The organism is Pedobacter xixiisoli, assembly GCF_900215335.1.
Taxonomy (GTDB): domain Bacteria; phylum Bacteroidota; class Bacteroidia; order Sphingobacteriales; family Sphingobacteriaceae; genus Pedobacter; species Pedobacter xixiisoli.
On sequence record NZ_OCMT01000003.1, the window covers coordinates 173015 to 288357 of the forward strand.

The following is a 115343-nucleotide window of genomic DNA, read 5'->3' on the forward strand; positions in this document are numbered from 1 at the left end:
GATACCCGTTTCGTGTGAATGTATATCTCATCAAGGAAAACGGCTGTTCATCATTAATCCCAATGATCAGCAATGGAAACTGACCTTTTGATCTCAAAATATTTACCTATGAAAAAACTCATTTTATTATGCGCATTCACAACTTTAGTCGCAGCTACATTTGCCCAACAAATTAGCAGCCTTTCGGTACACAATAGTTGTAATACGGGTGCAAGGGTCTGTCAAAATAGAGGCTTGGAAACTGATCCGGTTGCCACACAATCCGAATGCAGTGGTTTGTTGCAGCCACAGTTCTTTAAACTGGAAATGGCTGCTGCTGGCAATTTTCAGCTCGTTACCTATAACCATACGGGAACCTATACGCTTTATGGACCGATGGCAGGTTTTGACCTTAATGCTTGCCAGCAGATCGCATTGGGACAAGTGGCTCAGGTCGGAGGTAACCTTTCCGGCACTAGCAGCATTGCTCACCAACAGGGTTATTATATCCTAAGGGTTGACTTTACCACATGTGCTTCAATAGGAAACTTTTACAAGGTTCGGATGGAAATTAACGCTCCGCAAGCAACCTGCAGGGACCACAAGACTGGCTGTAAAGATTGCATTGGCTCTTTTTCACCCGGTCCGGGCAAATACCTGGTTTCGGCTTGGGTAAAGGACGATAAAAGTGATCACAACGTCGGTTACGAGCATCCTGCTATACTGGTCTCCTATGTGGGTGCTTCCGATACTTCATATCTCAAACCATCGGGCGCTGTAATTGACGGCTGGCAACGCATCGACGGACTGGTCAACGTGCCAAATGGAGCTTCACAGATCAAGATAGGCCTGCATTGCGAACAGGGCAACTGCCTATTCGATGATGTCCGCTTTATTCCCATTGAGGGCAGCATGCTGTCGTACGTTTATGATCCGGTTACACTGCGACTTGTAGCAGAACTGGATGAACGAAATTACGCGACCCTTTATGAATACGACGAGGAAGGAAAGCTGATCCGCACAAAGAAGGAGACTGAAAAAGGGATCATGACTATTTCCGAAGGTCGAACCAATATTCGCAAATAATGAAAGCAATTTACTTCATACTATTCCTTCCCCTTGGCATTTTCTCACAGACTAGCTGGGAGAAAGCCGAAGCCAGCGAGTTCCTGGAACTGATCCGCAGCTACGAAAAAATGATTCCTGTGGAAGAGAGCTACTCACTGGAAACCGGATACACGATCTACAATGATTACCGGGATAGCGAACCTGCCATTTCTTTCTTAGGTAAACTCACCTGCAAAAACGGAAAGGAACTGCATGTGCGCCAGATGGGACATGTGATGGTCCAGGATGCAGCGCACAATGTTACCATTGATACTGCTGCCCGGCAATTACTGGTCCAGAAACCTGATGCTTCATTCTTCTACCGGAAAACAATTGCCGATTACTCCGCGTTCCTGGAAATCACTGAAACTGTTTCTAAAAGATCGGAAAACGGTAAGCTGATTTACCTGCTTACATTGAAAAGGGGAAATCCCTACCATTCGATGGAGTTGACTTTTAACGATGGCAATCATATTTCCCAAGTCACCATTTTCAGTAATCAGCCCTATTACCAGGAGGATCAACATTCTTCGGCAAGGGCAAAGATCGTATTGGATTTGGGTAAGGTCAAGAAAGGGAAATCGGTCATATCCCCCCAGTTTCTGACCGTTAGCGATTGTATTCTTGTCAAGGACCACCAGATTTCAGCCATCGGCGCTTATAAAGATTTTGAAGTAATCGATTTACGAAACTAGCAACTATAGCTTATGAAAACGCACTATTTAAAACTCATCTTCACAGGTATCATCCTGTTTTTCCTTGCGCAGACTGCGCTGGCGGGAAGGGGCGATAAAACCAAATCGATCCATACGCCCTCCGGTGGTTCTCCGGTAGTCGTTGGTACATCGACTGCAAAAGACTCCATTGACTTGGATCTTTTGTCCGCCAATCAAAGGGACTACAACGTACTCAACCGCATCAGTTTCGGCGTGGACATCCACTATCCCGAATATGTGGCTGGGCCGCAACTAGTCGAAATCTCGTTGAACGTCAAGTGCTGGGATGTACAACTAAATGCCTTGCCCGACCGTAATTTCAGGCTGCGTATTGCCTACTATCACCAAGACACTGTCAAATCGAGGATTCTGGACAAGTTTGAATTTGCGGATGCCTATAAAATGGTTTTCCAGATTGACACGATCCGAGTTAACGGTTCGATCACCACAACTTTGCCCGCTAACCTCTTTGTTCAGGGAGATATTTTTACAGAGCGCTATACCGAACTTGAAAGTGGCCCTGTCTCCAACCACTACATACAGCTCCTGGATACCGACTGTGAGGGTAATGATGATGGACTGCGCTTTGAATGGAAAGACGTCAAGGGAGCAGAAGAATATCAAGTGGAGTTCATCTACATTTCCAACTACGGTTCCGGATCAACGGTGATCGACCCAAGCCAGCTTCGGTATGATTTCAGGCACAACTCCACCAGGATAACCACCGCCAATCTGCACTATGACATCCCGTTAGTGTTTGATCGCGGGTGGGTAGCCTATAGGGTGCGTGCAATCGGCGTAGATATCGACAATCCCGAACACCTGATTTTTGGAGAATGGAACAATTCGGATTTGGGAACAATAGCTGATCTTGCTAGCAGTAAAAAGATCGAAATCCTTGATACGTATGTCCATCACGGCAACCTTAATTGGCAGTACTCTGCAAACTACGCCGAACAGGGTAAGCGAAGTGAGTCCATCGCCTATATGGACGGAACGCTAAGAAGCCGACAACAGGTCACCAAAAGCAATGCCCAGAATAAGGTAATTGTTGGTGAGACCATCTACGACCACCAAGGTCGTCCTGCAATCAATGTATTACCGGTACCGATTGAGGATCGGGATTGTGGACCGCAGAACGGACCAAGTATCAAATACTATCCAGAGTTCAACCTAAACGACAGCAAGATTCCCTACTCCAAAAATGATTTTGATCTAAGTCCGAGCAGCGAGGGAGACTGTTCAGTCTCTGCCGCACCGATGAGTACTTTCAATGGAGCTTCACGTTACTACTCGCCTACGAATTCCAGTCAGAATATGCAGCAGGCTTATGTGCCTGATGCAATGCAATATCCTTTTCAGCACATTGAATACACTCCCGACCAGACCGGAAGGATTTCAAGACAGGGAGGGCTTGGACCTGACTTTCAGCTCGGAACCGGCCATGAAACCCGTTTCTTATATGGAAATCCGAACCAATTAGAACTGAACAGATTGTTTGGTTCGGAAGTCGGTTACAGCGCACATTACCAAAAAAATGCCGTGATTGATGCCAATGGACAGGTCACTGTTTCCTACATCGACATTGAAGGAAGGGTGGTCGCCACCGCACTTGCAGGAACTGCTCCCAAGAACCTGGTAACCCTTAAATCCTCCAATGAGCAAAAATTGCAGCTGGAACATATTCTACCAGATGGAACCAACCAGACCGTTGATGAACTGGACAATTCCATTACATATTCTTCTTCGTTCCTGATTACTTCACCGACCGAATTTACGATGAACTATGAGCTGTTCACCTCTCCGATGAGGGATTCCTGTCTGCAGGATATATGTGTGGATTGTGTCTATGAACTAGAATTGAGCTTAAAGGACGATTGTGGGGTCAACCTACTTTCAGATACCTTGCAGCATAAAACTGTTGGTAATTTCAGTAGAAATCCGAATGGTGGATATGTATTCCATGCACATTGTACGACTGGCTCTACGTTCTCGCCGACAACTACCGTAACCCTGCAGATCGGAAAGTATACAATTGCAAAAAAACTAACTGTTGTTGAAGAAGCGGTGGACGCATACCTGGCGCTGATCGATTCAAGTGAGTGCGTTTTAAGATATGATGATTTCTTGCAAGCGGAGTTGCAAAACGTTGATTCCAGTATTTGTTTGATCGATTGTGATAACTGCCTGCAACAGCTTGGAACATTGAAAGAATTCGTCAGTAATGGTCATGGTACCGCTGCCGAATTCTATGCTCGCGTAGAAGACTGCAAGCAGTTATGTGAGGACCGTGTAAGTGACTGCAGCATGTATCTGACCATGATGCAATTGGACATGTCACCGAGCGGACAATACGCTGAATACCTCAATTCGAACGGAACACTTGATCTTGGAAAGCCTTTGTCAATACTCAACACAGGCAACAGTCTACCTATCGCAGCTGCAAGCTGGCGAAATCCGGTTTTGGTCACTCCAACGGGTAATCAATCCATCTACGTGGATGCAGCCGGACAACGCTCAAAGATCTACTTAAGTGAAGATCCGAACAATCCGGGAACTTATCTACCAGCTCCTTTAAACAGCGGAATGGTACAATATGATGCGGCGACGGATCAATACTTTGTCTATCCGGAGCAATTACAGACTGTAGTTGACTTTATTGATCACTTCGAATCTTCCTGGGCGTTATCTCTGGTGAAATATCACCCGGAATATTGTTTCTACGAATCATGTATCGGGTACGAAGAAAAACATTCAGCGACAGATGCGTTCAGCAGTGCTTCATTTGATGAACTTTTATACAATACCAATACGTTTGCTGAGGCGCAGGCTCTTGGGTTCATTACCGGCGCAGGTTTGCCTTCCAATTGGTTTGTACCTTCCGGAAACAATCCAATGGATTCACTAAAACCATGGGATCCCTTTGTATTTTACGAAGAAGATTTTGAAGCAAATCTTTGCACAGGATTTGGCGATAAATTGAGAGACAAGTACAATCACTTCGAATATCAGTTCGGGGATTGGTACAGTATGGCAGAGATCGCAGCCTACACCGTACGCTGTGGTTCGAATTTTCCGTCCGTACCTGCTGTTAACTGTTACAATTTTGGTCAATTATTCAATGGTGTAGTAGATACGAATATTCTGAATAGCGAGTGGCGCATTTTGAAAGCACTTTATATGAGTGCCAAACAAGGCTTTCAGCAGGACCTGGCCCGATGTAAATCCATCCTGCATTGTGATGCATACAATTACTGTATCGGAAATACCGAATACACGCCATGGCCTATTTTTGGCTATATTCAGACGTCCCCCTCTACACAATATTACCCCTTCCTTGATCCGGGACAACCTTGTTCCGTGTTTAGATCACATTTATACCGCTACAAGACCAAACGTTTCCCTAATCACGAGGATGCCATGGCGGAAGATGCCAACAGTACGGCTTATGAGCTGTACCTGCAGACAGGTCAATGTCCAAATGCATTTGCCCTGCAGCATTTGCTAAATGAGCTGGCGCAAAACAGTCATTTAACTGCTGCTTCATATAATCTCAGTTCAGCAGCTTATTTACCCGCTTTGTTCCAGGCGAACAATGCTTATTACAACCCTGGAACTTCTCCTGCATTGACCTATACCGCAACTGCGGGAGCTAATACCATTACGGCAAACTGGAATGAGACTGCTTCAACGCTTGCAACATTGACACTGAATAAAACCGCATCCCAGAACTGGAATCAGGTAACCGGAATTGTCAATTTGTTTGCAACTGGGCAGCATACCTTCACTGCGGAAGCAACCTACGTCAATATTGCCAACGCTTCGATCGAAACTTTCCCGATCAGCGGAAGCTTGTCCTATTTCGATCTACAGGGTTGCACCTTTGAACAAGAATGTACTTCCAGCCAGCTGGCACTTGACCTCACGACCGTCTTCAACGTACTGAATTTGGATAACGCCCTTGCATCAACTTCTCCGGTCGATTTGGTCAGTTACAATTCCTCCGCGATCGGAAGTGTGGTAAACCTTACTTCGCTTTACATCATCAACGCTGCTCATGCGGGAACCAGCCTTAGCTTTGTTTCCCAGGGCAATACCTACAGGATTTACAACACGTCGGTTCCTGGAAACGGAGGTCTATACATAAAGATCAATAATACGGTAGGAAACCTATCTTCCCCGATTACCGGTTTTGGTCCAATAATCTCTACCGGAACCTATTCATTTGAAATGAAAGCGACACAGGCTAGCGGGTACCCTGTAACCTTCGAAGGCATTTTATTCCAGGTTCACAACGGAGACACCATCGGGATCAGCGCGGGGAATTGTGATCTGCCTACTCCTAATCAATGTGAAGGACATCCGTTTGAAACTTTTGTAGACTTGCAGCCTTTGTTGCGCGATGTTTTGAAATCTTATAACGGTAGCAGCGATATCGATCTGTATGCAAGTGTTTTCACCACGCCGGCTATAGTTGCCGCCCTACCTTTTGACCAGAGCGAAACGACCAGTCAGGACTACGGAGATTCTTTGGTGATCTCTGCCGGAGACTGCGATCTGATCTTGACAATGGATACTTCTGGGTACAAGCAGTTCAATAATATCCAGAACCTGACCGGGTTTAAACTGGTTGGAGACCTGAATTACCAGTCTGCCTATACTCATTTTGTGGCTCTTGCTACATTCTTCACCCCAGCAGGTAACATCCAGGATACCATCTACGGAACCACATGTTTCTCGTTGAAGGATTGTGAAAGCTGTTCCGGACCGGTAGCAGGCATTGCCAACAATACATTGATACAGGTAGCTGTTCCAATCGGTTCCGTCTCTGAACTGGAGAGTTTGATTGCAGCGTTGGAAAATAATCCAGAAGGGAGCAATCCGCAAGAAACCTTGCCATGCCCCCAAAAATATGACGATTACCTGAATTGCCTGTTCAATTTTAATCAGAGTTATACCCAATTCCAGCTTGCACAGATACCACAGGATACTTTTGAGTTACATAACTACTGCCAGTGCGTTGAGGGCTACTGTGGACTACTTAGCGACATTCTTGCTGGAAACCTGGCATTTGCCAACCAAGAGCATTTCAATAATTACACCAGTATTGGTAGGTTCTGCGGTAAGGATACAATCAATGAACCGGAAGACCCGTGCAAGCTTGCCTACGTAGATTATCTGCGCTGTACCAGCCGATTTGTAGAGGAGAATACAACTTCCTGGACCTTATCCTACATTCCAAGATCAGCATTTGATAGTTTGGGATTGTGCAACTGCGTTGCCGCTTATTGCTCTGCATTGGATGCAGCATTGGCAGGACTTGAAACCTTTGCAAACCAAGCCGAGTTTGATAACTATGTATTCGGCAAACTGAACTGCACACCTGTTCCGCCACCGCCATGTACACCTACCTTGCTGACAGGAGTAATTCCGGAAATGCCGATAGTGGAATTGGAGAATGAATGTATCTCCACCCAGGTCAACCTAGCAGCTTTAAACGCACAGAATGCCTATGCCCAATACCTGGATAGCATCAATTCCCTGCGCCGACAAAAATACTTGGATCACTGTCTTTCAACTCAGGAAAGGTTAATGACCAGCTACAATGATCGGGAACATCACTATATGCTCTACTATTATGATCTTGCCGGCAACCTGATCAAGACCGTACCACCGGAAGGTGTTGAATTGCTACCGATCAATTCCTCATCTGACAATCTAAACCTGCAGATCAATGGTGATCGTAACGACGGTATAAAAACTGTATTTACATCCCATCGCCTGCAGACGCGTTACGAGTACAATAGCCTTGGGCAGATGGTCTCCACGTTTACACCGGATACTGATCCGATGACCGCTTTTGAGCAGACCTTACCAAATGGGCTTAACGCAAAACTGGTGACGAAAAAGATCCAGATGATCAATGCCGGTCTGGGCTATTTGGCTGGGTCGGTCGATAACCGGGGATATATGTACCGAACCACTGATGGTGGTCAAACATGGAAAAGAGTTACAAACCTGGTGGCAGCCGATCTGAAAAAGATCGTAATGCTGGATGATAACATTGGGATTGCCATCGGTCAGGCGGGGACAGTCCTGAAAACAACGGATGCGGGACAGAATTGGGATATGGTGAGTACGTGGAATACAGCAGGTATGCTGGAAGACCTGAACGATGTAGCGGTATTAAATCCTACATCCTCCCCGACGATCATGGTGGTCGGGAAAAATGGACTGGCGGCTAACTGTACGAATTTCACTGCGTCAAGCCCTACGTTTACCATGTCAAATACGGGACTTTCAGGAGATATAGTCAGCATAGAGGCATCTAATGGCTCTTTTTATTGTACGGCTCACCACCCGGTTGATGAACTTTCGAAATTTTACAGGTTTGTTTCCGGTGCATGGACGGAGCTGCCGAATGTCCGAACGAATAACTTCTCGGATGTTCACTTCTATGGTGCAGATGCGGCCTACGCTGCCGACCTGGAAGGAAGGATCTACAGTAATAATGCGGTTGCTGCCCCTTCATCGAAATGGATACACCGATCATCCAACCTCGCTGACTCCATCCTGGGTATCCGATTCTTCAACCAGCAGCAGGGAATTGCGCTGGTTCAGAAAAACGGCTTGAACAAACTGTTCCGTACAATCGACAGAGCGGTGAACTGGACACCGCTGCATGACAGCAGTTATCATGCTGTTGCCATTTCGAAAAATAATGCGGTAGCTGCCGCAGTTGGGAACAATAAACGAATTGCGGTCATCTTCCCGTATGCTTCCGGAACTGATCAGTTAGTAGAAGTCCAAGCACCTTCGCTGGCGGGCAACTGTACTGCTGTGTGGGTGGAGGAAACAAACGGTAACGTGCGGCTGATCGTCTCGGACAATAGCCGAATTTTCTATACGCAGAATGCACTTCTACAACATCCGGTGTGGATTGAACACAACTATTCTTCAATCGGAACGCCGATTGTCAAATTGGATGCGGATCTGATGCCATCGGGTGAAATTTTCGGTGTAGCCATTACCGCTTCCGGTCAGGCCTGGAGATTGAAACGGGATCTTACGTCAGAAGTCCAGCTCGTAACCACAGCGATGTCAGGCTCTGGCTACGCAGGCTTGAGCAAAGGGGACCATTACTTTTATCTAACTTTTGCAAATAGTGGAGGAATGCGTTATGTCTCGAAAAATGCAACTACTACAGTTTCCGTACTTGCAGGAATTTCCTACAATGCTCCTTTTATCAGTGCTAAATCGCAACGTCTAGTTGCAGCATCCAACACCGGAGATATCGGATTCGTTCAATTGAATTCGGCGGGAACAACAAATGTTTCCAGTTCGGTTCACACTCAAAAGGTATATCCGGACCAGATCAACCGGTTAAAGAAAGATGTAGTTTCCGATAAGATATTTGCCTTTGGAAACGACGGTCTTGTTTACCATTGGGATGCATCCGTAAACTCGTTCCGCCGTATCACAAACTACGAGAACAATGCGATCTATGATGCGCATGTCAACAATGCGCAAGTAGTGATCGTTGGTGCGAACGGCTTGGCTAAAAAAGGAACACACACGTCCTATGCCACTTTACAGATGAACGCTATACTGACCAGCAGCGGTCAGACCGTCGCGCAGGCTATTCCACAAACTGACCTATATGGCGTAAACATTACCGCAGGAAATAGATTCTATGCAGTTGGTCAAAATGGTGCGCTGATCTATTCGCCGAACTTCACAGTTACGGCACCAACTTATCTGAGCCAGGGCAATACTGATCTTTTTGGTGTGGCATTGAAGAACAACGCTGAAAATGTCCTGATCATTGGGGAGCACGCACTGTTACAGGAACAGTTTGGCGCCATGCCAATAGTGAACAGTAACCTCTTTGTTCCCCCGGTACTTGACTTCCACTTTGCTGATGCAGTTTTGGCAACAGTGATCTCGGAAAACTATGTTGCCAGGTCAACCGACAATGGAACCGCAACATGGAAGATCGTTAAACCTTTGGGCAACCAAAATCCTACAGCTACTTATGCGAAGGTTTGGACAACTTCTACCGGCAAATCTTTGCTGTTCGGAAATGCGAATTCCTTATTGCACCAAATGGGATCGGGATCAACAACAACAGCCTTCCCATCAAGTGACGTCACTGCCGTTAGTCTTGGAACCAACAACCAAACTATTTACCTGGTTGATGCCGGCGTAGTAAAAAGGATCAACTTATCGTCACTGGCTCCAACAACGCTTCATTCACTATCTGGCAGCAATACAGCCCATGCCCTGAAAGTGTTTTCCAACGGGGATCACATCGTAGTTGGTTCGGCAGGTCTGTACCAGCACTACAACGCAGCCGGAACCCTGCTTGCCTATGCGCATGGACTACCTGCCGAAGACCTGAATGATCTTGCTTTTACCGATCACCTCAATGGGGTCATCGTTGGAAACGGAGGTACGTATTACAAGGCTGTAAATCCTACTGTTTCGCCAACTGGCTTCCTACAGGCAACCCAATGGCAGCAAGTCGATCTAACAGCAACTGACCCGGTAGGTGCTTCTCCCGGAACAATCCATGCCGTGGCCTATGTGTCACCGGTGAAGATCCTGATCGGGGGCAAAAATGCATCTTCCTCTGCAAGTAACGCTTATGTTCGTCACATCTACGATGCAGGTGGCCGCTATTCCACTCGTTTCTTTTATGATCGCCTGGGGAGATTGGTGGTCAGCCAGAATTCAAGACAGGAAAAACAAAAGCGATACAGCTACGTGCTTTATGATGCCCTTGGACGCGTATATGAATCCGGTGAAAAAACAGAGAATGCAGGCGGCACTGAACTGCGCTTTAAAGGAATATTCGGAACAGAGATCAGCGGCTATTTCAACCCTTCGGCCATTGACGATACCCATTTGGAATCATGGATCACGGCCAGCGGAGACCGCTCGGAAGTTGTCCGCTCTTATTACGACCAAACAACCATTACCGGGCTTCCAGGATCGCTTGCAAGCGATCTGACCAAACAGCGCCTGCGCATTGCCCATGTCACTTTTGAAGAATTGTACGACGGAAACGACCAGACCTTCGACCATGCCACGCATTACAGCTATGACATCCACGGGAATGTAAAGACTCTGGTGCAGGACAATCAAAAGATGGCCGTCAGCTTTCCTTCGATTGCGACTGGCCGTTTTAAGACTGTTGATTATTCCTATGACCTGTTGAGCGGAAACGTACACCGGGTCAGCATTCAGTCAGGCCAGCCCGATCAGTGGCACCATGCCTATACGTATGATGCGGATAACCGCCTGCGCAAAGTCTACACCAACACCAGCCAGCCACTAACCAAGATCGGAAGGCTGACCCAGAACAAGGAAAATGAACTGGCGGTCAACTCCGACTGGCAGAATGATGCGCAGTATTATTTCTATGATCATGGGCCGTTAGCGCGTATGGAAGTCGGGCAAAATAACTTGCAGGGAGTCGATTATCACTACAACCTCCAGGGTTGGATTATAGGAGCAAATTCATCCGTTCTCGATGCTGCGCATGATCCGGGCAAGGACAGTGGTCCGGGACTGAATGCCCTGTTCGCTAAAGATATCTTTGGTTTCGGACTGAATTACTACACCGGAGATTACACCACGATTTCTGGGGCTACTCCACGGGCTTCGGTAGCAAACGGAAGTCATCCTGATGACAACAGTAGAGATCTCTATAACGGGAATATCCGTTACATGCAAACTGCTATCACCAATCCGCTGGATCGAAGTGCGATGCCGATGGTCAATGCCTATCGCTATGACCAATTGCAGCGCTTGTCTGAAAGCCGTAGTTATGAAGCCGGGTTAAGCTCAAACGAGTGGAACCCTAAAACCTACAATGATGAATACCATAATACATTCACGTATGATGGCAGCGGTAATATCCTCACCCAAAATCGCCACAGACGCGATGGAACCCAGATCGAAAACTTAAAATACAACTACCAGCGTAATAGCAATGATCAAGTGATCCGAAACCGCTTGTACCACGTCAACGACGATATTTCAAGCGGACTAGACAGCACGGACATTGACGACATGGGAGCATTCGATGCTGCAGCAAACACCATCAACTCGAACAACAACTACGTATATGATGCACAGGGTCGATTGGTGAAAGACCGGCAGGAAGAAATCGACACGATTATCTGGACGGCCACCAATAAGATCAAAGAGATCCGAAGAACGGCTTCCTCACAAAAAATGAACCTGGAATTCGACTACGATGCGTTAGGTCAGCGTATCGCAAAGCATGTATACGAAAACCAAACTTTGTCTTTAGTAAGATCCTCGTACTATGTCATAAGTGCTGATAAGAATACAGTCCTCGTTTACGAACATGAAATCAAACCACAAGCTCCAAGAAATGCTGTTTTCTTCCGGCTTGCAGAGCGAAATATTTATGGTGAGAAACGAATGGGTACAGTTAACGACACGGTCAACATGGTGTTGCCTAATCTATTACCAAGTTATGGTCTTCTCGGCAACCGAAGCTATGAGTTCTCCAACCATTTAGGGAATGTATTGATGGTGAGCAGTGATATCTTGTATCCTATTAGCTCAGGTGGAAGCTCGATTGACGGCTACGAAGTGGGGATTAACCAGGCGACCGATTATTCTCCATTTGGAGTGCAATTGGATGGCAGAACGATCTCTAATCCATTCGCAGATCAACACCGTTATGGTTTCCAGGGACAGGAAAAAGATAATGAGATCAAAAGTGAAGGAAACTCGTTGAATTACGAATACCGCATGCATGATCCGCGCATAGGTAGATTTTTTGCTACAGATCCGCTAGAAGAAGATTATCCATGGAATACTCCATATGCTTTCTCTGAAAATCGTCTTCTGGACGGAGTTGAACTAGAAGGCCTAGAATGGAGCAGAGTCAATGAAAAAGGAGATGAAGTTTGGTTTATTTCTGATCTAATTTCTGAAAGTCTTGATTACATACCAGGTGTGGGCACACTTAAAGGAGTATTAGAAGCGTGGGATGGCGAACGCGCATTTACGGGTGACCCTCTAAATACGTGGGAACGCGGAATTGGAATGATCCCTTATGTCTCTAAAGTGCCTATTGTCAAAAAAACATTGAAAGCCGCAACAAAAGTTGAAAAAGCGGTTGAACTTGAACAAAAAGTTGAGAAGAAGGTAACAACAGCAGTAAAAAAGTCAGTTTCCAGTTCTAACGGAAAAAAAGCTGCTACTGCACCAGTAGGAAGTAAAAAAATTACTTCCACGACTAATAGCGGTGCAACAGCAAATAAAACGCTAACGCCGCCTGGAAAGGGAAAAGGATCAGTCGCACCAAAAGATCGAGATCCAAAACGGGTGTATACAAAAAAACAAAGACAAGATTTACTGGATGAACAAGATGGAAAGTGCTTATCTTGTGGAGATAAAAAAACTGTTGACGAAGTGGATGGACATCACATAAAACGTCATGCCGATGGTGGGCAAACAACAAAAGCAAATGGAGCTGCCCTCTGTAAAGATTGTCATAAGAAAATACATAAGTAGAAATGGAAAAAGAAGCATTGTTAAAAATTATTCGAAATAATATTCAGGGACATGGTTATCACTTGAATATTGTAAGTAGTCCCACCGAACCAAGATATGCTTATTCAATAGGCTTTCATGAAAAATTCGGATTTGAGCTAATCTTTGCGGGCGGTCTTTATTATTTAGAGCAGGATCTGTTCACGATATTTGATAACATTAAATCACAAATTGAAGGTTCCATAACTGAACTTGGGTCTGCAAATTTTGAAACTGACTTAGGTACATTTAGCCTTCAAAATGTTGATACTTCTTGGTCAAAAATAATGGGACTTGGAGCCTTTGATTACTATCAAAATAAAGATATCGTCTTTTTTCAAGTTCTGCCTGATGAGGAACATCACACATTGGAAATACCAGATATGTCAATTGTGCGATCTCACGACACTGCTCCGATTTGGAAGTGGCTTGATAAAGAATGGGATTTACCAGTTCCAATTGGCGCAACTGTTGCTACTAATATTGAGGTATTATTTGGGGATGCAGTTACAGAATTAATGCGTTGGGAGGAAGACGAATGGGAAATGTTCTCTATTCCAGGTCCAGATGTTGAGGAAGAGGCGACACGCATAGTGTCCATAGCCACCCTAATCAGTATAGACCCCACTTTAAATTCGACGATAACTATTGAGGTTGGAAAAGGTCTGTGGAGGGAAGATAGGGATTCTGAGTGGCAAAATTGGGGCTAGTTATTATACTAGATTATCGTGATTCTAACAGCATGAAAAAATCAATTTGTACCCTCTCACTTTATTTGATGTGCATTAGTTGCACATCAAATAATAGCTCCTTAGATTTAAAAGAAACAACTATTGCAAAGGATACTTTACAACATGAAGAGATTTTGAAAGATATGGACTACCCTCGTTCAAAAAATGTTAAAGCTGTTCAACTAAACTATTATAATGCTGATCAGCAGAAAGTCGCTGGTCTACAAAAGAACGATACTTTTATTCTTGGGATCACTTACAACGGCAAAAAGTTCCAACAATTAGCTAAATCAAATAAGATTTATCTGGAACCAGAGACAAAAAATTTTAAGATATTAAAAAGCCTTCCGGATAATAGGTATAAAATTTTTGTCGAGCCTTCCGCCGACACTTTAATATTTGACATACAGATATCATCAGATAAGTTCGTGTTCAATTCTTATTATTTAGACAACAACAGACAGATCCAGTATAAAATTGTCGATAAGATCGGTTTGTGTAAAAAAATAGAAGTCGTGGATTGATCATAAATAATTAAGCCCACTACTTAGCGAGTAAGCCCCGTTCGATGAACGGGGCTTACTTTTTTTAATTGACTTTACTTGTCTTTACCGATCAATTTAAGTTTAGAACTCAGGTCGGTTAGTCCGGCCTTTTCGAGGCATTCTTGTGCAATAGTCTTCAACTCGACCAGGGCATCTTCTGGAATACTCGCGAGAATTCCACCATCCTTTTCATCATCTTTTCCACTGAGTCCACGCTCGATCACACTGCTCAACAGCAGTACACTTTTTCGCGAAATCCTTAAGTCAATTTTCACCGCTTCCATCATGCCAGGTATGAGCAAAATCATGTCATACATCTGGCCCACTAAACTTGTTGCCATCTTCACATTACAATTAAATAAAACTTATGATTAATTGATACAAAGGTAGTTCGGATCGTCTGGATTTTCCTGTCTATAATAACAACAGCATAGGCAAATGCCGCACCACCTCTGTAATTTTGTTCAAGGCTCGATGATATATGAGGTCAGATCAACGGCACAACAGAAATCTTGAATTATTATTGAACTCATCGTTTTGAGAAAATAAATCTCCAATAGTAAAAAGAGATCTCCCGTTTATTTTTTAGAAGTCTGGACCAATGAATAGGACTTCTTTACAGTTTCCCTGCTTCTGCCGGAAACGGCAAGATGTCTAATTGTAATACAATTATATCTTGCCCCCTTTTACTCGGAACTCGTAGGGGGATTTTCTGGGAGACACTTTGGACTGTTTTTGACTGCTTTGGACCAAGGGCCTATTTAGGTAAGATTATAGGATTTGTGGATGTGAAAAGGAAAAGTAATGGAAGAAAAAAAGACCGCAAAAAGAACTCGGATTGTCACGTTAAGGCTGACCCCGGACGAGTTCGTAAAGATCGAAAAAAAAGTTGGCGAGACCACCTTCAGAAAGCTCAGTGAGTATGTAAGGGCAGTCCTCTTTGGGGGCAAAATTGTAGGGGTATACCGCAACAGATCTATCGATGACCTGATCGCAGAACTGGCGATGCTGCGACAGGAGATCAACCGTATTGGCGTGAACTTCAACCAGTCGGTAAAAAAGCTCCATGTACTACAGAACGAACCCGAATTTAAGAGATGGTTACTGGTCCACGAGCTGGAGAAAAAGACCATGGTCAACAAACTGGATGAGATCAAAAAATACATCCGTAAGATCGCTGAATTATGGTTGCGGTGATCAAGACTGGATACTCGATACACCGGATAATGAACTACAATGAGATTAAGGTCCGTGAAGGGGTTGCCAGGTGCATCGGAGCAGGAAATTATCCGATCGATCCGGAGTATATGGGCTTTGACAAAAAGCTCAATTTCCTCCGTGATCAGTTGGAACTGAACTTACGTTCCAAGCGTACCAGCGTTCATATTTCGCTCAACTTTGATCCTTCTGAAAGCAATCTTTCGGAAGAAAAACTGGTGCAGATCGCCGATGGATACATGGACAAGATCGGCTTCGGAAACCAACCGTATCTGATCTACCAGCATTTCGATGCAGGTCATCCCCATCTGCATATCGTATCGATCAACATCCAGCGCGATGCGACACGTATTAATATGACCAATATCGCCAAACTCAAATCTGAACCCGCGAGAAAGGAGCTGGAAAAGGATTTCGGACTTGTCCGCGCCGAAGACCATTGCATGGAACTGGCCTACCGGCCAGAACCCATTGATCTTACTGCAGTTGAATATGGAAGGCTGGAAACCAAGAAAGCGATCCAGAATGTGCTTGAACATGTGCTCGAACAGTATAACTACACTAGCCTACCCGAACTTAACGCCCTGCTCGGAAGGTATAATATTTCGGCGTATATCGGTGAAGAGGGATCACGCGTGCATGCACACCAGGGTTTACTTTTTCGAATAATCGACACCAATGGAAAGCCTATCGGCATTCCCATCAAGGCAAGTGCCTTTTATAACCGTCCGACTTTGAAAAAGCTGCGGGAGAATTTTGATCGGGGAACTGTAAAACGCATGCCGTATCGCACCCGCTTAAAGGCAACGATTGATAGGGTTTTGGCCGACGGACAGCTCCCACTTGGGGCTTTCGTCGAACAGATATCCCAAAAGGGTATCGATGTCGTTTTTAGGATGAACGATGAGGAATTCATTTTTGGCGTCACCTATGTAGATCACGTTTCGAAATGTGTCTTTAATGGCAGCGCATTGGGAAAAAACTATAGTGCCAAGGCTATCCAGGAAAGGTGTGTTCCAAGCGCGGGCAGATCGACTGGCAAGGCACAACAAACAGTTGTCCGGGAGAGTATGGGAAACCAGGCAACAGTCAAACAAAACACCTACAGTTTCATCCCAGGCTTAGACCCTTATTGGAAGGGCAGATCATTTATGCACGAACTGGTCCACAATCTCACACAGTTCGAGAATACCACCGAATACATCCCCTATGAATTTAGCATGAACAAAAAGAAAAAAAGAAAGAAAAGAAAATAGTTCGTTCACTAAAATTTAGATGTTATGGTACAGAGTTCTGAGAACCAACAGGCGCTGGGCAAGATCATTGATATGACAAGGCTCATCGCTGTGGTCATTTTGCTGCTCCATTTTTACTATTTCTGCTATGCAGCGTTTAGACAATGGGGATTGACACTGGAGTTCACCGATCGATTGATGGGAAATGTCCGGAACACCGGACTGTTTGGTTCGTTCCTACGATCCAAATTGATTGCCCTGGTATTCCTTGTGATCTCACTGATGGGCGTCCGTGGAAAGAAGGATGAAAAGTTAAGCTACAAAACGGCATTCTCCTACCTTATCTGCGGCCTTGTAATTTACTTTTCAAGTGCCCTCGTCCTTTATTCGCCAATGGAAAATTCTTCCATTACGATTGTCTACATATCAGTGACCACTGGTGGCTTCCTGCTGATTTTGTCCGGTGGAACATTATTGACCAGGATCATAAAGGACAAGTTCGGGGATGACATTTTCAACAAGGAAAATGAGACCTTTCCACAGGAGGAAAGACTGCTGGAGAACGAGTACTCGGTCAACCTTCCAGCATATTATTATCTGAAAAAAAAGAAGCGTAAAAGTTGGATTAATCTGACAAACGTTTTTAGGTCCATACTCGTTTGCGGAACGCCTGGATCTGGAAAATCTTATTTCGTTATCCGGCATATCATTACCCAGCATATTAGGAAGGGCTTCACGATGTTTGTGTATGATTTCAAGTTTGATGATCTTACTAAGATCGCATATAACACTTGGCTGAAAAGCAAGTCCGCTTACAAAAAGGTCCCAAAATTTTTCTATATCAATTTCGACGACCTCAATCGGAGCCACCGCTGTAATGCCCTTGATCCTTCGGCGATGACCGATATTACCGATGCTTCTGAAAGCGCTCGAACTATTCTTTTAGGTCTTAACAAAGAGTGGATAAAACGAACTGGGGATTTTTTTGTCGAGTCACCAATCAACTTCCTGACTGCCATCATCTGGTACCTGCGCAAGTATAACAACGGACAGTTCTGTACACTGCCTCATGTGATCGAACTTATGCAGGTGGATTACGATAGCCTTTTTACCTTGCTAAGGACGGAGCAGGAGATCGAAGTGTTGGTTAATCCCTTTGTCAATGCCTACCTCAACGATGTGATGGAACAGCTGGAGGGACAGATCGCATCGGCAAAGGTGGCGATGGCGCGATTGGCTTCTCCCCAACTATATTATGTGCTTTCAGGGTCCGACTTTACGCTGGACCTGAATAATCCCGACGATCCGAAGATTATCTGTATGGGAAATAATCCACAGAAGATCCAGACCTATGGTGCGGTACTTTCCCTATACGTCAACCGCTTGGTGAAACTTGTGAACCAGAAGGGAAAACTTAAATCCTCACTGATCTTCGACGAGTTCCCGACGATCTATCTCAGCGGCATTGATGCCCTGATCGCAACAGCGCGAAGCAATCTGGTTTCCACTTGCCTGGGGATACAGGATTTCAGCCAATTGGTGAAAGACTATGGTCGTGAGTTGGCAGATGTGATCGTCAACATCGTCGGCAATATTATTAGCGGTCAGGTTGTGGGAAATACCGCAAAATCCCTTTCGGAACGTTTTGGAAAGATCATGCAGGACCGTACAAGTTACTCCATTAACCGTCAGGATGTTTCTATCAGCAAGAGCAAACAGTTGGATAGTGCTATCCCACCATCGAAGATAGCCAGTCTCAGCAGCGGTGAATTTGTCGGAATGGTCGCCGATAATCCAACGGATAAGATAGATCTCAAACTTTTCCATTGTGAGATTGTCAATGATCACAAGGCACTTAAGGCCGAAGAGGATTCCTACCGGGAACTACCGGAGGTAAGAAAGGTAGATGGAACCATGGTACTGAACAATTTTATGCAGATAAAACAGGATATCCAGAACATTATCCATTCTGAAATGGAACGTTTGCTCAATGACCCGGCTAAACGACATCTGGTGATACAGAAATAGCGGTTTAGGTATGGAGATTTTTCCCTGGTCCTTCTGATTTTTTGGAAGGACTTTTTTTTGTGCTCGCCCCTCACTGAACTGGTAATGACCTTATACTACTGCTAGACTCCAGGATCGTGGAAGACAACTGGAAATTCCCCCAAAAAAACAGACAAAAGCGCAGCAAAGGTCGTGCACAGGCCTGCATGGGGGGCGCATAATGGCTTCGCCACCCCACAAGGGGGACTTATAGCCCCCCATTTGCCCTGCACACGGAACCATTCGCTTTCTTTTTTTCTGTTTTTTCTTTTGGGAAAATTTCGCGGAAAAGGCAGGGGAAGGAAGGGCAACAGTGCATTAACAATCAAAATTTGAAGTCATGGGACACAATTTGAGCAAAAACAGCAAAACAGGTAATTACAGCTTTTTCAGCGTGAAGGAAAAGGCATGGCATGGTTTGGGGCAGGTCGTACAGCACTACCCCACCAGTGCCGAAGCGATCAGGTTAGCGGGGCTGGATTACGAGGTAGGGAAACTTCCGAACACGCACATTCTTCCGAGCGGCAACAGCATTCTATCGGACTCCAGTTTTTACACGTATCGTGCGGATACGGAGGAAATACTTGGGAGTAGTGTCGGCAGGGATTACCAGATCGTACAGAACTCCGAAGCGTTCGCATTCTTCGATGCCATCGTTGGGGGTGGTGAAGGGATCATGTACGAAACAGCAGGGGCGTTGGGCAACGGGGGACGTATCTTCATTACCGCTAAACTTCCTGACTATATCCGTGTCGGGAACGGGGATGATGTGACCGAAAAGTATATCTTCCTGACCACCTCGCATGACGGTTCGGGAAGCATTACGGCGGCATTTACACCCATCCGTATCGTATGCCAGAATACCCTCAACGCATCGTTGCGCAATATGTCGAATGTGGTACGCATCCGACATACCTCTGGAGCAAAGGACCGATTGAAGGAAGTGCACAAAGTGATGGGCATTGCCAACACTCTAAGCACACAGTTGGAAGGAATTTTCAACCAATGGGCAACCGTAAAGATTACAGATGAACAGGTGAAAAAGTTGATCCAGTTGGCAATGTGTCCCAACAAGGAAACCTTGAAGTTGATCCATAGCGGTAATGATGAGGATATGTCAGCGATATTCCGCAATACCGTGGAGGACGCATTTGCCTATGCAATGATGTCCGACACCCAACAGATGGAGACGACCAAGGGCACGGTGTTCGGTGCCTACAATGCCGTTACTGGTTACTTCCAGAATGTACGCAAGTTCAAGGATGATGAGGAAAAGGTGAAGAACATCATTTTGGGCGGTACGGCACAGACCAAGGCACAGAAGGCATTCGATCTATGCACGGACTTCGCCAAGGGCGGAGCGGATATTTTCAATTGGAGTTAATAAATCCTGGGCGGCTGTTCAGCAGTCGCCCTCATTACCATACAGTATGGAAGCAATAACTTATGTGGCAACGATCAAGCATGACGATGGAAAATTTAGGCTGACCGTGGTGTCCCTATCAGGTCGTAAGGGTGCCGTACGGCAGATAACAGCCTGTGAGGGATGTCCAGAAAGTGCCATCGTAAAACTAAGAGTAAGAAGCATTAGGAAAATCCTTTGACTATGGGAAAGCCATTCACCTCCGAACGATTGCAAAACATCCGCAGGATGCGCAGGGCAAGACGCTTGCACAAACAGCAACCGCTGTTTGCCTATGAAATGATGCGGACGGATTATCCTGGCTATCCCTATGAACTATTCCTTGATGATCTGCGGTACAGAAAGCCACGCAAAAAACGAACGCGAAAATCTGGATTGTGCAGATATGGCAGGTTCAACAGGATGCAAAGCCTGATCAGCCAGTACGGATGGACTGGAGATATTGAGCTTGCAAGACAGGCAAATAAGTTGCGGGAGAGAATGACAAAACCCTATCGGGTGCTTGCCAAGGTAGAGGATCATTACATCGAGCAGAATTTTTCTGCGTTGATCCCAATCGATAGTATCGAGGAACTGGTCAGGAAGTTGGCTGACTGCCAGAGCATGGATCAGGCGAATAAGATTCTGCTCGAATTCCAAGCAAGTAATAACATGTACTAAAACAAAAAATATCATGAAAACAATATATGAATTGAACAATGAACAAAGGGCACGTTTGCTCCTAGACCTTTTTCCAGAAATGAAACCGCTGATTATGGAAAAAATGGAACAAGTGGCAGCGTATTTCCTTAACAATGAAGAAGAAATGCTAGAAGGATGGAACAATCCCGTGATTATGTATCATGAATGGCGGTCGATCGTACGTGAGGTAGCCAAGGTGGTAGCCAAGAGTAAAAGGGGGATGTTACGGAACAATCGGCAGTTCTGCCTACTTGCTTTTCTTGGGTTTAGGGGGCTATATACCATACACTGCATCTTGGCGGTCGCCGCCCAAACAGAGAACCATAAAAAGTTCAGGGCTATTGCCCTTGCACTTTTTGAAGTTGAGGAGTGCTATGAAATAGTTGAAGTCAACAATACTGATAAAAATTTAAAGCCATGAACATAGGTATCATCAAATACAGAAAATACGAGGAACGTGTCCTGATGGATAGTAGTTTTTCTATTGACGGATTGTTCCGCATCATCCTGGAAGACGGCGATTTTGAATGGTTTCATGTCGTAGACAGAGAGGGAAAAGTGCTGATTTCAACCACATCTTTTGACCTTGATTCAGGAGCGATCCTCATCAGGATACCCAAGATCAGAAGGGACGAGGAAATTCTCGGAACGGATTATAATGCCTACCGTGATCCCCCTTACATCCATAAGACAAAGGTCACTTGGATTGTGGAGGGTTATGTATGCGGGCGGAAAAAAGACGCACACGGATATGCAGAATGGCACAAACGAAGATCAAGACAACTCATTGAAAAAACAATCAAATGAAAGGAAAAGAACTGATCGTTGTTGACCTCAACGGAGATGAAATCGAGATTGAAGATCTGGCAGGTGCCATTGAGCAAGCAGACTTTTGCAGGGCAGTAGCGCAGGAAGGACCACAGAATTTCGGAGCTGTGAGACTGAAATACTGGGAAGACCTTCACGGGAAATTACAAAAACTAAAATCAGTAGAAGATGGAAAATATTGAAAGAGAATTTACCGAATACCTGTATAACAGGTATGTCGATGCCGTTAGAAATGACAAGTATACAGCCGAACAGATTTACGATGATCTACTTAGAAGATGTGTCTACAATCTGCCGTCAAGAAAGTACAGCCGAATACGGAGATATGCTAGGGAATTAGTCAAAAAAATCACTCTGGCAAAAAAGAATGGAATCAGCGGTAAACTACTATTTGTCGGGGAAGAAGGCAAAAGGGAGTTTGAAGAGGTAATCGAGCAGTATCGGCAGAGCCTGATCGAGCAGGGACTGCCAGAAGAGACAATTGACAGATGGGTAATTGACAAAAAAAAATATTATGGCAACGACTAACTTTTTTACGGAACTGGCTGATATGGAATTTACGGGCGATCTGCACCTGACCATATCGCACGGCAATGATGGTAATATGATCGTGTCGGCATTACTTAGGAACAATGAATGCAGGGATGATGCGAAAAAGATGATCCCGCCGATGATCTTTAGGGGAACAGCAGAAAAATTGGACGAAGCGTTTCTGCACGACCTCAGAAACCCAGTGGAACAGGTATCGGAACTGCTATGCAAAATGGATGACTTCATGCAACAGGTGGAAAATGCGAAAAAACAGTCCGCTATGGGAAAGGATAAGGTTTCCGTCGAAAAAAAGGAGCAGGATAAAAAAGACAAGAAGTATACCGATGCCATGAAAAAGGCGGAAGAACTGGACAGCGAGGGCAAATGGAAGGATGCTTGGCTAGTTCTGAACAATCTGGAAAACGTAGACAAAGAACATATCGAAACCCTCCGCATACGAAAGTCTAAACTGCGTGAAAAATTCGCTCCCGATCTTTTTGCCCAAGGTGCTTTACCCGAAAAGGAAATGGATGAACAGACAGATGAAGCCGGTGCAGACTTTGATGAAATGGAGGAAGAACAATTTTAAAATCAGCGATTATGTTACTAGCGACAGCACTCGAAAGGGTATTTATCATCAACGACAAGGGGAACGAAATCCGCTTGACCGATCCAGATCCGACTTGGAGCGAACAGTCGGTGATCAACTATTACGCCAATGAATATCCGATCTTGGCGACGGCGAAGATTTCTGCGCCACAGTTTAATGCGGATAAGGTGGAATTCCGATTGGAGAGCGTAATGGGAACTAAGGGATAAACAAAAGTCAAATACGATGGAACATGGAAGGACAGATGCAAAGGGGTACGATTGCTATGCCCCAGAAAGAAGACCAGATCAAACTGCACCAACAGCTTTGCAAGTTCGCAGTCTGGATGGAAAGGACAAAAGACGCAGGAGAAATCCGAAAGGACAGACAAAAGTCCGTGCCAATTTCAATGCTACCGATGGTTTCCTGAGAAGTAGGTTTGCACCAAAGCTGATCGAGACGGAATATATCACAGGTTGCAGGATGTTGTTGAATGCCAAAGGGGACTTTTCAAGTTCCCTAGCACAATTGCAGAGGGATTATGGCATCAAAGCCAGTAGCCCACGATCCCTTGAATTCCCCTACGAAATTGCCTATCAGCTTGCCGATGTCAGGGGGCAATTGGGCGAAAGTCCCTTGCCCGATTTCAGGGATATTCGCTTGGTAGAACACCAGGAAAGCATCTTTTTTGCGCACAAGGATACGTACTGTGTTGGAATGGTACTGTACTATATTCCCATTCAGCCACTATATGAAATGATGCACAGTGATTGTCGGAAGAAATCATGCGAACTGATGCTGTCCGTTTACGCCTATCTGTACAGGATCGTTGGCATACCTTCTTATACGGACAACGGTAGCTATCTGTATAGTACATACGAATGGATTGGCGAACGTGATTTCTCGGAGGACATCGAAGGCAGTGATCCCGATTACATGTATGAAGCGCAAGTGGATCAGGTCATGGAAATGGGCAGTATCTTACAGTTGGAACTGCAAGACCCGAATCACCTTGCCCAGTTCGAAACTAGGTTAAGGAAATTCTCCCCTGCCGATGATCTTGATCGGCAGTATCTGGAGATTGCCGAAAAATTCTGGAGACTCTACCGTGATCATCCCACCGCTTCCATTTTTAGGAATATTACCGATGATACGGATACAGACGACGATGGGCAAGACAGTATTGTCCGTCTGGAACAGTACCTATCTTTCTGCGCATCTACTGAGGGTGATCTGTTCGACCAGTTGTTCAACGATGTCAATATGGAGCTACAGGAACTTGCACGCATGCAGGAGCCGACCGTGTTTGTACCTATTGATGGAAGGAAGATAGAGGGCAACGAACTGGATTTTGAAAGAACATTGTTCGATCTGATAGAAGAACTGGTATGTATTATTGAACCAAAAAATTGATGGATATGAAAGATTTAACGGATGATCTTACGGCATTCTACCAGCCGAAGATGGCACTTCTGTTCTATAAGGGAAAGGGAAGGCATGCAGAAATGTTCGTGGAAAGTTACGACATCGATGCCAAAGGCAGTCCGATCAACGCCCATCCCTTAAGCGTAAGGGAAGCACAGAAGTTGGTAAAAGCCTTGCAGGTCGGATCGCAAGCGGATCGGATGCTAAAAACTAGCGGAATATTGGGAACGCATATACTTTATACTGATCCCTCCAAGAACAAAGTGATCTGGTTTACCAGATCGACCAGACGGAAGATGTATTTCAGTGATCTGCTCGGCATTCCAAACGGAATGGCATCCGTGCCACCGATGTTGTGGTGTGCCGACAGGGAAAGTCTCAGCGTTTATGCCTTGGGAAACGACCGCAGACCGAACGAAAGGACAAAACTTTATCATGCACCGTTCTTCAACATTTACCAGAGCGGTAACGTATGTATGGGAACGGTGGATGTCGAAATCGGAACGAGTCTGACCATTGAACAGTTCACACTGGCTTGGGAGGAATACTTTTTCAACTCCTATTTCAACCATCTTTTGGAGGGACACAATCCAGTTGAGGGCAACTGTGTGATGTTATGGGAAGACCTTGTCGATGGACAGGGAACATTCCCGATGGATCAGCTCAAGAGGACAGGAACGACAATAAAAGATTTGATACAATGAGTACACAAAAAACAAAAGTCCATTTTATGGATATGGAATTGATCAATGCAACCAACCCGATATTGATTAACCTCATCGGTGCGGGCGGTACGGGATCAAAGGTACTGACGGGATTGGCGGAAATGGATCACTGTATGAAGGCTCTTGGGCATCCCGGATTGCAGGTACGACTTTGGGACGATGATGTCGTTGCTGAGTCAAATCTTGGACGGCAGAGATTTGCAGTTAGCCAGGTGGGGCTTCCCAAATCGGTGGTACTGATCAATAATATCAACCGATGGACGGGATCGGCATGGAAAGCCGAGACCAGAAAATTTGACAACGGTCTAGGAAATATAAGTGGGGGCATCTTTATTTCCTGCGTGGATAATGTGGAAGCACGGTTCCAGATCGCCGATGTACTAAAGGGGATGGTCAGGAATAATAAAACCCGCAACCAGCCACGGTATTGGATGGATTTTGGAAACAGTAGATTTACAGGGCAGGTAATCCTTTCCACCGTTGGCGAAATAGAACAGCCCCAATCCGATCTATATCTGACAACGGAAAACCTCCCATTTGTGACCGAGGAGTTTGGCGAACTGTTACGGAAGTCCGAAGAAACGGATAATACACCCAGTTGCTCCCTATCCGAAGCCTTACAGCAACAGGACCTGTATATCAATTCGACACTGGCACAGATGGGATGCTCACTGCTATGGAACTTGTTCAGGAATGGCTTTACCGAGAACCGTGGTTTTTTTCTCAATCTAAAAGAGTTCAGCGCAAAGGCGTTAAAGGTCTAAGGGGAGCGAGCTCCCGGCGGCAAAAAAGGTAGTTCCCCTGACGGGCGAACCGCCTTTTTTGCGTTTAAGCGGTTGCAACCATCGCAACATGTACCTGTCTCCGACACTTCCAGTTGCAAAGGTTGCGGTTGGTTCGCGGCTGTCGCAAAAGACCGCTTCGGAGATACAAAAGTCCTGAGATCTAAGAATACAAGGGGTAACAATTTTAGGCTCCGGTTGATTTATCCCAGATAATCAATAGATGGTTCCACTTAATTTTTAGATCATGAAAACAATTAGAATTTTGGTTAGCACGCTCTTAGTAGTAACAGTTCAGGCTATGGATGCCAGATCACAGATTTCTTTCGGGGCATATTATGGCGCAAGCAACCCACTCGGAGATTACAAGAATGAAACGATAAGTAATGCCAGGAATGGTTATGCCTACGGCTTTTCGGCTTCATACACCTTTATGGAAAGTAATCTGGGCATTGGTCTGGATGTTCGATACACCAGACATGTACATCAAGCTCCAGACAGTTTGTTCTCTCGACAAGCAACTGCTTTGACAATAACTGAGGTCAACATTGCAAATTCTTACAGTTCACCTTTACGTTTTGGGTATCTTGGCATACTAATGGGGCCAACTTATCGTGTTGGGGAAGGTAGGTTGGGAATTGAACTTTATGCAAAGGGCGGAATAACATTTGAGGAATTTCCGAGCTACGTCGCTAGTGAAACGACAAAAGTTTCATACCCAACTCTTCCGGGCGCTGCACCGCAAACTGCCAAACGTGATTTACTTGGTACCACTTCCGATAGAGCAAAATCTTGGGCTGCGATTTTTGGAGCAAGGGTTGACCTAGAAATAATGCCGAATGTAGGGCTGTTTCTATATGGTGATTACCAGACACCTTTTGGCGATGGAGGTTCCTTTACCGTCGAAAATCTCCAGAACAACGAACCTCCAAAGAAGGTGCGGATAAAGATGGCTAGTTTCGGTGGAGGTATTCGTATTTCACTTGGATCGGGAAGAGAATATGGCACGATCAGGGATAATTATTGATCGATTGGAAGGCGTGGGAATTACTGCGCCTTCTTTTCAAAATGCATTCAGTACACTCAGTACCTCTGCCCGATCTGTCACATCCGAAATAGGAGTTGCCACCAGAAATTCCGACGGGTACTGGATCAGCGATTTGCTACGTTCCGAATAAGGAAGGTCCAGATCAGTCCATAGACCGATCGTCTCCGATGTCAGAAATGCGGGCATCCTGCCGTTCTTTTCGCCCTCTACATTATGGATTTCCTTCATCAGTTCATTGCCTTCCATGGTAATCATGCTACAGCTGTGCAGTAACATACCATCAACGGGATTTCGCCAAACATCCCAAAACCCGGCCATCACCGTTAAAGGTTCGATGGTGCGGATCACATGGGGAATCTTTTTTGTTTTTGGATTCTTTGGATCTACTTGTTGCCACTCGTAAAAACCTTTGGTAAAGATAGCGCAGGGTTGGGTATCCTTGAGCTTGTACCACATCGTTTCGGGATCGGTGACCTTTTCCAATCTCGCATTTGCGGTTTTTAATCCAATGTTTTCCGTCTTTGCCCATTTAGGGATAAGCGGCCAGGAGAATTGCTCAAAGCCGTTGCCGAAACGGAAGATCGGCAAGTGCACTTTGGCACCAGCTGGAGGGACATTGATCACTATATCTATCTCCGGCCCCGAAAGGCCATAGCTTTTTCTTATTTCCTCGGACGAGGGTGTAATCACTCTACCACACATAATCAACCTTTATTATGAAAGGTAATAAAATTTCAGATGCAATCCAGGTTAACGGAACTTGCACATGATGTTTTCAAGTTGCTGGATTTCTTCTTGGGAAACGTCCCGCAGATCGGCAGAAATCAAAAGGTCTACACTGATGTGGTAGTAAGCAGCAATCTGCATCAAAATTTCCAATGGTGGTTCAGCTCCGCCTTCTTCGTATTTGGCATAACGAGGCCTGTTCAGATTGAATTTCTCACCAAATTCTTTCTGTGACAGGCTTTTAGCCTTTCTTAAATAGCGAAGATTATCAGCAAGAAATTTCAAAATGCTAAAATTATTAGCAACAAAAATACAGCTTGTGATTAATTTTCAAACTAATTTTGTTGAAAAAGTAATCAACAATAAAATTGAAGATGATGGGAAGAGCAGTGGCGCACTTAGATTTGGATACCTTTTTCGTGTCCTGCGAACGGTTGAACAACCCTAAATTCAATGAAGTACCCCTGATCGTGGGTGGCGGGCATCGGGGTGTTGTCGCATCCTGTTCTTACGAAGCTAGAAAGTTTGGTGTTCGCTCCGCTATGCCGATGAAGTTGGCACTACAGAAATGTTCACATGCGATTGTTGTAAAGGGGGACATGGAATTTTATTCCAAAAAATCGCATGAGGTTACACAGATCCTCGCAGAAATGGTTCCAATTTTGGAGAAGGCAAGTATCGACGAATTTTATATGGACTTGACAGGGATGGACCGTTTTTTCGGTACCTACAAATGGACCAACGAATTGGCAGCAAAAGTGATCAGGGAAACGGGACTGCCTTTGAGTTTTGCGCTTTCGGTCAACAAAACCGTCTCAAAGATTGCTACGGGAGTAGGTAAACCATACGGAAACCTGGAAGTGGCTGAAAATAATGTGCGTCAGTTTTTGAACCCACTTTTAGTTGGGAAAATTCCGGGGATCGGACATACAACTTCAAACCTATTGTCCAGGATCGGGGTACGAACTATTAAGACATTGGCGGAAATGCCTATCGAGTTGTTGCAGCAATTTATAGGCAAAAATGGTATTGATCTTTCCAATAAAGCAAATGGTATTGATCTGTCTCCCGTACAACCATACAGGGATAGGAAGTCACTTTCGAAAGAACATACTTTTCACCAGGACACGATCGATATTCCACGTTTAAAGGCGCTAATGGTGGGAATGGTAGAGCAGCTTTGCTATGATCTCAGAAGGGAAAAATGGCTTACATCGGTCGTGACAATCAAAGTTCGCTATGCGAATTTCGATACGCACACCAGACAGAAGCATGTGGCCTATACCTCGTCCGACCATTCGCTCACTACCACGGTGCATTCTCTTTTTGATCAGCTTTATGATCGCAGGATGAGGTTACGATTGATCGGAGTACAATTTGGCGGATTGGTCCACGGTGTCTATCAACCAGATCTTTTCAAAGATGAACATAAAGAACTGGCGATTTATCAGGCTATGGACAAGATTAGGGATAGATTTGGTAAAGATGCAGTTGCGCGATGTGCCGGAGCAAGTTTCATGAACAAAAAACTCTAGTATGTATCTCAACTGTCATTCATATCATAGCTTGAGATACGGAACCATACCCACAGCTGAGCTTGTCAGCATGGCAAAAGAAAATGGTGTATCAGCACTTGCATTGACGGATATCAACGCTATTGCGGGCGTATACGATTTTACCAAGCTTTGTAGGAACGCTGGGATAAAACCGATCATCGGCGTTGAGTTCCGTGAAGATGGAAAATTAAAATTTATTGGACTTGCCAAATCCCAGGAAGGCGTTGGAGAAATGAACAGATTTCTAACGGAGCATAATTTCAATGGGCAACCAATACCCGACAGGGCACCAGAATTCAGGGAGGTAGTCGTCATCTACCCGTTACAGGTCATTGAACATTTACTTGACAATGAATTTATAGGCATCCGGGCCACACAGCTTAATTTGCTTTATCGAAAGGAACTGCGTGAGTTGATGCCGAAAATGGTCATTTTGCATCCGGTTACTTTCCGCACGAAGCGCGAGTATAACCTACACCGTATTCTGCGGGCAATCGACAGAAATGTTATTCTTTCAAAGCAAAGCGAAGAGGACATTTGCAGTAAGGATGATTGCATGATCGGACAGGATGAATTGTTAAAGCATTTTCAGCATTATCCGGAAATAATCGCAAATACTTCTCATGTGCTGGAACAGTGCAATTTTGATTTCCAGTTCCATGTGCCACGTAACAAGCGTACTTTCACTGGAACCAAAGAAGGTGATATAAATATGCTGACCGAACTTGCTTACGATGGATTAAGTATACGTTACCCCCATCATCCACAGGAAGCACTAAATCGGATCAAAACCGAACTAAAGGTAATTGAAGAATTGGAGTTTGCAGGTTACTTTCTCATTACCTGGGACATCATACGTTATAGTAATTCCCAGGGCTTCATGCACGTGGGACGCGGAAGCGGTGCCAACAGTATTATCAGTTATTGCCTGGGGATTACTGACGTTTGTCCGATTGATCTAAACCTGTACTTTGAGCGGTTCCTAAACTCGCACAGAAAAAGTCCACCGGATTTTGATATCGATTGGTCTTGGAAGGAACGTGACACTATCCTAACATATATTTTCGAGAGGTACGGTAGCGAACATGTCGCATTTTGTGGCACCAATGTAGAATTCAAGTACCGATCGATCATCCGGGAAGTAGGTAAAGTCTTTGGACTTCCGAAAGGGGAACTTGATGAACTGTCGAAGGGAAAAGTTCCACAAGCTAACTCCGGGGAGATTGTGAGTTTGGTGTACAAATATGGAATGCTTCTGGAAAAGTTTCCGAACCAGCGCAGCATGCACTCGTGCGGAATTTTGATCTCCGAGGAGCCGATAACGAATTATTCCATTTTGGAAATGCCACCGAAAGGCTTTCCTATTGTCCAATTTGATATGCACGTAGCTGAAGACATAGGGTTTGACAAGTTTGACATTTTAAGTCAGCGCGGGCTTGGAACCATTGAGGAAGCGGTACAGATTATCGAGCGGAACCATGGGGTAAAAGTGGACATCCGGAATACCGATCTCACAACCGATAATCCCGAGTGCAACGAGCAGCTTGCCATAGGTAAGACGATTGGTTGCTTTTACATTGAAAGTCCTGCGATGCGGGGAATTTTACGAAGGCTGAAATGCAAAGATTACCGCACGCTTGTAGCGGCTTCCTCAATTATCCGCCCGGGGGTTGCCGAATCGGGAATGATGCGCGAGTATATATTCCGGCACAATTTTCCAGACCAGTTCGAATACCTTCACGAGGTACTCAGGGAACATTTATCCGAGACGTATGGGATTATGGTCTATCAGGAAGACGTGATCAAGATTGCAATCCATTACGGTGGGTTATCGGCAGCAGATGGTGACATTCTGCGCCGGGCTATGAGTGGCAAGGGACGTTCGCCGGAAGCGATGCAGAGAGTGAAGGATAATTTTTTTGCTTCATGCTTGGCCATGGGACATCCTAAAAAACTGAGTGAAGAAATATACCGCCAGATACAAAGTTTCGCTGGTTATTCATTTTGTAAAGCACATTCTGCATCCTATGCCGTTGAGAGTTATCAGAGCCTTTATTTGAAAATGAACTATCCCATTGATTTCATGGTGGCGGCTGTTAACAATGGTGGTGGCTTCTACCGACCAGAAGTCTATGTCCACGAAGCTAGAATGGCAGGCGGTATAATCCATAATCCATGCGTCAATAAAAGTGATGTACTGGCTACTATCTACGGAAAGAACATTTATCTCGGATTTGCCCATTTGAAAAGTCTTCCAGCAGGAATTGCTCAAAATATTGTCGTTGAAAGACAGCGTAACGGTAATTATAAATCTTTGGAAGACTTCATCGACCGTGTTCCGATCGGTATCGAAACAATACAGACCTTGATTTTTATCGGTGCTTTCCGCTTCACTGGCAAAAGTAAGAACGAACTACTGATCAAAGCCAGGTTGATCCTGGTCAATTATAAGCCTCAGAATTGGGCACCAAAGCTTTTCCAGGAACCGGTAAAGGATTTCGTGCTGCCCAAACTCGAACGCTCCGTTTATGAAGATGCATTCGATGAAATTGAACTGCTTTCCTTTCCGGTAACACATACTCCGTTTGATCTATTGAGAACAAAGCAACGGGGGGATGTAATGGCAGCAGATCTATTGCAGCACTATAAAGAGGAAGTGAGGATGATCGCTTATCTGATCTCACGTAAACACGTCCCGACAAAACGGGGCGATATGTTCTTTGGTACTTGGATCGATGCTAACGGCGACTATTTTGACACCGCACATTTTGCAGATAGCTTGGCAAAGTACCCGTTCCAGGGAGGTGGATGTTATCTCATGAAAGGGATCGTAGAAGTGGATCATCATTTTCCCACAGTAACCATATCCCGTATGGAGAAATTGCCCTTCATTGATGATCCACGTTACGCAGTTTCAGATGAGAGGCGACATGAAACACAAAGGAACCTTAACGAAGATGTGAGTATGACCAATCGTGAACCTTATCCACAGGAACATGAAATTGGATTACCTCGTTACATAAATGTAGCTTAATCCAAACCATATTGCTGACGTAAGGAAAATGGTTCTACGAATTGTGAAATAAGCTGAAAACAAAGGATCGAATCCCGCACCTTTTCTCTCTGTTCACGCTTAATTTACAAGTATTTAGACCATAAAAAATTAGCTTTTTTGCCTGATTTTCCGTATCTTTGTATGAGTAAAATACCGGGATTGGGTCATGATTATTTTTAGTGTTTTACATTTTAAATATGTTTGATTTTGATATATCCCACAACATTTATCAATCAAAATTTTGTGCAGATGGAAAGGAAGAAAGTAGGCATTTGGATACGTGTATCGACGGAATTTCAGGTTAAAGATGAAAGTCCTGAACACCACGAACAACGTGCGCAGTATTATATTAAATCAAAAGATTGGGAGGCTGTAGAAGTCTATCGCTTGGATGCCATATCAGGCAAGACCGTAATGGATCATCCCGAAACGCAAAGGATGCTAAGAGATGTTCGAACTGGAAGAATCTCAGGTCTGGTCTTCTCTAAGTTGGCTCGCCTAGCGCGCAATACCAAAGAGCTTTTAGAACTTGCGGATATTTTTAAAACTCAAAAGGCGGATCTGATCTCTTTAGCAGAACAGATTGATACAAGTACACCCGCAGGCACACTGTTTTTCACGATAATTTCAGCAATGGCTCAGTGGGAACGTGAAGAAATTTCTGCCAGAGTTTCAGCATCTGTTCCAATTCGTGCGGAAATGGGTAAATGTACTGGGGGAGCTGGTGCCTTTGGATATAAGTGGGATAACAAACAATTCGTCCTTGATGAAAATGAAGCGCCAGTAAGGAAACTTATGTACGAAATCTTTTTAGAGTGCCGGAGAAAAAGAACAACTGCAAACAGATTGAACGAACTTGGACATCGTACACGCAAAGGAGCAAAATTCACCGACACGACAGTTGATAGGCTTCTACGTGATACAACTGCAAAAGGGATAAGATTAGCCAATTATACAAAAAGCACTGGTGAAAATAAAAGTTGGGAATTAAAACCGGAGGATCAATGGGTAGAAGTTCCTTGCCCTGCAATCGTCGATGAAGAAGTATGGGAAAGCTGTAATGCAATACTAGAGAAACAGAGAAATAGCAGAAATAAAAACGGAAGGTTTTCATACAGTCTTTTGGGTGGCATAGTAAAATGTTCATGTGGAAAACCTATGTATGTTCATGGTTCCAGATCAAGAAAATACAAGTGTTCTTCATGTAAAAATGACATCAACCAGGAAGCCCTTTATGGTTTTTTCCAGGAAAACCTAAATCAATATATTGAAGGCATTAAACCTGAAATTTTCATCGCGGAACTTAGTACTGAAATCCATAACAAGGCGGACTTACTAAACACAACAATGAAAAATCGTGATGCACTGCTCAAACGAATGGATGAACTAGTAGATTTAAAATTGAACGACGGGATGAGCAGTGAACATTATAAAGCACGGTATTATCCTTTGGACGAACAAGTAAAACAGCTCAACAGAAGTATCCCCGAGCTACAGGCTGAAATAGACTATATGAGGATACAAATGAACTCTAGTGACTACGTGCTAAATGGGGTAAAATCGCTTTATACAGATTGGAGTGAGCTTGAATTTTCCCAAAAAAGAGGCATTACAGAAACAATTACGCAACACATAATTGTTGGTAAAGACACTATTGATATAGCACTTGCATACCTTCCCACTACTTTGAAAACAAGTCAACACAACCTCATGGATTTGTTGACGCAAGAAACCCAAAAAAAGATGAGTTTTAACATTGTCGTAAGGCTTAACCGTGAGCCAGTTGTTCTTAAGTCGTTGATCATCAATGCAATCCCAAGGCTTGAAAATGGGAGTAACAGTATATGTAATGATTATGCTTCAGAAAAGTTGTGTGGAGTGTGAAACACAAGGAGGATCAAGCATTGATAACGTTACAAATGCTAGCCTAATCGAGAAACTAGATGCAAGTCTGTGGGCTGCAAAGAAATCCTAGTTGAGAAAAAGATAAAAAGTTTATTAGGGGTTTTTAAGGTAACGGCCTTTGATGATGTCTTCTATTATACCCCGTTTTATTCTAGCTTCTTCTTCTGTAATTTCACTGTATACAACTATAACCTTGTAAATTTTTTCAGGTTTCGCCGGTCTTGCTTTTCTTTTTTTTGTTGCGATTTCGAGATTTTGCTTTGGAGCTTTGTTATCCTCAAGATTGCTATTGTCGAGAGTTTCCATAATTTGCAAGATTTGATAACTAATTTAATGAATTATTTAGTTGGATGCAAGAGTAGCTAACTTCCACTATGAAATAACAAAGAAATCAATCTAACTTCTAATTATTCTTCATCTTCGATCTCGCTATTTCCGATGTAATAAGAGTCAATGATTTTAGCTTCGCTCTTAAAATCATTGGCTCGAAGCATGGATAAAAGCTCATGTCGTTCATAGGCAATCTCAGTCTTAAGGGGTTTATGCACCCCTTTATTCAGCTTTGCAATGTAGGCTCTTCCATCGTCCCAAAATGAAGCGCTTGTGATGTACAATCCTCTCAATTTTTTGCCTTGACTGATTTTATCTTTATAGAACTGTTCTACGAAGGGAAGTTTGTGTTCATAGAACCACTTGAGGCTGCCTTTCTTATCCTTATCACCTAAAGACACGAATACATTTGAATTATAGCCTCTTAACTCAACAACCACGATTTCATCAGGCTGGCTAGCGTCAAAAATATAGTCATATTGGTAAGTTTCCTTTTTCGATTCGCTTTCAATACTCCATAGCTTGCCGCGCTCTATCGATGCATTTGGAAACATCTGTTTGAGAACTGGGTACATCAGTGTTTCAAAGAGTACTCCCTTGAGATCACGTAATGCCTCTTCCTGTCCTGATTGGCGAATAATCCGCAAAATCTTTCGCACGGACTTTTCTACGTCTTCATTCTCAAGTAAGAGCTCATTGATTTCATCAAGCTTGGAAAGAATATCATATATGCGGGTGCCAAATATCGAGGCTATATCGAATGACAGGAAACCAAGAGCTCTGGTCTTATTTAACACCTCCTGTGAACAGGTCTTGTAAATAATAATAGGCATAATTTTTCGACCAGTTAATTTGACCGAATTTATGTTGATTTGTACACGGTTGTAAAAGCCATCAAGCTCAAGTTGACTATATTCATCAGACAACACGACATCTAATACGACCAAGGTTTGTGTCTCCGAAGTCAAAGCCTTTACTGCACGAACGGCATTGATACCGGTAGTTTTACTATAGCTGTATGCATCCCATAAAAGGTTGTTGTGTTTGGCACCATAGGATGGTGTCTTTTTATTTCGGTAAATGGGCGAAATAGTTGAAATAAGGTTTGAATGTGACAACCACCTCAGTACATCAGGTATGAGGCTACTATCGACCACCATCTTATTGTAATAAGAAGTCATTAAAGGTTTTGCCAATTTTCTTCTATCTTCTTCCTCTAATTCATCTTTAACTAGGATATAATTAATGCCATTTTCATCCCTTTCCTCATATACCAAATTTAGTTTTACGAGCACTTTCACTATATCAGAAAGTGTCGAAACTTTGGTCGAGCTCTCCTCATCTGGAGAGGCGGTAATTTTCATTGCATCGTAAAATGAGACAATTCCACCGTGCTTAATCATATGTGTTAAAAGACGATAGATCGGTGGACGCTCGCTATAGCATATTCGGCGTACCTGGTTAATGTCTATATCCTTATCGGGAAGTAGATAGATAAATTGTCCATGTCCGAAAGTATAAGGCTTTGAAGACTTAATGGCGTAGGTACTCGCTGCGCGGCTAATGATTTGACGTGCATTGTCTTCACTGATATTAAATTTATCTACAAGCGCCTTTTTTAGTTCTCCACCTGATTGATAAAGTTTTTCTTGAAGAAGCTCATACATGAAATCAGTATAGATTTCCTGGACGCTTACAGATCTTGTTTTTGTCACACTGCCCTTATTAATTATATTTCTTCCCTTAATTCCGACAATATCGTTTTTTTGATTTAAAATTCAAAACAACATAACAATCTTTAAATCAGATAAATAAAAAATATTCAATTCATAGGTTTAGCAATGTATTCAAAAAATCAAGTCACAAGAAACCTTAATTTAACTCAAAGCCCTATTACTAATTGCAGGAGGAAAAATAAAATTGACTACACAAGAGCAATGATTGCATCATAAGTATTACAGAGGCCAACAGCTGTTCTACCGTTAAAGTTACGAGTTATGAATACCTTAAAATTACGATTGAAATAATTCCAAAAGAACCAATGTTCACTGGTATCGGTAAGAGTTGATCTGTCCTGAATTTCTCTTAACAGTTCAATAAAAGCTTCTTCGTAAAGTGTCGTAGTAAATCGTCCATCTAGATATTTTATTAAAATGCCTTTTAATCTCTTCATAAAATAACGGATTTCACGTTTACGAAATACTAGTGATAGCTTATCCCTGTTAAGCCTAATCTTGCTAATGGTTGTTTCAGCCTTTTGTTGATTCAATAATACGGCATGTGGATTGGGTGCCATCTGCCCATGATTGCTTATTTTAAAATAATGGAAAGGATCAAATCCCGGAAATTCAGGATTCAGGAGTAAGGGCACCTCTAGTTGGGATAGCGTGTGAGAATCGAGCCTGTTGTGGCTCAAGTCTATTACCCCTGCTGATATAACAGGGAGAGTTTGATAGCTATTGTTCACTACTGGAAAATGGTTCCCTTTAGACCTTGTCTTGTTACAGTCGTGACAGGCTGGCAATAAATTGCTCCATTCATAACATAACCAGTAGTAACCGTCATGTCCCGGCTGACCGGTAACACCTTTTTTTGGACGGTAGTGTTCAACTTCCGGCTCATCATCATAACAATCACAATAAGCGCATTTATTCCTATACAGACGTTTTAAGGCATTAACAACTGTTACATTTCCATAAGTTGCTTGTAATATCCGCTTTCTATGAAGGGGGTTTGTTCTATCGATTACCTCATCGAGATTGTTGGGGCTTAGTGAGGCGGGCGGATTGTTAAAATTCTTGTTAACGCTACGCATTGTTGAAATATTTTTTGTTGAACAATTCTTCTTTTTGCTCTATCTCTTCCAGCTTCTTGTCAAGTAGATTAAAAAAATCCGTATCACCCATGTCGTCGTCAACATTGATGTCCTCTGGGTTAGTGTTTTGTATAGAGCCAAGGGAATCCATACCGAAGATGGCGGAGGTTAAAATCGTATTGGGCAAAAGATTTTTCACATCGATATAATTTAGCGACTTCACTTTTACTCCAGTCTCGGGGTCTCTTGCTAGGTGATAAATCGCGGAGTTCTCGGGAACGCCTAATAGAGGTATCGGACTATGCGTGCTGACTATAAATTGAACTGCTGGAAATTTATTCGCTAGTAACGCTGGCAGTTTCTTTTGCCATTTGGGATGGAGGTGCAAATCTATTTCGTCGATAATAACGAAACCCTCCAGCTCTGAGGGATCAATTTTTTCGGGTTGCTGTTCAAATAAGCGAACCATCATGTCTCCAAGCATTGCTACTAGTGATCTGATGCCAGAGGAAAGCTGTTCAAATCTTAACGGAAGTTCCTTCCTAACCCCATAAAGATCTTCTTCGAAATAGAATACATCTTTATATGGAGAGCCCTCGAAGGGAATATTTCTGATATCATAAATACCTGGAATGAGTTCAACTAAAAGCTGCTTGATATTATCATAACGTAGCTCAATATCGCTCATCATAAGTTTAGATTTGTGGTTGTTAACCCTACTTTGTTCATTTTGAATCCATCTGTTGAAATCAATGAGCAAGCCATCGGGATAAAAAATACTCCAAAGAGCGTGCGTTCTGTCCCGGCCGAGCTCATTTTCCTTTTTTCTTATATCTGATTTATGAACCATGAGTCTTGAAGGACCATAAGCGGCGAATGGAACCCTTGCCAATTTTCTGTCCTTCGGCTCAAATTGATTTATCTTAATGCTCTTGCGTGTACCTGCAAGTCTAGCAATGGCATCAATTAGCCATGGACTATTACTTGGTGACAAATAATCATTCTCAAAATGGCGGTTGCCTAGAAGTATCGACATGGATTTGAGCAAAGAAGACTTCCCACAGCCATTATCACCAACCAAAAATATAAATTGTGTATTAGCGGGAATATTGCCAAAGGAGGCATCATTAATTGGTGTGTAGTGTTGAATACGAAAAGAGTCTAAGCTATAGTTTAATATACGTACACCTTGCTTTTCTCTATATTTTAGAATATTGTTATGCCATTTTTCAAATTGACCTTTGCTGATGAAATCAATTCTATTCGTGTTGTCCTCAAATGAAAAACTCTTTATCTGTTCTTTAAGTATACTATCTATCAGTAGCTTATCATTTTCGATAAACCATTGCAAAGATTCCAAGTAGCCATCATGGGAATAGGCCTTTGTCCACTGGTCAGTTCCATCTGAGGTAGCCCCAAGTTGAGAGACTAGATAGCGCTGAAAGAATAAAGACTTTGCACTGCTATCCTTACTTGTAAAGGTGAGATAGGTTCTTCCATCACCGTAAATGCTGAAAATAATATTTGGTGTCTTATTTTTCCAATCTGTACCTAGCCAGAATGAGAGTACAATGTATTTTTGTGTGCCATGAAACCAGAGCCGTTCATCAAGACGCTTGTTAAGATTAGACCTGCGAAGGGTATATAGAAATGGATGTGCAGCATTCTCGGCCTGGTTACCACGGATACTTTCCAAGAATTGATATATTTCCTCACTGATTTCTGAGACAGTCATAAACATTAAATTTTTAATAAAGCAAAGCTTCAGCACCAAAAGTATCTGGAAAATTCAATGATATCCAGATGGTAATATTTGGAATGAGAGCTCGTGATGTAAAAATAATAATTTTTTATTCTTTAGTAATATCAACCAATTTAGAGAAATAGATACGGGATACCGTATTCAGGTATCAATTTCTTATTTAAATTTTGCTTAATTTTATTTAATTAACCTCTTATATAACTTATGCATGTTCTTAACAAATCTTAAATTATGGAACTTTAGGATCTTTGGTGCCGATGGAACCTTTGACCACTCTAAGCCTAATCTTTCCCTTGATTTCAAGGATGGTATCAATGTACTGATTGGCGAAAATGACTCCGGGAAAACGGCTATTATCGATGCTATTAAAATGGTACTAAAAACACATAGTGCCGAGTGGATAAAAATCGAAGACGAAGATTTTTTTAAGGATGCCCATCGCCTAAGGATAGAATGCCGCTTTAAAGGGATGAGTGATGAGGAAGCCAAACACTTCGCAGAGTGGCTAGATTGGGTTATCGAAGACTCAGGCGGGAAGCCATATCTTACAGTCTATTACGATATTTCTCGAAGGGATGGCAAAATAATACCCTCTGATATTAAGGCAGGCATCGATGACACCGGGCATATACTCACAGCCGAGGCAAAGGAAATGCTAAGAACCACATACCTCAGGCCCCTTCGAGATGCTAAAAGTGAGCTATCCCCGAAACGAAATTCCCGCCTTTCACAGATACTTTATTCCCATGCAGCCTTCAGCGATAAAAAAACACACCGATTAATCGGGCTTGCGCAGACGCTAAATAAAGAGGTGACCGAATATTTCAAGGGTAAGGATGCTGCTGGCAGCGACCTTCCTGCTAGCGACCTTCTGGGGAAAGAAGTTAAAAAGGTAATGGACACCTATCTTAACCAGTTCTCTAAAAAGAGTACTGCTTTTAGGATGACTTCTTCAGATCTAAAAAGCATTCTAGAGTCCTTATGCCTGCTTTTTGAAGATGGCTATAACCTGGGACTGGGCAGTCATAACCTGTTATGTATAGCATCAGAGCTACTGCACCTGAAAAAAGGGAACTGGGATGGACTGCGCCTGGGACTTGTAGAGGAAATAGAGGCTCATCTCCATCCACAGGTTCAGCTTCAGGTGGTAGAAACCTTGAAATCCCATTCTAATGATATGCAGCTCATCTTTACCACACATAGTCCAAATATAGGATCAAAGATACCGCTAGAGAACCTGATCATGTGCCATAAAGGGACGGCGTATCCTTTGGGGCATGATTTTACAAAACTGGATAAGGATGATTATAAATTCCTTGAGATATTTCTTGATACCACTAAAGCAAACCTATTCTTCTCAAAGGGCATAATCCTTGTAGAAGGTTGGGCAGAGGAAATCCTGGTGCCCGTTATTGCCTCGGCAATAGGAATAGACCTTACAGAATGCGGAGTTTCCATCATCAATGTGGGCAGTACGGCCTATCTGCGGTTTGCAAAGATATTCCAGAGAAAAGCCGTGCCATTGATCGAGATACCAGTATCCATCATTACTGATGTAGATATCAGGACTTATGAGAAAAATCTGATTATTGATGGCGCAGGAAAGCCTGTTCTAGATGATAAGGGCAAATCTACCTATGATTATCAAAAAAGGGATGCTGCTACGGTAACAGCTGAAACAACTGCAAAGAAAACGGCAATAGATAAATCAGAGGAAAACGTAAAATATTTTATCGCAGACGATTGGACCTTAGAGTACAGCCTGTTTAAGTCCGCATGTATGAGTGCGCTTTTCAAACAAACAGCAGAGGAGGTACATAGCAAAACAGATTGGGCAACAGATTTTGAGAAGAAACTCGCAGAAAAGCTTATTGTAAAGAGTCTCGATAAAACCGAGATAGCCTATCTTTTGGCGAAAACTTTACTTAATCTACTGGAAATAGATCCTGGGAGAACGTCATCGCCCTTAAAAGATATAAATGAAGCAGATGGCAAAAATGATGCAATAGATTATATAATTAAAGCTATCAAACATGCCTCAGGAAATTGAGATCACAGATGATCAGGTGAAGTTGGCAGAAAAGTATCTGCTTCCACAGGGAAAAAGCTTTGATGATGAACGGGTAGCATTTATGAAGGATTTATCTACCCATGACCTACATGCTGTACCCGGTAGCGGAAAGACCACAGCATTGCTGGCAAAGCTTATCGCTCTTGAACAGCACCTTCCATTCGCAGATAGGTCTGGAGTATTGGTTATTTCACATACCAATGCCGCAGTCGATGAGATAAGGCGCAATATTGGACATGTCTGCCCGAGGCTATTCGCCTATCCAAACTTTATTGGTACAATACAGGGATTTGTTGATGCATTTTTGGCAGTGCCCTATTATAAATCAGTATATCACAGAAGACCTGTTCGTATAGATGATGAGATTTACGATGAAAACCACTTTCCTGATTATAAGCTTTCAGCATATCTCAATAATAGAGGTGATGGCAAAAAATTATTATATAAATATAGATTGGGAAAGGATGGCAAGTTGACCTTGCAGCTGGAAAACAAACCATTTGTTTTCCCTGAAACATCAGGGACTTATCAAAAAATATTGTCAATTAAACAAGAACTCCGAGAAAGTGGCTTTTTATGCTTTGATGATGCATATATCCTTGCCCAGGAATACCTCGAGAAATTCCCAGGGATTATCAATATCTTAAGAAAACGCTTCAGTTATGTTTTCGTCGATGAGATGCAGGATATGGATAGGCATCAGTATGATCTGCTTGAAACCTTATTCGGGGACGCCGCAGAAGTCGCTTATCAGCGTATTGGCGATAAGAACCAGGCCATCTTCAATGCTGAGTCGGAGATGCTCGATATCTGGAAAGAACGGAATGTAAAGGAGCTGAATGGAAGCCATAGGCTACATTCAGCCACAGCCTGCATTGTAGAATCCCTTGCATTGAGCCCCATAGCTGTGGTTGGAAATAAGACCAATACTGATGGCTCAGCAATTGACATAAGACCGGTAATGTTGGTATATGAAAATGATACAGTTAGCGAGGTAATATCCTGTTTTGCAGATGAGATCAAAAGGCTTGTAGACGAGGGAAAAATAAATCTGGCTAGTGATAACGTGCATAAGGCAGTTGCCTGGACGGCAGCGAAACCAGGAGATAGTGCGAACATGATAAAACTTAATCATTACCATGGTAGTTTTTCCAAGGATCATGCAAAGCTTAAGATCAATTACCCATGTTTGGAAGCCTACCTACATTATCATCAGCAGGATGCTAGCAAGCTAGCCTCGATTCGAAAGAGCGCGCTCAATGGGATATTAAGAATTTTAAGGTTGGAAGAAGTTGTAAATCCAGGGACAGGCCGCTCATTTACAAAAAGAAGTCTGGTCGATTGGATTAAAGAGCAACATTCGGGATTTTACCGAGATTTCAAGCTCCAGCTTTATCAGATAACAGCACTGAACATAGAACAGAAAAAAAGCGAAGCATTAAAGTCCTTGATTAAGCTAGCAACCGAGGTGCTATCCAAGCTCGGCAAGACAATCAAGAAATCAAAAACCTTTATTGATGAAAAACATGTGCCAGTTGTTACTACATCAGAAGAAGACCCAGAGCAAAAAAGCAATTGCTTTGTCAAAAACGGAATCCAAATCGATGTGGCAACGGTACACGCTGTAAAGGGACAGACACATACCAGCACCCTTTATATGGAGAGTTTTTATCAAATCAACGTAGGTGGCAAAGGACAGTACGAGTCTTCCAGAGTTGCAGATCAGTTGCAGGGAACCCCGCTGGCTGCAGGTGCACATGAATTTATCAGGCAGTCATTAAAAATGACTTATGTTGGGTTTTCAAGAGCTACGCATCTGCTGGGTTTCGCCATACATAAGTCGCATTTCGACGCGCTGTATAACGGAAAACCAAATATGGATCGTTGGAAGGTAATCATTGTGCCCAAACCTAAGAAACCAGCTTTGGCAGCTGCCAAATAGTTTATTTTGAACCTTAGAGAAATGATTTTTTATAATACAAACGGGCTGCCAAGCGATAAGCCAAAAGAGAATAAATTCTGGATAACCCAAGGCCCATCTGATTTTGTACTGAAGGAGAATGATTTGACTTTGGATATTGAAAGTCAAGCGATTTATTTAAGAAATCTTCTGGCAGAAAAAGTATTTGGCAGCCAGCAACGCTATTACGATCAGTTACCATTCGCTCCATTATGGATTTCTAAGGCAGGCATAGATTCTGACATCAAAATCTCAAAGGAGGAGTTTGAAAAACTCATCGCCAATGCTGATGCGCTCACCTGTAAATTTCTATATTATTATGATGTCTCATCGCTAATAGGCTCATTACAGAATAGCGTACAAGAGGTCAGACATTTAATGGGCGAGTTTTATAGGGAGCTGAATGAAAATTCTTTTATGTTAATGCCAGAACCTTTTGAGCAGGATACAGTCATGTTTGCATCAGGTCTTATGGTGACCCGGTTGTTTACCTCCGTTAATCATATATTCATAGCTTTGTATAGCCAGCTTGATTTTATCACAAAAATCTGTTACGAGATGGAACAGATGGATGATAATTATATTGCATATAAAAAGATTAAGTCAGCTAAAATTCTTTTCGGGGATGCGAGACGGACAAGCTTAAATGGAAAGCCTGATACATTGTTCGCCGATTCGGTGAATATTAAAATGATTCAGACACTGCGCAATGAAATTGTTCATAATGCTTCATTTGAAGATGTGCAAAAGGTTTTTCAGGTGTTTAAGTCCAGTATAATGGTAGAAAAATTTATCCTACTGCCGGATTTTGAAAACGGCATCATCAAAACACATAAGAACAGGAAAAGGTTTTTTGACCAGGAGATCAAGCTCAATGAAATACTGCCAGAGCTTATTTTTGATTTCTGGAAGCGCTTGCACCAAACCTTAAAAATTCTTGTGGAAGATTCTGGAGGCTAAAGCCCCTTGTCAATCTTCAGGCTAAATTACTATTTTCGAAATACCAATATAAACCTTAAAATCATAATGCTCCAGAAGGATATAAATACCATTACATTCAAAGACATCAATGAGCTTTTCTATCGAGGTAATCTCGTAGAGAGCGAAACTCTAGAACTTAAGCGCCAGTTATCGCAAGACAAAAATGGAAAGATTGAGAATAAAGAATTTGCCAAGGATGTTTCAGCCATGGCCAATGCCCAGGGCGGTCTTATCATCCTTGGTATCGATGAAAAAGCGCAGGAAATCTGCGGTATCGAAGTTAAAATGGGCAATCAGAAGATAGAGGATTGGATCGGCAATGTTCTCAATGACCTGGTAGATAAAACCATTAGCTACCAGTTGCACCAGATACCGGTAAATGAAGATGAATCGTTAAAGGTAGTCCTGCTACAGGTAGCAAAAGGAGTAGAGAAACCCTACTATGTGGTCGCAGATAAAAAAAGCCTGACCTATATCCGCAAAGGAAGCTCGGTATTTGCCGCCAAACCAGAGGACATTAGAGAAATGTATAAAGAGACCATGCTTGCAGAAGTGGAACATAAGCCTAAAGTAGTGGTCAAACAACAAGCAAAAGGCAAACATATCCAACAGATTGCCCAGAATTATGGCAGCATCATCACCACCGCCAAAGTTCAGCAGATTACAGAGGTAGTCTATGATAAGGATATGCATATCACAGATGAGCAGGCAAAGCAGATAAAGGATAAAGTCGAGGAGATAGTTAGCATACACGATAGTGCAGGTAAGTTCAAAACAAGTACAGAGAAAGGACGCTTTTTTGCCACAACCTGGAGCGGGATAAAGAATAGATTCAATGTTACGAAATACACCTTGCTACCAAAAGATAAGTTCGAGGAATGTATGCAGTGGCTACAGTCACAGATCGCTTCCCGGCATCGGCCCATCCTGCGAAAGCATAACAACCAGGCATGGAAAAACGTGATGTATTCAAGCATCTATGCAAAGTCCAGGAGCGATTGGAATATGGAAAAGGAAAATCTCTTTGATTTCGCCTTCAATAAGTTAAAGCTCAAAACCCCTATATCTTCGCTGAAAGACTTAAGTGATGCAAATCTTAAAAAGCTTTATAAAATGCTGTTTTCCACCTGATATATTCCCGTAGACTTATCTTAGATAGAATTGAAAACATTTTCATCCATAAAACAATTGTTGGGCATGCTCAGCCGGGAGCAGAAGCTCATTAGCGAGATATTCGAAAAGCGTAAACAGCTATCCTATAAATACGACCACGCCCTGGAGCTGGTAGAATATAATGAGGATAAGCTCTCAAGCCTTATTGAATTTGCCGTGCTACGTCAAAATGGACGTTTTTTGGAACTCGATGACCAGTTCCTTCAATTCTTTGAGCAGATACTGGAGGTAAATGAAGATATCAATGTATCGTATATCAATGAAAATTTACTGGCCATCCACCAGAATATCGTCTATTACCTCCAGGAAAACAGTGAAACCAGGCGATATAACTACCTCAGGCAGGTTAAGAATGCATTGCGTAAAATAGGTGTCATTGCAATCCGTAATGTAGTCGATTTAAAGAGGAATATAGACAATACGTTTAAAAACGAACCCAATTATAAGGTCAAGAAGGCCAAATTGGAACACCTGGATATAAAGCGAAATTATATCTCAAGCCTTATAAATCTTACAGATAAACTCATCTCGGGCGAAGAAGAACAGACGTTTTTTAAAGTGGCAACAGATGAAGAACTGCAGCGGATCATTCATATCTTAAAGAATCAGCTTAATACCTGCCGTCATAACCTTATCGATAATCAGAAGCAGATTATAGAATATCTGAACAGGCTCCGGGCACAGAATATGATGGTGGAGAAAATCCGCCAGCTCAAATACCTTAAAGACCAGTTTGAGCTGCGAACGAAGACCAATATCGAGCAGGTACTAAGATCTGAAAACCCCTTACTGTTCGAGCCCAATCCAGCCTATTCGCTAAAGCTTTCCTTAGACCAGTTGCAGGGCGATGATAATAGCCTTGAGCTGATCAGAAAAGTTCACGCTCGTCAAAGGTCTGGTAAGGGAATAAAACAATCTGTTGCAGATACGGACCTTAGCGAATACATGGATTCAGAGTCAGAGCAGGTTCCTCAGGTTAATCTCGAGGAGGTTAAGAATAGTTTTCTGGCCGGAAGTAATAACCTGTTTGATTTTTTGCAAACCTATAATTTTGGGATGGAGCTTAGCTTTGAGGAACGGTTAACGGTATACTGCCAGCTGGTCTCCCAGTACGATGCCCATTTCCGCCTTACGGACAGCTACCAGGTCAAACAGGAAACAGAATATTTAATGATATATCCCGCATAATATGAGCATAATACCAAAACAATCCGCCGAAGTATTCGAAATTCTGAGCAAGGGTCAGTTCATCTGCTCGAATAGTACCAAAGATTACATCCGAAAGCTTTACCTGGCGATAAGCGAAGACTTTGATGCCTATTATGAGTATTTCGCGGGAATAAACATGATTTTAGAAGAGGGCGATGAATTTTACCATTTTGTACGCTCGGAAGCAAGGGCAGAAGTGGAGCGTAAGCTTGAGATTGTCATGAAATGGATTGATGTCATAGATTTTCTGAAAACATTTGATATCAGCTTTGGTTCAGGCATGCGCTTTAGAGCAGCAGATATTCTAGCAAGGTTAAGTGTCGATGCGGATCTAAAAAGTAAGTTGGAAGGCCTTAAAAAATACACCTCAGGTAAGGATAAGCATTCTGATATTATGGAAAAAGTACTAGATATGCTGGAAAAGGACAACTTCATCGAGATTGAAAATGATATATCCCAGGAGTATAAGACGCTGGCCTCGTTCGCTTACCTGGAAAAATTAGTGCTAATTATTAATATCCCTGAAGAAATACAGAATGAGATACCTCAATAAGATTGTGTTTATCAATAGTGCCAATATCGCATACGCCGAGATTGGTATTGCCGGAAACGTGCACTTTATAGGAACGCAGGGCGTGGGTAAGAGTACCTGTCTCCGGGCTATCTTGTTTTTTTACAATGCAGATAAGCTAAGGCTTGGTATAGAAAAGGGAAAACGTTCCTTTGATGATTACTATCTGCCACATGGGAATTCGTTTATCGTTTATGAGGTGGTTACAGAGACGGGCGCATATTGCGTGTTGGCGTATAAATCCCAGGGCAGAGCAGCGTTCAGGTTTATCGACGGGGCTTATGATAGAAACAATTTCATCGGCCAGGACAATAAGGCAATGGTCTGGGACAAGGTCCGCAATACCTTCTCAGGCGTTGCTGCCTATAGCCGAAAAGTTGAACGATATGAAGAATACAGGGATATTCTGTATGGGAATAATAGGGGTCTACAGCCACAGTTTAAAAAATATGCGCTAATCGAGAGTAAATCCTACCAGAATCTCCCTCGAACGATACAGAACGTGTTTCTAAATTCTAAGCTGGAGGCCGAGTTCATTAAGCAGACAATTATTATGTCGCTCAATGAAGAGGACGTTAGCATTGATCTCGATCAGTATGCCTTGCATCTAAAAAATTTTGAACAGCAGCTCGCCGATATAGGAAAATGGACAGAAAAGAATAAATCCGGTGAGATTGTTGTACGCTTGCTGGCAGCAAACATATCATCGCTACATAAGACGGTGGGCTTTTTATCAAACGAAAAGCAGCAGCTCCTGCAAACACTCATAAGCTCGCACGCAGCCCTGGAACAGGCGCATCCGGGATTGGTCAAAAGGCTTGATCAGCAGAGAGAAAAAAAGGTATTGGCCGTTAAAAAAGTAGAGGAAGCCGATGATAAGTTCGGGGAAAAGAAAGGTAAAATAGTAAAAGAGATAAATTTGATGGATGCCAGGCTTTCAGATGCCAGACGCAAAAGTGAAGATTATCAGAGGATAAATATAACCGGCATAATCGAACGTGTGGCCAAAAGGTCTTCATGGGAAAATAAAAAAGCCAATATCCAGGCCGAACGCGACACGCTTTCATTTCTATACCAAGAGATTACAAATAAATACGCAGCATTGCTCCTTCAGCTGCGCAATCAGTTGGACCAGTTTATCAATGAAAAAAACAGTGAGGGAAACGACCGGAAATCAGCATCCTACCGGACGAAAGATGATGTTAGGAGACTATACGAGAAAATTGCCTCAGACATAGAACTTGAGCATGCCGATATCAAGGTAAATGCACAGATGTTGGTAAATGAAAAGAAGGATGCCATATACGGATTAGAACTAAAGAAAAAAGAAGCAGAGTTAAAGAGATGGTTCGAGCTTGAAATCTCCACTGAGAATCGGTTAATCGCAGATGCTGACCAGAAATTACTTGCCATAAAAACAGAGAAGACCAGCAGTAAATCACTGATCGAATCGCTACAGAAAAGCTGGAGCCTGGATGAGAAAAGTCTGGATGTTGATTTTTTATCACAAAGAAATAGATTTGATGAACAGATTGCCAAGGCTAACACAAAGATTGAAGAATATAAAACACTCATCGCATCCAGCCGTAATTCGCTCTACGAATGGCTGCATGAAAATAAGCCCGGATGGGAAGATAACATCGGTAAGGTCATAAACCAGCAGTCAGTATTGTTCAAGTCTGGGCTGTCACCAAAACATGTTTCAGTGGATGCAAATCTATTTTACGGGATTGAGCTTGATCTTTCTTCCTTAGAGTCGGATGTTAAATCCATTGCTGACTACGAGCAGGAAATAAAACAGCTAGGTGAGCAGATTATTGCGCACCAGACATCGATAGCTTCCCTGGCAGAACAGCAGGTCGCAGAGAATGAAAAGCTAAAAAGAAAATATCAGCCACAGATAAAAACACAAAAGGATTTGAACGCCCGAAGAGAATACGATGAGATAAAGCTCAATGAACGGAGGGAAAAATCGATACTTGATCGTGATGACTGGAGGAGAAAATCCGAAACAGAACAAAAGGCAGAGTTAGCGAATATCAAGGCGGAAATACTACAGGCTGGCGAAGAAAAATTGTTGGTCGATGAACATGTCCAGACAATAGAAAAAAATATAAAAAAGCAGCTTGATGATAAGCGGCGGGAAAGAGACCAAAAGCTCTCGGCCGAAGACAGAGAGCTTAGCCAGGTCTTAGAGGCTATAAAAGTTGCAGTTGATGCAGAAAAGATTAGAGTTGAAATCCGTAAAAAGCAGATTTCTGGCCAAGAAAAAGAGGATCTGGAAAAAGAGGGAGCAGATGTCAAGCGCATTACTGAAATTGAGGTAGAGCTGGTTGAAATAAATAAGGAACTTGACTATATCGATAGCAACAGGGATAGGGTAGCAGAATATAACAAGGATAAACGTGAGCTATTTGATCATGTGGATGATTTCAAGTCAACGAAAAAACTAGCCGAGGGCAAACTTTCCCTTGAGCAGGAGCGCCATGAGAATGCAAAGCTTAAGCTTCAGGAAGGTGTTAATGCGTTGAATTTGCTTATTTCGGCTATGGAGGTGGAATTACGTGAAATGACTGAAGACCTCGAGGACTTTGAAAACTTTAGTAAAACTGATGTATACCTCATGCTCAGCGCAGATACACCCATTCTAGGAAAGCAAACGGAGATAAGCTTGCGCTTGACCAGGCTTATTGCATCTATATACGAAAAAGTAAACGAGTCCAGCTTGCGGATGAATGAGCTGCGGGGAAACGTAAATAAATTTCTGAGCAATTTTTCTGCTGGAAATATTTTTGGCTTTGAGACCAGCCTTGCCGATGAGCTGGATTACCTTCGTTTTGCAGAAAACCTGAGCGAGTTTTTGGAAGAAAATAAAATTGACGAGTACGAGAAACGTACAAATGAGCTCTTTTCAGCCCTGATACTTCAGGTTGGAAAAGAGACCACGGAGCTGGTTTCTAAGGAACATATAATTAGTAAGGTGATTTCAGATATCAACCGCGATTTTATGGAACGTAATTTTGCAGGAGTAATCAGGGAAATAGAGCTTAGGATGTCGCAAAGCATGAGTAAACTGGTTGTCTTGCTCCAGGAAATCAGGATTTTCAATGATGAATATGCGGCCAGTTTGGGAGGTGCAAATCTTTTCAGTAATAGCGATTCTGCCCAGAACAATAAAAAGGCGGTAAGTTACCTTAAAAGCTTTGCAGCAGAGATTACCGCCTCGAAGCAGAGCAAGGTGACCCTTTCGGATACTTTTGAGCTACAGTTTAAGATTGTAGAAAATGATAATGATAGCGGCTGGGTAGAAAAATTGACCAATGTCGGCTCAGAGGGTACAGACGTGTTGGTGAAGGCGATGATCAATATTATGCTGCTAAACGTGTTTAAGGAAAATGCTTCTAGAAAATTCAAGGATTTCAGGCTTCATTGCATGATGGATGAGATAGGGAAACTGCATCCAAATAATGTAAGAGGCATCCTTAAATTTGCAAACGACCGTAATATCGTATTGATAAATAGCTCTCCAACTTCATACAATGCGGTTGATTATAAGCACACTTATCTGCTCAATAAAGATAGCAGGCATGCTACGGTTATAAAGAGGTTAATTACCAATAATGTAGACAATGGAAATTAGTGGCGCATTAGCAGATAAATTATTGAGATTAGCTAAGGGAGAACGCCTGCCGGCCAGTACGCTTCGTTCTGGAATAATTTCTGAACTTATAGCGGAAGGCATTATCCTGGAGCAGAGAAAAGGACGTGCTAAGAGCCTGCTCTATGTTGCAGACGCTGCGGCGCTAACCGCGTTCTTGCGCAACCATTACGCAATAGAGGATCTCAGTGCTTATGCCGCAGTTTTTAGAAAAGAAGAATTATCCAGAGCAGAGCTTACCCGGAGTGCATCGGATTCAAAGCTGAGGGCGGTTAGAACGTTCAAGGGTTTTTTGGTGAATAGCTATATGCCAATTGCAGCTTTGCTGGATGGAAAGAAAATCACAATCCACCCCCAGGCAGGAACGTTCCAGTTTATCCACAGCTATGAAAATTTCATTCCAGATGCTGGTGTAGTGATCGTTAATGTTGAGAATGCCGAAAACTTTAGCTGCATATCTCTACAAAAATCGCTGTTTGAAGGAATGTCTCCACTCTTTGTAAGCCGATATCCGCAAAATCAAAGTAAGGATTTGCTGAAATGGCTTCAGGGTATCCCCAACGATTATCTGCATTATGGGGATTTTGATTTTGCTGGCGTGAATATTTACCTAAATGAATATAAGCGGACGCTCGGTAGCCGGGCTAAGTTTTTTATACCAGATAATCTTGAATCACTTATTTTAAGTTATGGCAGCAGAAAACTCTATGACAGGCAAAAACCCAGTTTTGACATCAGCGAGATAGAGGAGGCTGGCATTATAGAGCTCATTAGGCTTATGCATATCTATAAAAAAGCCTTGGAGCAAGAAGCACTAATTGCACTGTTTTGATTAATTTAATTGAATCGAAAGGAAAGAGTGATTTTGAATACAATCAGTGGAATCGTTCACTGAGCATGTTACAAACAAAGCCATTAAAGCGCAGTGCAAATTTTGAGGAGCTATCGTTATATGATGTATGGCGGAAACCAATATCTATTATTACTACCGCTCTTGCGGCAAAGGCCTATCAAAAAGATCCAATATTGTTACTGCACTACTATACATCCTTGACGGGATGTCTTCATTAATTGAACTTCGGGATTACATAACGTAATGATTAAATGAGTTGGAAATCCTGTGAACGATGTTGAAAGTTTGCAGATAAATGGCCAGAAGTTCCAGTTAAGGAAGATAACTTTTACGCCTAGTTTACCAAAGCAAAAGAATATTTTTCTGTGATGAAAAATGGTGACTTGTCAGAAATTGCGCGGGTACTTAAAGCAGTTGTTGGCACTAAGGTGGTTAATGAAGCCATGCAATCAACAGGTGTTAATCGTCTATTTTCTGAAAATAATATACCCAAGAATTTCGACAGCGCTATGTTACAGTTTCCCACCGCCAATAACTTTTATGGCTTTTAAACTGACTTATATAACAGAAATGCAAGGTTATTATAGCAAAATAAAGACCACCACACAATTTTGACGAATAATACCATATCTAAAGGCTACTACATTTATGTTGTGGCTAATACAAATGTACTGAGGCCTTTCGATGTTTATTGACAAGTTTGTTAATACAGGTTAATTAGCAAGTCGGTTAAACGGGCGTAGAGGCGGAATATACGTGTCTCGGAGACTAGGTGTCGGAGGCCTTAATCAAAAGGAATATTCATCATTTCGCGGCAATCATTGAATAGAATGCTCTATTATTAAATTTTGATCAAGATGTTCAATGAGTTAAATAGTTTTTAGTCGTATAACTGTCTGTTTTGCAACTTTTTGTCTCGTGAAGGAGCATGAGTTCACGAATTACTCACTAGAAACATGGAAATTTTGGATTGTCTGAAAAACAAAAACCTTGTTTTCTTTTTTAAAAAAAAGGATTTTGTATATTTTGGTACCCTAAGTACCGATCCGGAGTAGGGCTGAAGCACTATCGCAATTTTTCCTCTAGTTCAGCCATATCACTGCCAACTTTAGCATCTAGCACCTTCGCATAATGTTGTGTAGTTTTCAGATCCCTATGTCCCAGCATCTTCGATACAGTCTCAATGGGTACATTATTGCTCAGTGTTACAGTTGTCGCAAAAGTGTGTCTAGCAATGTGAAATGTAAGTTTTTTCTTGATGCCACAGTGATCTGCAATCTCCTTTAAATAACTATTCATTTTCTGGTTGCTCAATACAGGAAGAACCATGCCTTTCAACCTGCAGCTTGGGTGATCCTCATACTTATCCATCAATTTTTTTGGTATAGCTAATAGCGGTACCTTGGATGCAATTTCATTCTTTTCCCGATTGGTAAAAATCCAAAGCTTGCCATCGTTGCCTATTTTGACTTCCGAGCGTGTCAGCTTCTTCACATCTGCATAGGATAGGCCCGTGTAACAACTGAACAGAAAGATATCCTTTACCCGATCCAGTCTTTCAATCCCGAATTCTTTATCCGCAATTCCAGACAATTCATCCTTTGACAGAAACTCTTTGTCCTTGGCCTTCGCTTTATTCTTGTAGAAAACGAAAGGATTGTATTCTATCCAGCGATGAGCAAGAGACAAATTGACAATCTTTCTGAAATGCTTCATGTACTTTGCTACAGATACATCACTGATTTCTTTTTCCGTCCTCAAATAGAATTCATAACCAGTAATGAACGCGTGATCAATCTTTCTAATGTCGACGTCACTGGTCTTGTAATCCTTTTCCAGATAAGCGGTCAAATGTATAACTGAAGATTTGTAGCCCTTTAGTGTGTTAGCCTTAAAACCTTTTCCAATAGATGCTTCCATTTTTTTGTTGTGGTCAGCAAATATCTGCATCAGAGATTTTGGCTTTTCCTCCTTTCCCAAATACATATTCATGATGGTATCAGCAGTAATTTGCATGTCCATCTTTTTAAGATTGGTGTGTACCTGTTCTACTTTCCTATTGATGGCATCTAAATAACTGTTCAGCGTTCTTGCAGATTCAGAAGTTCCCTTGACCCGGTTGGCGCTTGAAATCCAATCTTTCGGGTCACACATCCTTCCAACTGATGCCTCTTTTGTAATACTGTTATTAACTGTAATACGCATATAGACAAACTTTGGTCCGTTGATGTAGTTCTTTGGTTTCTTTAGGAAAAAATGAAGAGAATAATTTTGACTCATAATCTAGTCTTTAAGGTGAAACAAAACTAGCAATGCGGTCAAACGTAATCAAGATGTTCTATTATTGGACTTCTTGTTAACCAGCGAATTAGGTCGTTTTTAGTGAGTCTGTTTTTGTTGAAGTAGACTCACTGAATAACTCACTCATATTATGAGAATTCGTGGATATTTTGTACTGCACATAAAGTAAAAAAGGCTGTAAATCTTAAATTTACAGCCTTTTAAACGTTTTGATATTAAAATGTGTAGCCCGTAGGGGAATCGAACCCCTGTTTCCAGAATGAAAATCTGGCGTCCTCACCCCTAGACGAACGGGCCATTAAATCAAGAAGTGTCATTTCAACTTCTTATTTGGTAGCGGGGACACGACTCGAACGTGCGACCTTCGGGTTATGAGCCCGACGAGCTACCAACTGCTCCACCCCGCACTCTATACAATTCGTTTTTTCTTTCGTTAAATCCTTAACACTTGTTCCGAATTGGAATGCAAAGATAGGAACGTTTTTTGGTAATGCAAATATTTTTGAAAAAAAAGTTGAAATAAGTTTCGGAAACCTCCAAAAACAGGTGCAGGGTCATTTTTTATGATGAAATTTAGATATATCGGCTGCGTTTTATGATAACTTATTGTCGATGGAATGTGTTTTCAATAGAAAATGATAACTCAAAATTCGCCTCGAAATAAAAAGCAATCCGTATAACTGCCATAAGTAGCATTTTGCGTATTATTGCAGATTATTTAATACCCTTATCAAAATATCATGGCACACAAGGCAGGTTTCGTAAGCATCATCGGTAAACCAAACGTAGGTAAATCTACTTTGATGAACGCATTAGTGGGAGAGAAGCTATCTATCATTACTCCAAAAGCGCAAACTACCCGTCACCGTATATTGGGTATTGTAAACGAAGAAGACTTTCAGGTTGTTTTTTCTGATACTCCTGGTATTATTAAACCGCTTTATGGTTTGCAAGATTCGATGATGTCTGCGGTAAGTGGTGCACTAAGCGATGCTGATTTAATTTTATTCGTAACAGATATACATGAGAAGCATGATGAAAATGATGTTTTGAAAAAAATCACGAATACAACGATCCCTTTGGTGGTATTGCTCAATAAAATTGATAATGCTACACAAGAACAGGTTGATGAAAAGTTTGCTTACTGGCAAGAAAAATTGAACCCAAAGCATATCTATGCAATTTCGGCATTGCACAAGTATAATCTAGATGGTATTTTACCGATGATTTTGGAGAATATCCCAGAACATCCAGCGTATTATGATAAAGAAGAATTAACCGACCGCAGTCAACGTTTCTTCGTTTCAGAGATTATCCGTGAAAAGATTTTCTTTAACTATAAAAAGGAAATTCCGTACAGCACCGAGGTGATTGTTACTTCATTTAAAGAAGAGGAAACCAAAAGTGGGCCGATGATTCGCATTACCTCTGAAATTATAGTAGAAAGAGATTCTCAAAAAAATATTCTAATCGGAACAGGTGGTGCCATGCTTAAAAAAGTTGGCATGGAAGCTAGAAAAGACATCGAGAAGTTTTTAGACAGTAAAGTGTTTTTAGAAACTTTTGTGAAGGTTATTCCAGACTGGAGAAGTAAAAAGAATTACCTGAAAAATTTCGGCTACGACAACTAAATTAGCTGATTAGCAAATTTGATGGGAGGGTTACTGGTTTCTGTGGTTCTGCAGATGCTATTCGCTTTGTTCCTTATTCCTTGCGTTTTAATCAAAAAATAAGCGTACTTTTGCAAGTTCAAACCCTAAATAAGGGTTTTGATATATAGACGGTTTTACTTTTTTCGGCTTATGGTCATCAAATCTAAAATCGTAAATCCAAAATCGTAAATAAAGAAATGAGTAATATCATCGCCATTGTAGGCCGACCAAACGTAGGCAAATCAACCCTTTTTAACAGATTAACAGAAAGTCGTAAGGCTATTGTTGATGATTTTAGTGGTGTGACCCGCGACAGACATTATGGTAAGGCCGAATGGACCAACAGAGAATTTACTGTAATTGATACAGGTGGTTATGTAGCAAATTCTGAGGATTTATTTGAAGTGGCTATCCGCGAACAGGTGGTCATTGCTATCGAAGAAGCTACAGTAATCATTTTTATGGTTGATGTAACTACAGGTATTACCGATTTGGATGATGACATTGCTGATTTATTACGCAAGGGTAAAAAGCCTGTTTTTGTGGTAGTAAACAAAGTAGATAACACGGCTTTAGAAAATGAATCTTCTGTTTTTTATAGCTTTGGCTTAGGCGAAATCCATACCATCTCTTCAATGACTGGTTCTGGAACTGGAGATTTGTTAGACGAAGTAATCAAGCATTTCGAAGATATTCCGGAAGAGGAAAATGCTCTGCCGAAAATTACCATTGTGGGTAGACCAAACGTGGGTAAATCATCTTTAATTAATGCCCTAATTGGTAAAGACAGGAATATAGTAACGCCAATTGCAGGTACTACTAGAGATTCTATCCATATCCATTACAACCAGTTCGGTCACGAATTTATGTTTATTGATACTGCAGGTTTGCGTAAAAAAACCAAGGTAAAAGAAAACATCGAGTTTTACTCGGTAATGCGTACCATTAAGGCTTTAGAAGATTCTGATGTAGTGATGTTGATGCTAGATGCTCAGGAAGGTATCGAATCGCAGGATATCAATATTTTTCACTTAGCAGAGAAGAACAAAAAAGGGATTGTGATTTTGGTGAATAAATGGGATTTAATTGAGAAAAACAATAAAACCATTAAAGAATTTGAGGAGCAGATTAAGCACAAATTGCAACCATTTACGGATGTGCCAATTATTTTTATCTCGGTTTTAAATAAGCAAAGGATTTTCCAATCTATCGAGAAAGCGCTTGAAGTACAGAAAAACCGTAGCAAGAAAATTCCTACTTCTAAACTGAACGATGTGTTATTGCCAATTATCGAGGCCTACCCGCCGCCAGCATTAAAAGGAAAATACATTAAGATTAAGTATATCACTCAAATCAATGGTGTAGCGCCAATGTTTGCGTTTTTCTGTAACCTACCTCAGTACATTAAAGATCCTTACAAACGTTTCTTAGAGAATAAACTTCGTGAAAACTTCGATTTTTCTGGAGTGCCAATTCAAATATTCTTCAGACAGAAATAAGCATAACACCTTCTCTCCATCTTAGGGAGAGATCCCGATTTATCAGGAGAGAGGGTTTTAAAAATACAATTTCATTAATTCCTATACATCCCGTCTTTGCGAGGAGGTACGACGAAGCAATCTCATTTGATCGGGATTTGAAATCAACATAAATACATTTGGGCAACATCAGTCCTGCTGTACGCTGTAATCTTTTTGTTGACCACTTCTGTCATCCAGAGCCTGTCGAAGGATATTTCATAGGAAACAGATGCTTCGATAAACTCAGCATGATAGGTTATTTAAGGGAAGCCAACAAAAAGTATTTCCGCTGCCATCAGGTTTATTTTACAAAAGTCTTTGCTACTATAAACTAATCAGTTAAAGAAGCCGAAGGTTTCGAATTATTATAGCAAGCATATGTTTTCTATGTTCGACCCCTACAGGGTCGCATAATAGCCTGTAATCCGCTATGGACATTTGACCACGATGTGGTCTTTTTAGTGGATGCCGACTTTGAACGTGATGAGGAGCTTTTGTGTGCATGTACAAATCGAAACTTCGTAAGTTTTCAAAACTTACGAAGTTTAACAAAGAAGGACAAAAAAGTATTTCCGCTGCCATCAGGTTTATTTTACAAAAGTCTTTGCTACTATAAACTAATCAGTTAAAGAAGGCTAAGGTTTCGAATCATTAAGCAAGCATATGTTTTCTGTGTTCGACCCCTACAGGGTCGCATAATAACCTATAATTTGCTATAGACATTTGACCACGATGTGGTCTTTACGGTGGGTACCGACTTTGAACGCAATGAGGGGCTTTAGTTACACAAGCCTACATTAAATAGTCCTTATTGTAGCGGCATCTTCAAACGAGCGCTAGCGAGATTGAAATATAGCGAAAAGAAGGACTTGCATCAATAAAACTACTGTAACTGCGCTTCAAAAAATATTTGAATTGATATCACCGCTTTGCGGTTTTTGAAACCTATAATAATTGCAGTCTTTCGGACTTGATGTTGATTTAAAAACCCATAATAATAGCAATCTTCAGAGTTTTGTTGATAAACAATTCTTAATTTTACGCTATGCAAAGTTCTATTCAGGTGGTTAACAGTACGCCAAATGATATCGATACCATTTTCGATTTTTATGATTTGGCCATCGAACATCAAAAAAAAGTTTCACCGAAACAATGGCAAGGTTTTGATAGAAAATTGGTAAAAGAGGAAATTGCTGAAAATAGACAGTACAAAATCTTGGTTGACGGCAAAGTTGCGGCAATATTTGCAGTAACTTATAGCGACCCTCATATTTGGTTAGGCAAAGATGACGAAGCTGCGGTTTACATTCATCGTATCGTCACCCACCCCGAATATCGCGGTTACGGTTTTGTGAAAGTAATTATCGATTGGGCGAGGGCATATAGTAAAACAACGCCATTAGATTACATTCGCATGGATACTTGGGCAGATAACGAGCGTTTGTTGAAGTATTACACTGGTTGTGGCTTTAATCATGTTGGAGAGATTAAAATAGCTCCAAACAGTGGCTTACCTAAACACTATGAAGGCATTACTTTGAACTTGTTTGAAATTGAACTGTAGATTGGCTAACTGTTTGGATTGCTTAATCGGTTAACTGAAAACTGCTAACTGAAAACTGATTAAGCTCTCGTGTCGTTGCCGTGAAAAATACTCTGATAGCTATCATAACGTGAAGGCTCAATTTCTCCTTCTTCCACCGCTTTAATAATGGCGCAGCCGGGCTCATTAATGTGTCTGCAATTGTTGAACCTGCATTGATTTAATCTATCTCTCATTTCTACAAAAAAGTGGCTCAGTTCTTCTTTTTCGATGTCTACGATGCCCAGTTCTCTAATTCCTGGCGTATCTACCAAATAACCCCCAAAAGGTAAATGGTGCATTTCGGCAAAAGTAGTAGTGTGCTGACCTTTGTCGCTCCATTCACTTACTTCACCAGTTTTCAATTCGAAGTCGGGGAGGATAGCATTAATTAAGCTAGATTTTCCTACACCAGAGTGACCAGAAAATAATGTGGTCTTGTCTTTAAGCAGTGCTTCAATTTGCGAGATATTTGTGCCTTCTAGCGCCGAAACTTCATAGCAAGGATAGCCAATGTTTTCGTAAATCGATTTGTAATCAGCCAATATAGCTAAGCCATCTTCATTATATAAATCGAGCTTGTTAAATACCAAACAGGTTGGAATATCATAGGCTTCGGCAACTACCAAAAAACGGTCGATAAATCCTAATGAGGTACGCGGCGAGGCAAGGGTTACAATCAAAAAAGCTTGGTCTAAATTTGCGGCAATAATTTGCGATTGCTTGCTTAGGTTAATCGACTTACGGATGATATAGTTCTTACGTTCATGCAGCTTATCAATTACACCGGTATCTGCGTTTGGCTCTAGCTCAAAACCTACTTGGTCGCCAACAGCAATCGGATTAGTGGTTTGTATGCCTTTAATCCTGAACTTCCCTTTGATACGGCATGAGTAGGTATTGCCATCTTCGGCAAAAACTTGGTACCAACTCCCTGTAGATTTTATAACTAATCCCTGCATATTTTGGGTAAAGGTAACTTTGAAAGTTGAAAGTTGAAAGCCTTCGCTTCATTATATTTTACACCTTAGGCACCTTAGCACACTTAAGGCTAAAGCATTTTAAAAACTTAGATTTTCTTAGGTGTCTAAGGTGGTTCATTTTAAAAATAAAAATGCCCCAACAATTTGTCGAGGCATCTTCTTTAGATTTTAATATTTCTTAATCCGCGAAATCGAAAGTTTCCATAAACTTAGTGGTAAAGTTACCAGCTCTAAAGTTAGGGTCTTTCATCAATTTCAAGTGGAATGGAATGGTAGTTTTAATACCTTCGATTACAAATTCGCTTAAAGCACGTTCCATAGTACAAATTGCTTCTTCCCTAGTTTGTGCAACACAGATTAGCTTAGCAATCATCGAATCGTAGTTAGGTGGAATTTGATAACCTGCGTAAACATGTGTGTCTACACGTACACCATGGCCACCTGGTGAGTGGAAATTCGTGATTCTTCCTGGTGAAGGACGGAAGTTGTTGAACGGATCTTCTGCGTTGATACGACATTCGATAGCATGCATATCTGGCGTATAATTCTTGCCAGAAATTGGAATACCTGCCGCTACTTTAATCTGCTCTTTAATCAAATCGAAGTTAATTACTTCTTCCGTAACTGGATGCTCTACCTGGATACGAGTGTTCATTTCCATGAAGTAGAAGTTACGGTGTTTGTCTACCAAAAACTCAACTGTTCCAGCACCTTCGTAGTTAACAGCCAAGGCTCCTTTAATGGCAGCTTCTCCCATTTTTTCACGTAACTCTTCAGTCATGAAAGGAGAAGGGGCTTCTTCAACTAATTTTTGGTGACGACGTTGAATAGAGCAATCTCTTTCTGATAAGTGACAAGCCTTGCCAAATTGATCACCAATGATTTGGATTTCAATGTGACGAGGATCTTCGATGTATTTCTCTAAGTAAAGACCATCGTTACCGAAAGCTGCGCCAGACTCTTGACGAGCACTGTCCCATGCATTCTCAAATTCTTCGTCTTTCCAAACTACACGCATACCACGACCACCGCCGCCTGCTGTAGCTTTTAAAATTACCGGATAACCTACTTCGTTAGCTAGTTTAATACCTTCTTTTACGTTTTCCAATAAGCCTTCAGAACCTGGAATGGTAGGTACGCCAGCAATTTTCATGGTCTCTTTAGCCGAAGCTTTATCGCCCATGCCATTGATTTGCTCTGGAGTAGCACCAATAAATTTAATCCCGTAATCACGGCAAACTGAAGAAAACTTCGCATTTTCAGACAAGAAACCGTAACCAGGGTGTATTGCGTCTGCATTAGTCAATTCTGCTGCAGATATAATGTTAGGGATACTTAAATAAGAATCTTTGCTTGGCGGTGGGCCAATACAAACAGCCTCATCGGCAAAACGAACGTGTAAGCTTTCTCTATCAGCTGTAGAGTAAACTGCCACGGTTTTAATGCCCATTTCCTTACAGGTACGGATAATACGCAAAGCGATTTCGCCCCTGTTGGCAATTAATATTTTTTTAAACATAATTTCTCCTTAATTAGCTGATTAGCTAATTGATTAATTTGCTAATTAAATAGGTTCAACTAAGAATAACGGTTGGTCGTATTCTACTGGAGACGCATTGTCTACTAAGATTTTAACGATACGGCCAGAAACTTCGCTTTCGATTTCGTTGAATAATTTCATTGCTTCGATGATACATACTACTTTGCCAGTACCTATCTCGTCACCAACGTTTACAAACGAAGGTTTGTCTGGACTTGCAGAGCGGTAGAAAGTACCGATCATTGGAGATTTTATCGTAATGTATTTAGATGTGTCTTCTGTAGCTGCTGCTGCTGCAGGTGCTGCTTGAGCAGGCGCCGCAACTGGTGCTACCGGTGCTGCTACAACTGGAGCTGCCACAGGTACTGCTGCGTTTACATAAACTGGATTTTGGTTAGTTTTGATGGTAATTTTAAAGTTTTCTTGCTCTAAAGAAACTTCATTCACTCCCGACCGAGAAACAAATTTTATAAGTTCCTGAATTTGTTTAATATCCATTCTCTTTTTGCTATGTTAAATTATTGTTGTGTCTATTTGAATTAGTAAAGGTAAGATTTTTATTAGTTTTTTAGGTGTTTGGTTTTTTTGTTGTTTAGTGTAATATAGTCTACTAAACAGCTAACCATCTAACTAACCAAAAAACTAACTATTATAAGCCCACTTAAGGTAAACCGAACCCCAAGTAAAACCTCCGCCAAAAGCGGCTAAAATAATATTATCACCTTTTTTAAGTTGGCTTTCCCATTCCCATAGGCATAAAGGAATCGTACCGTTAGTGGTATTGCCATAACGCTCAATATTTACCATTACTTTCTCTGAGTCTACACCCATTCTAGAAGCGGTAGCATCGATAATGCGTTTATTAGCTTGATGAGGCACTAACCATGCTACGTCATCAGCAGAAAGACTATTTCTTTCCATAATTTCTGCAGCAACATCTGCCATATTGGTCACGGCAAATTTAAATACGGTTTGTCCTTCTTGATGTGCATAGTGTTCTTTGGCGTCAATGCTTTCATGGCTTGCAGGTCTTACTGATCCGCCAGCTTTCATACCTAAGAATTTACCTCCCGAGCCGTCGGTTCTTAAGATAGAATCTTGCAAACCAAAACCTTCTTCGTTAGGCTCTAATAATGCGCAGCCACAACCATCACCAAAAATGATGCAAGTAGTGCGGTCTTCGTAATTAATAATCGATGACATTTTATCGCCACCAACTACCAACACTTTTTTATGTTTACCCGATTCGATAAATTGGGCACCTGTGGTTAAACCAAAAAGGAAACCAGAGCAGGCCGCCTGTAAATCGTATCCCCATGCATTGGTAGCACCTACTTTATCAGCAAGCACGTTTGCCGTAGCTGGAAAAGTAAAGTCTGGAGTTGTAGTACAGAAAATGATCAGGTCGATTTCTTTAGCATCAATACCTCTTTTTTTCAAAAGACCGTTAACGGCTGGTACAGCCAAATCAGAAGTGCCTAAGCCTTCACCTTTTAATATTCTTCGCTCTTTAATACCGGTTCTACTGGTAATCCATTCATCTGAAGTTTCAACAAGTGTTTCTAACTCTTCGTTAGTTAAAACATAATCAGGAACGTAACCATTAACTGCGGTAATAGCAGCGTGAATTTTACTCATTTTGTATCTATTTAATTATCGGAATGCGGCTTGTATTTTACCTACCAATCCAGTATTAATCATATCCCGAGATTGGAAGATCATGTTCTTCACAGCGTCAGGGCTCGATATACCGTGTCCAATTAAAACAGGTGCATTTACACCCAATACAGGGCTTCCACCATAATTCTCATAATTGAAACGATCAAAAAACTCATCTTTAAGCCCCTTTTTGATAGTAAGTACGTAAAACGATTCTGCTAATTTTAGCATAATGTTCCCTGTAAAACCATCGCAAACAATGACGTCAGCTTTGTCGTTAAACAAATCTCTACCTTCTACATTGCCAACAAAATTGAAGGATGCTTTTTCTTTCATCAAGCGATGACTGGCTAAGGTAAGCATGTTACCTTTTTCATCTTCCTCGCCAATGTTCATCAAAGCCACCTTCGGATTTTCAATTTGCATTACGTACTCCGCATACAAACTACCTAAAACGCCAAACTCCAATAAGTTATCTGGTTTGCAATCTGCATTGGCGCCAACATCTAATAGTAAGCCTGCGCCACCTTTTAACTTAGGTACAATAGTACATAAGCAAGGTCTAGAAATGCCTGCAATTGGCTTTACACTGAAAACAGCGCCTACCAACATAGCGCCAGAGTTACCTGCGCTTGCAAACGAATCTATCTTGCCTTCCTTTAATAATTGGAAGCCAACAGAGATGCTAGAATTAGGTTTTTGAAGAATAGCTTTTGTAGCATGTTCGCCCATACCAATAACTTCCTCGGTATGTACGTATTCGAAGTGATCCGGATTGAATCCTTGTTCAGAAAGTATCGGTTTAATCTGCTGTGTATCGCCAATAAGCACTAAATGCTCGTTAGGAGACAGGGACTGATGGGCAGCTATTGCTCCCAAAACAATTGCTTTGGGAGCATAGTCTCCACCCATAATATCGAGACCTATTTTCATAGTAAAATCTTTTGTGTTAAAGCCAGAGGCTATATTTCTATTAAGCTAAGTTAACCTTAAACTAACGGAAAACACAAAAATTTTTCAGAAAATTAACCTATAGAAGTGTTTTCTATTACCAATTTACCGTTGTAGTAAAGGTTACCATCAACGTTATAAGCTGTGTGTGGAATGTGTACCGCACCAGTAGTTTGGCAAGTAGTTAATGAAGGCGCTTCAGCTTTGTAGTGCGTTCTTCTTTTATTTCTTCTTTGTTTAGAAATCTTGCGTTTAGGATGTGCCATTACTTGATTTTTTTAATTGCTATTTTAATTTTTTCAGCGCTTCCCATCGTGGGTCGTCACTTTGTTCTTCTTGCTCTTCGTGTCCTACTGCTAGCTTGTCTAAGGTGTTTAGCATTTGCTCATCGCAGGTTTTTCCAGCTTGCTCACATTTGTTGATGAAAGGTACAGCTACGGTAATGAATTCATAAATTAATTCAGAAACGTCTATAGCTGTCTCTTTTCTAGGTAAAACGATGATTTCTAAATCTTCAATCTCGTCTTCTTCTATCGCCTCAGCAAATTTTACAATCTGTCTTTCCTTTAATTCAATTGGCTGTTTAAAATCAGATAAGCAAGTGTCGCAGTTTAATTGTATGGCGCCCTCAATATGGAAACCTAAAATCAACATTGTTTCTTGTCTATCTAGTTCAACTTGAGCTTTAAGCGTTCCGTCTTTAACTAAAGAATGCTCAAATGCATCAAAAAAGCTTTTATCTATTTCGAATTCGAAAGAGTGCTTTCCCAATTTTAAACCTGTAAAGGGGATAGAAAATTGTTTTAATGCTTTCAATTGTAACTAAATTTTAGCCTGCAAAGGTATGAATTATTTTTTTAAATGAAAATGTTTTTAGAAAAATGAGGAGTAGAAAAATTCACTTGTAGAGTCAGACGTAAATTATTTGAAAAACAATGTCGGTAAATCTTGGCTAAGCCAGCCCTTCTTTACGCTTTACGTCGCTCGTTACACTTCGCTGTGTGTTCGCTCCAATAAGGTTTATTATACAAAGAAACTGCAGGATGACGAGGCTTTTGGGGCTATGCTAATAAATATTCAAAACCATATCATTGCCACTTCTAGACCATTCGCTCCAAGAGCCTACATATAAGCTAGGGATAGGTAAATCTGCATAGGCAAAGGCTAATAAGGTATGGCAGGCCGTTACTCCCGATCCGCAATGCACAATGATATTTTCTGATGCTGTATGTTTAAAAGTATCGTTGTATTTTTTATTTAAAAAAGACGGATTCTGAAATGCACCAAACTCATCTAAATTTTCGGTAAGGGGAATGTTTACAGCGGTAGGAATATGTCCAGCAATTAAATCCAATGGCTCCACTAATCCATCGTATCTGTTTTTAGCTCTAACATCAACAATGATTTTATGCTTGGTTTTGCTAGCTTTTTCAACTTCTTCAATGGTTGCTAAAGGTAATTTCCATTCCGTTATGGAAGTATCTATTTTAGTGGGTATAGGCGTTTCCAAATGAGCATTACTTGGAAAGCCAATATTCAATGCTGCCTTAAAGCCGCCATTTAGCACTTGAATGTTTTTGTAACCAATTGACGTAAGCATCCACCAAAACCTAGCTGCCGCATTTGCACCATTTTTATCATCGTAAATAACTACATGACTTTCGGGGCTAATACCTAGCTTACTAATGGTTTCCGCAAATTTGTTCGGAAGAGGTAAGGGATGTCGGCCTCCATTGGCGGGATCTTCAACGGCAGTAGACAAATCATTTTCTAGGTCTACAAAGTAAGCTCCAGCTAAATGGTTAGCCAGATAACGCTCTTTTCCGCCACCATCGGCATCTATAAGTATGAACTCTTTATTTTGAACCTTTAGTTTGAGTAAATCTTCAGGTTGTATAATTGGAGAAATCTTACTCATTTTTTGAAGGTTTAGTTGGCGTCGTCTTTAATATCTCCAGCAGTCTCAATAATTTTACCACCAGTTCTTAACTGATTACGCAACAAGTTTTCTTGTTCTCTGCGGTTTTTCACAATGTGGATGGCAGCGAAAAGCGCTTCCATAAATGAAGTTGGATCAGCTTGGCCTTTACCTGCAATACCGTAACCAGTTCCGTGGTCAGGAGAAGTACGTACAAACTTTAATCCTGCGGTGTAATTTACGCCAGTTTCAAAAGCAATAGTTTTAAAAGGAATTAAGCCTTGGTCGTGGTACATCGCTAAAACCGCATCAAATTGTTTATAGGTTCCATTGCCAAAAAAACCATCAGCAGGATATGGACCGAAGCAAATAATGCCTTTGTCGAATGCCTCTTGGATAGCAGGTGAAATCACTTCTGCTTCTTCGCTTCCCAACAAACCATTATCGCTAGCATGTGGATTTAAGCCTAGTACAGCAATTTTTGGTTTTTCGACCCAGAAATCCTTTTTCAAACTTTCGTTAATCAGCTGTAGTTTTTTAACGATTTTTTCTTTGGTAATGCTCTTGGCTACTTCAGTTACAGGAATATGTCCAGTTACTACGCCGACACGTAAAGTATCGCTTACCAAGAACATCAGTACATCGTTGCTGCCACTTCTTTCTTGTAAGTATTCTGTATGTCCAGGGAATTTAAAATCTTCCGACTGGATGTTGTTTTTATTAATTGGAGCGGTCACTAATGCATCAATAGCACCGCTAACTAAATCGTCGGTGGCTTTTTGTAACGATAGAAAAGCATATTTTCCACCAGTTTCGTTGGCCTTACCTAATTCGATTTTAACATCTTCTTCCCAACAGTTAATCATATTGGGTTTGTGCGCCACTGCTGCTTCCGCATTTGGAATTACATTGAACATGAAATCGCTAAGGTGTAAAGCTTTGCGATGAAAAGAAGCGACTTTAGTGTGGCCGTAAACAATTGGCGTACAGTAATCTAAAATCTTGCTTTCGGCAAGTGTCTTTAAAATCACCTCTAAACCAATACCGTTAACGTCGCCTATACTAATTCCTATCTTAATTTTGTTGCTCATGCTGATGTTTAAATTTAGCGCAAAATAAGGATTATTAAGGTTAACCACAAAGACACGAAGAACACAAAGTGTTTATTGAAGCACAAACTGACCTTTTAACTACGCAATCGTATCTCGATAATTATCGGGACTAAAATCGTAAATCATAAAACCGTACCTTTGGCGTATGAGTTTAGTTAAAGCAAAAAAACACTTAGGGCAACATTTTCTAACGGATAAAAACATTGCACAGCGAATTGTGGATGGTTTAATCCATACCGACAAATACAATCAAGTATTGGAAGTTGGACCAGGAATGGGAATCTTATCTGATATTTTGTTGCAACGAGAAGATTTGGAAACTTTTCTCATTGATATTGATACCGAATCTTTCGACTTCTTGAGGGAGAAATATCCGCAACTGGGAGATAGATTAATTAACGGCGATTTCTTGAAGCTGAGTTTTGAATCCATCTTTCCAGGCAAATTTGCTGTAATTGGCAATTTCCCCTACAATATTTCTTCGCAGATTTTATTCAGGATTTTAGAGAACCGCCAAAATATTGTAGAAATGGTAGGCATGTTTCAAAAGGAAGTTGCTGAGCGTTGTGCCTCTAAGCCTGGAACAAAAGAGTACGGGATTTTGAGTGTGTTTATTCAGGCCTACTATCATATTGAGTATTTGTTTACCGTAAAGCCTGGAACTTTTAATCCGCCACCAAAGGTGAATTCTGGCGTAATTCGTTTAACTAGAAACGAAGTTGAGGAACTGGATTGTGACGAAAAATTATTTTGGAGAGTAGTAAAAGCGGGCTTTAATCAGCGTAGAAAAACTTTGCGCAATGCTGTTTCTGCAGTAGTGCCGAGAGATAAATTAGGCGAACATCCATTTTATGAAAGAAGGGCGGAAACTTTAACTGTGCAAGATTTTGTTGAACTGACTAATTTTTTAGCAACTAGGTAATGCAACTATAAGAGGAAACGAAGTGTCTTTATGGGTATGAAAAAAGTATTTTACACATTTCTTTTATTATTCTTAGTAACGCTTCATGTTTCAAAGTCAATAGCACAGGAAAATCAAAATCAAGCAGATTTAGAAGCGCTTTACACTGCCATTCAAAAAACACCTTCGTACAAAAAGCGGCTTAAAGGAGACAAAGCTTACCAGCAATTGTATGAAGATGTGAAGCTGAAAATTGCGAAGGCTGGCGAGATAGAAGCTTTCAGGCAGTTAAGCAAATTGGTCTCTGCTATTAACGATAATCATTTAGGGTTTTACCGTACGCCCGATACAGCTTTGAAAATGTCTTATTTTTTGATGGGACAAGATAAGCCAGGCGATATAATGAAGAGGGTTCGTCCTAAGTTTGAAAGTGATTTAGAAGGTGTTTATTTTGCCTATAATCGACCGTATGGTTTGTACGAAAAAGGAGATAAGGTGTACCAGGTCATGAATTTAGTCGACGGTTTTATAATGGCAGAAATTTTTCATACACCTTATGGTGGTTACGACGTGCTATTGTATGGTAGTCTTCAACTAATTAAAAATACGAGGTTGGTTAATGGAACACTGTTAGGAACACCCTTTACAAAGTCTCGGGAGAAGAAGTTTTCGATATTAGATAAAGGCAATGAGAACTTTGAATATAAAATCCTTAATGATAAAATTGGTTATTTGAGATTGAGCAGTTTTAGTTCTAGTACTGAGAATATCAAAAAATCGGAAGTGTTTTACCAAAAGATTTCGGATACGTTAGAAACGACGAACTTAATAGTTGATGTGAGAAATAATGGCGGTGGCGGATTTAAAACCTCTCAAAAATTTATCAACTTGCTTAAAAAGTATAAAGGAAACATTTTTTTACTGCAAAACTCTGCAACGGTGAGTAACGCCGAACAATTTATTTTGGAATTAAAACCTTTGAAAAAGGTAACTACCTTAGGTGAACAAACCAGAGGTACCATTACTTTTGGGAGTAATTATGGTGCAAAAATAGTACTGCCAAGTGGTCGTTTTACTTTTTATCCTACAGATATGAAAGGCACTAATAGAGATTTAGCCTATGAAAGTAAGGGGATTAATCCTGATATAACATTAGATGTTTTTAAAAGCGATTGGATAGAACAAACTTTAGAATACATCAACAAGAAGCCTTAAAAGCATGAACAAAAAGATATTAATTGTAGATGATCTACATCCATTTTTTAAAGAAAGAGCAGCAGCTTTAGGTTACGATATAGATGATAGACCTGAAATTACCAGAGCTGAAACTTTAGCTGCTGTGGCAGATTACGATGGCATTGCTGTACGAACCAAATTTAGGATAGACAAAGAAATTTTTGATGTAGCTCCGAAATTGAAATTTGTGGCAAGAGCTGGTGCAGGATTGGATAACATTGATATCGACATTGCGAAAGAGAAAGGCATTGCACTTTTGGCTGCTAACGAAGGTAATATGGATGCTGTTGGCGAACATGCCGTTGGTTTGCTATTATCGCTGATGAACAACTTCCGCAAAGCGGATTTAGAAATTAGAAATGGTGCTTGGGATAGGGAAGGCAACCGAGGGTACGAACTGAAAGGGAAGACCGTAGGTATTATTGGCTATGGTTTTATGGGGCAAAGTTTTGCTCGCAAACTTTCGGGCTTTGGTGTAAATGTAATTGCCTACGATAAATATAAAGCTGGTTTTAGTGATGAATTTGCTAGAGAAGTGAGTATGGAAGAAATTGTTAAGCATAGCGATGTACTAAGCTTACATATCCCTTTGACTAGGGAAACCAAACAGATGGTTGACGATGAATATTTCTTTCATTTTAAGAAACCTATCTTTTTTATCAATACAGCTAGGGGAGAAATTGTAAATACCAAAGCCGTACTGAATAATATTGCAAATCAAAAGATTTTAGGTGCAGGATTAGATGTTTTGGAGAAGGAGAAATTTCCAACATTGGTTGAGCAAGAATGGTATGACGCCTTGAAAACCAACGAGAAAGTAATTTTAACACCCCACGTTGCTGGCTGGACTTTCGACTCTTACCGTAAAATTTCTGAGGTTTTGGCGGATAAGTTGGCTAAAATCAGCGGATAATTTTCTAAATTGCTGCTATAAACAAAACAATTTAAAGCAGAGGGATGAATGCGAGACTAGTCTCAAATCTCAGATCTCGATACTCATATCTATTATGGCTAAGCAACATATTTACGAAACCAACTTGGTTTGGATGGGAAACAAGGGTTCGGGAACCATGGACTACCGTTCTTACGATAGAGATTTTACTGTGGAAATAGATGGTAAAGAGCCGCTTTCTGGTTCTTCGGATTCTATTTTTCTAGGAGATAAAACCAAATACAACCCTGAAGATTTGATGTTGACATCAGTTTCTTCTTGCCATATGTTATGGTTTTTGCACCTGTGCTCTAAAAATGGAATTGTGGTGATAGAATATAAAGATAGAGCAAAAGGGACGATGACCGAGAGTCCAGATGGCAGTGGTAAATTTACAGAGATTCTTTTACGCCCAGAGGTGGTAATTTCTAAGCCAGAAGATATTTCTTGGGCAAATTCCTTACACGCAGAAGCAAATAGAATGTGCTTTATTGCAAGCTCATTAAATTTTCCGGTAAAGCATAAAGCGGCTTGTACTGCTATTGGGGTGTAAGATTGCTTGTTTCCCGCTGATGTGCACAGATAAGAAAAACGCAGATTTTCGCAGATCTCACAAATTTAATCTGCGGTTAAATTTGTGAGATCTGCGGGAGAAAATTGAGTTGCCTAAACCGGATTGAAACGGCGTGTTTTTTGTTGCTGATGCTTCGACAAGCTCAGCATGACACGATAACAAAAAAAAACAAAGTGTAAAGCAGGACTATCGGAACAGATAAAATGCAGGTTTTGCTTTTCAAAAAATAAGTACAATGATTTTGGTCACAGCCTTGCCAATTTGAACTAAATTTTGGTGCATTTATTTGCTTTTTTGGTTTAAGGCTTATATCTTCGTTTTTAACAGCGCAAGACTATGTGGGTTAATCCCTATGTAGTCTTGTTTGTTTTTTATAGGACTAAAGAAAAGAAATAGCGCTATGGCAGATATTACCTATTACACTAAAGAAGGGTTAGATAAACTTAAAGAAGAGTTACATCAGTTAAAAACTGAGGGAAGAGCTTCGATTGCAAAAGCGATTGCAGAGGCTCGTGATAAAGGCGATTTATCGGAAAATGCAGAGTACGATGCGGCTAAAGAAGCACAAGGTTTGCATGAGGCCAAAATTGCGAAATTAACGGTTGTTTTAGCGAACTCTAGGTTGTTAGACGAATCGAAATTGGATTTGACTAAAGTGTTGGCGCTTTCTATCGTTAAAATCAAGAATGTAAAGAATGGTGCTGCCATGACTTACCAATTGGTTGCTGAAAGTGAAGCTGATTTGAAATCGGGAAAAATATCGGTAAAATCTCCTATTGCTCAAGGGTTATTGGGTAAATCGGTAGGTGATAAAATTGAAATTGAAGTGCCAGCAGGCAAAATTGAATTCGAAATTCTGGAAATCTCTAGATAATAACTACGTTACGAGTTACGGGTTACGAGTTGTAAGTTTTACAGCCTAGCCCGTAACAGGTAACTCATAACCAGTAACCACATGAGTAGCATTTTCTCTAAAATAGTAGCAGGCGATATCCCAGCGCATAAAGTGGCTGAAACGGAAGATTTTTTAGCATTTCTGGATATCAGTCCTTTGGTTTACGGGCATGTTTTAGTGATACCGAAAAAGGAAGTAGATTATATTTTTGATATCGAAGATGACTTGTACCAAGGCTTGATGTTGTTTGCGAAGAAAGTTGCTGCTGGCATTAAGAAAGCCTATCCTTGCGATAGGGTTGGCGTGGCGGTGATTGGTTTAGAAGTACCACATGCGCATGTCCATCTGATTCCTATCCATACCATGAACGACATGAACTTTGCTAATCCGAAGTTGAAACTGAGCCAAGAGGAATTGGCGGAGGTTGCTGCGAAGATTAAGGCGGAACTTTAAGTCTAAAGTAAAAATTAGAAAGTGAAAAGTTTGAACTCGCAAATTTTCTCTTTCAAACTTCCCGACTTTCTGTCTATTTCAACTTTTCATTGTTTTGGTGTCTTTCCGCATCGCGGATGGATTTTTTCTCCAAGTTTTTTACCAATGCTTCATCTAGATTGATGCCTGTTTGATTGGCCAAGCACATCAGTACAAAAAGTACATCGGCCATTTCATCGGCTAGGTTTACTTCTTCATCACTTTTCTTGAAAGATTGTTCACCATATTTACGGGCCATAATGCGGGCAACTTCGCCTACCTCTTCCATTAAAATAGCGGTGTTGGTTAACTCGTTAAAATAACGGATGCCGGTAGTATTGATCCAACGGTCTATGGTTTCTTGTGCTTCGGTAATGGTCATGAGGTAAAGATAAGGATTGAAATAATATCCAATGGAACAATAATCAATTTCCAAACAACGAAAAAACTAATAAACCAAACAACTAACTAAATCATCATCAATAGCTCCATTGCTTCCAGTTCAAAGCCCACTGAAAAGTAAGTGCCAAAGAAAATCTTTGTTGCTTTTAAGGTTTGTGGTAAATAGCCGAAGAATTTTTTGAATGCATTTGTAAAATGGGTGGCATGTTTGTAGCCCACCACCTCAGAAATTTCTGTAATTCTGTATTTACCTGTAAGCAGCATTTCTTTCGCTTTTTCCATTTTGCAAGAAATCATGTGACCGAAAACTGTACAGCCAAATAGTAGTTTGAAATGCTTTTTTAAATATTGCTCGTTGGTACCGGCAGCTCTAGCTAAGGAAGAAATGCTGGGAGAGTTGCTCAAATCACTTTCTATCAGCTCTCTTACCAATATCATTTTTTCTACTTCTATTGCTTTTAACGTAGATGGAATGATTTTTTCTTCTTCGTATTGCGCTAATTGAAGACTAAGTAGCTCGATAATCTTTGCTTTAGTGTACAGGTTTTTGAGGTTTCTGCCAAAATCGCAATTTTCTATCTCAGTTACAATGCTCTTTAATTTAGGGCTTAGGTGCAGGTTGTTCTGAAACAGTTTTCCAATTCCAATTAAGTTGTACAGAGGAACGCCGTAATCTCTAGACATGTACTGAAGGAAAAACTTTTCTCCGAGGTAGATGTGTATCAAGTCGCAATCTTCGGTGTTGATAATGGTAGTGGTTTCTTCTTTGGGTAGATATAAAATGTTGTATTCTGCTTGTTTAAATATAGCTGGTTTCCTTTGTGCTGAGTTATTGAAGTTGCTACTTCCTTTGATACAGAACTGAATCAGCAGTAGGTTTTGGTCGGCAGAAATGGTGATGGGATTGGTGCCTATTTCTTCGGCCAAAAACTTCTTGAATAGAAATTTATGGAGTTGTAAGTTTTTTAAAACAGGCTGTGTTTCAGTACTGTCTGCTGTTGCAGGAATACTTAAACTAAGCGCTGTCGCTTTTTCTTTTTGCGTCGGTAAATTTTCGTATGATGTCATTCCTTAAAAAACGCTGGCTACTATATTTGCCGCAATTTACATTTATTTAGACTTCTTCTAAATAAAAATATGAAAATTATTAAGGAAGATGAAGCATTTTTTACTCTCGCTATTATTTACGGTAGCACTCAACTCTATTGTTAACGCTCAAACAGGGAATATTTCTGGCAAAATTACGATGGATAACGGTGAGTCAGTTGCAGGTGCAGTAGTGAATATCAAATCCTTAAATAAACAAACCATTACCGACGAAAAAGGAAACTATGCTATAAAAGGTATTGCTTACGGCAGTTATACTTTGGAAGTAGGTTCTATGGAGATTTTGACTAAAAAACAGCAAATCACTATAAATAAAGCGGAAAATACGATTAACGTTTCAGCTAAAGCTAGAGAAAAAAGCGATTTGCAAGAAGTTACTGTTCAGGGAAAAACAGAAAAGAAGAAGATGGAGACTAGCGGTTTTGCTGTGGCTATTATCGAAACTAAAGAAGCTTCCCTAAGAAACTTAACTACAAATGAGCTTTTGGATAGATCTGTAGGTGTTCGTGTGAGACAAAACGGAGGTGAAGGTTCTCCTATCGAATATAACTTGAACGGCATGTCCGGAAGTACCATAGGCCTGTTTTTGGACGGTATCGAGATTTCTACATATGGCTCGTCTTTCAACTTAAATAATATACCGCCATCAATGATTGAGCGCATTGAAGTTTACAAAGGGGTATTGCCGTCTCATTTAAGTGGGAATTATATTGGCGGGGCCATCAATGTCATTATGAAAAAAGATGCTTCGGCAAATAATATTACTGCGTCGGCATCTTACGGATCATTTAATACGTACAGAGGAGATATTAGTGGTTTATATAGAAATCCTAAAAATGGTTTAACTGTTCGTGCATCAGGTTTCTTTAGCCATTCTGATAATGATTATGAGATGTGGGGTAAGTTTTCTAAATACACGTTACCAGGACTTAAAGTGAGAAGGTATTACAGGACGAAACGACCAAATGATAAATTTGAAACTGTGGGTGGAAGATTTGAATTTGGTTTTTCTGATGTGAAATGGGCCGATCAGTTTTTTATAGGTTATAATGTTTCAGATACTTACAAAGAGATTCCCCATGGTTTAACAATGACTAAACCATACTTTGGTAGATTTAATGAATACCAAGCGCATGTTGTTAGTTTAAACTATAGCAAGAATAATTTATTTGTTGATGGTTTGTCGTTAAATGTAAATGCGGTACATAGTAGGCGTAGTACTTATTTGCAAGATACTGTTAGCTTAAAATACAATTGGGATGGGACTTTGCTAGTGAAGAATGCAGAAGGGCCACCTGAAACATTTGGCTACGAACCAGGAATGGGACAACAAGGGGAGGCCGTGATCAGCAATATCGATAGAACAATTTCTAATATTCGCTCAAACTTATCTTATATGATAGTATCTGGCCATCGTATTTCATTGAATCACAAATTCGAAAACTCTGACAGAAATGATCAAGATTTATTAAGGCCAGCAAGAAGTAAATGGATTACATTAAATGATCTAACAACTAATATCTGGGCAATGAACTACGAAGCAGAGATGCTAAAAGGAAGGTTAAAGTCTAATGTTTTTGGGAAATATGCTATTTATCAAACTAACCAAACTATTCCTTTGGGCGAAACAAATGGTGTGATATCCTATAACTACAACTCAACTAATCGTAATAATCAGGGCTTCGGGGGTACGTTATCTTATGAGGCTGTAAATAATGGTTTCGTAATTGTTTCTGCGGAGAAATCTTTTATTATGCCTACCGATCGCCATATCTATGGTGAGCCGGAAAATAATTTACTGCCTAATGCGGATATCTTGCCAGAATTGGCCATCAATTATAACGTAGGTGCTCGTTATGGATTCCAACCTGCCACTAAACATAAAATTAACTTATATGGTAATATGTTTTGGAGAAATGGTTACGATAAAATTATTCAGCAAACTCGCACCGATGCTGTAATTGAGGGTCGCGAAAATCAAGTAGAAGATATACAGGTTACGCAATTTGTTAATTTGTCAAAAACACAATCTGTAGGTTTCGAAGCAGAGATTAACTATATCTACGATAATAGGTTAAACGCAATGGTGAATTTTTCAAAATTTAATTCCCTATTTAAAGTAGTGTCAGATGAAAATGGAAACCCACACAGTTTGTATAATGCGCAAGTACCTAATGAGCCTTTTTTCACTGTAAATGCAAACATACAGTATAGGTTTAAAAATATTTTTCAAAAGAATTCTAACCTGAATGTTTATTACAATTCGGGCTATGTTGCTCCATTTAGTACCATATGGATAGAATCTGAGTGGTTTACCACGCCAACTCAATTTACACATGATTTAGGTGCTAGTTATCGTTTTCCGAGTGGGAAATTAGTTGCCAGTCTAGATGCTAAAAATATACTCAATGGGGAGATATATGACAATTTCGGGGTACAAAAACCAGGGAGAGCTTTTTATATCAAACTTAACTATACCATAAATAATTTTAAATAAGTAAGAAAATGAGAACTAGTTTTATTAAGACAGCATTGTTTGGGTCTGTATTAGCATTTAGTGCTTTAACCGGTTGTAAAAAAAGCGGAGATTCTGGAGAGATACCGGTTTCTGGTCCAGATGTTTGGGAAAGAAAATTTATTACATTAACGGGGGCCTTCCCTGATGCTGAAACTGCCACGGCTGGAAATGGTGGTACTATGGCATATGCAATAACCCTTGCAGAAGCTGCGAATCCAAATTTTGAAGTTAATGTTTTTAGCCAAGGTTATGGCTTAAGATCTCAGCGTACAGCACGTGTACAAGGCTCTATAAATGGTAATTTCTTATATAATATCCAATATACGGGTGCCGATGGCGGTATTTTTAATAAATATAAGGTTGAAGGACAAAAAAACTTCATAGATACTCGTGAAGAAGTGAATACTGAACCTATTTTAGGCACTTCTCCGCGTTGGGTGGTTGCTGCAGAAGGTATTGGTGTAGGAGTGTCAGCATCTACAAAAGTAAAAACCGTAGATAATAAAGAAGGTGCTGGAGCAATTTTTGAAAACATCACTAGTACGGCAAAAATTGCTGTAATTAATCTAAACGATCCAAGAGTTTCTCGCCAAGCAGAGTTCACTATTCCTTTTACAGAAGCACAAACAAAAGACGGATATCAAATTGGGCGTATTGATATGCCGATCTTAAATGCAGCTAAAACTAAATTGTTTATTGGTTGTAATTTATCGAGAACAGATGTAACCAAGCCTTCTACTGTTAATAATTCTGGTGCTCAAACTTGGTCATCGGCTGCAAGTACGTTGGGTACTGTTACGTTGGTGGTGGATTATCCTTCGTTGGCAAATCCTAAATTAATTTATTCTACACAAAGTAATTTTGGAAATAATGGATATCGTACAATGATTCAGCATTTAGGCACGGATGGACATATTTATCAAGGTACTGGAGTAAATACTACAGGCCAGCCGCACATACTACGTTTAGACAAAAATACCAATGAATATGATAATACATATTTATTTGATTTAAAAACTGCATTAGGAGCTTCTAACAATGTAGCAATTAGAGCTTGGAGATATATTAAAGATGGTATTGGTCTTGTTATGTATACAGAAACAGGTGTAAATGGAGGTTATCTTGCTCTAATAAATTTAACAACTAGAACTGCAACTAAATTAACTAATGTAGAAAATCAAACAGAAGCTGGTTTTTCTGGACTTACTGCTGCACAAAATGGAGGTACAGCATTAACTGGTACGTTTAGTCAATTCCAAAACATTGGTATAGCTGGCGATAATTTTTATGTACCAATGACTCCTAATGGTCTTGATGGTAATTTATATATCGTAAACTACAAAACAGGTGTTGTTACTAAAGGTGCTAAATTGAAAAACCAATCAGGAAGTTTCTATTTAGGTGCTTACTAATAAACTAACACGCTCAATAAAAAAACGTCCCGATTTAATGTCGGGACGTTTTTTTATTTATATAATCGTCAATCTAAAATCGTCAATTCCCTCATTCCTTATCCTTCGTATCCATCACTATCGTAACTGGACCATCGTTCAATAAGCTAATTTTCATATCAGCACCAAAAATACCGCAAGCAACTTGTTTGCCAATCAATGTACTTAACTGCTTTTTCATTTCCTCATAAAGAGGGATGGCTTTATCTGGTCGGGCAGCTCGAGTAAAACCAGGTCTGTTACCTTTCTTGGTAGAAGCATACAGCGTAAACTGACTAATCAGCAGAATATTTCCATCAATATCCGCTAGTGATTTATTCATCAAGCCATCCTCATCTCCAAAAACACGCATATTGGTGATTTTTTGCGCTAACCATGTTAAGTCTTCCTGTGTATCGGCATCCTCAATACCTAGTAAAACCAAAAAACCGTTGGCAATTTCTCCAGTAATTTCTCCATCTACTTTACAACTTGCTTCAGTTACTCTTTGTATCACTGCTCTCATCATTTACCGGGTTTAATGTTAATTTTGCCTTATGAACTGCAAGTATATATTGTTTTTCTTAATTCTGTTAATAGGCTGCCAACAAAAGCGTGAGGTAAACACCAGTTTTTACTTTTGGAAAACCGTGTATCAATCCAACGCTGTTGAACAAAGTTACTTGCGAGCTGCCAAAAGTAGTAAGCTATTTGTAAGAATTTTGGACGTAGATAGAAACCTTAACGGAGAAATTGCGCCTGTTGCTCCAATAAAATTTAAAGACCAAATACCTGCAGATTTAGAACTGGTTCCAGTGGTATTTATCGTTAACGATATACTTAAAGAAGTTAACGATGTGCAAATTGAAAAACTAGCTAAAAACATCGTAACTTTTGTAGATGGAAAGGTCAAACAAGCTGGAAAAGCCAGCTATGCGGAACTACAAATAGATTGTGATTGGACTGCAACTACCCGACTCAATTATTTCGCACTGCTAGAAGAAATCAAGAAGCACGTAGAAAATAAAGTAATTTCAGCTACACTGCGTTTACATCAGCTAAAAAATCAAGAGAAAAGTGGTATTCCGCCAGTAGATAAGGTTTTATTGATGTGCTACAACATGGGCAACCTTCGAAAATATGGTACACAAAACTCTATCCTAGAGGTTAAGGAATTAGAGAAGTACGTCGACAAAAACCTAGGATATTATCCAATGCCGACAGATATAGGTTTGCCCTTGTTCTCTTGGGCGGTGGTTTTTAGAAATCAAAGTTATGCTGGCATTTCAAAACGATTGAAATTTGAAGATTTGCAGAAAGAATCAAATTTTTTAAAATCCACTAACGGATTATATGTAGTAAAGACAGATTTGCCAGAATTTGGACTTTACAAAAATGATGAAATTAGATTTGAAGCAAGTAAATTTGAAGACATTAAGAAAAGTGCAGTTTATTTAAATCAACATTTATCAAACAAGCCCATCAACCTGTTATTTTATCATTTAGATGAACCCACATTGAAAAATTTTAAGACACATGAACTGGAAGAGATCAATCATATTTTGCGTTAGTTTTTTAACTGTATTTTTTGGCGAAATTGTAGTGAACGTTGCTTGCGGTGGCGAGATAGACCCCTACGATTATTACATTTCTTACTTCCATAATGATGTGCAGGGGAAAGACTACGACCAATTCAATTTCAGTGAGTGGGAATATCTTTATCACGACGAAGAAAAAGTAGATGAATATGATTTGAACAGTGCGGAATGGGCCAAGTACCTCAACGTAAAAAAGGAAGATGTGCGTAGCGTTATGTATGATAGTGACAGTACTAGCAATGTGCTTTTGGCAAATCTAACGAAGAAAAATTTGAAGCAACTGCCTCAAGATTTACAAGGGAATGCCTTCGTAAAAGCACTAGCTAAAAACAAACACGCCTTAAAATATTTTGCGTTTGCAAAGAGTTGTGAGCCATTAGCTACCGCTAATTACGACCCTTGGAATCCTGTAATGAGAGACAGCACGCAAATGATTGCTAAAGCAGAGCAAGCCATAAAACAGTTGGTGGAAGTAAGAAAAGATAATTTCCTAAAACTTCGCTACGCCTATCAGGCAGCCAGAATGTATCATTACGCTGAGAGTTATGCAGCTTGCAAAGCGGTGTACAAGCAGTATATAGAGCCTATTGCCTCTACAGATTTAGCCAAAGGTTGGGCAATGTCGGTGTATGCAGGTTCGGTTCGTTATGGAGGCGATCCTACAGAAGCGGCGTACCTATTCTCGAAAGTTTTTAACAGTAATCCCGAAAGACGAGTACAGGCCTACAAAAACTTTCACTATACCTCGGCAGCGGTAGAAGATGTGTTGGCATTCACCCAAAGTGACGAAGAAAAAGCACAAGTGATTGCTATTAAAAGTTTCGGTAATCCAGATTTTGATTTAGCTTCACTCAATAAGGTTTACAGCTACATTCCTAGTAGTTTAATGAACGGAACTTTATTGGTGAGAGAAGTTAATAAGCTAGAGAAATATTTTAACAAGCCTGGCGGATTTTCTAGAAACTATGATGATACAGATAATCGTAGCACTACTAAAAATACTAATTTATCTCAGCTAGAGCTCACTAAATCTTTTGCTCTAAAACTAGCGGCCGAAAAGAAATATCCAGAACCAGAATTGGGAATTATCAGTGCCGCTTACCTCAATTGGCTAAAAAAAGATGACGTTGCAGCAGCGGCTTTGTTGCAAAAACTAAATCCTTCAACATTAAAAGCCCGCTATCAAAATCAGTATCAAATCATTACGCTGTTGTTAAATGCAAGAAAGATTAAGCAAGGAACTTTTAAAGCTAACGACTTAGTACCAACGCTGAAATGGCTTGATGAAAGATGCAAAGAAAAAGTAGCACCTAAAGAAGATGATTATTTTGCCTCGAACAGAGAGAATAAGTTTTTGTCGACTACCCGCAATTTTTATCACGAATTATTGGTGCCAACTTACATGAAAATGGGCGATACTACCAGAGCAGCTTTACTCATGCTAAAAGGTGATTTGGATGTTGATACAACTGGTACTAAAGGGTTTTCTGCCGGAATGAGCTGGACATCGCTTGAGTTTTGGCAAAACTATTTAAGTTCATCAACATTAAGTAAGTTAGAAAAGAGATTTAATGAAAAGGCCGCAGGCGATTTCGACGTTTTGTTAAACAGAACGCTATCTAGAATAAGTAAGAATGATTTTTATGAGCTATATGGTACAGCTTACCTTCGTGAACATCAATACCAGAAGGCGCTAAAATGCTTTGAGAATCTGCCCGCTAATTATGAGTTTTTAACACCAAGCGATTGGTATGAAGATGAAAAATTATACGCCAATCCTTTCGAAACTACCATTAACGATTATCCGAAAAGATACACCAGTGCAACCAAAAAATATGATAAGAAATCTTTTGCGAAAGAAATGGTTCGATTGCAAAAGTTGGTAAGCACAGATAAGAAAAATGCTGCACAACATTATTTTAGAATGGCTAATGGCGTTTATCAAACTGGGTATTATGGCAATGCTTGGGCTTTAATCAGTTATAATTGGAGCTCGTACGCTGTTTACGAAAAGTCTAAATATGCTTACGACCAAGATTTTAAAATGGCAGCAACGGCTAAAAAATGGTATCTAAAAGCACGAAGTTTAAGCACCGATGTGGAGTTTAAAGCAAAATGTACATTCATGCTAGCCAAATGCGAACAAAAAAGCAAATCTAATCAGGTATTGGGCTTAAGTAACTGGTACGATATCAGCTATACCGAAAGAGATAACAGATTAGCTTACGTGAATAGTAAGAATGCTTATTTCGCAGAATTAAAGCAACATTACGGACAAACCGCTTACTACAAAAAAGCTGCTTACGAGTGTAGTTACCTGAGCGATTTTGTGGTGCCGACTAAGTAGCTTTAAGAGAGTGCTTTCTTAAGTCATGCTGCCCAATTTAATTGGACAGCGAAAGGGATTTATGTTTAAAGCTTTAAGATTATTAGCTGCGCTGAGCACTTTGTTTCCCGGCTACGCGGAAATGGCGATAAAATGCTGTTAAAACGCTATGTCTGCAACATCATAACTCGGGCAAGCACCTTTTTGCGAAGTGATAAAACCTGCCAGTTTAGCGGCAAAAGTTAGACAGTCTTCAATGGTTTCACCAGCTAATTTCTTGCTTAAAAATGCAGCGAGAAAACTATCACCGCTACCAACGGTGTCAACTACTTCTACTTTCTCAGCTTTGTAGTCAATACTTTGTGTTGCGTTGTAGTAAGTGCCACCCTCAGCGCCTTTGGTAATTAGTATTTCCGAAAGGGCAAATTGCTCCATCAATGCTTTAACTACATTTTTTTCATCCGTCTGTTGCGTAAACCACTCGCCCAAAATCACAATCTCATTCTCGTTAAGCTTGGCGAAATCAGCTTTGCTCAGTAACTCGCTAATGGTTGCTTTATTGTAATGGGGTGCTCTTAAATTAACATCAAAAACAGAAAATTGAGCATGTTGTAACAAGCCCAGTAAAGTCTTTTTGCTTGCTTCGTTTCTAGCGGCTAAACTGCCGAAAACAAAAACATCAGCTGTGGCAATTTGCTTCTCAAAATTATCCTGCCAAGCAATAAAATCCCAAGCAGTGGGGTAGGTGATAGTATACACCATTTCGTTATTGGTTTTTACTTCGGCTAATACTTCACTAGTGCTGTGTTTTGAGTCAATCTGTATGTTTTCAGACGGAATGCCGATAGAAGAAACGAAGTTTGCCAGCTCTTTCCCTGCCTCATCGTCACCCACTCTGCTCATCAGCGAAGCATCAAGCCCCAATTTCCTTAAATGATAGGCAACGTTCATTGGTGCACCGCCAGCCAATCGCCCAGATGGTAAATTATCCCATAAAATTTCCCCGAAGCAAATAGCCTTTTTAGGATGAAGAAGATCGCTCATTAGTTACTGGTTTCTGATAAAATATCCTGCATTTGTTTGAGCTCCTCCACTTTTTCTGAAGCTCCCAGATTTTCGTAAGCCGAAATTAAATTTCTAATGATGCGACGAACAATCTCGGCATTGCTGCAAGGCGCATAAAAACCAGGCTGTGGTTCTAAATTCAGCTGACGTAAAAACTGGTCCACATCGTGCTTGCCAAAAATAGCTCCCTTGTTAAAGGCATTAATGTAAAAAAGTACTGCATGTTCACGATCTGGATTGCTTTCGTCAATATAACCCAAGATAAAGTGCTGCGGTAAATTCACCCCGTAAACCGGAATATCCAATTTTTGCGCAATAGTCGAATAGATAATCGCTAACGAAATTTGGTTGCCTTTTTTACTTTCCAGTACTTGGTTTAAATAAGAATTCTGCGGGTCGTGATGGTTTTTGGTATTGCCCACAAAGCCATATTGTCCGTAAAAAACGTGGTTAATCAGCTTAATTTTTTCGATAGAGCTCATTTCATACTGCAAACCAACCCAAATTTCCCTTTTAATTTCCTCAATTTGGTTAATAATCACTTGCTCATCTAAATCAGGAAACTGGTAACGATTGATGATTAACGCCCCTTGCAACAGGTCGAAAGCCCCACTTTGGTACCACAAATTAAGGTCTTGTTTAACATTCGTAAACTGAATAGTATGCACAATATTTTCAATACGCTCATGCATCATCGTATCTAACGATTTCTCCCAAGCGCTCTCCAAATGCAAAATAGCATCGTTGCCATACTCCAATAATTTCTCCTGCACATGCAAAAAAACCTCATTATCGGGGTCGTCCAACAATTTTACCAGCGCATCTATTTCCCTAACATTACTATCCTCTTTCATTTGCTATACCTTTCTATAACAATTATAGTGTTTTATGTTTTTCGAAAAGCAAAACTAGTTTTCCATCGGTTACTGTAGTTCCTTTTTCGTTTTAATCTTTTTGTTAAACTGGTGTCATCCTGAGCCTGTCGAAGGGTATTTCATCGCAGACAGATGCTTCGATTACTTCTTCCTACTTCTCTGGAAACTCAGCATGACAGGTTGTTTTAGGAATAAAAAACAAAAAGTGTTTCCACTTCTTCCGATAACTATCGGAACAGGTATTTTACAAAAACCTCTTCAAAAAAACTCCCATTCCAAACCATCATACTATAAAATCGTTATTACTGCTCGCTCTTCTTTTTACTTTTCACTTTTTACTTTATACTTTTGCCTACATGGTTCTACAATTTTTCGCCGATTACCTTAAACATCAGTTCACAGCTAAAACCAGACATGGTACACACTCGCCATTTGTTTATCAGCTCGCAGATGAGGTAATTTACGATTTTTCTGTAAAAAATGATTACAAAGAAATCGAAGCACAGCGAAAAAAACTTTTGAATGACCAACATTTAATCACGGTAACCGATTTAGGTGCTGGGTCTCATCTCAACAAAAATCGCACAAAGAAAGTTTCCCAAATTGCTAAGAATGCACTTAAGTCGCCACGTTTAGCGCAGTTAATTTATCGCTTGGCGGCCAATCATCAATCGGCCAACATCATAGAATTGGGCACCTGTTTGGGCATTACGTCGGCGTATCTTTCAAAAGCACAACCAGAAGCAAACGTATTAACGATAGAAGGTTGCCCGCAAACTGCAGAAGTTGCTTATCAAAACTTCCAAGAGCTTGATTTAAAAAATGTAGAACTGCAGGTTGGTAATTTCAATGATTTGCTTCCAAAAGCCATCGAAGAGCGAGAAACTTTAGATTTTGTTTACATCGACGGAAACCATACCAGAGAGGCAACCCTAAATTACTTCTACTGGTGTTTACCAAAAGTTACCGAAAACACCTTGCTCATTTTCGACGATATTTATTGGAGCGAAGGCATGAAACAAGCTTGGGAAGAAATCAAAAATCATCCTCAAGTAACCATTACTGTAGATTTGTTTTGGATAGGTTTGGTTTACTTCCGTAAAGGAAAAGCCAAAGAAAATTTTAAATTGAAGTTTTAATTTACAATTCTCCAGGTCTGTAAGTTCTTTCCACGTGGTTTAAAATATCTTCCCTATAAAAAAGCACATCTTTAAACTCGCCTTTGGCGTACATTTCTGCTTGGTCGTTAAAATGTTTCGAAGTTGGGTCGCCACTGTTACCGCCAGCTAAAATAGACTTCGCTTTTATTTTTGGGCCAAACTCTACAGCACAAACAAAACTGTTACCGCTGTAGCCATAACGTTTATTGGTGCCGAACTGGTTGCTGCGATAAGAAGGCAGCTGCCCCCATATTGCCGAGCCGAAAGCTACAGGGAAACTAGGCGCAGCATCGTCATATTTCTCGTTGATTGCACCTGTTGTGCGCTGAAAACGATTGACTTCTCCCCAAGGCATTTGCCACTTGCCAAAACGTTTGTTCAAATCATCCATGGTAGTTTTTAGTGGTTGGAGCAGAGCTTCTGCTTTTGCGGTTTTGGCAAAGTCAATGGTTTTGGCCACTTGATCCTTTTCGCCTTGGTTAACATACACATTTTGTATACTTCTGCTTAAACGAGGTGCCCATTCCATAGCTAAAGTAGCGGCTACAGAAGAAGTGGATGAATGATAATCCCATTTTTTCAGCTCTGCAATAGGTTCTTTTAAGCTCGCTTTTAAAGGACTTTCAGTAGGGATTTGCTCATAAGCTTTGATGAGCGCAGGTACTAATATTTCGAATGCAGGTAAATAAGTGTCGTAACCCATAGCAATAACACCATCTAAATCGTACTTACTAGGCTTGTTCAATAACCTTAATGCTGCTACACCTCTAAAGTTTTCACCATCTGGTGCCATATAAGTTGGGTAGCTCGTTTTTTTCGGACTGTTGCCTCCAGCTGCCGTAAAAGGAGTGGAGTTGCAATTTTGCAGCCAACCATTGCTCGGGTTGTAAATGTGTATGCTCTCACTTACCGGATGCAAACCTTGCCAAGCAGTTGCCGATGTAGTTGCATCTACAGGTTCGCTCCAATTATATGCCGTATCTCTTTTGGGAATAAAATTACCATGCCAATAAGCAATGTTTCCCTTTGCGTCAGCATAAACCGTATTGTTTGATGCATTGGCAGTTAAATCCATTGCTTTTTGATAATCCTCGAAGCTTTTAGATTTGGTGCGTACCCAACTTTGCAATAAACTTTGAGGATTTTGGTTCTGGTGTTTCAGGCTAATCCATTTACCATCTCTCATGGCCATTATTGGACCGTTATGCGTAAAGTAGGTTTCAAATTTTTTGGTTTTAAGAGCACCATTTTCTAGATATTTAATCTCGATTTCTTTAATTCCTATTGGATAAAGTTTTTTGTCGAAAGTATAATAGGTGGTTTTATTAAACTTGGTGATTTTTTCGATATACATATCGGCAACATCCACATTGTTTGAGGTATGCATCCAACCACAAAATTCATTAAAACCTTGATAGATAAAAAACTGTCCCCAAGTTACGGCTCCATAAGCGTTCAACCCTTCTTCGCTTTGCATGTGTATCTCGGGTCTAAAGTAAAAGGTAGTATGCGGATTGATGTACAGCATGGCATTGCCAGTTTTACTCATTTTAGGCGCAAAGGCAAATCCGTTAGAACCACTAAACTGGTCGCGAATTTGAGGGATGTAACCCGTTGGTGGGTGTTCGTTGGTGTAGAATTTTTTAAGCTCTGCTATGGTCAAATTACCTGTGCTGATAGCGCCGATACTGCCATCTGTCCATAGAAATGGATACCAAGGTTTAAATTTGGTGAGTAGGGCAGGCTTAACCTTTGGGTTTTTATAGAGATAAAAGTTGATGCCGTCTGCATAAGCCTCTAACAGCTTTTTCATCCATGGCTCTGCTTTTTTATAATCGTTGATGGCTTGCGTACTGTCTATCAATAATCGGATTTGTAAATCGTTATACAGCGTTTTTTCTCCTTCAATTTCCGAAAGTCTGCCAAGTTTTTCGATATAGTTGAGTTCTATACGTTTAAAATCATCCTCACATTGAGCGTATAACATCCCAAAAACGGCATCTGCATCAGTTTTGCCGTAAATATGGGCAATGCCCCATTTATCTCTAATGATTTCTATTTGTTGCGCTTGCTTGATCCAATCGCCTATTTCTTTCGAACTGGGTTCCTGTGCCAGTACGAAAATTGGAAGAGAGAGAAAAAATAAAAGGAAACAGTTTTTCATCAGTTGAGGATTAACTTAAACTAAAAATTAATTGAAATTAACAAAATCTGCTCAAAGATGTTTGCAGGTATCTTAGATGCTACAGTGACTAAAATGCCTCAGCAAAGCTGATATAAAAACCACTTTGGCGTTTTTCGTTGGTACGTTTCTCACCAATACCATAATCTAAGCGTACACTCAAACCTTTTGCTGGGTCAAAGAAATAACGACCACCGATACCATAATTTGGTTTGAAATTTTTAAGCAGTTGAGTCTCCTCATTGGCAAAAACTTTTCCTGCACCACCAAAAACAATCATTCCCAATCTTTCCATAAAACGATACCTGATTTCCGCTTGAGCTGCCAATAGGTTTTCATCTCTGTAACGACCGCCATAATAGCCTCGCATCATTTCATCATTGCCCATTTGAGGCAACAAGTAAAATGAGGTATTGCTACTTTGTACCGTATGGTATAATCCTTGAACACCTAACACAATTTTTGGTGCTAAAGACCAGAAATTACGAACATTGACCTTGATTTGGCTCCCAGTAAAATTGTTGCCACCAAATATTGCAGGCGCATACTGATAACTGATACGACCGAAAAAACCTTTTGTAGGGTAATTGTTAGAGTTTCTAGTGTCGTAACTTTGTGATAAGCCCACAAATAAAACCGAACCACCATCTTTGTCACGCAAACTGTTGTTGAAAACACCGCCAACTTCTTGGTCGGTGAATTTGTAATTCTCAAAACCGATAGATACCCCTGTGTAAGTATTTTTGGCGAAAGCTTTTTCAGCATCAAATTGAACTTTCACCATTCTTTGTACCAACTTATCTTCGTCAATATGTGAAGTGTTGTTGCCAATGCCATAAAAGTTAAATGGCATATTTCTAAAGCGTATTTCACCTATAAAATGATAGTCGTTGCGCTTGGTCCAAGCATCACCACGTAAGGTAACATTGTATGTTTTTTTGGTAGAGTAAGAAGCTGCGCCGAAAAAATTGGAACTGCGATTATTGGTATCTGCTTTGTCTACATAAAATGAGTAAATACTTCCCAAACCAAATTCGAAGCCAGTTTCTTGTGCGTATCCGAATACGGGGATAGGCATAAAGCTAGCTTTACGGGTAGTATCTTTTTCATTGGAGAAAATTCTCTCGATAAGTTTCTTTTGAGCAAAGCTGGTGTTAGCTAAGCAAAAGATAACAACCGTAAGTGCTAATTTTTTCATTACCTACAAAGTAAATGAATTTCTGTGGATTAGGGTAATCTTGATTTTTCTTATTAAATCATTGCAAGAAGCTTTTTGGAAATGCTAGGAGGGAACTTTAGACGTAGAGATGACTTTGCCTACTAAACCGGATGGTAGCGGAAAGCCCGCAAACGAGTGTAGCGAGTGCGGACTTGTAGCGTACAGCCGGACTTTCTGTAAATAATATCACTGTCACTGCTTTTCAAAAAAAATATCAACTGAAGGTTTGTCTCTGCTAAATCTGCGGTTCAAATCTGCGTACATCATCGGGAAAAGAATTAACACTTCATTCTTAGATGTTTTAAAAAAAAAATAATTAATCCTTCGAAACAAAAAGCTTAAATAAAAAATTAATATTCTGCTTGCATAATAAAAATCAATTCTATAGATTTGTTATGCAAGCATAGTAATTTGATGAAGCAGAAAGAAACCGTAGATTATTTCCTTAAGGTGGTTTGGCAAAATGTGTCGAACACTTACAACCAAGTCGCAGCTGGATTTGGCATTACACAGGCCATTGGCTATATGCTCATTAATATTGAGGCAGAAGGCACGGCTGTTTCTGCCTTGGCCGGATTGCTCGGTGTAAAAGCTACCAGTTTATCAAGAATGCTAAACAATATGGAAGAATCGGGGTTGATTTATAGAGAGACTTCCGAAGGAGATAAGCGTTCGGTAAAGGTTTATTTAACGCCCTTTGGAATAGAAAAAAGAAAGCTTGCCCGTGATGTGGTGATTTCTTTTAACGAGTACTTAAATGAGAAAATAAGTGCCAAAGAAAGAGAGCAATTGATTTCCACTTTAGAAAAAATTAACCAGTTAACATTGGCTTATCCGCCAGCAAAAAAATAATAATGAACAAAAGCATAACGAAAGTAGCAGTTTTAGGATCAGGTATTATGGGTTCCCGTATTGCCTGCCACTTTGCTAATATTGGAGTAGAAGTCTTATTGTTAGATATTGCAGCTAAGGCTACAGAAGAAGAACAACAAAGTCCTCAGCAAAAAAATAAAATCGTAAATGAGGCTTTGCAAGCTGCGGTGAAGAGTAATCCGTCACCTATTTATTCGCAAAAAGTAGTACAGAAAATTAGCACTGGAAATTTCGATGACGATATGTCGAAAATTGCTGCGTACGACTGGGTGATAGAAGTGGTAGTGGAGAACTTGGATATCAAAAAGAAAGTTTTTGAGCAGATAGAGCAATATCGTAAACCTGGTTCGTTGATTACTTCAAACACTTCGGGCATTCCAATTCATTTAATGGCCGAAGGCAGAAGCGAAGATTTCAAAGCAAATTTCTGCGGTACGCACTTTTTTAATCCGCCACGTTATTTGAGGTTGTTGGAGATTATTCCAACGCCGCATACTAAGCCCGAGGTTGTAGATTTCTTGATGCACTATGGAGATAAATTCTTAGGAAAAACTACCGTGTTGTGTAAAGATACGCCAGCTTTTATTGCCAATAGGGTTGGGGTTTATTCTATAATGGCTTTGTTGCATTCGGTAGAAAAATTAGATTTAACCGTTGAGGAAGTAGATAAATTTACCGGTCCAGCCTTGGGCAGACCAAAATCGGCTACTTTCCGTACATCGGATGTGGTTGGTTTAGATACCATGATGAAAGTGGCTAAAGGTTTGTACGATAATGTGCCGAATGATAAAGCACACGATTTGTTCAAATTGCCAGCCTACGTTGAAAAAATGGCAGAGAACAATTGGTTGGGCGATAAAACCAAACAAGGTTTCTACAAAAAAATAAAAAATGCAGAGGGTAAGAGTGAGATTTTAGCGCTCGACCTAAAAACTTTAGAATACAAACCTCAGCAAAAAATCAAATCAGCTACGCTGGAAATGACTAAAAACATTGACAAGGTAGCCGACAGAATGAAAGTTTTTGCTGCGGGAAAAGATAAGGCGGGCGAATTGTTTCGCACTTCTTTCTTCGGATTGTTCGAATATGTTTCGGACCGTATTCCCGAAATTGCGGATGAGCTTTACAAAATTGATGACGCTATGCGTGCTGGTTTTGGCTGGGAGCTTGGTCCGTTTGAAGTTTGGGATGCAGTTGGCGTAGCCGATGCCATTGAGGGAATGAAAAAATATGGCAACGAACCTGCAGGCTGGGTAACCGAGATGTTGGCTGCAGGGCACACGTCTTTCTACAAATTGGAAGATGGCGTGAAGAAATACTACGATATTCCTTCGAAGACTTACAAGGAAATTCCAGGCACAGCCGATTTTATTATTCTTGAGAACTTAAAAGCAAACAATAAGGTACTTTACAAAAATGCTGGCGCTTCTATCATTGATTTAGGCGATGGTATCTTGAATGTAGAGTTCCACTCGAAAATGAACACTATTGGTGGCGATACTTTAACGGCAATCAACAAAGCGATTGATATGGCGGAGAAAGATTACCGTGGCGTGGTGATTGGAAATGATGGCGCTAATTTTTCTGCTGGTGCCAACGTGGGTATGATTTTCATGATGGCGGTAGAGCAGGAATGGGATGAATTGAATATGGCGGTGAAGCTATTCCAAAACACTTCAATGCGTATTCGCTACTCCTCAGTTCCTGTAGTGGTGGCTCCTCATAACCTAACTTTAGGCGGTGGTTGCGAGTTTAGTTTACATGCCGACCACGTTCAGTTAAGTGCCGAAACTTATATGGGCTTGGTAGAGTTTGGCGTGGGTGTAATTCCAGGAGGTGGCGGTTCTAAAGAGTTTGCCTTAAGAGCATCTGATGAATTTGCAGATGACCAGATTGTACAAAATGCGTTAAAAAATCGCTTCTTAACCATTGGTATGGCGAAAGTGTCAACCTCTGCAGTAGAAGCGTATGAGTTGGGTTATTTGCAAAAAGATAAATACTCAATTAGCATGAATAGAAGCCGCTTAATTGCCGACGCCAAAGCTAAAGCAATCGAATTAGCCGACGCAGGTTACACCAAACCAGTTCAGCGTAAAAATATTAAGGTGTTAGGTAAGCAAGGTTTAGGCATTGTTTACGCAGGTGCAAATACCATGTACTCGGGTAACTACATCTCTGAACACGATAAGAAAATCTCTGAAAAATTAGGTTGGGTAATGTGCGGTGGCGATTTATCTTCTCCAACGGAAGTAACAGAACAATACCTATTGGATTTGGAAAGGGAAGCCTTTTTATCGCTTTGCGGAGAGCGGAAAACTTTGGAAAGGATACAAAGCATTGTGACGAAGGGGAAACCGTTGAGAAACTAGGGGAGCAGGGAATAAGGAGTAAAGAATAAAGACAGGATGCATAATTTTAGACAGTTGCAAACTTGGAAAGAAGGAATGGAGGTGACCAAACAGGTTTATCTACTTTTAGCGAAGTTTCCACCTTCGGAGAAATTTGGTCTAATCTCTCAAATTTCTAGATGTGCCGTTTCTGTTCCTTCTAATATTGCAGAAGGTTCGTCGAGGTCATCGAATAAGGAGTTTGCACATTTTTTATCCATCGCTTTAGGTTCTTTGTTTGAGTTGGAAACGCAACTTTTATTATCAGCAGAATTAGCAATTGTGAATTCTATTGATGTAGAACCGATTATAGCAGACCTTATTCAGTTACAAAAGAAGATAACAGTTTTTAGAAAAACATTGAATTAGAAGTATTGGTTAAGGCGCTTGGTCTTTATTCCTTGTTCCTTGATCTTTAATCCAAAAAAAATGGAAGCATACATAATAGCAGGACTTAGAACAGCCGTAGGTAAAGCACCTCGTGGTGTATTTCGTTTTACAAGAGCTGATGATTTGGCAGCCGATGTAATTAGACAATTGGTAGCATCGGTGCCGAATTTAGATAAAGAGCAAATTGATGACGTGATTGTGGGGAATGCCACTCCAGAAGCAGAACAAGGCTTGAACATCGGTCGTATGATTAGCTTAATGGGCTTGGACACCGACAAAGTTCCAGGAGTTACGGTAAACAGATATTGTGCATCAGGTTTAGAAACCATTGCCACTGCGGTAGCTAAAATTAAGGCCGGCATGGCCGATTGTATCATCGCCGGTGGTGTAGAAGTAATGTCGGGAATGCCATTTGGTGGTTGGAAATTAGTGCCAAACCCAGATGTAGCTAAGACTAACCCAGATTGGTATTGGGGAATGGGGTTAACGGCAGAAGCGGTAGCAAAAGAATACAATGTAAGTAGAGAAAACCAAGATGAGTTTGCTTTTCAATCGCACATGAAGGCTATTGAAGCAATCAAGAATGGTCATTTGAAAGCTGGTGTCGCTGCGATTACGGTAAACGAAACTTATTTAGATGACCAACTGAAAAAGAAAACTAAATCTTACGTGGTGGATACCGATGAAGGTCCGAGAGCGGATACTACGATTGAACGTTTAGCAAAGCTGAAACCAGTTTTTGCGGCTAATGGATGTATAACAGCAGGTAATTCTTCACAAACTTCTGATGGAGCTGCATTTGTGTTAGTGGTTTCTGAACAAAAAATGAAAGAATTGGGTGCAGAGCCAATTGCTCGTTTAGTGAGTTACGGAGTAGCTGGTGTGCCTCCAAGAATTATGGGTATTGGTCCAATTGAGGCAATTCCAAAAGCACTAAAACAAGCTGGTTTGCAACAAGACGAAATTGGCTTGATTGAACTGAACGAAGCTTTTGCCTCGCAGTCTTTGGCCATCATTAGAACCTTAGGTTTAGATCAAAGTAAAATCAATGTAAATGGAGGTGCAATTGCTTTAGGTCACCCGCTGGGTTGTACTGGAGCTAAACTTTCGGTGCAGTTATTTAACGAAGCCAAACGAAGAAATGAAAAGTACGGCATGGTAACGATGTGTGTAGGAACAGGACAGGGAGCAGCGGGGATATTTGAGATAATGTAGTATCGAGATATGAGTATTGAGTATCAAGAACGACAAAATGCTAATTTATAAATCGCCAATAATTTTAGAGATAACTCAAAATTTGAATTATATATAAGTCTCGATACTTGATGCTCTCTACTTAATACTAAAAAAAATCATGCACAATTTTAAAGATTTAAAGGTTTGGCAAAAATCTATTGATTTAGCGGTTGAGGTTTACCAAGCTATGGCATCCTTGCCAGCAGACGAAAAATTTGGGTTGATATCACAAATGAAACGATGTTCAGTTTCAATTCCATCAAATATAGCAGAAGGCGCAGGTAGAGGGAGTAATGCACAATTCAAACATTTTTTGACGATAGGTCAGGGTTCTGCATTTGAATTAGAAACACAACTAATTGTTTCGAACAGATTGGGTTTGTTGAATGACAAATCCGCTAATGAATTAATTGACAAAACCGAAGAAGTACAAAAAATGATATATTCTTTAGAACGAAAACTAATTTAAATTAAACACTGCGACGCTTGGGTTTACAAACTATGTCTTGATACTCGATACTCGCTACTAGATACTAAATAAAATGAAAGCAACAATCAAAGGCGGAGAATTCTTAATTAAGGAAACTTCTTATCACGATGTATTTATTCCAGAAGAGTTTGATGAAGAGCAGCAAATGATTGCGCAGACTTGTCGCGATTTTTTAACTGCCGAAGTTTATCCAAACTTAGAGAAATTAGACAGTCATGCAGACCCAGAGTTAATGCCGACTCTGTTAACCAAAGCTGGCGAACTGGGTATCTTAGGTGTTTCGGTGCCTGAAGAATACGGAGGTTTTGGGAAAAACTTCAATACTTCGATGTTGGTGGCTGATGTAGTTGGCGCCGGACATTCATTCGCAGTAGCTTTATCGGCACATACGGGAATTGGAACCTTGCCAATTTTGTATTACGGTAATGAAGAGCAGAAAGCAAAATACATTCCTAAATTGGGAACAGGTGAGTGGAAAGCAGCTTATTGCTTAACCGAACCCAATTCAGGTTCTGATGCAAACTCTGGAAAAACAAAAGCTAAACTGAGCGATGATGGTAAACATTACATCATTAACGGGCAAAAAATGTGGATCACCAACGGTGGATTTGCAGATATCTTTATCGTTTTTGCGAAGATTGACGATGATGAAAACTTGACAGCATTTATCGTAGAACGTGATTTCGGTGGCATTACCATGAACCCAGAAGAACATAAAATGGGTATTAAAGGTTCGTCTACCCGTCAGGTATTTTTTAATGATTGCCCAGTACCAGTAGAAAACATGCTGAGCGACCGTCAGAACGGGTTCAAAATTGCGGTAAACATATTAAACATTGGTCGTATCAAACTTTCGGCGGCGGCAATTGGTGCTTCAAAAGCAACCATTAGTACGGCGGTAAATTATGCCAACGAGCGTCAACAGTTTGGAAGGTCTATTTCTAAATACGGAGCTATTCGCTATAAAATCGCCGAGATGGCAGCTAAAGTTTATGCCGTAGATGCAGCAAACTATCGTGCTGGACAAAACATTGATGATACTTACGATGCTTTAGTAGCTGATGGAATGGAGCCGGGTAAGGCAAAACTGAAATCGGTAGAGCAATTTGCAGTAGAATGTGCCATTTTGAAAGTTTGGGGCTCGGAAGCGTTAGATTATGTGGTGGATGAAGGTGTACAAATTTACGGTGGTATGGGCTACAGTGCAGATGCGCCAATGGACAGAGCCTATCGCGATGCCCGTATCAACAGAATTTTTGAAGGTACGAACGAGATTAACCGTTTGCTAACTGTAGATATGATGCTGAAACGTGCCATGAAAGGCGAGTTAGATTTAATGGGCCCAGCAACTGCGGTAGCAAACGAATTAATGTCAATTCCAGATTTTGGTGAAGAAGATGATACTTTATTTGCGGCAGAGAAAAAGACCTTGCAAAATTTAAAGAAAGCAACGTTAATGGTGGCTGGCGCTGCGGTGCAAAAATTGATGATGAGCCTCAGCAAAGAGCAAGAAATCTTGATGAACATCGCCGATATGGCAAGTTATGTTTATGTGGCTGAATCAGCAATGCTACGTACAGAAAAGTTGGTGAGCTTAAAAGGCGAAGCAGCAGCTAAAGGCCAATTAGATTTAATGCGCATTTATTTTGTAGAAGCAGTTGATGGCGTGGCTAAAGCAGGTAAAGAAGCGCTTTGGGCATTTGGTGAAGGCGATGAATTACGTATGATGCTGGTTGGCTTGCGTAGATTTACGAAGATGGAGCCTTTCAATGTAAAACAAGCCCGTCAAAATGTAGCGCAGCAAGTGATCGAAGCGAATAAGTATATTTTTTAGGGATTAGTTGCTAGATATTAGGAGCTAGGTTTAAAGCTTGGATAATTTTATTCCAAGCTTTAAACCTTTTTTATTTCGGGGCATCCCACCCTAATCCCTAATCCCTAATCCCTAATCCCTAATCCCTAATCCCTAATCCCTAATCCCTAATCCCTAATCCCTAATCCCTAATCCCTAAATCCCTAAAAAACTGTTAAATTTGGTTAAATATTGTAGCATCGGGTTTAAAAGTTTATTTTTGCTGAATGAAGTTAAAAACTAGGCTATTACTGATGCTAGTTATGATTGCCACAGTAATCGGTTCTTGTAGTAAGGATAATTATAATGCCGAGGAGCAAGCTGCGAAAGATGAAGCTCTAATTGTAGAATTTATTGCTAAAAATAACATTCCGGCTGTGAGACACAGTTCTGGCTTGTATTATCAGATTATTACACCTGGTGAAGGTGCTAGTGTGACTGCCGCTTCTACTGTTGGGGTAGTTTATACAGGTAAATTGCTGGATGGAACTCAGTTCGACCAAGCCACTTCTACCGTAAGATTTCCTTTAACGGGAGTAATTCCTGCTTGGACTATCGGAGTGCCTTTAATTAAAGTTGGCGGACGTATCAGATTAATTAGTCCATCTACTTTAGCTTATGGAAATCAATCTCCAGGCGCAGGGATCCCTAAAAATGCCGTTTTAGACTTTACTATCGATTTACATAATGCACAATAAAAATTTAATGCGTAAAATAACTACATACATCGTGGCACTTTTTAGTGTTTTGGTGATTTTTTCTTCTTGTAAAAAGGAGTATGAAAGTATCGAAAGTATAGATGAAGCCAAAATAAAGGACTATATTGCTAAAAATAACCTACAAAATGTTGAGCCTGATGGAACCGGCGCTTATTATAAAGTTGTTGAGCAAGGAGCAGGAACGGTAGAAAACTTTAAAAATACTGATCTTGTATTTTATAACATTACAGTTAAGTCACTTTTAAGCGGAACGCAGTATCTTGAGTCACCGACTTATACTAATTTAAGCAACTATGTTGGTTATTTAAATTCTTTTTACAATAGTTCACTGTCTTCAACTTCTTATAATATACCTACTATCAGGACCGCTGTATTAGCATTAAAACCAGGAGGCACTGTGAGGGTAATATTGCCTTCTCACTTAGCTTTTGGTAAAAATGGAGCTGGCACCATTCCTTCGAATGAAATAATTGATTTATATATTAAAACGAGTACTTATAAAACTCAAGCCGAATTGGATGATAATAGAATTATAACTTTTTTGGCAGCTAATAATATTACTAATGCTGTAAAACATTCGTCTGGTGTTTATTATCAGGAGCTAACTCCAGGTACTGGAACGGAAGTTATTGATGAACATTCTACACTTGTAGTTAAATATGCTGGAAAATTATTAGATGGAACACAATTTGATGCTGGAGATTCATTTTCTACCAAGCTTACTGATGTAATAGAAGGTTGGGGTAAAGTTCTTCCATTATTTAAGCAAGGAGCTAAAGTTAGAATATTCATTCCTTCGGGATTAGGTTATGGTGTTTCTGGTAGTGGTCCTATTCCTCCAAATGCTGTACTTGATTTTACTATAGATATTACGACAGTTACTAATAATTAATAAAAAAAAAAAGTCCCGATTAACTCGGGACTTTTTCATTTAATGCTTTCTTGTAAGTTTCTAATGCTCTTTTTCGGGCAAAGTCATGTTCAACAATTGGGACTGGTAATAAAGCTTTTCTGTATTCTGGAGCCCACTTGAAAACGTATTCCATCTTCGGATCGAATTTTTTGAGTTGCAGCTCTGGGTTAAACACCCTGAAATACGGAGCAGCATCGTTACCACTTCCGCAAGCCCATTGCCAACCACCAACATTGCTAGCCTGCTCATAATCCAATAGTTTTGCTGCAAAGTAGGCTTCGCCCCAACGCCAATCAATTAACAAATGTTTGCATAAAAAACTGGCCACTACCATGCGTACACGGTTGTGCATAAAACCGGTATCGTTGAGTTCTCGCATTCCCGCATCTACTAATGGATAGCCCGTTTCGCCTTTGCACCAGAGTTCAAATTCCTTTTCGTTATTTTTCCATTGAATACGGTCGTAATCTGGTTTAAATGATTTGTCTACAGTATGCGGAAAGTGCCACAAAATCATCATGTAAAACTCTCGCCATGCCAATTCAGAAACCCATTTGTCTGCTTTTTGAGCTATTGCTTCGCTAGCTACCTTTCTAATACTTACTGTGCCAAATCGTAAGTGAAGACCTATATGTGTAGTCGCATTTTTTGCAGGAAAATCTCTGTCTTTTTCGTAACCATCTAACTTTTCTGCAAAGTTTGCGGACGGGAATTTAACGTCGCTATTGGCGAAACCGATATCCGACAAAGACGGAAATCTAAACGCTTTTGTTTGATGTAAATTTTTGAGGTATTTTTCAGTTGGGTAAGACTTTAGATAAAATTCATTTAACTTCAGTTGCCACTGTTTATAATAAGGTGTGAAAACCGTATAAGGTGTGCCATCAGCTTTTTTTACCTCATCTTTTTCGAAGATCACTTGATCTTTATAGGTTTGAAATGCAATGCCATTCGTTTTCAATAATGCGGAAATGTGTTCGTCGCGTTTTTTGGCATAAGGCTCATAATCATGGTTGGCATATACCGATTGGATGTTAAAATCGCTTATTATGTCTTCCCACGCTTTTTCAGGCGTGTTATATTTAACTAAAAGTGATGAGCCTTTTTTAATCAGCTGTTCATTGATTTTTGACAATTGCTGATGGATGAAATCTACCCGAGCATCAGCTTTGTTTTCTAATTGATTTAAGATGTTTTGATCGAAAATGAAAACTAACAGTACTGGTTTGTCTCCTTTTAGAGCACGGTATAATGCTGCATTGTCGGCTAATCTTAAATCTCTTCTTAACCAACAAATATTGATGGCAGGTTTCTCATTTTTTGTGTTCATAAATAGCTTTTAATGCTTCTTCAAGGTTCAAATATCTGAATTGAAAACCTGTGTTTAGCATTTTTTGTGCAGAAGTATTGGTGCTAATTAAAGGTAAGATGCTCATTTCTCCCAAAATTGCTTTTAATACAAATTTTGGAACGTTAAATGGCCAAATTGGTCGGCGTAGTACTTTTCCCAAAGTTTTAGTGAAAGTTTGGTTGGTAACAGGTGATGGAGCGGTAGCATTATAAGCATCGAACATGTTCTTGTCTGCTACTGCATGTACGAAAATATTCACTAAATCGTCAATGTGTATCCAAGGCATCCATTGTTTGCCAGTGCCTAAGCCAGCACCAACGAAATAATTAACGGGCTTTTCCATTGAAGCTAATGCACCACCTTTTTCGCTCAATACAATTCCAATACGAACTTTAACGACTCTAATGCCTAAGGTAATGAATTGGTCGGCTGCTTTTTCCCAAGCTATGCAGCAGTCGGCCATAAATCCAGTTCCATTCAAGCTTTCTTCGTCCAAAACCTCATCTTCTCTGTCGCCGTATATCCCCACCGCAGAAGCCGAGATATAACTTTCCACAGTAGCATTGGTTTCTTTTATTGCCCTAAAAATTAGCTCAGCAGATTTTACCCTACTATCAATAATTTGTTGTTTGCGTTCAGCGGTCCAAGGCTTATCGGCTATGCCTTCTCCTGTTAAATTAATGATGGTATCAATGCCTTCTAGCGCTTGGTTGTCTATCGTTTGTTGGTAGACATCCCAAAGAAATACTTTAACGCCCTCTTTTTGAAAAGCTTTTCTTGCTAAGATGGAAATTTGATGTCCATCAGCCAGTAATTTTGAAATGAGCTGTTCGCCAACTAGACCTGTGGCACCTGCAATTAGAATATTTTTTGCCATAAACCTAAAACCCTAAAGTTAAGGTTTAGTTTGATTTTTGACGCATTAAGCCATTTTTTGTCTACTTCTTTGTATATTTTTTAAAGAAATCAATAATGGGTTGGTTGGCATTTTTTGGGTATTCGTGACCACCACTATGAATGAACAACTCGAAATCATTTCCGTTTTTGCCTGTGTAGGCAGTGATGTTACTGTCTAATTTACTGCCTTCTTGCGTGCATCCATTGATGCGTAAAATCTTGTTGTAGGTGATTTTTTGCCAATTAGGTTTAACCAAAGGATCGGCTTCGCCCATTAGGTGAAAACCTGGCTTTGGCGTATTTAGCAGTGGTATTAATTTTCCTCCAGCGGTAGCAGTTGGCGCAAATGCTGCAAACTCATTTGCTCTAGTAGTCCAAAGTAAATAGGTGAAACCTCCACCGTTAGAATGCCCTGTGGCATAGATGCGGCTATTGTTTATGTTGTAATCGGTACGAAGTGTTTTCAACATCGCATCAAAAAACTGTAAATCTCGGTTGTCGTTGGTTTGGTTGCTCATTACCCAGCCACTTTTTTTACCTTCTGGGTCGGTTAGTATACCTACAGTATTTAATCCTTGCGGACAAATGAAAATTGCTTCTGGCCAAAGCTTTTCGAAACCTCTTGTGCGGAACATGTTAAGCATGGTGCCGCCATGACCATGAAACGCAAAAATGATTGGTGTAGGTTTGGTTTTTGCCGATGCTGGGATATAGACCAATGCTTTTCGGATTTGACCTTTAATAGTCCATTCTAAGGTTTTAGGTAACTCTTGCGCTAGGGCAGTTCCTATGGAAATGAACATTAACAATGTCCAGATTTTTGCTTTTAAGGTGTGGTTCGGTTGCATGTTTTCATAGAGTTCAGTTCTGTTGTAAGGTTTAATTGATAAAGTAAAAACTTTGATTGGATATGGAAAAGGGCTATTTCTTCTAAACAATACCAAATAAAAAGCGTTAATTTTATAAGCATTTCAAAACAATATGGAGAAAGTTTTAATTACCCGTCGTATTAGCGATGATGCTTTGGCATTGATAAGAAATTCCGGCTACGAAACCACCGTTTATGCCGAGCTTAAAAATATCTCTCAAGATGAGTTGATTAAAATGTGCGAAGGTCATGTAGGTTTGTTGAGCGTGGGGCCAAATCAAATTGATGAACATTTTTTAGGTGCTTGTCCGCAGTTGAAAGGTATTGCTTTAATGAGTGTTGGTTATGATAAGGTCGATTTAGAAGCAGCGAATAAACATCGTATGCCTATCAGTAATACTCCAGATGTGCTGAGTGAAGCAACGGCTGATACTGCCTTTTTGTTAATGCTGTCTGTTGCTCGAAACGCTTTTTATATGCATAAAAGTATTGAACGTGGCGAGTGGAATTTTTTCGACCCTATGCAAAATTTGGGACAAGAGCTATATGGTAAAACTTTAGGCGTGTTAGGCTTAGGGAGAATTGGTTTGGAGATGGCGAAGAAAGCTAAAGCAGCCTATGGAATGGATATCATTTATCACAATAGGAATAGAAACGAACAGGCGGAAAAAGAACTTGGCGCAAAATATTTATCGTTCGATGAGCTTTTACAACAAAGCGATGTGCTAACTGTACATGTGAATTTAACTGAGGAAACCAAAGGTCTTTTTGATAAAAGTGCTTTCAGTAAAATGAAACCGAATGCGATTTTTATCAATACTGCTCGAGGCGCAATACATAATGAAGAAGACCTGCTATTGGCTTTGCAGAATGGAACGATTTGGGGTGCAGGTTTAGATGTGACTAATCCCGAGCCGATGGATAGCAACAATCCACTGTTAAATATGGAAAATGTTTGTGTATTGCCACACATAGGCTCTGCTACAAAAGAGACTCGAGAAAAGATGGCCATGATGGCTGCCGAAAATATTGTGGCTGCTTTAAAGGGCGAACGAATGCCGCAAGTGATCAATCCAGAGGTTTATAAATAGCTTTAAACTCTCTCTAGGCATTTATTTGGAAGAAGAGTGGATGGGAACTTTATAAGTTACCCTCTCTGGCTTCGCCATCTCTCCTTAAAAGAGAGAGAATTACAAAGTTGTTTAGACATTTCGCTACTTTCTTTCCCTAAAAGGGATAGATGCCCAAAGGGCAGAGAGAGTAACTGTTAGCATTTGTTAAAAATTAGAAAAGCTATCTATAAAAATTCTATTTTTATTTCATGATAGTTTCTATTAGGAATGAGCATCTAGCCATCGACTTTTCTACAAAAGGGGCGGAGCTAAAAAGCATTGTGGGCATAGATAGCTCCGTTAATTATATGTGGCGTGGCGATGCGCAGTTCTGGGGAAAGTTTAGTCCCGTGTTATTTCCAATTGTTGGTGCACTTAAAGAAAATACCTACGAATATCAGGGAGATAAATATAATTTGTCACGTCACGGATTTGCCCGCGACATGGAGTTTGCGTACGAATTGATTGGTACTACAGAAATTGCCTTCAAACTTAGGCATACCGAAGAAACACTGAAAAATTATCCTTTCGAGTTTGAGTTGACATTGCGTTACCGTCTTAGCGGAGCAAGCTTGCAATGTACTTATCAGGTGGTTAATCCTAGCGATAAAACAATGCTTTTTTCTATCGGCGGGCATCCCGCATTTGCGGCGCCATTAAATAGTGAAGGCACTTACACTGATTATTATTTGCAATTTAATAACGATGATGAGGTAACTTTTCATCACATCGAAGATAATTTGATTGCTGATGAAACTACAACCATCCAATTAAAAGATAAAGTACTGCCGCTAACACATGAGCTTTTTTATGGAGATGCTTTAGTGTTTAAGAACTTGAAAAGTAATCATATCCGTTTATTGAATACCAAGAATTATAACGGATTGAATTTTCATTTCGAAGGTTTCCCTTACTTTGGGATTTGGGCTGCCATAGATGCAGATTTTGTTTGCTTAGAACCTTGGTGCGGTGTTGCCGACGGCGTAAATCACAATCAGCAATTAGAAGATAAGGAAGGGATAGAAAAACTAGCGGCTGGCGAAACTTGGGAAAGAAGCTGGGAGGTTTGTTGTTTTTAGTGTTCTCGTCATGCTGAATTTATTTCAGCATCAGTTTTACAGGCTCTGACCAAGAAGTAGCTGCGAAGCAAAACAAGTTTAGGATGACGACAGATTTATTTACTTTCAATTTTACCCATTGACTACAAGAAGAAACTTTCTTAAACAAGCTAGCCTTTTGTCGGGAGCTGCTGCATTGCCTAGCGTTTTGCCAGAGGCGATTCAAAGAGCATTAGCGATTAACCCAAATCTTGGAACTACGTTTTACGATGCAGAACATGTAGTCTTTTTGATGCAGGAAAATCGTTCGTTTGACCATATGTTTGGGACTTTGAAAGGAGTTCGTGGTTTTAACGACCCGCATCCACATATTTTGCCTAATAAAGATAAGGTTTGGTTGCAGCGAGATGCCAAAGGAAATGCTTATACGCCTTTCCACATCGACCTTAATAAAACTAAAGTGACTTGGCAGGGAGGTTTGGCGCATTCTTGGCCCGACCAAATTGCTGCTCGCAACGAGGGAAAATATGATAAATGGGTTCCGGTAAAATCAGTAATGTCTTTGGCGTATTACAAGCGAGCAGATTTACCATTTTATTACGCATTGGCGGATGCTTTTACCGTTTGTGACCACCATTTCTGTTCGTCGTTAACAGGTACTACGCCTAACCGATTATTCTATTGGACAGGTAATGTTCGTCCAAATCCAAACGATAAATCTTTACGGCCTGTGGTAAGTAATTATCAAGCAGAATCGCATACCAATAAATTTGTGGATTGGCCAACTTTTCCAGAATTGTTAGAAGATAACGGTGTGGATTGGCGGGTTTACCAGAATGAAATCTGGACAGCTAAATTACCTTCAGAAACTGACGATTGGTTAGGGAATTATGGTGATAATGCATTGGAGTACGTCAAAAGGCATCAAGTGAAATTATCGGCTTATTTTAGAAAGAATGGCGACAAAACGGTTACGCCAAACTTATCTGCCGAAGAAGTTTTAAAGAAATACAATGCTTTAAGTAATCGTGAAAAGAATTTAATTGATAAAGCTTTTACGACTAATATCAATGCCGCAGATTATTTGGAATTGAAGTCCATTCCCGTTTCTATAGTTGATGACGGAACTGTTGATGTTGTTAAAGTGCCAAAGGGCGATATTTTTTATCAGTTTAGGAAAGATGTAAACGAAGGAAAGCTGCCTACAGTTTCTTGGCTGGTGGCGCCTCAACGGTTTTCAGACCATACCAGTTCGCCTTTGTATGGCACTTGGTATGTTTCGGAAGCTTTAAATATTTTAACTAAAAATCCGGAGGTTTGGAAGAAGACGATTTTCATTGTTAATTACGATGAGAACGACGGTTATTACGACCACATGCCTCCGTTTGTAGCTCCAAAACCAAATACAGCTGCTCGTGGCAAGGTTTCGGAAGGTATTGATACTGCCTCGGATTATGAATCGGATGAAGGTAGTCCGATAGGTTTGGGCTATCGTGTACCGATGATTGTAGCTTCGCCTTGGAGTAGAGGTGGTTATGTAAATTCACAAATATTTGACCACGCCAGTACCTTGATGTTCTTGGAGAAATTTCTGCATCGCAAAACTGGCAAACAACTCAAAAGTGGGCAAATCAGTACTTGGCGTAGGACAGTTTGTGGTGATATGACTTCGATATTCAGACCTTATCACGGAGAGAAATTGCATCAACCAAATCCGCTGGTACGAGATAAGGTTATTAACCATATCCAGCAGGTAAAAGGAAAGCCTAAACAGGAGAAACCACATGCGCTTAAAGAGCAAGATATCGTGAAGATCAACAGGTATCATGCGTTCGAGGGGAGTTCGTCAGCCTTGATGGCAAAACAGGAAAAAGGAACGAAACCTGCTTGCGCATTGCCGTATCATTTAATGGTTGATGCACGCTTAAACGAAGCAAAAACTAGTGTGGTGCTTGATTTTGTGACGGATACCAAAAGCGTTGGTGCTCCTTTTAATGTTTCGGCGGCAAATACTTACAGCGGCGAGCAAGGTAGGAATTGGTACATTGCTGTAAAAGCTAACGATCGTTTACAGGATAACTGGGAGATTAAAGCTTTTACAGAAGGGAAATATGACTTGACGGTACATGGTCCAAACGGATTTTACCGTAGGTTTTCGGGTAGCAAAGCCGACCCAGATTTGTTGGTTAATTGCTTATTCGAACAACAGGGAGTCTTAAAAAAGAATTCTGGTAATTTGCAGCTCCTATTGGAGAATAAGGGGGATCAACCGCTGGTAGTTAATATTGAAGATGATGTTTACAAAGTGAACCATAAAACTATTAAGTTGACTGCCGGAACGAAGAAAATTATTACGCTAAATCTGAAAAAATATCACCATTGGTATAATTTTCTGTTGACGGTAAATGGATTTGAAACTTACAGAAAACACTACGCAGGTCACGTAGAAACAGATAAAGAAAGTATAACTGATCCGTATATGGGAGGAGTTTTATAGCATTTATTTCATTTTTACAATTAAATAAGTAGTTGGCTATGCTAAATTTTTTGTTTTATTCCCGTGTGGGGTAATGGCTGATGTTTTTGACAGGTATAAATTCTTTTTAAATGTATAAATACCTCTTTTTGAGTATTTTCTTCTTCTTTATGCAAACTTTCCGTATTTTTAATTACTCCACTCTTAGTTGCATTTAAGTTTAAATAGATTAATTGCCGGTTACGCTCGTTTATTTTGTTGACGCTTCTCTTATCTCTATTCTAACCAAGGTGCTACTCTTTATTGATGCATTTACATTTAGTGATTTTTTTCGCTCAAAATCCCTATTGTAATTTTTTTAACGCTATTCTCTCCATCCACGTTTACTAAATGTAAGTGCCGTACACTTTTAAATAAAAATGTTATGGCCGTTTCTTTAATGTTTAAGCGAGGATTTTTTGTCCTTTTTTTCTTTCTAATTTCTTTGAGCTCTTATGGGCAGAATATTACTAATTACGTTTTTGCCGCTAATGGAGGAACGTATGCTGATATTAGCGGAACTCAAGTTTTTGCCGGAGGTGCTGATGATGTTGTGTCTTCTAGTATTTCAATTGGTTTTGATTTTTGGTATATGGGACAACGATATACTAATGTTAGGATAAGTACAAATGGTTGGATATCTTTAAGTAACACTGCTGATAGTGCGCCAGATAATAATCTGAGTTCTGGAGGTGTTAGGCCTATATTGGCTCCGCTATGGGATGATTTGGCTGTTTTTCCTGGTGCTTTAGGTACAGGGTTGGGGGCTGGAAATATCTCTCATAATATTTCGGTTGTAATGGGTGTTAAGGTTTTTACGGTGCAATGGAATTTAATGAGGTGGGATCGAAGTTCAGCACTTATAGATTTTCTAGGAGTTGTTACGCCAACATCAGTAATTTCTTTTCAAGCTAAATTGTATGAAAATGGAAATGTTCAGTTTATGTATAGACAGCAGGGGGGGAATGTTAGTGCAGCTGCTTCGGCATCAGTAGGTATTACCGGAACCTCAGGTGTTTTCTTGTCGTTGAATGGTACAGGTACTAATCCTGCGGCTGACCACCTAGTTGAGGTTAGTAATATTTCTACTAAGCCTGCTAGTGGACAAACTTATACTTTTAATCCAACGGAATTAAGTGCCCCTACTTCTCTAACTTTTACTCGTGTGGGTTCGACTGGAATGCGATTAAATTGGTCGGATAGCTTTGCCGATGAAGCTGGTTTTGTGATTTATAGGTCTGTAGATGGTGGAAATACATACACTCATTTAGCAACTACTTCGCCCAATGCTACTTTTTATGATGACGCTGGTTTAACAAATGCAACTACTTATTATTATAGACTCTATACATTGCGTGAGAATTTGAGTGTTGGCTATGTTTCAGGAAATCAGTTGACTGGCTGCCAAAGTTTTGTTGTAGGCGCTAGCCCCAATCTAAGTGGTGCGGGTAATAATGGCCCAGTTTGCGCTGCGGCTTCTCTAATATTAAGCGCAAATTTCATTGATGGAGCTTCTTATTCATGGTCGGGTCCAAATGGTTTTACTTCTACGCAGCAAAATCCGGTAATAAGTTATTCGGATAATGCTAAGGGAGTATATACAGTTACTATCAGTAGGAATGGCTGCAGTGCGGTTCTTACCACAACGGTTACAAGTACTGGTGTAGGCCGATGGACGGGAAATGTAAGCGCAGACTGGTCTAACCCAAATAATTGGTGTAATGGCGTGCTCCCAACTAATGCTGTTAATGTCTCGATACCAACGTTGGAGGTTTATAATAATCCAACTTTAACTAGTAGCGGTTCGGCGAACAATCTAGATATCGCCTCTGGTCGTACGTTAACCGTAAGTGGTGCCGGTAATTTACAGGTAGCTGGGGCAATCAGCAGTGCAGGTACTATTGCAACAAGTTCTGGAAAAGTTACTTTTAACGGCGCTTCTGCTCAAACCATACCATCAAATGTTTTTTCTACCAATGCGATAATGGATTTGGAACTCAATAATGTTGCTGGTGTAACGCTGAACGGAGCTTTACGATTGACAGGTGTATTAACGGTGACTGCTGGCGCTTTTAACACAGGTAATTTCTTGACCTTAGCTTCTAGCCAAGCAAGTACTGCTCAGGTGGCATCAATTCCATCTGCGGCAAAAATAGAAGGAAGAGTAACGGTAGAACGCTACGTTCAGGGAGGAACAGTTAATCCGTATCGTACTTATCGAATGTTGTCTTCTCCAGTTTATGATAACACCACCACTTTTGTAAATACAGATGTAGAAGGAAATAGAAGTGCAAAGTTTGCGCAATTGATAGATGATATTATCGTCTCTGGTTCTGGTGGTGCGGCTAATGGTTTCGATCCTACGCACAATAATAATTCGAGTTCTTGGTATTATGATTCGGGCTATATGCGGGTTACAAATATAAATACAACAGTAAATGCGGGTAGGGGGATGTACATGCTTTATAGGGGTAATAGAAACAATATCGCTTTAAAAACCTATCCGCCTTATCCAGATGCGGAAACTGTTGTAATGGATTTTGAAGGAGTACTGAACCAGCAAGATGTAAGTGCTACGTTAACCTATAGTGCGGCGAATAATTTTAATCTTTTGGGTAATCCCTATGCGGCAACTATAGATTGGAGCTCTAGTAACTGGGGTGCCGACAAAGGAACGGCAAGCAATGCCATTTGGATATGGAATCCTGTGGCTAGGGGTTATGCTACCTATATTAACGACGTGAGTACTATGGGCGGTACCAGGTATATTTCCTCTGGACAGGCATTTTTTGTTCAGACTTCTGCCGCTGGTACCTTAAAATTTAAAGAAAATGTCAAGGCAGTAACTCAACAGCCTACCATATTGTCAATGTCGGTGCCTAACAGATCCCAAGAGTCGGTACCGACACAATTAGCTACTCCAAAAAACTTAGTGCGAATTAACATGAAACCAGTTAATTCATATGGAGAAGATGAAACTGTAATTGTTTTCGACCAAAATAGCAGTGTTAGTTACACAGAAGAAGATGCCTCACATTTTGATGGAGAAGTGGTCAATATTTCCACCTTGGCAGATGCGCAAAAACTGGCTATCAATTTTTTGCCGCTTAGCACTAATGCGATGGAAATTGGCTTAAATGTCTCAGCTGCTGCATCCGGTAATTACGTTATGCAATTCAATTTGGATGAATATCATCAAGGTTATTTGTTGAAGTTGAAAGATAATTATTTGCAGAAAACCACTCCAATTACGCTTGGGGGTGCTCATCATTTTAGTATTGATATTACTAATGCGCAAACTTTAGGTGCTGGTAGGTTCAGTTTGTTGGTAGAGCCGCCAACTGTATTGCCAGTTGGTTTGCTGAGTTTCACTTGGAAAAAACAGAATGAAGGGGTGATGTTGAATTGGCTTATCGCTAACAATTCTAGTGCAAAAGTATTTAAGTTGTACCGTGCTGGAGATGACGGTAAGTATGTTTTGCTGGGAGATATTTTGGCGAAAGAAGTGGGTGCTTATTCCTTTTTGGATGCGGTTCCTTTGATGGGGCGAAACTACTATAAATTGGTGCAGATAGATGGAAACGGTAACGAAACACCTACGGAGCCTGTGGTAGTCAATTTTGTGCTTGGCGAAAATAATGTAGCTACTGCATTCCCAAATCCGATGAAGGATAAGCTTACTGTGCAGGTAAATAATTTGAAGGACGACAAATACCAACTCGTATTGTATAATGTAACAGGGCAGAAATTGATAAGTCAGCAAGTATCCAAATCGGACTTGAATAGAGGTTACGAGTTAGATGTTTTAGTTTTAACGCCGGGGTTTTATTTCATTAAAGTGTCAGAATTTTCGTCTAACAGTTTTGTTGCACTCCTAAAAGTTGTAAAACATTGAAATTGAGCTTCAATAAGGCTTTTGTGATTGTTGTCACTACTATTGTGAAATAGTATTTAGGGTGTTTTTGGGTATATTATTTCTCTATTTGGGAAATTTTATCTCTGCAATTTTGGTGCGTTAATCTATTAATGTTTACAATAAAATGTTGTAATGCAGATTAGCATCTGTTTTCTTCTAGTGGCGTGTGTTTTGAACCCTCAAACGCATGCAAAAATCTACTCTATTATTTGCCGCATTCTCACTTTTATTGATTTTATCACTTTGTTCCTTAGCCGCTAATGCACAAGTTACTGCTGCAAATTACTACTATAACAATTTTGATAACGGATTATTTGGTAATGGTTTTACAGAAACTACATCTAATTCTGCGCTACAAATATCTGCTACTGCCCCTTTGTCGGGTACACATTCTTTAACTAGCACAGCTAACGGCTTGTCTTCAACTTATAAGATGCCCCTCGTAACAGAGAACACCAACCTAGATGACGAGACATTTGGCTGGGAGTGGACCTTACTTTATCGAAATAACGGAGCTGCTACTGATAATTCCGACGCAGTAGATAATGGCGAAAATGCATGGAAATATTGGCTATCAAGCAACAATGCTAATCCCGCTACTGCTAATGGTTATTTTTTAACTCAAAATGGAAATCAAATTTCCTTGAGATACAGAATTTACAACGGAGGTTATCCTTATCACGATGATTTAGTGAGTTATTCGTTGCCTAATAATGGTGTAACTTATGCTATTCGTGTGCAGCGAATTAAAAGACAGGGACAATACGTGTGGCATTTGTTTGTGGACGAATACAATTCCAATGCTAAAAATCAGGCAAGTACAAGTAGAGGGTTGTCATATCATTCTTCCATGAATACGTATGCAAATTCGGGTTTTCAAATCAGTTCTACGTCTGCCAATCGCTTTAACTTCGATGAGGTAAAGATGTATAGCATGAAGCTTAGTATTTCGGGAGCTAATGATACCGCCTATGGCATCAATAATCCTTTGTATCCAGGTTTAGAAAACGCAGCGATATATGGTCTTAAGATAGAAACAAGAGGTTACTTTGATATCTATCAGTTAAGAATTTCTTTAACGGGTAACATTACAGGCATAGTTGAGGGAACGATGAAGTTAAACAAGTCTAAAGATGCTTATTTCGGTAATGCAGATGATAGCCATGTTGCTAATTTAGATTACTATAACGATAAGATCCATAATTATAATATCTCCGACTCGTTTTACTCAATAGGCGAAGCAGATGGTTCCTTGTCTTTGGCCTTTTACTACTATATTTCGGTTAATGTAAAAGCCAGTCCAGCCAATGGAGCTACGTTTTCTATTTCTGGTGCGCCAGAACTAAATGGTTCTAATTCGCAAGCTAACTATGCTAATAGTGGAAGTGTGACTAATATAGGTACTGCACCAACAAATACAGGAAGTGTTCGCGATTGGCTGGGTAGCGTTTCCAGTGACTGGAATAATGCTGCTAATTGGTCTCCCAATACTGTTCCAGGTGCTACTGATTTAGCTCAAATTGGTGTTATGTCATTTGATAATCAACCAAGGGTTTCTGTAAATAATATGGTTGGTAATATTGTTTTCGGTACAGCCAAAGCTGCTATACTTACAGTGGGTGTTGGAACTAAGTTAACCGTTAACAACAATATAAATAGTAAAAGCAACGCAACCATAAATGGTGATGGTTCTGTGGATGTAAAAGGTACTTACTCGTCTATGTCAGCTTCTTCTTCAACGGTTACAGGAAGTATTGCATTACTTACAGTAAATAACCTAACGGTGAATAGTCGGGATGCAGCTGTAGGTTATGTTTCTTCTGGTGGAAATACCGTCATCAAAAATACGCTTAACATTTTAGGTGCTGATCATCTTGCTTCTTTCTTGTTAACGAATGATGCGGTCGTGACGTTTAAAGGATCTAATCCAATTTCTTTAAGTGGTAATTATTCTGTTTCGTTTGCCGATGGGACAGTGGGTTATGCTAGTGAAGTTCAGCAGTTGGTTCCAGTTTTTGGCTATAAAAATATCAGCTTTGCTGGTGCCGGCGTAAAAAAAATAGCATCCGGCACTTTGTATGTATCTGGGAATTGGAGCTCTTCTGGCGGAAAAGTTGATTTATTATCTAACAATGCTTCGCTGAATTTTAATGGTTCAAATCAAGTAATTGAAGATTTTGATAGCGATGCTGGAAACGGAATATCTTTCGGGAATTTGTTTTTTAATGGAGGTGTGAAAACCTTGTCCGCTGCTGGGAAATTCAATTTGGCAGTGAGCAAATATTTAACTTTGGGTGCTCATACTACTTTGCAAACTTCTGGCAGCTTAACTCTCAAATCAAATGAGTTTGGTTCTGCTTCAGTGGCTTCTATTCCTGCAAGTGCTTCTATAGTAGGGAATGTTACTGTAGAAAGATATGTGCAAGGCGGAAGTAAAAGCATGTGGCGCACCTACAGGATGTTTTCCTCACCGATATATGATAATGAAAATGCAGGTCACAGAACTTATAGCTTTACGCAATTGATAGATGACATGTTGATCACCGGCAGGTCTGAAGGGTTTGATCAATTGGGGAATAGCGCAACCTCAGCTTGGACCTATAACAATGGTTTTATTGCTATCCCGAGCATCAATACTGCTGTTGATGTAGGTAGGGGTGCTTACGTATTGTATCGCGGTGATAGAAGCAATCCTAGCGGAAAAGTTTCAACTCCCTATGTCGATGCCGAATCAATTGTGATGACCTACAAAGGTGAATTAAATCAGCAATCTATTACCGTGCCTTTAGAGCATGGTAGTACTGGTTTCAGTATGTTGGGAAATCCATATGCGGCAACGATAGATTGGAACGCCCTTACTAAAACCAGTAATGTAGGTTATGTAATTAGAACATGGAATCCAAGTAACAGGCAGTATGCTACCTTTAATGGTATGGACCAACTAAATGGAGGTTCTCAGTTTATCGGCCCTGGTCAGGGTTTCTTTGTTCAAACAACTGATGGCAATTCTCCCTCTGTAACTTTTACAGAAGATGCGAAGGTGAGCGATGTTGCACAGGCTTTACCGAAGTATAATGTGGTAATGGCAGTTAGAGAGTCAAATTTTGTTGGGGAAGTAGCTGCCAGAGTATCCAATTCGATAGAAACGCCAGCAAAAATTAGAATAAAACTAACTAGAGATGGCTATGAAAATGAAGATGAGACATTGGTGGTGTTTAAGCGTGATGAGTTAGCGAGTTTTGCGGGCTACGATGTGGAAAGGTCTGGAGGTGAGGCCGTATTTTTATCAAGTTTATCTGCTGAGAAAACCAAAATGGCAATCAACTACATGCCTCATATTTCATCTATACAGGCGGTAGATTTAGATGTGAACGTGTCTAATAATGGTGGCTATAAAATGCACTTTAATCTAACAGGTGTTCCTACGGGTTACGAAGTTAAGTTGAAAGATAAATATTTAAATACGGTTACCGATTTAAACAACCAAGAAACAGTTTATTCCTTAGCTATCGATAGGGCTGTTGGTTCTTCATTAGGCGATAGGTTTGAGCTTTTAGTAGGCCCAGCAACCACCTTGCCAGTAGTGTTAACAGATTTTACAGGTGATAAAGCAAATAACGGAGTGTTGTTGAAATGGAAAACTAGTTCAGAGCTTGATAATAGTCTTTTTGCCATTCAAAGGGCTGGCGATGATCAAAGTTTTACCACTATAGCAACCGTAAATGCTAATACCGATGGCTTTTACAGTTTTTTGGATAAAACGCCTTTAAATGGCAATAATTATTACAGGTTAATTCAGGTAGATAATAATGGAACCCCAAGCATTTTGCCCAAAATACTGAACTTTAAATTTGATTTAAATGGAGAAAATGGGATAGTGGTTTATCCAACCATTGTTCAATCTACTTTTACTATAAAATTTAATGGTAGCCTTAGTTCAAAAGAGTACATGATTAAAATTGCTGATGTTGCTGGCAAAGAGGTTTATCGTAAAAAGGTAAGTAAAGATGAGATGTATGCCGGCTCTGTTGGAGAATTTTCAGCAATGCCTTCTGGTGTTTATTTTGCCACGTTGTTTGATATCAACAATGGAAATAGGCTTGGTGTAACGAAATTGATGAAAAGATAATTTGTGAACTATACAGGTGCTAAGCAGACTTAAATTATGTTTTGCTTTTATTTTTTTAAAAAAAATAAAACTAAAAACGCAATTAATGGTTTCTAGGTATTGCTTTAATGCTTAAAATTTTCGATTTTAGCTGAATTATTTGATTTACAGAGCAATACATCTTCTCTGTAAGATCATTATTTTAACGGCTATCTATGAGAATTTTTACAAAAAAAGTAAAACTAGGTTTTTTCTTTTTGGTTTTTTTTGCGGCTAATAGTTTCACTGTTTTAGCGCAAGATAAGCTATTGGTACTTTTGCCAGGTGAAACATTTACACCTGGAATTGGAAAAAGTGGTACTCCAAATCCCACAACGCCCAATGCAGCTGTTACAGTGAGAGTATATGCGGTTGATGCTGGTAACAATGTGTTAACTAGCGTTAACGATAATGTAACACTTACTTCTAGTGATGTAAATGGACAAATGCCTTTGATGGCGCCATTGTCTTCTGGTGCGAATACTAGTTTTTCTGTAAGATTAAGAACTGCGGGTACAGCAACGATTACGGCTACAAATGCTGGGAATACGCTTTCTGGCGTTAGTTCAAGTATAACAGTAAATAGTGGTGCATATACTAGATTGATTATGCTAATGCCAGGAGAAACGCCGGCTCCAGGTAGCTCTCCAGGTAAAACAGGGACGATTACTCCACAATTAGCTGGGATACCTTTTGATATCACCGTATTAGCTGTTGATAGTTATTTTAACGTGGTAGCTACGGTTAATGACGAAATTGCCATTACCAACCAAAATGCATCAAATGACACTTATACACAACTGCCTCCAAATGCAAATCTATCCGCTGGAGTAGGAACATTTAATGTAATTTTACGTAAAGCGCCAGCTAATTATAGGCTTATCGCCACAAACGTGGTTGATAGTAAAACAATATTGGGGCCATCAATAACAGTTAATAGAGGGACTTATTCGAAGTTATTAGTGATCTTACCTGGTGAACAACATGATCCTGGCTCTATAACAGGAAAGACTGTCGCTTTGCCATCAGATAGAGTTGCTGGTAGCACATCGCCATCTATTACAGTTTATGCAACAGATGCTTGTTGGAACAGAATAACCGCAGGAGCTCCCACTAACTCAATTAGTATGTCGACTGATGATCCAGCTAGTACTAATCCATCTAATAAAAATATGGGTGCAACTGGCTCCGTAACTTTCTCGCCTGCTTTAAGAACTGCAGGAATGCTTTACGCTGTTACTGTCGCAGATCAGACTCAAAACGGAGATATTGAATCGTATACATCGCCGCTAATCAATGTAATTCCAGGTGGCTATTCCAAACTGATACTTATTTTACCTGGCGAAAACTCTGCACCGGGTATCGCTGCTGGAAAACAGGGAGCACCTGATGACCAAGTGGCTGGACAACCATTTCCAGTTTTGGTTAGAGCAATTGATGCTTTTGGAAATACAGTAACTACTGTAAATAATACTGTCACTTTCGTGGCAACTAATGATGGCTTTGCTCAGCTGCCACCAAATACTTCTCTAATTAATGGCGAGTTGACGGCCTCAGCAACGTATCGTATAGGTAATGCTACTAAAAACAGAACTTTGAGAGTAAGGGACGTTGTTGATAACACAAAAACACAGATAAGCGCTGCATTTGGTGTTAGCGTAGGAGATTATGCTGGTTTATTAGTCATTCTTCCTGGAGAGGGCTACCAGGCAGGTGCTCTTAACGGTAAAACAAATGCGCCCATCGGAAACCAAGGATTGAATCAGCCTTTTCCTATCACGGTTAGGGCTGTTGATGCTGCTTTTAATACGATAGTTGGCATGAACGATCTGGTTGCAATTAGCTCTAATGATCCATCGGCAACTTTTTCACCTCAAAGCGCCCAATTGGTTAATGGAGTAAAAACTAATTTTTCTGTAACACTAAATTCAGCAAGCAGTTCAACTACTATTACAGCTACAATCACAAAACCTGATTTAGTAACCACTTATACTTACACAACAGGTTTTATCACAGTGTTAGGGGCTAGTTCTCCTAGCGGCTTTTTCAGAAGTGCTGTTACGTTAGGTAATTGGAGCAACTCATCTAGTTGGGAGAGTTCTGCAACTGGCGGCGAATCTGCTACTGATTGGCAGTCGGCTACTATTACGCCAACCAATGCCGCAAGTGGTATCTTGGTGAGAAACGGTCATACTATTGATATCATAGCGAATCTTATCGTTGATGACGTAATAATACAAAATGGGGCTATGGTAAATCATACCGCAGGTACACTAACAATTAACAATGGCCCTGCAGCCTATGATTTCTTAGTAGAAGGAACATTTCGTAGTGCTAGTGTCGTTACTAATAATGGCGTATTGCGAGTAGCGAACTTGGCAAAATATCAGCATAACTCAAATTTGGCTACAAGAATAATTCCTGTGGTAGATTGGGCTACTGGATCTACTTGTGAAATTATAGGTTATACCAACTATGCTGGAGATGTGCCAGGTAGTAATCAAACTTTTTCTAATTTCGTTTGGAACGCCTCGGGTCAAACTGCGGCGGGAAGTCCTTCTCTTTTAGATGGATTCCAAGCTAGAGATTTTACCGTGATTTCTACAGGATTAGGTACCTTAAACCTGGGCTCTGTTGGCGGAACAGCCATCATTACCAGAGATTATTTACAGAGTGACGGTAAGGTCGTGGTGAATAAGA

88 protein-coding genes and 2 tRNA genes (2 of these 90 running past the window's edge) are annotated in these 115343 nt (G+C 40.5%); 61 read left to right on the forward strand and 29 right to left on the reverse strand.

Going from position 1 to position 115343, the window contains the following annotated elements; all coding sequences use genetic code 11:
• The 6 genes in view from CRO54_RS12970 to CRO54_RS12995 are tightly spaced (at most 32 nt apart) and all read left to right on the forward strand, a layout consistent with a single transcriptional unit that may run on beyond the window.
• Positions 1–83, forward strand: the end of a protein-coding gene (locus tag CRO54_RS12970) for a hypothetical protein (RefSeq protein ID WP_097132506.1). Its footprint begins 5569 nt before the window's first position; the window shows 83 of its 5652 coding nt (coding positions 5570–5652); its start codon lies off the left edge, out of view; its stop codon occupies positions 81–83.
• 25 nt (positions 84–108) lie between these two features.
• Positions 109–1065, forward strand: a complete 957-nt coding sequence (locus tag CRO54_RS12975; protein ID WP_097132507.1) for an SNARE domain-containing protein — start codon at positions 109–111, stop codon at positions 1063–1065.
• Complete coding sequence (locus CRO54_RS12980; protein ID WP_097132508.1) at positions 1065–1781, forward strand: hypothetical protein; 717 nt, start codon at positions 1065–1067, stop codon at positions 1779–1781. Before CRO54_RS12975 ends, CRO54_RS12980 begins: the two co-directional genes overlap by 1 nt.
• 12 nt (positions 1782–1793) lie before the next feature.
• Positions 1794–13361, forward strand: coding sequence for a DUF6443 domain-containing protein (locus tag CRO54_RS12985; protein ID WP_097132509.1), 11568 nt, complete (start codon positions 1794–1796; stop codon positions 13359–13361).
• Positions 13362–13363: 2 nt separating this feature from the next.
• Positions 13364–14089 (forward strand): DUF4262 domain-containing protein, encoded by a 726-nt coding sequence (locus CRO54_RS12990; RefSeq protein ID WP_097132510.1) that lies wholly within the window; start codon positions 13364–13366, stop codon positions 14087–14089.
• A gap of 32 nt (positions 14090–14121) precedes the next feature.
• Entirely contained in the window at positions 14122–14634 is a 513-nt protein-coding gene (locus CRO54_RS12995) for a hypothetical protein (RefSeq protein WP_138765826.1), read from the forward strand.
• 74 nt (positions 14635–14708) lie between these two features.
• On the opposite strand, the gene CRO54_RS13000 is transcribed toward CRO54_RS12995, so the two are convergent.
• Positions 14709–14996 carry a hypothetical protein gene (locus CRO54_RS13000; protein ID WP_097132512.1) on the reverse strand — a complete coding sequence of 96 codons (288 nt, stop codon included), beginning with the start codon at positions 14994–14996 and terminating at the stop codon, positions 14709–14711.
• A gap of 463 nt (positions 14997–15459) precedes the next feature.
• Between CRO54_RS13000 and CRO54_RS13005 the strand changes: the two genes are divergently transcribed.
• From CRO54_RS13005 to CRO54_RS13080, 15 genes are all read left to right on the forward strand, one after another.
• Positions 15460–15852, forward strand: coding sequence for a plasmid mobilization protein (locus CRO54_RS13005; RefSeq protein WP_097132513.1), 393 nt, complete (start codon positions 15460–15462; stop codon positions 15850–15852).
• Positions 15853–15881: 29 nt separating this feature from the next.
• Positions 15882–17129: a relaxase/mobilization nuclease domain-containing protein gene (locus CRO54_RS13010; protein WP_205943989.1), complete on the forward strand. Its 1248-nt coding sequence runs from the start codon at positions 15882–15884 to the stop codon at positions 17127–17129.
• 24 nt (positions 17130–17153) lie between these two features.
• Entirely contained in the window at positions 17154–19136 is a 1983-nt protein-coding gene (gene mobC / locus CRO54_RS13015; RefSeq protein ID WP_097132515.1) for a conjugal transfer protein MobC, read from the forward strand.
• 358 nt (positions 19137–19494) lie between these two features.
• Positions 19495–20538, forward strand: coding sequence for a DUF932 domain-containing protein (locus tag CRO54_RS13025; RefSeq protein ID WP_097132517.1), 1044 nt, complete (start codon positions 19495–19497; stop codon positions 20536–20538).
• Positions 20539–20760: 222 nt separating this feature from the next.
• Positions 20761–21237 (forward strand): hypothetical protein, encoded by a 477-nt coding sequence (locus CRO54_RS13030; protein ID WP_097132518.1) that lies wholly within the window; start codon positions 20761–20763, stop codon positions 21235–21237.
• 13 nt (positions 21238–21250) lie between these two features.
• Entirely contained in the window at positions 21251–21679 is a 429-nt protein-coding gene (locus CRO54_RS13035) for a hypothetical protein (RefSeq protein ID WP_097132519.1), read from the forward strand.
• Positions 21676–22065 carry a hypothetical protein gene (locus CRO54_RS13040; RefSeq protein ID WP_097132520.1) on the forward strand — a complete coding sequence of 130 codons (390 nt, stop codon included), beginning with the start codon at positions 21676–21678 and terminating at the stop codon, positions 22063–22065. The genes CRO54_RS13035 and CRO54_RS13040 overlap by 4 nt, the downstream gene beginning before the upstream one ends.
• The gene (locus CRO54_RS13045; protein WP_097132521.1) at positions 22062–22268 is read left to right on the forward strand and encodes a 3-isopropylmalate dehydratase; all 207 of its coding nucleotides are present in this window, start codon (positions 22062–22064) and stop codon (positions 22266–22268) included. The genes CRO54_RS13040 and CRO54_RS13045 overlap by 4 nt, the downstream gene beginning before the upstream one ends.
• A complete protein-coding gene (locus tag CRO54_RS13050; protein ID WP_097132522.1) occupies positions 22255–22614 on the forward strand; it encodes a hypothetical protein in 360 nt (119 codons plus the stop codon). The genes CRO54_RS13045 and CRO54_RS13050 overlap by 14 nt, the downstream gene beginning before the upstream one ends.
• Positions 22601–23206, forward strand: coding sequence for a PRTRC system protein E (locus CRO54_RS13055; RefSeq protein WP_097132523.1), 606 nt, complete (start codon positions 22601–22603; stop codon positions 23204–23206). Before CRO54_RS13050 ends, CRO54_RS13055 begins: the two co-directional genes overlap by 14 nt.
• A gap of 11 nt (positions 23207–23217) precedes the next feature.
• Complete coding sequence (locus CRO54_RS13060; RefSeq protein WP_097132524.1) at positions 23218–23436, forward strand: PRTRC system protein C; 219 nt, start codon at positions 23218–23220, stop codon at positions 23434–23436.
• A gap of 16 nt (positions 23437–23452) precedes the next feature.
• Positions 23453–24619 (forward strand): hypothetical protein, encoded by a 1167-nt coding sequence (locus tag CRO54_RS13065; protein ID WP_097132525.1) that lies wholly within the window; start codon positions 23453–23455, stop codon positions 24617–24619.
• 5 nt (positions 24620–24624) lie between these two features.
• Positions 24625–25335 carry a PRTRC system protein B gene (locus tag CRO54_RS13070; protein ID WP_097133091.1) on the forward strand — a complete coding sequence of 237 codons (711 nt, stop codon included), beginning with the start codon at positions 24625–24627 and terminating at the stop codon, positions 25333–25335.
• Positions 25332–26120, forward strand: a complete 789-nt coding sequence (locus tag CRO54_RS13075) for a PRTRC system ThiF family protein (RefSeq protein ID WP_097132526.1) — start codon at positions 25332–25334, stop codon at positions 26118–26120. The genes CRO54_RS13070 and CRO54_RS13075 overlap by 4 nt, the downstream gene beginning before the upstream one ends.
• Positions 26121–26385: 265 nt before the next feature.
• A complete protein-coding gene (locus CRO54_RS13080) occupies positions 26386–27165 on the forward strand; it encodes an outer membrane beta-barrel protein (protein WP_097132527.1) in 780 nt (259 codons plus the stop codon).
• 36 nt (positions 27166–27201) lie between these two features.
• Here the strand turns inward: CRO54_RS13080 and CRO54_RS13085 are convergent, their stop codons facing one another.
• Together CRO54_RS13085 and CRO54_RS13090 are read right to left on the reverse strand one after the other, a co-directional pair.
• Complete coding sequence (locus CRO54_RS13085; protein ID WP_097132528.1) at positions 27202–27888, reverse strand: SOS response-associated peptidase family protein; 687 nt, start codon at positions 27886–27888, stop codon at positions 27202–27204.
• Positions 27889–27936: 48 nt separating this feature from the next.
• Positions 27937–28197: a helix-turn-helix domain-containing protein gene (locus CRO54_RS13090; RefSeq protein ID WP_171047907.1), complete on the reverse strand. Its 261-nt coding sequence runs from the start codon at positions 28195–28197 to the stop codon at positions 27937–27939.
• Positions 28198–28289: 92 nt separating this feature from the next.
• Here CRO54_RS13090 and dinB point away from each other — a divergent pair, with 92 nt between their 5' ends.
• From dinB to CRO54_RS13105, 3 genes are all read left to right on the forward strand, one after another.
• On the forward strand, positions 28290–29447 hold the full coding sequence (gene dinB / locus CRO54_RS13095) for a DNA polymerase IV (RefSeq protein WP_171047932.1): 1158 nt from the start codon (positions 28290–28292) through the stop codon (positions 29445–29447).
• A gap of 1 nt (position 29448) precedes the next feature.
• Positions 29449–32502: a DNA polymerase III subunit alpha gene (locus CRO54_RS13100; RefSeq protein ID WP_097132531.1), complete on the forward strand. Its 3054-nt coding sequence runs from the start codon at positions 29449–29451 to the stop codon at positions 32500–32502.
• Positions 32503–32772: 270 nt separating this feature from the next.
• Positions 32773–34407, forward strand: coding sequence for a recombinase family protein (locus CRO54_RS13105; protein ID WP_097132532.1), 1635 nt, complete (start codon positions 32773–32775; stop codon positions 34405–34407).
• A 114-nt stretch (positions 34408–34521) separates the two neighbouring features.
• On the opposite strand, the gene CRO54_RS13110 is transcribed toward CRO54_RS13105, so the two are convergent.
• The 4 genes from CRO54_RS13110 to CRO54_RS13125 all read right to left on the reverse strand — a co-directional run bounded on the left by CRO54_RS13110 (position 34522) and on the right by CRO54_RS13125 (position 39308).
• On the reverse strand, positions 34522–34734 hold the full coding sequence (locus CRO54_RS13110; protein WP_097132533.1) for a hypothetical protein: 213 nt from the start codon (positions 34732–34734) through the stop codon (positions 34522–34524).
• 101 nt (positions 34735–34835) lie between these two features.
• A complete protein-coding gene (locus tag CRO54_RS13115; protein WP_138765827.1) occupies positions 34836–36473 on the reverse strand; it encodes a hypothetical protein in 1638 nt (545 codons plus the stop codon).
• A 209-nt stretch (positions 36474–36682) separates the two neighbouring features.
• Entirely contained in the window at positions 36683–37573 is an 891-nt protein-coding gene (locus tag CRO54_RS13120; RefSeq protein ID WP_097132535.1) for an HNH endonuclease family protein, read from the reverse strand.
• Positions 37566–39308 carry an AAA family ATPase gene (locus CRO54_RS13125; RefSeq protein WP_171047908.1) on the reverse strand — a complete coding sequence of 581 codons (1743 nt, stop codon included), beginning with the start codon at positions 39306–39308 and terminating at the stop codon, positions 37566–37568. Before CRO54_RS13125 ends, CRO54_RS13120 begins: the two co-directional genes overlap by 8 nt.
• A gap of 235 nt (positions 39309–39543) precedes the next feature.
• On the opposite strand from CRO54_RS13125, the gene CRO54_RS13130 reads away from it, so the two are divergent.
• The 9 genes from CRO54_RS13130 to CRO54_RS13170 all read left to right on the forward strand — a co-directional run bounded on the left by CRO54_RS13130 (position 39544) and on the right by CRO54_RS13170 (position 52362).
• Positions 39544–41385: an ATP-dependent nuclease gene (locus CRO54_RS13130; protein WP_097132537.1), complete on the forward strand. Its 1842-nt coding sequence runs from the start codon at positions 39544–39546 to the stop codon at positions 41383–41385.
• Positions 41369–43348 (forward strand): UvrD-helicase domain-containing protein, encoded by a 1980-nt coding sequence (locus CRO54_RS13135; RefSeq protein WP_097132538.1) that lies wholly within the window; start codon positions 41369–41371, stop codon positions 43346–43348. The genes CRO54_RS13130 and CRO54_RS13135 overlap by 17 nt, the downstream gene beginning before the upstream one ends.
• A gap of 6 nt (positions 43349–43354) precedes the next feature.
• Positions 43355–44326 (forward strand): hypothetical protein, encoded by a 972-nt coding sequence (locus tag CRO54_RS13140; RefSeq protein WP_138765828.1) that lies wholly within the window; start codon positions 43355–43357, stop codon positions 44324–44326.
• 66 nt (positions 44327–44392) lie between these two features.
• Positions 44393–45478: an RNA-binding domain-containing protein gene (locus CRO54_RS13145; protein WP_097132540.1), complete on the forward strand. Its 1086-nt coding sequence runs from the start codon at positions 44393–44395 to the stop codon at positions 45476–45478.
• Between the two features lie 30 nt (positions 45479–45508).
• The gene (locus tag CRO54_RS13150) at positions 45509–46708 is read left to right on the forward strand and encodes a hypothetical protein (RefSeq protein WP_171047909.1); all 1200 of its coding nucleotides are present in this window, start codon (positions 45509–45511) and stop codon (positions 46706–46708) included.
• Position 46709: 1 nt separating this feature from the next.
• Positions 46710–47282 (forward strand): condensin complex protein MksE, encoded by a 573-nt coding sequence (locus CRO54_RS13155; protein WP_097132542.1) that lies wholly within the window; start codon positions 46710–46712, stop codon positions 47280–47282.
• Positions 47266–50940 carry an ATP-binding protein gene (locus tag CRO54_RS13160; protein WP_097132543.1) on the forward strand — a complete coding sequence of 1225 codons (3675 nt, stop codon included), beginning with the start codon at positions 47266–47268 and terminating at the stop codon, positions 50938–50940. The genes CRO54_RS13155 and CRO54_RS13160 overlap by 17 nt, the downstream gene beginning before the upstream one ends.
• On the forward strand, positions 50930–51790 hold the full coding sequence (locus CRO54_RS13165; RefSeq protein WP_097132544.1) for a DUF7281 domain-containing protein: 861 nt from the start codon (positions 50930–50932) through the stop codon (positions 51788–51790). The genes CRO54_RS13160 and CRO54_RS13165 overlap by 11 nt, the downstream gene beginning before the upstream one ends.
• A 389-nt stretch (positions 51791–52179) precedes the next feature.
• Positions 52180–52362: a hypothetical protein gene (locus tag CRO54_RS13170; protein WP_138765829.1), complete on the forward strand. Its 183-nt coding sequence runs from the start codon at positions 52180–52182 to the stop codon at positions 52360–52362.
• A 514-nt stretch (positions 52363–52876) separates the two neighbouring features.
• Here the strand turns inward: CRO54_RS13170 and CRO54_RS13175 are convergent.
• The 3 genes from CRO54_RS13175 to CRO54_RS13185 all read right to left on the reverse strand — a co-directional run bounded on the left by CRO54_RS13175 (position 52877) and on the right by CRO54_RS13185 (position 54519).
• Positions 52877–54091, reverse strand: a complete 1215-nt coding sequence (locus CRO54_RS13175; protein ID WP_097132546.1) for a site-specific integrase — start codon at positions 54089–54091, stop codon at positions 52877–52879.
• Positions 54092–54337: 246 nt separating this feature from the next.
• Positions 54338–54409, reverse strand: a tRNA-Glu gene (locus CRO54_RS13180).
• 34 nt (positions 54410–54443) lie between these two features.
• Positions 54444–54519, reverse strand: a tRNA-Met gene (locus CRO54_RS13185).
• A 333-nt stretch (positions 54520–54852) separates the two neighbouring features.
• On the opposite strand from CRO54_RS13185, the gene era reads away from it, so the two are divergent.
• The 3 genes from era (at position 54853) to CRO54_RS13200 (ending at position 58848) form a co-directional block, all read left to right on the forward strand.
• Positions 54853–55743, forward strand: a complete 891-nt coding sequence (gene era, locus CRO54_RS13190; RefSeq protein WP_097132547.1) for a GTPase Era — start codon at positions 54853–54855, stop codon at positions 55741–55743.
• 218 nt (positions 55744–55961) lie between these two features.
• Positions 55962–57263 carry a ribosome biogenesis GTPase Der gene (gene der / locus CRO54_RS13195; RefSeq protein WP_097132548.1) on the forward strand — a complete coding sequence of 434 codons (1302 nt, stop codon included), beginning with the start codon at positions 55962–55964 and terminating at the stop codon, positions 57261–57263.
• A 1066-nt stretch (positions 57264–58329) separates the two neighbouring features.
• Positions 58330–58848 (forward strand): GNAT family N-acetyltransferase, encoded by a 519-nt coding sequence (locus tag CRO54_RS13200; protein ID WP_205943990.1) that lies wholly within the window; start codon positions 58330–58332, stop codon positions 58846–58848.
• Between the two features lie 59 nt (positions 58849–58907).
• Here the strand turns inward: CRO54_RS13200 and rsgA are convergent, their stop codons facing one another.
• The 9 genes from rsgA to pdxA form a co-directional block, all read right to left on the reverse strand.
• A complete protein-coding gene (rsgA, locus tag CRO54_RS13205) occupies positions 58908–59828 on the reverse strand; it encodes a ribosome small subunit-dependent GTPase A (protein WP_097132549.1) in 921 nt (306 codons plus the stop codon).
• Positions 59829–60027: 199 nt separating this feature from the next.
• Positions 60028–61368: an acetyl-CoA carboxylase biotin carboxylase subunit gene (gene accC / locus CRO54_RS13210; RefSeq protein WP_097132550.1), complete on the reverse strand. Its 1341-nt coding sequence runs from the start codon at positions 61366–61368 to the stop codon at positions 60028–60030.
• Between the two features lie 45 nt (positions 61369–61413).
• Positions 61414–61887, reverse strand: a complete 474-nt coding sequence (gene accB / locus CRO54_RS13215; protein ID WP_097132551.1) for an acetyl-CoA carboxylase biotin carboxyl carrier protein — start codon at positions 61885–61887, stop codon at positions 61414–61416.
• A gap of 144 nt (positions 61888–62031) precedes the next feature.
• Positions 62032–63027: a beta-ketoacyl-ACP synthase III gene (locus CRO54_RS13220; protein ID WP_097132552.1), complete on the reverse strand. Its 996-nt coding sequence runs from the start codon at positions 63025–63027 to the stop codon at positions 62032–62034.
• Between the two features lie 15 nt (positions 63028–63042).
• Complete coding sequence (gene plsX / locus CRO54_RS13225; RefSeq protein WP_097132553.1) at positions 63043–63981, reverse strand: phosphate acyltransferase PlsX; 939 nt, start codon at positions 63979–63981, stop codon at positions 63043–63045.
• 92 nt (positions 63982–64073) lie between these two features.
• Entirely contained in the window at positions 64074–64265 is a 192-nt protein-coding gene (gene rpmF, locus CRO54_RS13230; protein WP_097132554.1) for a 50S ribosomal protein L32, read from the reverse strand.
• A gap of 19 nt (positions 64266–64284) precedes the next feature.
• Positions 64285–64815, reverse strand: coding sequence for a YceD family protein (locus CRO54_RS13235; RefSeq protein ID WP_097132555.1), 531 nt, complete (start codon positions 64813–64815; stop codon positions 64285–64287).
• A gap of 250 nt (positions 64816–65065) precedes the next feature.
• Complete coding sequence (locus CRO54_RS13240; RefSeq protein ID WP_097132556.1) at positions 65066–65917, reverse strand: sulfurtransferase; 852 nt, start codon at positions 65915–65917, stop codon at positions 65066–65068.
• Between the two features lie 11 nt (positions 65918–65928).
• Complete coding sequence (gene pdxA / locus CRO54_RS13245) at positions 65929–67008, reverse strand: 4-hydroxythreonine-4-phosphate dehydrogenase PdxA (protein WP_097132557.1); 1080 nt, start codon at positions 67006–67008, stop codon at positions 65929–65931.
• Between the two features lie 166 nt (positions 67009–67174).
• Here pdxA and rsmA point away from each other — a divergent pair, with 166 nt between their 5' ends.
• The 6 genes from rsmA to CRO54_RS13275 all read left to right on the forward strand — a co-directional run bounded on the left by rsmA (position 67175) and on the right by CRO54_RS13275 (position 72019).
• The gene (rsmA, locus tag CRO54_RS13250) at positions 67175–67951 is read left to right on the forward strand and encodes a 16S rRNA (adenine(1518)-N(6)/adenine(1519)-N(6))-dimethyltransferase RsmA (protein ID WP_097132558.1); all 777 of its coding nucleotides are present in this window, start codon (positions 67175–67177) and stop codon (positions 67949–67951) included.
• Between the two features lie 36 nt (positions 67952–67987).
• Entirely contained in the window at positions 67988–69145 is a 1158-nt protein-coding gene (locus tag CRO54_RS13255) for a S41 family peptidase (protein WP_171047910.1), read from the forward strand.
• A gap of 4 nt (positions 69146–69149) precedes the next feature.
• Complete coding sequence (locus tag CRO54_RS13260; RefSeq protein WP_097132560.1) at positions 69150–70079, forward strand: 2-hydroxyacid dehydrogenase; 930 nt, start codon at positions 69150–69152, stop codon at positions 70077–70079.
• A 94-nt stretch (positions 70080–70173) separates the two neighbouring features.
• A complete protein-coding gene (locus tag CRO54_RS13265; protein WP_097132561.1) occupies positions 70174–70650 on the forward strand; it encodes an OsmC family protein in 477 nt (158 codons plus the stop codon).
• A gap of 421 nt (positions 70651–71071) precedes the next feature.
• Positions 71072–71545, forward strand: a complete 474-nt coding sequence (greA, locus tag CRO54_RS13270; protein WP_097132562.1) for a transcription elongation factor GreA — start codon at positions 71072–71074, stop codon at positions 71543–71545.
• A gap of 81 nt (positions 71546–71626) precedes the next feature.
• Positions 71627–72019: an HIT family protein gene (locus CRO54_RS13275; RefSeq protein ID WP_097132563.1), complete on the forward strand. Its 393-nt coding sequence runs from the start codon at positions 71627–71629 to the stop codon at positions 72017–72019.
• Between the two features lie 73 nt (positions 72020–72092).
• On the opposite strand, the gene CRO54_RS13280 is transcribed toward CRO54_RS13275, so the two are convergent.
• A complete protein-coding gene (locus CRO54_RS13280) occupies positions 72093–72419 on the reverse strand; it encodes a nucleotide pyrophosphohydrolase (RefSeq protein WP_097132564.1) in 327 nt (108 codons plus the stop codon).
• 86 nt (positions 72420–72505) lie between these two features.
• Positions 72506–73507, reverse strand: coding sequence for an AraC family transcriptional regulator (locus tag CRO54_RS13285; protein ID WP_097132565.1), 1002 nt, complete (start codon positions 73505–73507; stop codon positions 72506–72508).
• Between the two features lie 88 nt (positions 73508–73595).
• Between CRO54_RS13285 and CRO54_RS13290 the strand changes: the two genes are divergently transcribed.
• Both CRO54_RS13290 and CRO54_RS13295 read left to right on the forward strand, forming a co-directional pair.
• Complete coding sequence (locus tag CRO54_RS13290) at positions 73596–76043, forward strand: TonB-dependent receptor (protein WP_097132566.1); 2448 nt, start codon at positions 73596–73598, stop codon at positions 76041–76043.
• An 8-nt stretch (positions 76044–76051) separates the two neighbouring features.
• Positions 76052–77476 carry a hypothetical protein gene (locus CRO54_RS13295; protein ID WP_097132567.1) on the forward strand — a complete coding sequence of 475 codons (1425 nt, stop codon included), beginning with the start codon at positions 76052–76054 and terminating at the stop codon, positions 77474–77476.
• 91 nt (positions 77477–77567) lie between these two features.
• On the opposite strand, the gene dtd is transcribed toward CRO54_RS13295, so the two are convergent.
• Positions 77568–78020 (reverse strand): D-aminoacyl-tRNA deacylase, encoded by a 453-nt coding sequence (dtd, locus tag CRO54_RS13300; protein ID WP_097132568.1) that lies wholly within the window; start codon positions 78018–78020, stop codon positions 77568–77570.
• Between the two features lie 31 nt (positions 78021–78051).
• Here dtd and CRO54_RS13305 point away from each other — a divergent pair, with 31 nt between their 5' ends.
• Both CRO54_RS13305 and CRO54_RS13310 read left to right on the forward strand, forming a co-directional pair.
• The gene (locus CRO54_RS13305; RefSeq protein WP_097132569.1) at positions 78052–79065 is read left to right on the forward strand and encodes a hypothetical protein; all 1014 of its coding nucleotides are present in this window, start codon (positions 78052–78054) and stop codon (positions 79063–79065) included.
• Positions 79031–81439, forward strand: a complete 2409-nt coding sequence (locus CRO54_RS13310) for a hypothetical protein (protein WP_097132570.1) — start codon at positions 79031–79033, stop codon at positions 81437–81439. The genes CRO54_RS13305 and CRO54_RS13310 overlap by 35 nt, the downstream gene beginning before the upstream one ends.
• Positions 81440–81577: 138 nt before the next feature.
• On the opposite strand, the gene CRO54_RS13315 is transcribed toward CRO54_RS13310, so the two are convergent.
• A complete protein-coding gene (locus CRO54_RS13315) occupies positions 81578–82462 on the reverse strand; it encodes a carbohydrate kinase family protein (RefSeq protein WP_097132571.1) in 885 nt (294 codons plus the stop codon).
• Positions 82462–83337, reverse strand: coding sequence for a transglutaminase-like domain-containing protein (locus CRO54_RS13320; protein ID WP_097132572.1), 876 nt, complete (start codon positions 83335–83337; stop codon positions 82462–82464). The genes CRO54_RS13315 and CRO54_RS13320 overlap by 1 nt, the downstream gene beginning before the upstream one ends.
• A gap of 377 nt (positions 83338–83714) precedes the next feature.
• Between CRO54_RS13320 and CRO54_RS13325 the strand changes: the two genes are divergently transcribed.
• The gene (locus tag CRO54_RS13325; protein WP_097132573.1) at positions 83715–84497 is read left to right on the forward strand and encodes an O-methyltransferase; all 783 of its coding nucleotides are present in this window, start codon (positions 83715–83717) and stop codon (positions 84495–84497) included.
• A gap of 1 nt (position 84498) precedes the next feature.
• On the opposite strand, the gene CRO54_RS13330 is transcribed toward CRO54_RS13325, so the two are convergent.
• Positions 84499–86682, reverse strand: coding sequence for a penicillin acylase family protein (locus tag CRO54_RS13330; RefSeq protein WP_097132574.1), 2184 nt, complete (start codon positions 86680–86682; stop codon positions 84499–84501).
• Between the two features lie 88 nt (positions 86683–86770).
• Positions 86771–87898: a BamA/TamA family outer membrane protein gene (locus tag CRO54_RS13335; RefSeq protein ID WP_097132575.1), complete on the reverse strand. Its 1128-nt coding sequence runs from the start codon at positions 87896–87898 to the stop codon at positions 86771–86773.
• A 435-nt stretch (positions 87899–88333) separates the two neighbouring features.
• Here CRO54_RS13335 and CRO54_RS13340 point away from each other — a divergent pair, with 435 nt between their 5' ends.
• The 8 genes from CRO54_RS13340 (at position 88334) to CRO54_RS13375 (ending at position 96758) form a co-directional block, all read left to right on the forward strand.
• Entirely contained in the window at positions 88334–88771 is a 438-nt protein-coding gene (locus CRO54_RS13340; protein WP_097132576.1) for a MarR family winged helix-turn-helix transcriptional regulator, read from the forward strand.
• A gap of 2 nt (positions 88772–88773) precedes the next feature.
• Positions 88774–91161: a 3-hydroxyacyl-CoA dehydrogenase/enoyl-CoA hydratase family protein gene (locus tag CRO54_RS13345; protein WP_171047911.1), complete on the forward strand. Its 2388-nt coding sequence runs from the start codon at positions 88774–88776 to the stop codon at positions 91159–91161.
• Between the two features lie 36 nt (positions 91162–91197).
• Positions 91198–91548, forward strand: a complete 351-nt coding sequence (locus CRO54_RS13350) for a four helix bundle protein (RefSeq protein WP_097132578.1) — start codon at positions 91198–91200, stop codon at positions 91546–91548.
• Between the two features lie 60 nt (positions 91549–91608).
• Positions 91609–92784: an acetyl-CoA C-acyltransferase gene (locus CRO54_RS13355; RefSeq protein ID WP_097132579.1), complete on the forward strand. Its 1176-nt coding sequence runs from the start codon at positions 91609–91611 to the stop codon at positions 92782–92784.
• Positions 92785–92923: 139 nt separating this feature from the next.
• Complete coding sequence (locus CRO54_RS13360; protein ID WP_097132580.1) at positions 92924–93274, forward strand: four helix bundle protein; 351 nt, start codon at positions 92924–92926, stop codon at positions 93272–93274.
• A 73-nt stretch (positions 93275–93347) separates the two neighbouring features.
• A complete protein-coding gene (locus CRO54_RS13365; protein WP_097132581.1) occupies positions 93348–95129 on the forward strand; it encodes an acyl-CoA dehydrogenase family protein in 1782 nt (593 codons plus the stop codon).
• A gap of 281 nt (positions 95130–95410) precedes the next feature.
• A complete protein-coding gene (locus CRO54_RS13370) occupies positions 95411–95845 on the forward strand; it encodes an FKBP-type peptidyl-prolyl cis-trans isomerase (protein WP_097133093.1) in 435 nt (144 codons plus the stop codon).
• A gap of 7 nt (positions 95846–95852) precedes the next feature.
• Entirely contained in the window at positions 95853–96758 is a 906-nt protein-coding gene (locus CRO54_RS13375; RefSeq protein WP_171047912.1) for an FKBP-type peptidyl-prolyl cis-trans isomerase, read from the forward strand.
• Positions 96759–96777: 19 nt separating this feature from the next.
• Here CRO54_RS13375 and CRO54_RS13380 read toward each other — a convergent pair whose 3' ends face one another.
• The 3 genes from CRO54_RS13380 to CRO54_RS13390 all read right to left on the reverse strand — a co-directional run bounded on the left by CRO54_RS13380 (position 96778) and on the right by CRO54_RS13390 (position 99875).
• Positions 96778–98109, reverse strand: coding sequence for a cryptochrome/photolyase family protein (locus tag CRO54_RS13380; RefSeq protein ID WP_097132583.1), 1332 nt, complete (start codon positions 98107–98109; stop codon positions 96778–96780).
• Complete coding sequence (locus CRO54_RS13385; protein WP_097132584.1) at positions 98093–99007, reverse strand: TIGR01777 family oxidoreductase; 915 nt, start codon at positions 99005–99007, stop codon at positions 98093–98095. The genes CRO54_RS13380 and CRO54_RS13385 overlap by 17 nt, the downstream gene beginning before the upstream one ends.
• A 61-nt stretch (positions 99008–99068) precedes the next feature.
• Positions 99069–99875: a CE1 family esterase gene (locus tag CRO54_RS13390; protein WP_138765830.1), complete on the reverse strand. Its 807-nt coding sequence runs from the start codon at positions 99873–99875 to the stop codon at positions 99069–99071.
• Positions 99876–100008: 133 nt separating this feature from the next.
• On the opposite strand from CRO54_RS13390, the gene CRO54_RS13395 reads away from it, so the two are divergent.
• The 6 genes from CRO54_RS13395 to CRO54_RS13420 all read left to right on the forward strand — a co-directional run.
• Positions 100009–100986 (forward strand): 2-hydroxyacid dehydrogenase, encoded by a 978-nt coding sequence (locus CRO54_RS13395; protein WP_097132586.1) that lies wholly within the window; start codon positions 100009–100011, stop codon positions 100984–100986.
• Between the two features lie 230 nt (positions 100987–101216).
• Positions 101217–102086, forward strand: a complete 870-nt coding sequence (locus CRO54_RS13400; protein ID WP_097132587.1) for an aldose 1-epimerase family protein — start codon at positions 101217–101219, stop codon at positions 102084–102086.
• Between the two features lie 118 nt (positions 102087–102204).
• Positions 102205–104562 (forward strand): phosphocholine-specific phospholipase C, encoded by a 2358-nt coding sequence (locus CRO54_RS13405; RefSeq protein ID WP_097132588.1) that lies wholly within the window; start codon positions 102205–102207, stop codon positions 104560–104562.
• 403 nt (positions 104563–104965) lie between these two features.
• A complete protein-coding gene (locus CRO54_RS13410) occupies positions 104966–108475 on the forward strand; it encodes a T9SS type A sorting domain-containing protein (RefSeq protein ID WP_097132589.1) in 3510 nt (1169 codons plus the stop codon).
• Positions 108476–108683: 208 nt separating this feature from the next.
• Entirely contained in the window at positions 108684–112625 is a 3942-nt protein-coding gene (locus tag CRO54_RS13415; protein ID WP_097132590.1) for an autotransporter outer membrane beta-barrel domain-containing protein, read from the forward strand.
• A 194-nt stretch (positions 112626–112819) separates the two neighbouring features.
• Positions 112820–115343, forward strand: the 5' portion of a protein-coding gene (locus CRO54_RS13420; RefSeq protein ID WP_097132591.1) for a T9SS type A sorting domain-containing protein. 2096 nt of this gene lie beyond the right edge of the window; 2524 of the gene's 4620 nt are visible here — the first part of the coding sequence; it begins with the start codon at positions 112820–112822; the stop codon falls past the right edge of the window.

Excerpts from the sequence above, each read along its gene's own strand:
- CRO54_RS13415 (WP_097132590.1), top strand. The coding sequence starts at position 108,684 with ATGCAAAAATCTACTCTATTATTTGCCGCATTCTCACTTTTATTGATT.
- CRO54_RS13075 (WP_097132526.1), top strand. The coding sequence starts at position 25,332 with ATGAGTACACAAAAAACAAAAGTCCATTTTATGGATATGGAATTGATC.
- rpmF (WP_097132554.1), bottom strand. The coding sequence starts at position 64,265 with ATGGCACATCCTAAACGCAAGATTTCTAAACAAAGAAGAAATAAAAGA.
- CRO54_RS13240 (WP_097132556.1), bottom strand. The coding sequence starts at position 65,917 with ATGAGTAAGATTTCTCCAATTATACAACCTGAAGATTTACTCAAACTA.
- CRO54_RS13045 (WP_097132521.1), top strand. The coding sequence starts at position 22,062 with ATGAAAGGAAAAGAACTGATCGTTGTTGACCTCAACGGAGATGAAATC.
- CRO54_RS13025 (WP_097132517.1), top strand. The coding sequence starts at position 19,495 with ATGGGACACAATTTGAGCAAAAACAGCAAAACAGGTAATTACAGCTTT.
- mobC (WP_097132515.1), top strand. The coding sequence starts at position 17,154 with ATGGTACAGAGTTCTGAGAACCAACAGGCGCTGGGCAAGATCATTGAT.
- CRO54_RS13070 (WP_097133091.1), top strand. The coding sequence starts at position 24,625 with ATGAAAGATTTAACGGATGATCTTACGGCATTCTACCAGCCGAAGATG.
- CRO54_RS13380 (WP_097132583.1), bottom strand. The coding sequence starts at position 98,109 with ATGAACACAAAAAATGAGAAACCTGCCATCAATATTTGTTGGTTAAGA.
- CRO54_RS13255 (WP_171047910.1), top strand. The coding sequence starts at position 67,988 with ATGAAAAAAGTATTTTACACATTTCTTTTATTATTCTTAGTAACGCTT.
- CRO54_RS13390 (WP_138765830.1), bottom strand. The coding sequence starts at position 99,875 with ATGCAACCGAACCACACCTTAAAAGCAAAAATCTGGACATTGTTAATG.
- CRO54_RS13060 (WP_097132524.1), top strand. The coding sequence starts at position 23,218 with ATGTTACTAGCGACAGCACTCGAAAGGGTATTTATCATCAACGACAAG.
- CRO54_RS13110 (WP_097132533.1), bottom strand. The coding sequence starts at position 34,734 with ATGGAAACTCTCGACAATAGCAATCTTGAGGATAACAAAGCTCCAAAG.
- CRO54_RS13385 (WP_097132584.1), bottom strand. The coding sequence starts at position 99,007 with ATGGCAAAAAATATTCTAATTGCAGGTGCCACAGGTCTAGTTGGCGAA.
- CRO54_RS13395 (WP_097132586.1), top strand. The coding sequence starts at position 100,009 with ATGGAGAAAGTTTTAATTACCCGTCGTATTAGCGATGATGCTTTGGCA.
- greA (WP_097132562.1), top strand. The coding sequence starts at position 71,072 with ATGGCAGATATTACCTATTACACTAAAGAAGGGTTAGATAAACTTAAA.
- era (WP_097132547.1), top strand. The coding sequence starts at position 54,853 with ATGGCACACAAGGCAGGTTTCGTAAGCATCATCGGTAAACCAAACGTA.
- CRO54_RS13410 (WP_097132589.1), top strand. The coding sequence starts at position 104,966 with ATGGCCGTTTCTTTAATGTTTAAGCGAGGATTTTTTGTCCTTTTTTTC.
- CRO54_RS13105 (WP_097132532.1), top strand. The coding sequence starts at position 32,773 with ATGGAAAGGAAGAAAGTAGGCATTTGGATACGTGTATCGACGGAATTT.
- CRO54_RS13285 (WP_097132565.1), bottom strand. The coding sequence starts at position 73,507 with ATGACATCATACGAAAATTTACCGACGCAAAAAGAAAAAGCGACAGCG.
- CRO54_RS12990 (WP_097132510.1), top strand. The coding sequence starts at position 13,364 with ATGGAAAAAGAAGCATTGTTAAAAATTATTCGAAATAATATTCAGGGA.
- CRO54_RS12985 (WP_097132509.1), top strand. The coding sequence starts at position 1,794 with ATGAAAACGCACTATTTAAAACTCATCTTCACAGGTATCATCCTGTTT.
- CRO54_RS13260 (WP_097132560.1), top strand. The coding sequence starts at position 69,150 with ATGAACAAAAAGATATTAATTGTAGATGATCTACATCCATTTTTTAAA.
- CRO54_RS13125 (WP_171047908.1), bottom strand. The coding sequence starts at position 39,308 with ATGACTGTCTCAGAAATCAGTGAGGAAATATATCAATTCTTGGAAAGT.
- der (WP_097132548.1), top strand. The coding sequence starts at position 55,962 with ATGAGTAATATCATCGCCATTGTAGGCCGACCAAACGTAGGCAAATCA.
- CRO54_RS13130 (WP_097132537.1), top strand. The coding sequence starts at position 39,544 with ATGTTCTTAACAAATCTTAAATTATGGAACTTTAGGATCTTTGGTGCC.
- CRO54_RS13000 (WP_097132512.1), bottom strand. The coding sequence starts at position 14,996 with ATGGCAACAAGTTTAGTGGGCCAGATGTATGACATGATTTTGCTCATA.
- CRO54_RS13170 (WP_138765829.1), top strand. The coding sequence starts at position 52,180 with ATGAAAAATGGTGACTTGTCAGAAATTGCGCGGGTACTTAAAGCAGTT.
- CRO54_RS13355 (WP_097132579.1), top strand. The coding sequence starts at position 91,609 with ATGGAAGCATACATAATAGCAGGACTTAGAACAGCCGTAGGTAAAGCA.
- dinB (WP_171047932.1), top strand. The coding sequence starts at position 28,290 with ATGGGAAGAGCAGTGGCGCACTTAGATTTGGATACCTTTTTCGTGTCC.
- CRO54_RS13340 (WP_097132576.1), top strand. The coding sequence starts at position 88,334 with ATGAAGCAGAAAGAAACCGTAGATTATTTCCTTAAGGTGGTTTGGCAA.
- CRO54_RS13065 (WP_097132525.1), top strand. The coding sequence starts at position 23,453 with ATGGAACATGGAAGGACAGATGCAAAGGGGTACGATTGCTATGCCCCA.
- CRO54_RS13005 (WP_097132513.1), top strand. The coding sequence starts at position 15,460 with ATGGAAGAAAAAAAGACCGCAAAAAGAACTCGGATTGTCACGTTAAGG.
- plsX (WP_097132553.1), bottom strand. The coding sequence starts at position 63,981 with ATGAAAATAGGTCTCGATATTATGGGTGGAGACTATGCTCCCAAAGCA.
- CRO54_RS13330 (WP_097132574.1), bottom strand. The coding sequence starts at position 86,682 with ATGAAAAACTGTTTCCTTTTATTTTTTCTCTCTCTTCCAATTTTCGTA.
- CRO54_RS13010 (WP_205943989.1), top strand. The coding sequence starts at position 15,882 with ATGAACTACAATGAGATTAAGGTCCGTGAAGGGGTTGCCAGGTGCATC.
- CRO54_RS13040 (WP_097132520.1), top strand. The coding sequence starts at position 21,676 with ATGAACATAGGTATCATCAAATACAGAAAATACGAGGAACGTGTCCTG.
- CRO54_RS12995 (WP_138765826.1), top strand. The coding sequence starts at position 14,122 with ATGAAAAAATCAATTTGTACCCTCTCACTTTATTTGATGTGCATTAGT.
- CRO54_RS13350 (WP_097132578.1), top strand. The coding sequence starts at position 91,198 with ATGCATAATTTTAGACAGTTGCAAACTTGGAAAGAAGGAATGGAGGTG.
- rsmA (WP_097132558.1), top strand. The coding sequence starts at position 67,175 with ATGAGTTTAGTTAAAGCAAAAAAACACTTAGGGCAACATTTTCTAACG.
- CRO54_RS13280 (WP_097132564.1), bottom strand. The coding sequence starts at position 72,419 with ATGACCATTACCGAAGCACAAGAAACCATAGACCGTTGGATCAATACT.
- accB (WP_097132551.1), bottom strand. The coding sequence starts at position 61,887 with ATGGATATTAAACAAATTCAGGAACTTATAAAATTTGTTTCTCGGTCG.
- CRO54_RS13050 (WP_097132522.1), top strand. The coding sequence starts at position 22,255 with ATGGAAAATATTGAAAGAGAATTTACCGAATACCTGTATAACAGGTAT.
- CRO54_RS13220 (WP_097132552.1), bottom strand. The coding sequence starts at position 63,027 with ATGAGTAAAATTCACGCTGCTATTACCGCAGTTAATGGTTACGTTCCT.
- CRO54_RS13120 (WP_097132535.1), bottom strand. The coding sequence starts at position 37,573 with ATGCGTAGCGTTAACAAGAATTTTAACAATCCGCCCGCCTCACTAAGC.
- CRO54_RS13175 (WP_097132546.1), bottom strand. The coding sequence starts at position 54,091 with ATGAGTCAAAATTATTCTCTTCATTTTTTCCTAAAGAAACCAAAGAAC.
- accC (WP_097132550.1), bottom strand. The coding sequence starts at position 61,368 with ATGTTTAAAAAAATATTAATTGCCAACAGGGGCGAAATCGCTTTGCGT.
- pdxA (WP_097132557.1), bottom strand. The coding sequence starts at position 67,008 with ATGAGCAACAAAATTAAGATAGGAATTAGTATAGGCGACGTTAACGGT.
- CRO54_RS13160 (WP_097132543.1), top strand. The coding sequence starts at position 47,266 with ATGAGATACCTCAATAAGATTGTGTTTATCAATAGTGCCAATATCGCA.
- CRO54_RS13165 (WP_097132544.1), top strand. The coding sequence starts at position 50,930 with ATGGAAATTAGTGGCGCATTAGCAGATAAATTATTGAGATTAGCTAAG.
- CRO54_RS13080 (WP_097132527.1), top strand. The coding sequence starts at position 26,386 with ATGAAAACAATTAGAATTTTGGTTAGCACGCTCTTAGTAGTAACAGTT.
- CRO54_RS13400 (WP_097132587.1), top strand. The coding sequence starts at position 101,217 with ATGATAGTTTCTATTAGGAATGAGCATCTAGCCATCGACTTTTCTACA.
- CRO54_RS13370 (WP_097133093.1), top strand. The coding sequence starts at position 95,411 with ATGATTGCCACAGTAATCGGTTCTTGTAGTAAGGATAATTATAATGCC.
- CRO54_RS12975 (WP_097132507.1), top strand. The coding sequence starts at position 109 with ATGAAAAAACTCATTTTATTATGCGCATTCACAACTTTAGTCGCAGCT.
- CRO54_RS13320 (WP_097132572.1), bottom strand. The coding sequence starts at position 83,337 with ATGAAAGAGGATAGTAATGTTAGGGAAATAGATGCGCTGGTAAAATTG.
- CRO54_RS13305 (WP_097132569.1), top strand. The coding sequence starts at position 78,052 with ATGAACTGCAAGTATATATTGTTTTTCTTAATTCTGTTAATAGGCTGC.
- CRO54_RS13265 (WP_097132561.1), top strand. The coding sequence starts at position 70,174 with ATGGCTAAGCAACATATTTACGAAACCAACTTGGTTTGGATGGGAAAC.
- dtd (WP_097132568.1), bottom strand. The coding sequence starts at position 78,020 with ATGAGAGCAGTGATACAAAGAGTAACTGAAGCAAGTTGTAAAGTAGAT.
- CRO54_RS13310 (WP_097132570.1), top strand. The coding sequence starts at position 79,031 with ATGAACTGGAAGAGATCAATCATATTTTGCGTTAGTTTTTTAACTGTA.
- CRO54_RS13365 (WP_097132581.1), top strand. The coding sequence starts at position 93,348 with ATGAAAGCAACAATCAAAGGCGGAGAATTCTTAATTAAGGAAACTTCT.
- CRO54_RS12980 (WP_097132508.1), top strand. The coding sequence starts at position 1,065 with ATGAAAGCAATTTACTTCATACTATTCCTTCCCCTTGGCATTTTCTCA.
- CRO54_RS13275 (WP_097132563.1), top strand. The coding sequence starts at position 71,627 with ATGAGTAGCATTTTCTCTAAAATAGTAGCAGGCGATATCCCAGCGCAT.
- CRO54_RS13315 (WP_097132571.1), bottom strand. The coding sequence starts at position 82,462 with ATGAGCGATCTTCTTCATCCTAAAAAGGCTATTTGCTTCGGGGAAATT.
- CRO54_RS13035 (WP_097132519.1), top strand. The coding sequence starts at position 21,251 with ATGAAAACAATATATGAATTGAACAATGAACAAAGGGCACGTTTGCTC.
- CRO54_RS13335 (WP_097132575.1), bottom strand. The coding sequence starts at position 87,898 with ATGAAAAAATTAGCACTTACGGTTGTTATCTTTTGCTTAGCTAACACC.
- CRO54_RS13030 (WP_097132518.1), top strand. The coding sequence starts at position 20,761 with ATGGGAAAGCCATTCACCTCCGAACGATTGCAAAACATCCGCAGGATG.
- CRO54_RS13290 (WP_097132566.1), top strand. The coding sequence starts at position 73,596 with ATGAAGCATTTTTTACTCTCGCTATTATTTACGGTAGCACTCAACTCT.
- CRO54_RS13085 (WP_097132528.1), bottom strand. The coding sequence starts at position 27,888 with ATGTGTGGTAGAGTGATTACACCCTCGTCCGAGGAAATAAGAAAAAGC.
- CRO54_RS13145 (WP_097132540.1), top strand. The coding sequence starts at position 44,393 with ATGCTCCAGAAGGATATAAATACCATTACATTCAAAGACATCAATGAG.
- CRO54_RS13200 (WP_205943990.1), top strand. The coding sequence starts at position 58,330 with ATGCAAAGTTCTATTCAGGTGGTTAACAGTACGCCAAATGATATCGAT.
- CRO54_RS13325 (WP_097132573.1), top strand. The coding sequence starts at position 83,715 with ATGGTTCTACAATTTTTCGCCGATTACCTTAAACATCAGTTCACAGCT.
- CRO54_RS13360 (WP_097132580.1), top strand. The coding sequence starts at position 92,924 with ATGCACAATTTTAAAGATTTAAAGGTTTGGCAAAAATCTATTGATTTA.
- CRO54_RS13135 (WP_097132538.1), top strand. The coding sequence starts at position 41,369 with ATGCCTCAGGAAATTGAGATCACAGATGATCAGGTGAAGTTGGCAGAA.
- CRO54_RS13295 (WP_097132567.1), top strand. The coding sequence starts at position 76,052 with ATGAGAACTAGTTTTATTAAGACAGCATTGTTTGGGTCTGTATTAGCA.
- CRO54_RS13345 (WP_171047911.1), top strand. The coding sequence starts at position 88,774 with ATGAACAAAAGCATAACGAAAGTAGCAGTTTTAGGATCAGGTATTATG.
- CRO54_RS13375 (WP_171047912.1), top strand. The coding sequence starts at position 95,853 with ATGCGTAAAATAACTACATACATCGTGGCACTTTTTAGTGTTTTGGTG.
- CRO54_RS13155 (WP_097132542.1), top strand. The coding sequence starts at position 46,710 with ATGAGCATAATACCAAAACAATCCGCCGAAGTATTCGAAATTCTGAGC.
- CRO54_RS13100 (WP_097132531.1), top strand. The coding sequence starts at position 29,449 with ATGTATCTCAACTGTCATTCATATCATAGCTTGAGATACGGAACCATA.
- rsgA (WP_097132549.1), bottom strand. The coding sequence starts at position 59,828 with ATGCAGGGATTAGTTATAAAATCTACAGGGAGTTGGTACCAAGTTTTT.
- CRO54_RS13055 (WP_097132523.1), top strand. The coding sequence starts at position 22,601 with ATGGCAACGACTAACTTTTTTACGGAACTGGCTGATATGGAATTTACG.